The organism is Noviherbaspirillum suwonense (genome assembly GCF_900182955.1).
Classification (GTDB): Bacteria; Pseudomonadota; Gammaproteobacteria; order Burkholderiales; family Burkholderiaceae_D; genus Noviherbaspirillum_A; species Noviherbaspirillum_A suwonense.
In genome coordinates this window covers 1-115,343 of sequence record NZ_FXUL01000012.1, presented here as the reverse complement: position 1 = coordinate 115,343, position 115,343 = coordinate 1, and the positions used below count along the sequence as shown (strand labels likewise).

The window sequence follows — 115,343 nt, the reverse complement described above, 5'->3', positions numbered from 1 at the left end:
CGCCAGCTCCAGGGTCTTGCCCTGCTCGGACGTGATCAGCCGGGCCAGCCGGTCCACATGCTGGCGCAGCTTGGCTGAAATGGCGCGCAGATGGCCGGCGCGCTGGATCGCGGGGAGCTTGGCCCAGCTTCGCTGCGCCGCACGTGCCGCGGCAATGGCGGCGTCGACTTCGTCGTCCGTGCTTTCCGGCACCGATCCGACCGGCTGATGGGTCGCCGGATTGAGGACCTCGATCTCTTCGCTGTGCTTCTGATCGACGAACTGGCCATCGATGAAATTCTGGTAAACCGCACTCATGATGTCTCCTTGGTCAGGTAATGGATAAACCTCTTGTGCGCCTCTGGCAGGCGCTTGTCTTGCGGACAGGTGCTCGGGCGACGCCCCGATGCCGTTCTACATGGCGCGGGGCGTCGTTCCTACTGAAGGATCCTGTGTCGACGCCTAGAGCTTGAACACGTGGATCACGCCGCCCTGTGGTACCGGCGTCTTTTGCGGCATGACCGCGTCGAACGCGCCCTGCATGCGCTGGGCGTCGACGCCCCATCCGGCCTGCACGGCGATGTACTGCTCCCCGTCGATTTCAAATGTCGACGGCACGCCGATCACGCCGGAGTTGGCGGCGAACTCCCACAGCACCTTGCCGTTCCTGGCATCGAAGGCCCGGAACTTCCGGTCGTTGGTGCCGCCGCCGAACACCAGATTTCCGCCGGTCGTCAGCAGGGGACCCCAGTTCATCGCGGGGAAGGTCTGCGTCCAGACTTTCTTGCCGGTGGCCATGTCCCATGCCTGCACCTCGCCGATATGTTTGCGGGACTCGTCAGTCAGGCGCACATGGGTGAGGATGTTGTCCAGCCCCACACCGATGTACAGTTCGCCCGGCTTGTGCTTCCCGGTCGGGATGCCGGTGATTTCCGCGCACAGGTTGTTATTGGCAGGGATGTAGAGCAGGCCGGTCTGCGGGTTGTAGGCTTCGGGCGGCCAGTCCTTGCCGCCCCAGAGCGACGGACAGAAATTCACGGTCTTGCCGGTCTGGGGGATGCGCGCCGGATCGTAGCTTGGACGGCCGGTCTTCTTGTCGATTCCCGTGAAGACGTTCTGCAGCACGAATGGCCAGGCGTCGACGAAGTCGATCTTGTTCGGCGAACGCTCGAGCCACCACAGGTAGCCGTTCCGCCCGGCATGCACCAGCGACTTGACCTTCTTCCCCTTGCGCTCGATATCGATCAGCAGCGGTGCGGAAACTTCATCCCAGTCCCATGCGTCATTCGGATGGTACTGGTGGAAGCCCTTGAGTTCGCCGCTCCGGATGTCGATGCCGATCACGGACGTCGAGAACAGGTTGTCGCCCTTGCGGGTATCCGGCATCCAGGACGCCGCATTGCCGACGCCCCAGTACGAAACCTTGGTCTCCGGGTCATAGCTGCCGGTGACCCACACCGGCCCGCCGCCCGTTTTCCAGGCGTCGTCCTTCGGCCACGTCTCCGAGCCTTTCTCGCCGGGCGCGGGGATCGTGTAGCGGCGCCAGACTTCCTTTCCGGTCTCGGCATCGAAGGCGGCAACGAAACCGCGAATGCCGTATTCGCCGCCCGAGACTCCGATCATGATCTTGCCCTCGGCCGCCAGGGGCGCCAGCGTCGAGTAGTAACCCTGCTTCCAGTCCGCCGACGCCGTCTTCCAGACTTCCTTCCCCGTCACCGCGTCCAGAGCGACGACGAATGCGTCGGTGGTGGCGATGTAGACCTTGTCCCCGTACAGCGCAACGCCGCGGTTGGTCGGATGCAGCTGCTGCAACTCTTCCGGAATCGTTTTTTTGTAGCGCCACAGTTCCTTGCCCGACTTCGCCTCGAAGGCAATGACCTGGTTATTGGGCGTCGTCACGTACATGTACCCGTTATTGACGACCGGCGGCGCCTGGTGGCCTTCGGTCATGCCGGTCGAATAGCTCCATGCCAGCTTCAGGTTCTTCACGTTCTCGGTCGTGATCTGCTTGAGCGGACTGTAGCCCCAGGACGCGTAATTGGCGCGATACATCAGCCAGTTTTGCGGCTCGGGTTGGGTGAGGCGGGCGTCCGTCACCTTGCTGTATGCCTTCAACGGCCCGCTGCTGCTCGGGGGATCGTCGGCATGCACGCTGAGCGGCACGATCAATGCGTTAACCAGCGCCAGACTGCTGAGTGTTTTATTCATCATGTCTCCTTCCTTCCATTTTTCCAGCAACGTTTAAACCGCAAGCTCTTCCGGCACGTCCATGACCAGGTGCGCCTTTGGGCGCCTGACTGGACCGTCAACCGGTCTTCTTCACGCCGGGTGTCGAACTAAAGCCGCCGGCAACGACCAGTTGATTCTTTTCGACTTTCAGCGGGAGATACGGGAGGTCCCGCGGCGCCGGCCCGGCTGCGACGGCGCCGCTTTTCAGGACATCGAATTTCGAGAAGTGGCAGAAGCACATCAGCGCATGTTCCTTGGCCACGAATTCCGTGACATCGCACCCCTGGTGCGTGCAGACGGAAGAAAACGCCAGCACGCCGTCGACCGCAAATTTTTTCGCGTCGTCGCTCAGGGATGCCGCGTCCACCTTGACGAGCGCCACCTTGTTGAGCCGCGACCCGTCCTGGGCCGTTTTACTGTCCAGGTCGTAAGGGAAAGCGAACACGGGCTTTCCATTCAGGGGGATGTCGCTTACCTGCAAGGGCACGCGCTTGTCGGCCTCATCCGCCAGAACCAGCCGATGGCCGGCCTTCGGGCGACTCGAATTCTCTTCCGCCAGTGCGATGGGAATGAAGCCGCCGCTCAGCGACGCGACAGCGAGGCTTCCCGCTGCGCGCAGGACAGTGCGCCGCTGTTCCAGACCCGTGTCCGGGACGAGGTCGCTTAATGCAGCCGTCTTCGTTTTTCGATCAGTCAAGATAGTCTCCACGTTATTAATTAGTAGAAAAACTTGCCGTCCGCCGACCCTGAACGAAAGGTAGCGGCGGCAGGCAGCCGTTCAAGCACCCTGATCGTTCCGGTTTCTTCCGACCGTTCGTCAGGCGGCGATTAATTGCTCGCGGTGCCGGGTAAGGCTGGACCCTCTGGAAAGCCCGCTTTCAGTCTTGCTTTAATGAATCAGCGCGTTTCACGTCGGTTTCGCGTCGCATTCGGGATTCTGAATTCAGAATACATTAAGTTTAGCGTTCCGACATCTCTTGTCAAGAAAATATTGGCATTGCATTCGTGCGATGGTGTGGATCTAGGAAACGGGTCCGCTGCGGCATCACGCGTCTTAACGACGCAGGTAGGCATAACCCAACGTCATTCCCTCCAGACGACGAGTCGCGCTCGCTTATCCAGCTTCCTGGCGTTGCGCGCGCTACCTCGGTGCTCTCTCTGCACTGCGAGTCACGCATGGCGACTCATGCCTGCCGGCGCTCCTCGATAAACCGGTCCCGCAAGGTGCGATGCAGAATCTTCCCGGTGGCCGTGCGCGGCATATCCTTGTCCAGCAGGAACGAGAAGGAACGCGGGATCTTGAAACGTGCGAGCCGTTCGGCGCACCACGCGGACAGTTCCTGCGTCGTCACCGACCGGTCGGGATGCAGCACGACTGCGGCATGCACCGTCTCGCCCCATTTGCTGTCCGGGATGCCGAACACCGCAACATCCTTGACGGCGGGATGCGCGCCGACTGCGCTCTCCACTTCAGACGGATAAATGTTTTCGCCGCCGCTGATGATCATGTTGCTCTTGCGATCGACCAGGTGGATATAGCCATCGGCGTCCCGGCGCGCCAGGTCGCCGACCGAACACCACGCGCCGTGAAACGACTCCGCGGTCTTTTCCGGGTTTTTCCAGTAGCCATCGTAGACGTAGGACGTACGCGAATACAGTTCACCGACGTCGCCGTCCGGCACTTCCCGGCCGGTCGGATCGAGCAGCCTGATCGCCCCGCTGCCTGCCCATTCCCGCCCGACCGACCCAAGTTTTTCGAGCTGCTCTTCCGGGCGCAAGATGGTCACCCAACCCAGTTCGGTTGCCCCATAGAGCTCGAAAAGGCGGGAGTTTTTAAAATGGTTCATGATCGCCAGCTTGGTTTCCCGCCGCGCCGGCGCGGAGGAAACCAGCAGTTTTTCCACCGAACTGACGTCGTATTTTTTCAGGACTGCCTCGGGCAGCCCGAGCATCATGATGTAATGCGTCGGCACCAGCGAGGTGAACGTGACTTTCTCGCTGGACAGCATCGCAAGCAGGTGTTCGGGATCGAAACTCTTCCTGTCCTCGATGATGATGCTGGCGCCGAGATAGATAAACGTCAGGCTGAAGTAGAGCGAGTTGGCATGGCACATGGGCATGACGATCAGTCCGCGGTCGTCGCGGCCGAACCCGAACTCGAGCGCCGTCGCAAACGCCAGCAGCGCGTTTCCCGCGTGGCTGCGTATGGCGCCCTTGGGTCGGCCGGTAGTGCCGGAGGTGTACATCAGCGCGAAGGGATCTTCAGGCGTGACCGTCACCGCGGGCGGATTGCTGCTGGCGGCGCCGAGCAGCGTTTCGTAGGCAAGCCACCCCGGCGTTTCCTGCCCTATCAGCACATAGCCGTGTTCAGCCAGCTTGAGCTGGCTGCGGATGGACGCGACGCTTTCCATCAGTGCGTCCTGCACGATCACTGCCGACGCCTCGCTGTGCTCGATGATGTAGGCAATTTCGGGGCCGGTCAGCCGGAAATTGATCGGCACTGCGACCAGGCCGGCCCGCGCCAGCCCGATGTAGATTTCCGCCCATTCGATACAGTTATAGGCCAGCAATGCCACACGGTCGCCCTTGTTGAGGCCCAGATCGAGCAGACCGTTTGCCAACTGGCATGCACGCCGGTTCCAGTCGTTAAAGGTCAGTGCCCGCGTTGAATCCTGCAGCCCTACCTTGTGCGGGCTGAGTCGGGCATGCGTGGCAACGGCGTCGGCAATCGTCAGTAAATGGTTCATTCGTGTCTCCATGAATACTGTTCTTGACTAGCGTTAACGCTGACGGGCCCGTGCGCCATGCCGTGCCCTATTTCTGAATACTGAATTCAGAGTTCGGTGAACTTATATCCCGAATTTGTGGACGCCGTCAAAACTTTTTTTGTCGATATTTGCCTTGACAAGCAGCGGAACCACTACGAGAATCAAATTGAACTCTGAATTCAGAGTTCCAAATGCATGAGGTTGCGGTCGGAATTACCCGGCCTTTCCTCTCCGGGCGATGGCGTGGCTCGCCCCTGCGGTGCTGCTTGCAAATTAATCATAACGACGGAGACAAACATCATGGACTTTCATCGCAGACAGATTTTGCGTGCCGGCGCCGCGGCGGGAATCGCATCGTTAACGCCATTGTCGTGGGGGCAAGGCGCAGCGCAGTTCAAGCTCAAGCTGGGGACGGACCTGCCGATGACGCACTCGGTCAATGTGCGGCTCAAGGAGGCGATCGAAGCGATTGCCGCCGAGACGAACGGGCGGGTCGCCATCCAGCTGTTTCCGAACAATCAGCTGGGGAGCGACTCGGACATGATGTCCCAGATCCGGTCCGGCGCGCTGGAGCTGGCCACGTTCCCCGGCACCGTCATGTCCACCCTGATCCCCGCCACGGCCATTACCGGCGTCGGCTTCGCCTTTTCGTCCTATGACCGTGTCTGGGCAGCCATGGACGGCGACCTGGGCGGGCATATCAGGAAGAGCATCGAGAAGGTGAATCTCGTACCCTTCGACACCGTGTGGGATAACGGTTACCGCCAGATCACGTCCAGCACGCGTCCGATCCGCACACCCGATGACCTGAAGAACTTCAAGATCCGCGTGCCGGTGGTGCCGCTGTGGGTGTCGATGTTCCGCGCGCTGGGCGCCGCGCCGGTCAGCCTGCCGCTGAGCGAGGCGTATCAGGCGCTTCAGACCAAGGTTGCCGATGGCCAGGAAAATCCGCTCGCCCTGATCGAATCGGCAAAGTTTTATGAAGTCCAGAAATACTGCTCGCTGACCAATCATTCCTGGGACGGCTTCTGGTTCATTGCAAATGGACGGATCTGGAAAACCATTCCGAAGGACGTGCAGCAGGTCCTGGCCAAGCACATCAATGCGGCCGCGCTGAAGCAGCGGGAGGACATTGCGCGCGCCAACCTCGACCTGCAGAAAAAGCTGGAAAGCAAGGGACTCACATTTAATGCCGTCGATTCCGCTCCCTTCCAAAAGGCGCTGCGCGCCACGAATTTCTACACGCAGGTAAAGGAGAAGTTCGGCGAGGAAGCATGGACGCTGCTGGGCAAATATGCCGGCGACATCGCGTGAGCCGATCATGACCATCACATCGACTCACGGCGGCCATGACCGGGCGGTGCCATTCGGTGCAACCGTCACGGCACAGCGGGCACGCCGCATCGAAGCGGTCTTCGGCGCCACGGTGGAGTACCTCGCTGCGCTGCTGATCGTCTGCGAGATCCTGATCCTGCTGGCAGGCGTGATTGCCCGCTACTACCTGTCCACCCCGCTCCCGTGGACCGACGAAGCGGCATCCATCCTGTTCCTCTGGCTTGCCAGCCTGGGGTCGGTCGTTGCCTTCCGGCGGGGCGAGCACATGCGCATGACCGCGCTGGTCGCCAGGACCTCGCCGGACAGGCAGGCATTTCTCGATACCGTCGCCATTGCCGCGGCGCTGGCCTTCCTCGTGTTCGCGCTTGGCCCGGCCTATGAATATGCATCCGAGGAAATCCATATCGTCACGCCTGCGCTCGAACTCTCGAACGCCTGGCGCGCCGCGGCCTTGCCGGTGGGGCTTGCGCTGATGGCGATGATGAGCTTGATCCGCCTGTTCAAGTCGGGCAACTGGCGGCTCATATCGGCATCGGTTGCGGCAGTTGCGGTCCTCTTCGCGGTCTTTGCAGCCGCCAGGCCGCTGCTGCAGGACCTTGGCAACCTCAACCTGGTGATCTTCTTCGTGGGCGTGTCGGGCATCACGGTCCTGCTCGGCATTCCGATAGCCGTGGCATTCGGCCTGGCCACCTTCGGATTCCTGACGCTGACGACCACCCTGCCCATCACCGTGCTCGTCGGCCGGATGGACGAAGGCATGTCCCACATCATCCTGATATCGGTGCCGCTGTTCGTGTTCCTCGGCCTGCTCATCGAGATGACCGGGATGGCGCGTGCCATGGTCGCCTTTCTCGCCAGCCTGCTCGGCCATGTGCGCGGCGGATTGTCCTATGTATTGATCGGCGCGATGTACCTCGTCTCCGGCATCTCCGGCTCCAAGGTGGCCGACATGGCCGCGGTCACGCCGGTGCTGTTTCCCGAGATGCGCAAACGCGGCATGACCTCGGGAGAACTGGTTGCGCTGCTGGCGACGACGGGCGCGCAGACCGAGACCATCCCGCCCAGCCTGGTGCTCATTACGATCGGGTCCGTGACGGGCGTGTCCATTGCCGCACTGTTCAGCGGCGGGATGCTGCCTGCGCTGGTGCTGGCCGCCGCGCTGAGCGCCGTCGTGTTTTTCCGCACGAAGAAGGAAGTCATGGCCGGCGTCCGGCGGGCCACCGGCCGTGAAATCATCCTGGCCCTGGTCACCGCGCTTCCTGCGATTGCCCTGCCCTTCGTCATCCGGGCCGCCGTGGTCGAAGGCGTCGCCACGGCAAGCGAGGTCTCGACGCTGGGCATCGTGTATACCTTCATCGTCGGGATCGTGATCTACCGCCAGATGAACTGGCATCGCCTGGTCCCGATTCTGGTCGAAACGGCCGCGCTGTCCGGCGCGATCCTGTTCATCATCGGCACCGCGACCGCGATGGCCTGGGCCCTGACCCAGTCCGGGTTTTCCAACAGCCTGGCGGCCGCGATGGCGGCGCTGCCGGGCGGCGCGGGAACCTTCCTGGCAGTCTCCATCGTGATGTTCATCGTCCTTGGCAGCGTGCTCGAAGGTATACCGGCCATCGTCCTGTTCGGGCCCCTGATGTTCCCGATCGCGGCCCAGATGGGCGTGAATGACGTCCACTACGCGATGGTGGTGGTCCTCGCGATGGGCATCGGGCTATTCGCGCCGCCGTTCGGCGTCGGCTACTACGCCGCCTGCGCAATCGGGCGGGTCAACCCCTCCGAGGGAATCCGGCCCATCGTGCCCTATGTGCTGGCGCTGCTCGTCGGCCTGGCCGTCGTGGCTGCCTTCCCATCCATTTCAACCTGCCTGCTGCCGCAGGCAGCTGGCGGCGCCGGCAAGCCGTGAACGGCGTGCGCAGGAACCACAGGCATTTCAACACGAGGAAACCATGAACGCAGAACTGATCGCCCAAAATGCGGCCGCCGCCGTGATCGCCCGCTTCCTGAAAGCGCAAGGCGTCGACCGCGTCTTCGCGCTGTGCGGAGGCCATATCATGCCCATCTGGATGGCGGTGGACGCACAGGGCATCCAGATCGTCGACGTCCGCGACGAACGCGCAGCCGTCTACATGGCGCACGCCCACGCGGACCTCACGGGCGGCCTCGGCGTGGCGCTGGTCACGGCCGGCCCGGGCGTCACCAACGCCATGACAGGCATCGCCAATGCGCACGTGGCGCGGGCGCCCGTGCTGATTCTTTCAGGGACCCCGCCGCGTCCGCAGGAAAACCGCGGCGCGCTGCAGGATATGGCGCATACGGACTTCGTGCGGCCGCTCACGCGATATGCCCGCACGGTCCGCCAGCCCGAGCTCGTGCTGCAGGAACTGGGTGAAGCCGTCGCGCGCGCGCGCGGCGAATGCGGGGAACCCGGCCCGGCCTATCTCGATTTCCCTGTCGACACGCTGCGCGCGATCGTGCCGCCGGTAATGCAGCTGCCGGAGTATTTCGCCGCCAGGCCCGCGGTTCGCGTGCTGCCCGACCCGGTCATGGTCGACGAGGCGGTCGCCTTGATGTGGTCCGCGCGCCGGCCGCTGGTGATCTCGGGGCGGGGCGCGAAAGCCGCAGGCCCATCGCTGGTGCGCCTGCTCGACCGGCTGCATGCGCTGTACCTCGACACGGGCGAAAGCCGCGGCCTGGTGCCGGACGATCATCCGTCGGTCGTGGCAGCCATGCGCGGCTCGGTGATGGGGGATGCGGATCTCATCATCACCATTGGCCGCCGCCTGGACTTCCAGCTGGCGTACGGCTCGCCCGCCGTCTTCGGCGATGCGCGCTTCGTGCGCATCGGAGACTGCGCCGGCGAACTGCGCGACAACCGCCGCGGCGCCGTCGAGCTGCTGGCCACTCCCGAGGCGGCGCTGGAAGCCATCCTGCAGGCGGCGGGTGACCGCAAACCGTCGACGGACCTGGAATGGGCGCAGGCGGTCAAGGCCAGGCATTCTAGCCGGGTCGGCAAACTGGCCGATTCCATGCGCACCGCGCCGCCCGGCGCCGACGGCCTGATGCATCCGAACCGTCTGCTGTCCGTGATGCGCGACGCCTTGCCTGACGACGCCGTGGTGGTGGCCGATGGCGGGGACTTTCTCAGCTTCGCGCGCGTCGGCCTCCCGGCGTCGACCTATCTCGATCCCGGGTCGCTGGGCTGCATCGGCATCGGCACCCCGTTCGGGATCGCCGCCAGCCTCGCCTGCCCGGACCGGACCGTCGTCGTCGCCACCGGCGATGGCGCGTTTGGCTTCAACGCAATGGAGATCGATACGGCGGTGCGCCACCGTGCGCCGCTGCTGATCGTCGTCGCCAATAATGGTTCCTGGGCGATCGAAGTGCGCGACCAGCAGGAAACCCACGGGAAGGTGGTCGGCACGCGGCTGCAATTCGCCGATCACGCGGCCATGGCGCGGGCCTTTGGCATGCATGCCGAACGGGTCGAACGCGCGGAAGACCTCCCGGCGGCAATGGCCCGCGCGCTGGCGAACCGGCCTGCCCTGCTCGATGTGCTGGTCACGCCGGATGCGCCTTCCTCGGACGCGAAATCGGGGCTGGCCTGGGTGCCGGACCTGCAGCCCCTGGCCGCGTGGGATGATGCCGAGCGCCAGTGGCGGCAATCGTGAACGGGAACGCCGGCGCCCTTGCCGCCCGGCGACTTTGCTGAACTGGATTTAACGGGAGCGATCATGGACAGGGCGATTGAATCCATCTTCCGGCTCGACGGCCGCCTGGCGCTGGTCACCGGCGCCTCCGGCGGACTCGGACGGCATTTCGCGCGGGTACTGGCCCGCGCCGGCGCCGATGTCGTCGTCACTGCGCGGCGTGCCGAAAAGCTCGCTTCGCTGGTTGACGAGATTGGCGCGCTGGGCGTGAACGCGGTGGCCGTCGGCCTTGATGTCACGCAATCGGCCGCCGTTCACGGCTGCTTCGACGAGATCGACGCCCGCGCAGGCTGCCCGGACATCGTGGTCAACAATGCCGGCGTCACCATCACGAAGGCGCTGCTCGAGCAGACCGAGCAGGACTGGGACAGCGTCGTCGACACCAACCTGAAAGGCAGCTGGCTGATCGCGCAGGAAGCAGCAAGGCGCATGGTCGCCGCCGGCAAGGGCGGCAGCCTGGTCAATGTGGCCTCCATTCTCGGGCAGCGCGTGGCGGGCGGCGTGGCCCCCTATGCCATTTCCAAGGCGGCCCTGGTGCAGGCAACCAAGACCCTGGCGCTCGAACTGGCGCGCTACGACATCCGGGCAAATGGGCTTTTGCCCGGCTACATTGTGACGGACCTCAACCGGGATTTCCTCGCCAGCCAGGCCGGTGAAAAACTGCGGTCCCGCATTCCCACGCGCCGTTTTGGCCTGCCGGAAGACCTCGACGGCCCGCTGCTCCTGCTGGCAAGCGAGGCCGGCCGTCACATGAGCGGCGCCATCGTCGCGGTCGACGGCGGTCATCTGGTCAGTTCCCTTTGAAGGTGTGACGATGGGCTTGCCAGTCCGCGGTTCGTTGAGAGCATTCGTTCCGCGCTTGGGTGGAGGGCAGGGAAGGTTCGCCGGACCGGCGCAGCGGCCGGCAGTAAGCGGCATACCGGCAAACGGGGCGGCGACGGCGCGGATCGACAGGTCGCAAGCTGCATTATCCGGCGCCGGTTTCGGGAGCGTGTCCTGCCGGCGAATCATGCGCGCCGCGACGGAAGACGAAGGGATGACGAACGTATTGGGGATCGTATGAAAGGCCATAATCGTTGCCAACGCGCGCTTGCCGGTTCGCCGCGATGCGGCTTTACTGGCGCCGCTGTCGAGTCCGATGCGGTTCGCCAAAAACGATAGCTTGTGCTGACGCTGGCCCGGGCCGCGCATATGCTATCTTTCGCATAGATATTTTAAGAAAGTATTTTCATGAAGGAATTGGCAACCTCTCCAAAGCTGGTGGAACAAGTCTACGCCGCCATTTTCTCTGAAATCGCCGAAGGCAAGCTCCCGCCGGGAAGCCGGATCATCCAGGAACAGATTGCGCAGCTGCTCGGCGTGTCCCGGCAACCGGTGCAGCAGGCGCTGCTGCTGTTGCGCAATCAGGGCGTGCTGCATGACGCCCCCGGGCGGGGACTCATCGTTGCGCCCATGGATCTCGACCATGTGCGGAATATGTACGATATTCGGGCCGTCATGGAAGGGCTGGCCTGCGCCAAGGCAGCGGAAAGGAATGCAGCGCTGGCGAAGAAGATCGGGCCCGGTCTGATCGAGAACGGCCGCAAGGCGGTGCTGAGCGGTTCGGTGACGCGAATGATTGCGGCAGATATGAAATTTCATGAATTCATTTATCAGCTTTCGGAAAACCCGTTGATTGCGCCCGCGATGGAGTCCAATTGGGTGCAGACGCAGCGCGTGATGGGCGAAGTGCTGATGCGCGACGAACGGCCGCGAAACATATGGGACCAGCACGTGGAGATCCTGGACGCGATCATGGCCGGAAATTCCGAACTGGCGGAAAAGCTTGCGCGGCGCCATATCACCAACGCCGCCGATTTCATGATTGCGCGCCTGCATGCGCAGCAGCCTGTCGAAACCTGACAACATCCGGCGGTAATGGGGCGACCGCACTTCCCCCGAAGCCCGTTGAAAAACCGGGGGATCCCCATGAAATTCATCGATACGCCGACACTGCGCATCGGCTATGGAGAGCGAAATGAAAGCGGCAACCGTACCGCGATCTGCATCCACGGCTGGCCGGATAGTCCGCGCACCTGGAACGGGGTGGCAGGCAGGCTGGCCGACGCGGGTTGGCGGGTGCTTGTGCCGGCGGTCCGCGGGTTCGCGCCAACGACTTTCCGCGACCCGGGCAAAATCCGCTCGGGCCAGCTTGCCGCTCTTGGATGCGACCTGCTGGACTTCATCGATGCGCTCCAGTTGGACAAGCCTGCCCTCATCGGCCACGACTGGGGCGCGCGTGCCGCCGCGAACGCCTGCGGCCTGCGTCCCGGCGTCGCCAGTCACCTGGCGATGCTCTCTGTGGGGTACGGGACCAACCAGCCGGACCAGGCGCTATCGATGGAAATGCTGCGCAACTACTGGTACCACTGGCTGATGGCCACGCCGCGCGGCGACCAGGTGGTGCGCACCGACGGCCGCGCATTCGCGAAATTCATGTGGGATACCTGGTCGCCACCTGGCCCATGGAATAACCCGGACGAGTTTGCAGCAACCGCCACCGCCTTCGACCAGGCGGACTGGGCCGATGTGACCCTGCATTCCTACCGGCACCGCTGGGGCCATGCCGAAGGCGACCCTGCCTATGACGGCGCCGAAGCCGCATTGAATCCGGCCCCGGTCCTGGATGTCGATACCCTGGTCCTTCACGGGAAAGACGACCGGGTCAATCCACCGGAAACATCCGCCGGCCGCGCGCATTATTTCACTGGGCGCTACGAGCGCGTCGTTTGCGACGGGATCGGCCATTTCCCGCAGCGGGAAGCGCCTGAGCGGATCGGTGACGAACTCATCCGCTTCCTTGGCAGGGAATGACGAACGGCGGCATCGCCATCCCCGCCTGACGATGCGGCGACCTTACCAGTTAGCGCTATTTCGCGGCCGTGTCGGGGTAAGGGAAACGTGCATGGACAGCTTCTCAATGCCGGCCGTCTCTGCGGCCCGCAAATAGCCCCCAAGGTCGTGAAGGCGAGCGCTCGCCTTTGACCGCCAATTCCGGCGGATGGCAGGGCATTGATTCCATCCTTCCGTGTTGATGAAACCGGGTTTGTAAGAAAGCGTAAAACCGCCCGCGCGTCCCTAGAGGATTTCTATAATTGTGCTGGAAAGAAAACTCTCATGAAGACCCCAGTGCGTATCCTTTTGGCGGCAGGCGCCGCGTCGACCTTGCTTGGCGGCTGCGTCGTCTATAGTCCGCCGCCGGTCTACGGCGGAGCGCCGTATTCCTACTATCCGCCGGCCCCGGTTTATGCCGCTCCGCCGGTTTCATTCGGCTTGAACTTTGGTTACCGGGGCGGCGGCGGACATCATCATCGTTGATGCCGTTTTCAGCTTCCTGGAATTGCCTATGGTCCAGAGGTGCATGATGATTCGCGCGAAAGAATCCCGCTTCATTCTCCTGCTTGCAACGGTCGCCCTGCCCGCTCCGGCGCAGGAGCGCCATCACGGTCGCGGCGAGGCGCGGCGCGGCAGCAGTGGCATGGGGATATACACCGTTTCCACGACCATGACATTCATCGCTGGCGTTCGGGCCGCTGGGTGCATGGCGTGCACGGTGGACGGCAGGGCTGGTGGTGGACGGTTGGGCCGGCATGGTACTGGTATCCGGCGCCCGTGTATCCCTTCCCGGATCCTTACCAGCCGCCCCTGGCGCTCGCCCCCGGAGAGCCGCTCCCTCCGCTCCCGGCGCCAGGCATGTCGGCGTCTCCGCGCGGGTATTGGTATTACTGCCGCGACTCGGGCCGGTACTATCCCTACGTCGCCCAATGTCGCAGTCCGTGGGAACGGGTACCGGCAACGCCATAAGGCAGGCGCATCATTGTTGAGCCTCGGCAGAAGACCGCTGAAAGGAAGCAGTAACGGAATTGCCTCGGTCGCATTCGTCCCCTCATCGGAATGGCGCGACCCGAAACGGCCGACTCAGATTCTGTCCCTGCCTGTTGCCCGCCAATAAAGGTTTGAACAAGCGCCCTATACAAATCAGAGTGATATGCTGCCCATGCCACGAGCGGGGAGTCACTAGAGTCTTGAACAACTTGGCGTAGCCCTTTGTCTGCATGCGGCCATTTTCAGTCGGTCGCATGAAACCGGTGAGCGTCAGCTTTTATACAAACTGCAGTCAGCGCGATGCCTTTCCTACCAAAGGGCCAATCGTTGGCCGCGAGCTTAGAAATTTTGACTGCACAAAACAAACTGCCCGATGCTCACCGCTTTTTCAATGAGAGACGCCATGTGCACTAGGTCTTTGGACAGGATATCTGCGCTTAGCTCTTCATCTCATATCAACTTTCTTTCTGCTGCTGAAAGTTGTTATGTCGGAAACTTTTACACTGCAGCAACTAATTTTCTTTGTAGAAACATTAAGTCATTGATAATAATAAACATTTTCCTGTTGGCATGAAAACTGCTCTATCCCTGTACAACAAACAATCACTTTCAGGGATTATCAAATGAAACGCTTTCTGCTCGCTGCTCTGCTCGCTACTGTCGGATTCAACGCTAGTGCGGTTGTCATGGACTTCAATTCCTTAACTGGCAACAATGGCGACGTCAATCGAGGAAAGCACTATGAGGAAGACGGCTTTCAACTCGATACCACTGGTACTAACGGTTTTGCTTCGATTCACTCGGGCAGCGTTGGTTACGACGGAAACACTGGCTTTTTCAACAATAATATAAATGGTGTCACGGTCTTAACAAAAATCGGCGGTGGCCTTTTTTCCCTCGATAGTATCGGTCTGGATAGCTTAGATGGTGGCTATCAAGTCACGGTGACTTTTACTGGAACTTTACTGAACGGCAGCACCACCTCGACTGAGTTCAGGACAAATTCGGCGAATAACCTGCAAACCTTTAACTTCGGTACGTCGTTCGACAACGTGACCTCTGTGAGGTGGACACAAGCCAGCCCGTATCATTCTTTTGACAACATTAACGTAACGGCCCAAGTGCCAGAACCGGGTACGGTTGCAATGCTAGGATTGGGTCTGCTGGCTTTCACAGCAGCGCGCCGCAAGTCAGCCAAAAAATAAGCGTTTCCCGGTAAGTCAGATGAGCCCGCCGCGTGCGGGCTTTTTTGTTGGCCAGTTCGCCTGCAGCTTAGCCTTCCCTATGTTTCCATTACCCTTTCACATTCACTTGTCCCTGCCATGACGCCGCCACGGTCCAGTCCGACTTCGCGGCTGTTTTACTTTGATAAAAGAGGTTATCAAGAGTAGATGAAGGTGCCAACCAAACTATAGGAATGCGTTTTACTCGTCCGGCACAGGTAGCTTCTGCTAATGTTATGAAAGCAGCCGTCAGCCAAATCTAGAGGAACGGCAGCAAAGGGTCGATAGCTCCGGTTCGCTATCGGGCCATGTTCGGCCAAAAGCGGAAACTCGTCCACCCCAACAGCGGTCGGCTGCAAAGGGCCGTTGTGATTTCGGAAGCAGCCATTGCTATCTGATTGCTGTCATCTCTTTGAGTTAGCTTCTACTGATGAGCATGCAACTTTATAGATGGCGGCTGCGTTCAACACAGATACCGGCGCTCCCCTGCGTGCAATCTGGAGCATAGCCTGACCGATAACTTCGGTGGTTAGAACATGTGACGGGAACAGCTTCCGGCCAAGAGTGAGCAAGGGGCTCAAGACTTTATCGAAGATGCGATAGGAATCAGTCTTGGACACTGCGTTGTTCAAGGGCTGAATAACTGCCGGACGCAAAACATGTACATGCTTGAATGGTATGCGTAGCAGTGCGTTCTCCGTCTTACCCCGAACCCTGGCCCACATGCTTGAACCTTGTTCGCTGCTGTCTGCCCCTGCGCCCGATACATAAACGAAACTCGCCTGCGGGCTGAAGCGGCTAAGGCGCTTAGCCACCGCCATCGTAAGACTGTATGTCAGCGCTGTGTATTTCTCCTCAGAGAGGCCCGATGCCGATACCCCAAGGGAGAAAAAGCAGGCATCCACGTTGCGCAGGTCATCATCCGTAATTTCGGATGTGTCTGTCGCAAAATTCGGACGCACCACCTGAACCAGTTTTGGATGGTCCAACAGCAATGCCGAACGACCGATGGAAACCACTCGTTCAACGTCAGCCGCAAGTAGGCACTCGCGCAGAACGCCGCCACCCACCATGCCGGTGGCTCCAAAAATAAGAACTCTCATCGTAACCGACCCTACCCATTCATTGAGCGATTCGCTAGATTTGCGACTCGCCACTCCGATGGCGTTTGTTCCTCCCACTGCCTGAAGGCTCGGAAGAACGAATTCTTGTCTTCGTAGCCAAGCATGTAGGCAACTTCAATGAGCGTCAAGGAAGCGTCAGACAAATGCTCAAGTGCCAACTGATGTCTCGTATCACTCACAAGGGCCTGGAAACTGACACCTTCATCCGTCAGGTGCCGCTGTAGGGAGCGTTCGCTCATAGCCAGTTCTGCTGCGACCGAACGAATGTCCGGCCGACCAGCCGTCAACCGCCGGCGCAGTACCCAGCGGGCCTGCTCAGCAACAGAACCCGACATCAAATGGTGTTCAAGACGCCGGTCCAGTTCTGGCGCAATAACCTCCAACAAGTCCCTGTTGTAAGTGACGAATCGCTTGTCGAGGTCATCTCGCCGGAAACTAATACGGTCTTTCGCGGCATTAAACCTAACTTGGCAGCCAAAATATCGTTCGAGCGCGGACCTCGATGCCTCAGGACGGGCCAACGCCAGCGCGACTGGTATCAACCGTTCTGAAGTTCCTCTGCGGCCAAGCTCCACGAGCGACGCCATCGTGGCATCGACTAGGGAATATGGAATCGAATCAGGGGCAGCATGTGGCCAGCGGAAAACGATGTCGCTGCGGTCACCATCCTCCACGAGTACAACATCCTCGGGCGTGCACAGACGCTTGAACCGGGCCACCCGATTCAGCGCATCACGGAAGTCCCTAGCATGCTGAGCAGCGACGAAAGCCAAGGGCATGACAGCCCCATCCAGACCGGATGCGATGCGTAGCCCGATAGTCGCGTCTCGACTAACGGCTTCGATGGCGCGAAATAGTGCGAAAAACTGTGCCGTGGAAATCTGCGTATCGTCCTTCAGCACAGTGAGCGGCAGTGCTGCGCGGCGGACTACCTCGGCACGGTCGAGTTCAACCCGCTTGAGGCCCTCCCACAGCGCGCCAGGTACCTTCATTTTGTCTGGAACAGAGGTGGTCATTATGTTTATTTGGCTTGGAAGCCGCCATCCACGTTGAGAATGTGACCGGTGACGAAGCTAGCCTCGTCCGAGAGCAGCCAGCTGATGGCATTCGCTACTTCTTCCGGCCGCCCCAGACGATTCATAGGGTGCATCGCAGATATGCTGGTTTCGTCGTAGTTCGGGTCGCCGCCTTCGAGCTGGGCGGCAATGATGTCTGTCTTGATGGCGCCAGGAGCCACACCGTTCACGCGAATGCCTTGAGTGGCATGGTCGAGGGCGGACGACTTGGTCAGGCCGACGACAGCGTGCTTGGTGGAACTGTACGGCCCCGCCCAAGCGATGCCGTTCAGCCCGGCGATGGAGGCAAGGTTCACGATGGCGCCATTGCCTTGCTTCACCATTTGGGCGAGTTCGTGCTTCATGCTGAAGTAGACACCCATGATGTTGGTGTCAACCATCGCGCGATAGTTGTCGCTGCTCGATTCCAGGAGCGTGCCGGTTTCGTTGGACAGGCCGGCATTGTTGACAGCCATGTCGAGACGGCCGAATTCGGCCACGATTCCGTCAATCATCGTCTTGACGGCAGTTTCGTCCGCGACGTCGTTCTGGACGAAGCGAACTTGGGCACCGTCGCGTGCGGCTGCTGAGACTTCGGCCAAGGCAACCGCGCCGACTTCTGCTCGGCGACCGCTCATGACGACGTTAACGCCTTGAGCGACGAGCTTGAGAGCGACAGCTTTACCGATGCCGGTGGCACCGCCGGTAATAAGGGCGACTTGTTTGAACATTGCAAACTCCTTGAGATGGTTAAACATACAGTTGGCACTTCGAAACTGCATGTAAGGAGTATAGGAATAATGCCCTGACGACTATATGCGGAACGCGCCACCCTACTAACAGAATACGCCAAAATTAGTGTTTGACCGGTACGTGATGTCGTTCACCGCTATCACACCACCCATCAGGAACGAAATAGTTAGCGTCCTAACCGTAATCGACCGGTTCCTGATGAAAGCAGACCTTCAATTGACCGCGGCACCAACGTCCGGACAGGGTCGGCAAACGCCCCTCGCAGGAAGAAAATGGGGCTCCTTTTTCAAAGGAGAATCTCATGAAATCCCATTCTGGTACCCCCATCATCTCTGTGCGATGGAAGAAAGGCCGCTTGGTTGGGCAGAAGGCGCCGTTGAAGCTGAGAGAAATCTGGGCTATCCGCATTCGGCTGCGGCTTGCAGGCAAGGTGCGAGATCTAGCGCTGTTTAATCTTGTCATCGATAGCAAGCTGCGTGGCTGCGACTTGGTCAGTCTGCGAGACTGTGATATCGCGCAGGGCAAAAGCATCTTTGCGCGCGCAGTGGTCATGCAGCGCAAGACACATCGTCCAGTCCAGTTCGAGATTACTGAGCAAACGCGACAGTCAGTAGCTAGCTGAATCGAAAAGGCTCATCTCGCAGCGAACCAGTGCCTGTTTCCCAGCAGGGTCGCGAAGTCGCCTCACTTGTCCACCCGGCAGTACGCGCGCATCGTCGCCTCGTGAGTGCGTTCGATCGGGTTGGATGCTGCTTCTTATGGTACCCACACCATGCGGCGAACGAAAGCAACGCTAATCTACCGCCGCACGAAGAATCTTCGGGCCGTTCAGTTGCTGCTTGGCCATACCAAGCTTGTGAGCACGGTGCGTTACCTTGGAATCGAAGTAGATGACGCGCTCGAAATAGCCGAGCAGACAGAAATTTAGCGGTAGGCCGGCAGATATCCCGTCACCGAAACGAGCGCTGACCGGCCACAAGCGGTCATTCATCACAGCACCTGCTTCGTCCGCTTACCATTCCATAGCGGACGTCAATGCGCGGTCTAGGTACAGTACCGACCTGAGCTTTTTCGGTTTGCAGTCGTGTCGCATTCCATCAAAGCAAAGCCAAAATCGATGATTATTTCTGCAAGCTCCAAGCCGCAAGCCGCAAGCCGCAAGCCGCAAGCGCATGCGCATGCGCCGCCATCACTTTAATCGTTCAAGATCCAATAAAGAAATTGAGCACCCACACGGCCGAAAAGGATCGTAGTAGTCCCTTTTATTTGAAAATGCTCGTTAGTGTACGAGTAGCAATTGCTGCAAGCACAGGAGCGATCGAAAGTGCAAGGGAAAATGTCGACATAATAAAACCTTTAATTCCTAATATTTCAACATTTCCTATGTATAAAAACTTAGGTCTGGTTAGTCCAATTTTGTTGTTTTATAAGAAGTATCAACCTGACGAATATGACAGAAATCGTAAAGAAACAGAGGGCCGCTTCCTTGGTGATGACTTTAATTATCAACTCATGAATTTCATTCGCCCGTCTCGATAAAAATCCAAACGTACCTCCCGTTCAGGTCGCAGCGGCACATTATTGCGACGCCCTATAAGCCGAGATCACCGTTTCAATAATTTATCAAACTGTTGAAAAACGACTTGCATACTGCGGTGTAGGGCTCGGCAACGGAGTAACGGCGGCGCCGCCCCGTCGCCTGCGCATCTGCCTCGTCTGGCAGTCAATCAGCGTGTTGCCACTGAGAGCGCAGAGATAGAGGCAATAGCACGGCTGGCGGCAACGATAGTGAAGGACGGCGACACGCTGATTCTGGATACCGGGACGACGACGGCAACGCTCGCCACGCAACTAGTGAGGAGGCACGGCCTGCATGTCATTACCAACAACTTAATGGTTTTGCCTTTGTTCGCCGACGAAGAAGAAATTGCCGTCACCGTCATCGGCGGCGAATGAGGAAGATGAGCATGGGCACTTTCGGCCCCTGGCAGAACTGGCGTTGGGCCGAATGACCGCGGACAAACTTTTTCTCAGTGCCGAGGGCCTTGTAGCCGGTCGCGGCCTATGCGAAGCGGACGTAGACCAAGCTGCACTCAAAGCGAAGATGATTGGACAGGCTACTGAAATATTTGTGCTTGCCAACTCTTTAAAGCTCGGATTCTCGGGCCATCATGCATGGACGCCGCTGGACAGGCCATGGACCCTGATTAAAGATCGAGGCGCAGGTTCGGCACACCTGGACCCATTTAGGGCACTGCCGGACGTGAACGTCCTAGTTACCGAAACCGTCCTCCGATAAGACATGTAGGTCCGGCAAGAAATCGTCGCTCCAGAAATAGAGGTATGTCCCTTAAGAGTGATTTTGCGCATCGCGATTCGGCAGAACCAGGCCAATAGGTGTTCCTTGATACACGTAAAAACACGAACCGATTTATGGAGGAAAGCGGATCCGAGCGACCAAAGCATGTGCAACGTGCAAGTAAAAAAGTGCGGTAATCCGACCAAAATCCTGTTTCGGCTTTAGGCATGATAGTCGAATCACTGCGTCCCAAGGCATGATTGATAGTCACGAGCATCCGCATCAACGGCGTATCAGCAATCCGAAACTAGGGGTGCTTAAGCGAGATTAGTGAGACGGTCAGATTAAGGAGGAAGACCAAATCCTATAGGCGTGGAGCCTTAAAAAATAAACGCAGTGTTACTGCGAGGAAGTTTTGCGACGCAGCAATCCGTACATGTTATTCTAACATGTACGGATTGCTGCGTCGCAGCGCTGGGCGAAGCCCTCGCAATGACGCTGTGTTTATTGTTGTTAAACCCAAGTTGAGACCTTACTCTGCCATGGCATCCTCCGCGCCCAGCAGGCCGGCTTATTTATCGCGAGGCACATTCCGCGCCCTGTTTGTCCTTATCATTCTGGGCGGCGCGGCGCTGCGCATCGTCGATTATCCGCACATCCCGCCTGGCTTCAATCAGGATGAGGCGAGCAGCGCCTACGAAGCCTATTGCCTTGCCCTCACCGGCGCCGACCGCTGGGGCAATGTGCTGCCGCCTTACTTCCCGAGCTGGGGCAGTGGGCAGAGCGTGCTCCTCTCGTATCTCTCCGCGCCCATCGTGCGGTGGTTTGGATTGTCGGTGTTCACCGCGCGGCTTGTGCCGCTTATCCTAGGCCTCCTCACGGTGCCGCTCCTGGGTTGGGGCCTGCGACCGCTGGGGCGGCGAACGACACTCCTGGGGATGCTGCTCATAGCCATTGTGCCCTGGCACTTCATGCTTTCGCGCTGGGGGCTGGAGTGCAACCTAGTGCCCTTCTTCATGCTACTCGGCTGCGTGTTCTTATCTCGCGGGCTCATCAGCGGAAAGCGTCGATACATCCTGCCTTCGCTGCTGCCCTTTGCGCTGGCGCTATACTGCTACGGCACCACCGCCCTCGTGCTCCCGCTGATGGCGGGGATGTTGCTCGTGCTGCACTGGCAGCGGTTCCGGCAGCGCGGGCGGATGTGGCTGTTGGCCTTGTTGCCAGCAGCGCTGCTGGCGTTACCCTTTGCCATCTTCTTCCTCGAAAATCAGGTGCTGGGTCACAATCTTGCCTGGACCGACCGACTACCCTTCTCCACCCCCATGCTGCCCGCTACACGCCTGAGCCAGGTGAGCGGCGGCTGGCTAAGCACCCTGCGCCACAATCTCGCCTTCTTCGCGAACGGTTTTGATGATCATACGCCCTACAATAAGATGCAGGGTTATCCACTGCTGCTGCTGCCCACGTGGCCACTGGCGATTGTGGGTATTTGCGGGGCGGCCTATGTGCTGCTGCGGGTACGGCGGGCAAAGGGGCGGCCATCATCGGAGCAAATAGTGCTGAGCATATACCTATGCTGGGCACTTGCAGCGCTGCCTTTGCTCGCGCTCTTTGTGCAAAACGTCAATCGCTTCAATCATTTCTACCTCCCCGCCATCGTGCTTGCAGCATGGGCCGCCGAACGGCTAATCAGTATCCTAACTGCGCGCGTGCCGGGGCGATTGCTCTGGGGGTGCTTGTTGCTGTGGCTGCTGGCAGAAGGTGGACTGGCGGCAGGACATTACTTTAGACACTACAAGGAAGGGGAGATACGCGAGCACTTCAATGCAGGGCTGGAGGAAGCGTTCGGCGCGGCGAAAAGCCTGCCGGTAGCGCAGGTGCATATCTCCTCGAATATGCTGTTGCCCTATGTTTATACCCTGGTCTTCACGCAGTATCCGCCGCGCGATTTCCAGCGCGAAGCTGTCTATACCATTCACGATGGCGTATATGATGTGGCCCGCTTCGGACGATACGTCTTTCACAAGGATGCCCTGACGCCCGGTACACCATACGGCTATCTTGCCCGCAAAGGCGATATTCCTCTTGATACCCATCCGGCGCACCGCGTAGTATGGACCAATGATGGCTGGGAAGTTGGCGTGATGGAGGGAATGAGCAAGTGATCGCGCCTAAGGCTAAGCAAGCCGTTCTATTGTCAATCGTCGTTAGCCGGGCAAGACGAACCGCGACGGCTGTTTCCCATATTGCTGCATGAGCTTCTTGCAGCTTTATAACGATTTTCTAAAAAAGATTTATAATTTAATCCTAAAGATTTTGAAGAAAAATGTAATGCCTCCAATGAGGGCGCCCCAAAATAACGAAGCAGGGGCTGCCGTACCTCGATTAGGAAGCCCTAAGAGTGAAACTGGTATATCGTTTAGCTTGATCATTACATAGGTGAAGGTTGGGGCTTGTCCATCTGCAGTTACTAAGAATGCGGCACTCATGGACATAATAAAGAAGATTATCGTACAAGTTATCCCGATCGACATTCCTATCAATAACGCTTCTAAAAAATTTCGGTGGCTATTCTTCAAATTATTTCCTTAAAAAGTCCAAGCGCGATAAAAAATAATCCAAATAGGAAGACATATCACGCCACCATCCCTTTATACCTATAGAATAATCCGTTCTGAATGCTATTGTCTGATTTTGAACTTCTGCTTTCCACGCATTGGTCCGAGCGAATATGGTCCAGAGCTTTGTATTTTGATAATCAAACAATACGGTTAAATAAGTTTATTTTTGGAAATATTATACTCTCCAGATCGCGCGCGATGAACTTCTGCTTCACTTCTAATGCTTAGTTTTTAGGTTGCCCGTGTTGGGAAGGAAGGACCGCTTCGGGTCGAATTTTCCCGTTCAGCTACGGCAACAGGCGGCCAGGAGCAGACATTTTCATATGCCGCTAATCTGCTATTGATTGTGCAACACTTTGCTGGCAGTCTAGACAGATATTCCGCCTAGAAAGATAGTTATGCCTAACATTGATGCACTTGCAAACTTCTCTTTACGTGGAAAAGTAGTTGCTGTCAGCTCAAGCGAAGAACATTTATTTAGCAAGACGGAAATGCCTCAGATTTCTTTGCTAGAAGGCTACGGCGTGGAGGGAGACGCACATGCAGGAACCACTGTTCAACATCGGTCTAGAGTCGCACAAGACCCGTCGCAAGCCAACTTACGTCAAGTGCACCTAATCCATTGCGAACTGCATAATGAACTTGTTCAATCCGGTTATCCGATAAAGGCTGGTGAACTTGGAGAAAATATCACGACCGAAGGAATTGATTTGCTTGGATTGCCTGTTGATTCGCTGCTCTGTATTGGAACTTCTGCAGTGGTTCGCATTACTGGATTAAGAAATCCGTGCGCCCAAATCGATAACTACATGCCAGGGCTGCTCAAAGAAGTAGTAAGCCGGGATCGAAACGGCATCGTTATACGGAAAGCAGGAGTGATGTCTGTAGTATCGCAAAGCGGAACGGTGCGGCCAGGCGACCTGATAACAATCCAACTTCCACCCCCGCCATATCGACCGCTTGAGCGAGTCTAACTGCCGTTGACGGCCAGCAGGAGACGTTTAACTAACTTAGGATTCAGATGCGTATTGTTGGCTTCCCGGAGGAGGCAGATGCCGAGGGATGTATTTTTCCGGTCACGCTTATGGATGTGGTTTTTCGCGGAACGCCGGAGGAACTGCGTGTTGTTGGAGAGTTTTTAATAAATGCAGCAGCAGAACTTGATGTGGCTCGATCGAGTAACCCAGAATTGTACCTAAGCGTCCATCTAGGAAATTCGAATCCTCATGCTCAAGTTGGCTTGTCGGTCAATGCCGGGCTTGAGTAGCCTATCGCCGTGTGCGCTCTGGGTCGATTTTCCCCGTTCCGGCTAGTGCAACAGTCGGCCAATAGCAGACGATCATCCGGTTCAGAATTTCAGTTGAGGTTACTACTTGCTTACCATCCGCTCATCAGCGTCAGACCGCACACTTCAGATCAGCAAAGGAACACGCGGCTATCTCAAAGTCGACCTATTGGGCTTTCCGATATCAGCGACATCGTCTATTTGGATGGAATCGGAAGACCTCGCGTCATTCATCGACTTCTTCGTAGCACTTAGGGAACAGCAGCAACCTTGGCAAGGCATACGGACTTGGGTGTCCCTTGAAGGGGATTTGAAGCTCTCGGCGACATGCAGCTCCCTCGGAGGGGTAGTATTTCAAGTCGAGTTGAGAGGGCTGCAAGGCGCTCCCGAGGAGTGGCAGGTTGTGGCTGGCATTGAATCTGAGCTAGGTCAGCTTGATCGAATTGCGGAAGAAGTTGCGACACTCCAAAGGTAACTAATGAAAGCAGTTAATTGAAGCGCGCTGTGGCCGCTTTGGGTCGGAATCAGCCTTCCGTAATTGGTTGATGGCAAGGACGACCAACGGCAGTGGTCTCGCTGGACGGGGTCGGTATCAACATCACGTGCAATTGGCCGGCCTTTGCGGACTTGGTCATCGGTATTGGGAAATGCTGGATTCCGCGATCCACCCGCCACGACGTGATGGCAGAAAATTGAAAAGCATGACAGGAAAGCAACCCAGTGCTGGGAAATTGTTTTACGCAGCAGAATGGTAGATAATTCCCGCCCATGACCGACATGACACAACTTCCCCCATTTCCTGACCGTCTCGCGATCGATCCGCGCAGCCCTTACTACAATGCGCCTGTCCTCGAGCACGATGTTGGCATTAAGCTCGATGACAAGGAACGCACCAATGTCGAGGAATATTGCATCAGCGAAGGTTGGATCAAAGTCGCGGCCGGCAAGGCGCGTGACCGCAAGGGCAATCCGATGACGATCAAGCTAAAAGGCAAGGTCGAGCCTTTTTACCGATAGCGGCTTTATGCCTTGCGCGACATAATAAAGTATGAAAGATACTGCCTGCGAAATGGAAGCAGGCGGTCAATCAGGCCGCTAGCATTTTCGGCGAGCGTCTCACGAACGTGCCGCTGTTAATTTCAAATCGACCTCCGCACGCAACACACAAACGTCGCAAACCTTCGGCAAAAACGGTTCCGGACACAACTCGTTGCTCGACAACCGTTTGCGCGTGGCAGCTTAATCGTCGAAAAACCACACGGCTATGTCTGCTTTCGAGGAAGCCAACTGACTGGTTTGGGTCGATTTTGCCCGTTCCAAGCTACGGCGACTGCCGCCCATTTCGGGACAACCAATTTGGGAATAGATTTGCGTAAGACGCGCAGTTGTGACGCACGCGATCGGCGTATGCTTCCCGCCGCTGTATCGATACGGGTTCTCAATTGAAACGGCAGGTGGCAACCAAGATAAGGTAATCACCGACAGGTAGTTCACTCCGGATGTTGCATAATTTCAATAGTGTGGCCGTCAGGGCCTCGGGTGTAGACCATGATTGTTCCGCTAGGCGCGGTTTGCGGTTCGCCGGTTGCCATCCATCCATAAGGGGCCATGCGATTTAGCATTGCGTACAGATCGGTCACGGCAAACGTCAGATGAGCCGAACCGATATCGCATGGACGTTGGTTCAAAACTACGCGGTCTTCCGGTGAATCGTACTCAATCAGCTCAACTTTATATCCATCGGGACCCTCTAGGAGAGCATTTCTTAAATAAGCCCCCGACACACCGACGACTTGTTCCATCGCGTGCCCACCGCCAAGCTCTTTGCGATACACGAGTTGAAAGCCGAGAATTTCAGTCCAGAACTCAAGTACGTCATCGATCGACGCGACTGTCAGCCCAGTGTGCTCGGTGCGCAATACGGTAGAGGTTTGGTCATTCATAGATGCATCCTATGGTAAAAGTCAAGGCCGCAGATATACGCGAGAGTTAAGAATCCGGTCTGGACTTCCCCACTACCTTAGCAGATGACCGTTATGGGTCGAATTTTCCCGTTCAGCTACGGCAACAGTCGGCCCGAAGCGGACCATCATAGGAACTGCTCACTGCCCGGAGGCAAACATAAAAAGACGACTGGCTTCGGTCAATCCGGTTGTTCCGCGAACGATGCCTCTGCTTCCTCGATTAAGAACAAGCTGAGACAAGGACTGGCGCGTTTCTTCGCCTCCCGTATTCATGAGATGCCGCACGTCATAAAGGTAGATATACTATCTTTCAAAGTGGAAATTGGCGCCCTCGGTCCGTATGCCACTTGGCAATTCTGGATGCAATGGCGTACCTCACTCGCTTTAGCCCACCGCGCAGGTCAAACCTTAAGGCCCACAGGGCAGATCACTATGACTGACACCTTAGCCATTTCCCTTATCCTCGCTCCCTTTCTGGTGGCATGCAGCAGCCCTCCGAAGCAGAAATATGCCGTCGACTATACCGTCGGTTCACAAGTTCAGCTGTCCGGCGTTGCGGCTGAGGCCGCCCTAATAAACGATGGGTTGGTGAAGCCGACGCGGGTGCCAGAGAATTCCTTAGATAAGGAAATGCGCCTGCTGCGCGCTCCAATGCCAAGCATGCCCGACCAAGCTATCAGGGCAGATCTGAGTGATCATGTCATAGTTGATATTTTGTTCAATGAAGCAGGCGACGTCGAAAGCGTCGTGCCGAAAAGTTACCAATATCCAGTTCTTCTTGAGGCTGTGCTGTCGGTGGCACGTACTTGGAAGATTGATCCTCCCATTGAGGCCGGTAGACGCGTCAAGACCACGGTGCGGCAGGCATTCCGATTCGAAGTGCAGTGAAACCCAAGCCTTCCATTAGAGCGCACCCTTTGCGCCGCGCCTCATGTCCAACCTTACGAGAACGTCCGCTTCCGAGAAATCTTCTTTGGCTGCTTTGGGTCGGATGCGGTCCAAACCATGGCAGAACCTGGTCGTGACCTGACCTTGTCTCACAGGGCCATTCCAAAAATATTGACCCCGCTGTTCAAGACTTTATTGCCTTGTTCAAGACTTTATCGGCGGCAAACACTGCCCATGCCATTCACAAAGTATATGGTGGATATGCAGAATCGGAATTTACTTTCTGCCGGGAAGCTGGCTATAGTGGCGCTGTCTCCTCCACCCTCCCAAAGGATGGATTTAGCCCACCGTGCTTATTCCGGTGGGCTTTTTTTTGCCCCTTGTGCGGTATCTAAGGGAATCCGCGACCGGCATCGATGCGATGGCAGCGGAAGGTCAAGGATTTCATCCCGTGTCGATCCGCGTCGCACGAGGCTGAGCGCAAGGTCAGAGATCCACGATCATCTCGAAGCCACCATAGACCATGCGCTTGCCGTCGAAGACCATCGACTCCGGCTTCATCATGTCGGCCATGCGCGGGTCCTTCATCACCTTGTCGTTCACTTCATCGCGGTGCGCGCGCGATTCGTAGACGATCCACGAGAACACCACCGTCTCGTCGTCTTCCAGGTTCACGCTCTGCGGAAACGAGGTCAGCTTGCCAGGCTTGACGTCTTCGGCAATGCACTCGCGAAACTCCAAGGCACCGTGCTCGCGCCATATCGCGCCGCACCGGGTGGCGATCTCCTTGTAGGTCTCCCGGTTGGCTTTCGGGAGGGGAAGAATGAAACCGTCTACGTAGGGCATGATGTTCTCCTTTAAAAATTCGTTTTCATGGGCATTGCGCTGGTATCGCGCGCAGCGTCGTGCTCCACGGCGAGTTGCCGGACCGGTCGCACTTCGATGCTGCCGTAGCGTGCGGGCGGGATGCCGCTGGCGATCCTTATGGCTTCGTTGAGGTCGGCCGCATCCACCAGGTAGAAGCCCGCCAGCTGCTCCTTGGTTTCCGCGAATGGGCCGTCGTAGAGCGACGTCTGGCCGTTGCGCACACGCACGGTGGTGGCAGTGTGCACCGGGTACAGCGGTTCACCGGCAATCAGGCGCTGGCTGTCGGCAAGCTGCTGCGCGTAGGCAGCGCAGGTCGCGTCGGGACAGGCATTCCAGTGTTCCTGGTCGAGATAGACCAGACAAAGATATTTCATCAGAGATCCTTGTGGCGTCGTTTGCGCATTCGGCAGTCGGGCTGCGCGGGGGTTCAGATCGGGATGGCTTCGCCGTTGACGATCCACGAAATGCCGAACCGGTCAACCAGCATGCCCCATGCCTTTGCCCAGAATGCGGGCTGCATGTCCATCGTAATGCGGCCGCCCTCGGCCAGCGCTGTGAAGACGCGTCTGGCTTCATCGACCGTATCGTAATTCAGCGTGAGAGAAACCCCCGTCATCTTTTCAAAGGGGATGGTCGGCGGGCAGTCGCCGCCATAGAGCAAGCCGTTGTCGGGCAGTGCCAGGCGGATATGCACGAAGCGCTGCAGATGTTCCGGCGGCGTCTGTTCGGCCCACGGTGTATCGGCATTGCGAATGGCTGTTTCAATATTGCCCTTCAACGTCTGCGCATAGAAGCGCATGGCTTCTTCGCAGTTGCCGTCGAAGGAGAGATAGGCTATTGGCTGGGGCATCGTGTTTTCCTTTCCGTGAGTTGGCCTGGTGTTGCGACCGATTCCGGGGTCGCACTACCTAGTCGAATGGGCAGGACGCAAATCGACAACGCGGCAAGAATAATTTTTAGTTTGGCAGTTGGTCGAGCCGCCGCTGCAGGAAACGCCGCTCCGGCTCCTGCCTTGCGAGGGTCAGTGCGGTGGCGTAGGCTGCGCGTGCCGCCTCCGGCTCGTCGAGCCGCCGGCACAGGTCGGCCCGCGCCGCGTGGGCCAGATGGTAGCCGCGCATGGGCTCCTGCTCCAGCAGTGCATCGACCAGAACAAGGCCGGCGCGCGGCCCGTCGCGCATGGCCACCGCGACTGCGCGGTTAAGCGCGACAACCGGAGAGGGTTCAACGCGCAGCAGCACGTCATATAGCCCGACAATCTCGTTCCAGTCCGTCTCGCCGGCATCCGTTGCGCCAGCATGGACGGCCGCGATTGCCGCCTGCAAGGTGTAGGCGCCAAAGCGCCTCGACAGCAGCGACTGTCGCACCAGCGCACAGCCTTCCTCTATCAGCACGGCATCCCACGCACTGCGGTCCTGTTCCTCAAGCGGCACCAGGTCGCCGCCCGACGTCACCCGCGCGGCGCGGCGCGACTCCTGTAGCAGCATCAGCGCGAGCAATCCGGTCACCTCCGGTTCGGGAATCAGTTGCGCAAGCAGGCGGCCAAGGCGGATCGCTTCCCCGGAGAGCTGGGTGCGGAGAACCATGGCCCCCGCCGAGGCGGAATAGCCTTCATTAAAGACAAGGTAGACCACGCGCAGCACGCTTTGCAGACGCTCGCCAAGCTCGTCAGCGCCCGGCACCTGGTACGGGATGCGGGCATCGCGAATCTTGGCCTTGGCACGCACGATACGCTGCGCCAGCGTCGGCGGCGCCATCAGGAACGCCCGCGCGATTTCCTCGGTGGTGAGCCCGCAGACCTCGCGCAGCGTGAGCGCGACCCGCGCCTCTTCCGCCAGGCTGGGATGACAGCAGGTAAAGATGAGGCGCAGGCGGTCGTCCTCGGGGCCTTCCGGCACTTCAGCCTGGCTCGATTCGTCCGCAATATTTTCGACCGTGGCGTCCAGCGGTGCGAATCGGCGCTGGCGACGGAGCTGATCGATCGCCTTGTGACGACCAGCGGAGACCAGCCAGGCAACCGGATTGCCCGGTATGCCGTCGACAGGCCAGCGTTCTGCAGCCGCAATGAATGCATCATGCAGCGCCTCTTCGGCAAGGTCGAAATTGCCGAGCAGGCGGACAAGCGTCGCAAAGATACGGCGCGCGTCCTTGCGATAAAGGGCTTCCAGGGTAGTGTCGATCATGGTCGACCAATCTGAAACGGCATCCGCATAGCAATGTACGTTGGGTATGGACAGTCGAGCTTTTTCCTCAGCACCAGAAACTGGCAATTCTGAACTCGCCTCCTCTCCTAACGCAAAGATCGAGTTTCCCGCGTTTGGCACGGTGCGCTTCGTCATAACGATTCACCCAAGAAAAAACCCGCGATCGGCATCGATGCGGGTTTCCCTGTCTTCTCTCGTCCCCAGCTCTCAGATCTGGATTTTGAAGCGATGATGCATGTAAAACAACGCGGTGTCTAGATGCAGTGCACCATCCGGAGGCAAAAAGTACGGTTGGCATGGACCTGTAGAATTTAATACAGGTCGAACCGGCATGACGTCATGCGCTTGTCGCTATTGATCGGCGGCGCTCAGCTGGTTCCTTGAACACACAATTAGAAATCAGGAGGCCGTCCTGCTTGCGCGCGTCCTTCTGATCTTGCCCGCGATGATGCCGGCCGCCATTTTCAGTTGCAGCCGCATGCTTGGCTGGTGCCCCCAGTGGCTGGTGACAGAGGTGTGCAATGGCTGCCATCCGTGTGGCTCGATCTCCTTGCCGCCTGCGCCGATTTCGAAATCGAAACCGGAGGGCGTCATGCCGTAAAACGACATCGTGCCATCCGGGTCCGGGTGTTGCCCCAGATTCAGGCTGATCGGTACTTTCTCCTGCCTGGCGCGCTCGAAGGCCCTGCCGACGTCACAGATTTCCTTTGCCTGGAGCATGAAATGCTGGAGCCGTTTTTGCAAAGGCATGTCGAAAATGGCAATCGAATGATGACGTGCATTGCAGTGCAGGAACACGCCTTTCATTTCCATCGGTCCCACGCGCGTTGCCAGCCGCTCCGACACGCCGAATCCCAGTGCGCGGGTATAGAAGGCTTCCATCGCTTCGAGCTGGTGGGAGACGAGCACGGCATGTCCCATCCCAAGCCGGCCCGTGTGGAAGCCACCGGGAAAAGCTGCCGATGCGAACGGCGAAGGCGCCGTCTCCATCCCGGCAGCGAGCTCAACGACGTTGCCATCCGGATCGTGCGTCACCACCAGGCGCTGTACGCGTCTTGCGGCACGCAAGGTGTCGTGCCCGTCCTCAACCGTTATTTGCATATGCCGCAGACGCGTGACCATCGTGTCGAAAATAGCGGGGTCATCGCATGCGAAGCCCAGGGCCGCGAGGTCATCCGCTGCGCCTTCCGCCACGATGAGCCGTTGCATGGCGTCATCCATGCGGTAACCGCGGCTGTTGTCCGGGTTGGCCACGGCTTCGGGAAGACCCAGCATGTCCCGGCAGAAGCGATCCCAGCGGGACGGCCTGCGAACCGCGAAAACGAGATATCCGAGGGCGAGCCCGGCAGCTGCACCGTCAGGGACAGGATCTGGCGCCGCCATCCGCGAATCGGGGAAATCCGTGTTTACGGGAATGCTCGACATGGCTTTTCTCCTGGAGGACAAACAGAATCCACCTCTTTTAATCAAAGTCCTGCTTTTCCTCCGTGATCCCGATCAATTATTGATATGACACGGCATCGGCTTGACTGCCATTGCCGCTGAAAACGGCCAAAAAAAGGGGGCAACCTATGACATTTTCCATACAGACCTCCTGACGGCGCATGTGATAGGAAAAGTTGCGTTTAAAATCTTTGCATGAGAGAAAACCACCTTCAGACCGGCGAGATACTCGACTGCGAAAAAGAACCGATTCATATCCCTGGAGCAATCCAGTCATTTGGGCTATTGATTGCCGTCGATCAGCCCAGCCTGCGTATCCACAATGCGAGCATTAATTGTGAAGATGCCTTCGGGATTAGCCCGCAGCAGCTGATCGGCCGGTCGCTCGCGGAGTTCATCGCCGCCGACAAGCTGCCGGAGCTGCAGCATTATCTGGCGCGCGACAACCTGCGCGAGCAGGCGCCACTCGATGTGACGCTGCATCTGCCCTCCTCGCTGCGCAACCGGCACTGGGAATTGTCGGCGCACCGCCATGCGGGTTGTCTGATCCTGGAAATGGAGCCGAGTGGCACCGGGACGGTTGACCTCCTGTCACTGAACAGGAAGCTCAGTACCGCCGTGCAGCTGCTGCATGCGACGAGCAGCCTGCAGCAGCTGTGCGACACCGCGGTGAAGGAGATCCAGACGATCACGGGTTTCGATCGGGTGATGATTTATCAGTTCACGGAAGACTGGCATGGCAAGGTCATTGCCGAGCAATGCGCGCCGCACATGTACTCGTACATGCATCACCAGTTTCCCGCCTCCGACATTCCGGCGCAGGCACGGGCGGTCTTTCTCCAGAACTGGCTACGGATGATCCCCGACGTTGGTTACACGCCCGTGGCAGTTTATCCCGGCACCAATCCCCTCGATGGCATGCCGCTGGACCTGGGGCAATCGGCGCTGCGCAGCGTCTCGCCGATACACCTGGAATACCTGCGCAACATGCAGGTCAAGGCGACGTTGACCATCTCGCTGCTCGACAACGGCCGCCTCTGGGGATTGATCGCCTGTCACCATGCGTCGCCGCGCCTTCTCGATGCGAACAGCCGCGTGGCGGCGAAGCTGATTGGACAACTCGTCTCCTCGCAGGTCCAGCTCAAGCAGTCGCTGGACGACATGCATTACCGGGCGCAATTGCGCTCAGTGCACAGCCGCTTGCTGTCCCACATGGAGCAGGAAAGCGACCTGGTGCAGGGCTTGGTCAAGCACACGCCGAATATGCTGGATCTCGCTGCCGCCAGCGGCGCGGCTGCGGCGATTTACCATGACAACAAGTGGACGATTATTGGCGAGACGCCTGATGTGCGCCAGATCGAGGAATTAATCGACTGGCTCGGTCATCGCGCGCCGCGCAACGAGCTTTTTCAGACAAATTACCTGAGCAAGTACTTTCCCCCGGCGCGCGCCTACAAGGACGTTGCCAGCGGCCTGGTGGCAGTCCCGATTCCCAAGTCCGACCGCAATTACATCCTGTTTTTCCGGCCGGAAGTCGCCTCCACGGTGGTCTGGGCCGGAAAGCCGGAAAAGCTGGTGCGGCACGAGGGGGATCATGGCCGGCTGCATCCGCGCGCCTCGTTCAAATCCTGGGTGGAAACCGTCGAAGGCGTCGCCACGCCGTGGAAACGGGTCGAGATCGAGGCAATCACGGAACTCAAGAACAGCATCTTGGCCCTGGACCTGCAGCGCGAATTCCGCAAGGAACAGCAAGCCAGGGCCGAAGCCGAGCGAATCAGCATGGAAAAGGAAAACATGGTGCACATGGTGTCCCATGATCTTCGCACCCCGCTGAGCATCATCAAGATGAGCCTGGAATTAATGCAGCGCACCAGTAGCGCCGACCCTGAAGCGGTCGGCAAGCTGCTGGCGCGGGGGCTGCGGGCGACCGACGCGATCGACCGCCTGTCGCAGGGCATCCTGGACCTGGTCAAGGTGGAGAACGGCTCCGCGATGCCGGCGCCCTCCATGGTGGCCGCGTCAATGCTGATCCACGATGCAATCGAGCTGGCATTGCCGCTGGCTGAACGTAAGTCGGTTCAATTGCGGGCCGAGCCGGGAAACAGCGATGCGAAAGTTTGCTGTGAACGTAACCGCATCGAACAGGTGCTGGGCAATCTGATCAGCAATGCACTGAAGTTCACGCCGGAGGGCGGCCTCGTGAGCGTGTCGATGCGCGCCGAAGGCGACATGGTCATTTTCAGCGTCGCAGATACCGGCGTCGGCATCGCCGAGGAACACATCGGACGCGTATTCGACCGCTTCTGGCAGGAAGGACGTGCGGCCAGCCAGGGCAACGGTCTCGGCCTGGCGATTGCGAAGGGAATCGTCGAACAGCACGGCGGCGCCATCTGGGTGAAGAGCAACCTCATGCAAGGAAGCACCTTCTCGTTCAGCCTGCCGCGCAATGAAGACTGCCTGCTGGAGGAGAAGGAAGTCCATGGCGCGCCTTAGCGAAAGCAGCAATGACAGTAGCGCTGCGGGCGGGCTCGAAGGCATGCGGATACTCTACGTCGAAGATGACGAGGACGTGCGCGAGCTGACCGCCGAGATGCTGAAGATGCTGGGATGCGAAATACGCTGCTTGCCGACCGCGGATGATGCTGTCCGCGAATCGCTCGACGGGTACGACCTGCTGCTGTCGGATGTGCGCATGCCCGGGTCGATGGACGGCATCGAATTGGCGCGATGGGCCACCGTTCATTACCCTGCCCTGCCCATCCTGCTGGTCAGCGGCTACTTTTCCGCACCGGAGCGCCTGGACGATCTGCAGGTGAAAGTGCTTCGCAAGCCCTATACCCTGGATGCGCTCCACAAGACCATGCTCGCCGAGTATAGAAAGACGCTTTGATCGGTACGTTGGCGGTGCTGGTATCGGATCGGGCGGCGTACAGCCATTTCGTCAGTGCAGCGGAGGTGGCAGAAACAAGCGACGGCATTCCTGTCTTGTCGCGGTTCGCAGGAGGCGTCAGGCGCTTTCTTGCTGGCCCGCGCGCCTCCTTTTCACCAGGCCCCTGCACGAACAGCTAACGTGCCGGATGTTCCGCTTTCCTGCATGCGCTGTTGGTGATGACGCCATAGGCCAATTCGTACCGTTGCTGTTGCATCTGCAGCCCCATGTCGTCATCGCTGTTGTAAGGGGAATCCGCCCAGGTGGGGCTTTGCATGATCGCCTCCTCAAAAGCGGCATGGGCGTCTTTCAGTACGGTCCAGTGAGCGGCGCACCAGCCGCCGCGCGCCGAAAGGCTTGCATCGATCCGCTCGAGCTTCTTGTCCCACTCCACGCTCACGCTGCTGTAGCAGGACTTCAGCCCGCCGTTAGTCGCGCACGGCTTGGTATCGCACTGCAGGGTCTTGATGCATTTGTTGAGATGGTTGTCGATCTGTCGCGCAATGACGCCTGGCGGCTGCTGCGCCATCGCGCAGGCCGACGCCATCCCGAAAACGATCGCAGCGACGGGCCGGCGTGCAAGGCCTTTACACATTGGAATGAGCATTCAAGCTTCCTCGTAGACTCGGACGCATCGGGTGATGGCGGCGCTATCCGCGCCAGCGTCGACCTGGCGCCGAGCGGGATATCTCCCGGCGCATGTACTGCACCCGACAGGATCGGGACTTTCCGCCGGCGCCTGCGGCGTAGCGACAGGACTCGCGCCCTGTCAACCGGGCATCGTCTCGACTAGAAGCCCGCTGCCAGGCCGTCGCGTCGCGGATCGCTGGCGACCTGGTAGCCCTCGACGGAGGGATCGCCCATGCGCCAGATGAACTGGCCGGCGCCGAAGTCCTGGTAGGGATCGTCGATGACTTCGATCTCGTGTCCCAGCGCCTGCAGGCCGGCCACCGTGGCAGGGTCCATCCGCGACTCGACGTTGATCCCGAGGCCCTGGTTGAAACGCCAGCGCGGCGCATCGCAGGCGGTCTGCGGCGACTGCTTGTAGTCGATCATGCGGACCAGCGTCTGCATGTGCCCCTGCGGCTGCATGTTGCCGCCCATGACGCCAAAGCTCATTACCGGCTGTCCCTCCTGCGTCAGGAACGCGGGAATGATGGTGTGGAACGGGCGCTTGCCCGGCCCCACCAGGTTGGCGCGGTTGGGCGCGTCCGGGTCGGTGCTGAAGCCGAAGCCGCGGTTCTGCAGGCTGATGCCGAAGGTCGGCTCCACCACGCCCGAGCCGAAGCCGGCGAAATTGCTCTGGATGAAACTGACCATCATGCCGCTCTCATCCGCGGCGGTCAGGTAGATGGTGCCGCCCTGGACCGGGTTGCCCGCCTTGAAGTCCTGGGCACGGCGTGGATCGATCAGCTTCGCGCGGGATGCCAGGTAGGCGTTGTCCAGCATCTGCTCGGCGGTCACTTCCATGCCGGCGTCGGCAACGTAGCGGTAGACGTCGGCGAAGGCGAGCTTCATCGCTTCAATCTGCAGGTGCTGGGACGCGACCGAATCCACGCCGAGGCCAGCCAGGTCGAAGTTCGACAGGATGCCCAGCGCGATCTGCGCGGCGATGCCCTGGCCGCCCGGCGGAATCTCGTGCAGCGTGTAGCCGCGGTAGTCCTTGGCAAGCGGCTGGACCCATTCGGCCCGGTTCGCCGCCATGTCCGCCATGCTCAGGCAACCGCCATGCTGCTGGACGAAGGACGTCACGGCCGCGGCAATCTCGCCTTCGTAAAACGCCTTGCCATAGCTTGCCCCAATCGCGCGCAGCGCACGTGCCGCTGCCGGAAAACGGAACAGTTCGCCGACCGCGGGCGGGCGTCCCCAGGGCAGGAAGCTTTCCCGGAAGCCGGGCTGCCCTTCCAGCTCCGGCGCGCCGTTTGCCCATTTCTGCTGCACCACCGGCGGCACCAGGTAGCCGCGCTCGGCAATCTCGGCGGCCGGCTCCATCAGCTCCGCGAACGGCAGCGAGCCGAAGCGCTCATGCAGCGCGACCCAGGCGCTGACGGCGCCGGGAACGGTGATGGAGTCCACGCCCCGGCGCGGAGGATTGGCCTGGCGTCCATAGCGCTCCGCGAAGTACTCCGGCGTCCAGCCCTGCGGCGCGCGGCCCGAGGCATTCAGGCCATGCAGTTCCTTGCCATCCCACAGGATGCAGAAGGCGTCCGAGCCGAGACCGTTGCTGACCGGCTCGACGATTGCCATCGCCGCCGCTGCCGCAATGGCGGCGTCGACCGCATTGCCGCCGCGCCAGAGCATGCGCAAGCCGGCCTGCGCCCCCAGCGGATGGGAGGTGGACACGGCATTGCGTGCAAACACGGGGATGCGCGTGGAGGAATACGGATTACCGGCGTTGAATGGCGAAGTGGGCATGGATCGGTCTCGGTTGTTTCGATTGTCTCGGCTGTTTCAGTTCAGTCCAATGTTCATGGTCTTGATGTCGCGAGTCCAACGATTGAGCTCGCGGTCGATCTGGACCTTGAAGCTTTCGGGATCATTCGTGACGGGCTCCAGTCCCTGCGCGGCAAGCTGCGCCTGCACTTCGGGCTTCGCAATGGCCTTGCGCACTTCCTGCGACAGCCTCGCGACGATGGCCGGGTCCGTGCCGCCGGTGGTGAACAGGCCATACCAGGAGGTAAACGCATAGCCCGGCACGCCCGCTTCCGCCACGGTCGGCACGTCCGGCAGCGACTTGAGCCGGCGCGGCGTGGTCACTGCGAGGATGCGGGTCTGGCCTGTCTTGGCCGACGTGATGGCCGGCGGGATGCCCGAGAAGATCACCTGCACCTGGCCGGCCGACACGTCCTGGATGGCCTGGCTGTTGCCCTTGTACGGGATGTGAACGATGTTGACGCCGGCCTGCTTGGCAAACAGCTCGCCCGCCAGGTGCAGCGTGGAGCCATTGCCGGACGACGCGTAGTTGATGGTCCCCGGCGCCTTGCGTGCGGCCTCGACCAGTTCCTTGACGGTGCTGTAAGGCTGCTTGGCATTGACCAGCAGCGCATTGCCCGACTCCGCCACCAGCGAGATCGGCTCGATGTCCTTGCGCGGGTCGAAGGAGAGCTTGGTCGCCAGCACCGGTGCGATGGTGTTGTTGCCGATGGATCCCAGCAGCAGCGTATAGCCATTCTTCGGCGCCTTGGCCAGCAGTTCGCTGGCGATCAGGCCGCCGGCGCCGGCGCGGTTGTCCACGACGACGGGCTGACCCAGGCTCTGCTGCATTTCCTTGGCAATGATGCGCGCGACGATGTCGTTGGCGCCGCCGGGGGCGAATCCGACCAGCATTCTCAACGGCTGGGAAGGCCAGGCGTCGGCAGCGGCGGCAGGCGCCGCCAGGCCCGCGGACCCGAGGGCCAGCAGGGTCGCGCAGAAGACGAAGCGTCGACGGGAAAGCGGTGCGGGCATAAACAATCTCCGTAGGTGAAGCCGGTCAGCACAGGGGCTAGGCTAAACAGATTATGATGATGGCGAACCTTTTGCGAAAGCGAATATTTCTTCTACACGTTGAAAGAAATTCTTTACCACCATGTCCAGCCTGCGCGTGCTCCGCACCTTCCTTGCCGTCGCCGCCGAGGGCTCGTTCACCGCGGCTGCCCAGCAGGTCGCGCTGACCCAGGCGGCCGTGGGGCTGCAGATGCGGTCCCTGGAAGCAGACCTCCAGCGCACGCTCTTCATCCGTCGCGGGAAACTGGTCACCCTGAGCGAGCAGGGCCGTGCGCTGGTGCCGATGGCCACGCAGATACTGGCGATGTATGAGCAGGCGAGGCACGGCGCGCCCGGAGACATGCCGCTGGCGGGGACGGTGCAGTTCGGCTCGGTCGTGTCGGCGTTGAGCCAGCTGGTGCGCGCGACGCTGGCGCTCAAGCAGCGCCATCCGGCGGTCGACCTGCACATCGTTTCAGGCAAGTCCAACCAGCTCATCGCGCAGGTGGAAAACCGCGAACTCGATGCCGCCGTGGTCGTGCATAATCCGGCGGTCAATCGTCCCTCTCTGGTCTGGACGCCGCTGTATGCGGAGCCCATGGTGCTGCTGGCGCCCGCAAGCGCGGCGGTGGCGACGCCGCGCTTGATGATCGAGCGCCATCCCTTCATCCGGTTTGACCGGACCGAGCATACCGGGGAACTGGTCGAGCGCACGCTGCGCCGTCTGCGCGCCAAGCCTGCGCCCTTCCTGGAGCTAAACTCGATCGAAGCGATCGTCGAACTGGTGCGGGAGGGATTCGGCGTGGCCCTGCTGCCCAATCTCGCCCAGCGCAGCTGGGAGGCCGAACCGCTGCTGCGCGCGCTGCCCGTTCCGGCCGCAACGGAGACGCGGGCGATTGCGCTGGTACAGCTGCGCACGGCGGCACGCGCCGAAATCATCGGCGCTGTCGGGCAGCAGTTCCTGGCAGCGCTCGACTTTGGCGGCAAGCCGTCCTGAGGCGCGGGGCGCCCGGGCTACCACATCAGGTCGTCGGGAATCTTGAAGGCGGCATACGGATCGTCCGCGTCGACCTCGCTGCTGGGTTTGGCGACCCGCACGACAAGGGAAGCATCGCGCTCGGCGATCTTGTCGGCGATCGTTTTGGGCACCAGGTCGGTGCTGCCGCCGTGGCAGACGATGACCAGGCGTCCGGCCACCAGGTGCCCCTGGACCGCTGCCGAGACATGAATACGCTCGACCTTCCCGTCATGCGTGAAGTGATAGGCGATGTCGCCGGCGCCCTTGCTCTGCCGGTTCTTCTGCACCATCTCGGTAATCTGCGCCGTAATCGCCTTCTGGGTGGCCGCCGCGTCGCGCTGGGCATTGTGCTCGCGTGCCCGCTCGGCGTTCTTGCGTTGCGTTTCCAGTGCGGCGAGCCGCGCTTCGTCGACACTGGCCGTGCCGGTGCGCCGTTCGATTTTCTGCTGCCGGCTCTTTTCCTGCTTGGCCTGCTTGACCTTGTTCTTGTCGACCAGCCCGGCCTTCAGGAACTGCTCTTGTAATGAAACCATCTGTATAACTCCATGAACTTTGTGCGCCGGGTCCGTCGCCGCCGGCCAGCGGTAAGCAGCCAGCATAGCAAACATGGCGGGCCGGGCGGTCCGCAGCCGCGAACCGGACCGGCCTTTCCATTCGATGAACCCGCCTGGATGCCAACGCCGGTCGCCACCGGCGGCGGCAAGGAGCGCAATGCTGCCGTCCCTGCGTCCCGCGGTCAGCTAATGGAAAGGACTGGACATTCCAGGCGAACCCGCTTGCCGGACGCCGTCACTCGTTCGTGATCTTGCGGTCGGCGATGATTTTTTTCCACTTGGCCCGGTCTGCCGCGACCATGGTCTTGAACTGCTCGGGCGTGCCCCCTGCCGCTTCGATGCCGAGGCGCGCAAATGCGGCCATGACTTCCTTGTCCTGCAGTACCTGGTTGACCGCGGTGTTGATGCGGCTGACGACCGGGCCGGGCAGGTTTTTCGGTCCATACAGCCCGAACCATGTGATGGCTTCGTAGCCCGGGATCGTGTCGGCGACCGGCGGCAGGTCCGGAACCAGCGGCGAACGTTTGAGGGACGTGATCGCCAGTCCGCGCAGACGGCCGCTGCTGACATGCGGCAGCCCGCTCGGAAGCGAATCGATCAGGATATCCAGCTTGCCGCTGACCAGGTCCGGGATCGACAGGCCCGTGCCGCGGTAGGGAATATGCACCAGGTTCAGGCCCGCCATCGACAGCAGGTACTCGGTGCTGATATGCACGATGGTGCCGTTGCCGCTGCTGCCATAGTTCAGCTTGCCGGGATTCTTGCGCGCGTACTCCACCCATTCCTGCATGGACTTGACCGGCGAACTGGTTGGCACCAGCACGATGTTGGGTGCATCCCCCAGGTGGGAAATCGCGGTGAAATCGTTCGCTGCATCGTAGGGAAGCTTGATGGCGTTCGGGAAGTTCGGGGCGATCGAATGCGTGCTCGATGTGGCCAGCAGCAGCGTATCGCCATCCGGTGCGGCCTTCGCCACCATGTCCGAGCCGATCGAGCCGCCTGCACCGGGCCGGTTGTCGACGATGACTGCCGCACCCAGCCGTTCGCTGAGCTTCTGCGATATCGCGCGGGCAAAGGCGTCGGTCGCGCCGCCCGCCGGGAACGGCACGATCAGGCGTATCGGTTTGCCTGAATGGACCGGCTGGGCCCAGGCGGTCGTTGCACACGCCGCGGAAGCCGCTGCCAGAAATTGTCGCCGGGTGATCATGTATTGCCTCCATAACTGATGCGTGGATTGCCGTCGGGCGCCGCCCTTGGCCATTTTTCTCTAAGGCATCCTATCGAGACCGTGAAAGATAAGCAACTTGAAATCGCTCATGGCAGTCCGTGTTAATGAAGGCTGGGCCTTGGAGCACGCATGCAAGGCTGGGCAAATCCGGCCTCGCGATTTGGCACGCGCCCCGGACGCCCTGGCACACGCCGGCAAGGCACAGACCGCATACCCTGCGCCGCCCTGCCGTAACCGGCCAGGTGCGACGATGAAGCCTGCAGGCCGGCATGCCTGGTCCACCGTCGATGTCTGCGTCAAAGCGACGGTGCGTGCGTGCACAGGCTGAGAGGAATCGGTCAGGCGCCGAACGCGCCGTCGATCGTGTGCATCGCCCCGGTCACAAAACCCGCCTCCGGCCCGGCCAGCCAGGCCACCATCCCGGCGACCTCTTCAGGGCGACCATGGCGCTTGATGGCCATAAAGCTGTGCATCAGGTCCTTCATCGGGCCATCCGCCGGGTTGGCGTCGGTGTCGATCGGCCCGGGCTGCACGATATTGATCGTGATGCCGCGCGGACCGAAATCGCGCGCCAGTCCGCGTGCCAGGCCTTGCAGCGCGGATTTGCTCAGCGCATAGGACGCCATGCCGGGCAAGGGCATGCGGTCGCCGTTCACCGATCCGATCACGATGATCCGCCCGCCCGCCGGCATTTGCCGCGCGGCTTCGACCGACGCGTGGTACGGCGCATGGACGTTGATACGGAACAGCCGATCAATTGCATCCGGGTCCTGCTCCAGCGCATCGCCGAAAAGAGCGATGCCGGAATTAACGACCAGCACGTCCAACGGACCGCTGTCACGGACCCGGGCGATGACCGCATCCCGGTCCGCGCTGTCCGTCGAGAATGCGGTGCTCCCCGTCTCCGTGGCGAGTTGCCGGGCCGCTTCCGGCGAGCCTGAATAAGTGAAGGCGACGTTCGCGCCGTCCGCAACAAAGCGCCGTACGATCGCCGCGCCTATGCCCCGGCTGCCGCCAAGCACCAGGACCGACTTGTTCGTGAAATCCGTCATGACCGCTCCTTTTTGATTAATGTAGCGCATGATACAATAACCCCTGTTCCCGTTGTCAAGGATTTTTGTAATCATGGCTACAAATATAAATGCCGCGCGTGGCCGCCCGCGCCAGTTCAACCTGGACGAGGCAATCGCGACTGCCCAGCGTCTGTTTCACGAGAACGGCTACGATGCGGTAAGTGTTGCGGACCTGACGAAGGCGCTGGGCATCAACCCGCCCAGCTTCTACGCGGCTTTCGGCAGCAAGGCCGGGCTGTACGCGCGGATACTCGATCGCTACGCGGCGACCGCTGCGATTCCCCTGGCGCAGATCCTGGGGGCGGACAGGCCGCTGGCTGAATCCCTTGCAGAGGTGCTGATGACGGCGGCGCGCTTCTATGCCGCCGATGCGACCGCCACCGGGTGCATGGTGCTGGAGGGGACGCGCTGCAACGACCTGGAGGCGCGCGGCGCCGCCCTCGGCTTCCATACCGCTGCGCAGGACGTCATTCGCAACGCGATTGCCGAACGCTATCCGCAGGAGGCGGATCGGGTCGCCGATTTCGTGTGCACCACGATGGCCGGGCTCTCGGCCAGCGCCCGCCATGGACAAGGCCTGGACCGCCTGCTGGCGACGGCGCAGCTAGCCGGCAAGGCGCTTGCCGGCGTTCTTCCCGCCTGAGCCGCTCCCCGGGACAGGCCATGCGAAACGGTCGGTCATGGGGGCAGTGTGATGGACGCAGATGAAGATCGCGTCCGGCGCACGCGTCTCGCTTGCTTGCACCGTTAACCGATGCGCAATGCGTCCCTGAATGGCGGCTTCGTTCAGAGCGTGACGTTAAATGCAGGGCGGCAGCTGCGCTTGGAAGACCTGCATGCGATGACCTCCTGCGTTTCCTTCCCCGTGCGCCGGCAGCGGAACGCCGGCATCGGCCCCGCTGCCATCCAGAGGCCATGTCGGACCCTTATTTTCCGCGCACCATGGCCATGATCTTCGCGGTATCCAGCGTGCGCGCCTTTTCCTGTATCGCAGGGAGGTACTGGGTCTGCAACTGCCGTCCTTCCTGCACCACGCTTGCGTAGCTATCCTTGAGCATCTGCGTGGACAGGGTGCGGCCGCCAGCGTAGTAACGCTTGGCCACCTGGCCCAGCGCATAAGTGCTGGCGAAGCTCATGCCGGAACTGACGGCCTGGTTGCCCACGCCGCGCGCCATGCCGCCGCCCATCTTCCCCAGCAGCCCGCCCAGGAGCTTGCGGCCGGCCTGCTCCAGAAACTGGGATGTCATGCCGACGCCCGCTGTTGCCAGAAAATCCTTGATGTGCCCGCGGTCAAGCTCGTAGCCGTATGCTTGCCCGATCCGGTAAACCAGCTTCATCTGCAGCGGGATGATGGCCATGGTCGACAGGGATTCCGGCAACAGTTCGAGCGCCCCGTTGACGATGGATGCGTTCAGGATCGCGCTGTCGAGTTCGGCCTCGTCGACGTTTGCCGGCGCGGCGCGCGCCGGTTGCGCAACTGCATCGGCAGCCGCAAGGCTTGCGGCGCCGCCCATGGGCGCGGCGGCCATGTCCTCGGCGCTGCGGGTGAACGCGGCGGCGGCGGGTGCGCCTATGCCGAGGGCGTCGCGCAATGCGTCGAGGAAGCGGCGCTCGGAGTCCGACTGCACGTCGTCGGCGTCGCATACGCAGACCGCCATTTCGTAGGCAAGCTGACGCGACTCGGCGCTCGTGAGCGCTGCCGCGGCCGATTCCAGCGTAACGCGCTTGAGCAGCACATCCTGGTAGAGCCTGGGCAAGCGCACGCCGTCCTCCCCGGCCAGGTCCTCCGCGATGCGCTTGATCTCGGCGCGCTCGCGTTCATGCTTTTCGCCATCGGCGAAGGCGGCCAGCAGGCTGATGGTGACGATCGCGGTGGTCTCTTCTTGGGTCATGGCAACTCTCTCCGTGGCGTTCAAAATGATATCGTCGGATCATTTCGGCTATACAAGGTTCCGCCCGCAAGCCGCTCGCCGGGGTGAGAGGCAAGTCAGGCACGAGTCGAGACCCGGCCAGCAGCAGGCGGGTTCCCGCTGCGGAGCGTTCGCACGGATTAACGCGCCGCATCCGTAGCGGGCAGAACTTGCCCCACCCAGGTAAAACCTGGGCGTCGATCAACAATCCGTTGATGCGTGCCTGGGAAGCGGGACCTCGTGGCGGGGACGATGGGCTTCATCGCTTCCCGCGATTACGCTTACTTCTGACTGGCTTTCGCCGCTGCATTGGCCCGCGCGGTATGCATTTTCCGGTAGCTGGCGATCAGCCGGTGGTGCCGGTCCAGCCCCTCCAATGCCATGCCGGTGGGCGTCAGGCCATGGAAGCGCACGCTGCCGTCCACCGAACCCAGCACCGCATCCATCCTTGGATTGCCAAACATCCGGCGGAAATTGACGATGTACTCGTCCAGTTCCAGTTCGTCATCGATCAGTACCTCCAGCACCACGTTCAAGGCTTGATAGAACAATCGGCGTTCGACGGTGTTGTCGTTGTACTGCAGGAAGACTCCGACCAGCTCGTGCGCCTCCTCAAGGTCCTGCAGCGCGAGATGAATGAGCAGCTTCAGTTCGAGAACGGTCAACTGTCCCCAGTCCGTGTTGTCGTCAAATTCGATGCCGATCAGCGTGCCGATGTCCAGGTATTCGTCGAGTTCATTGTTGTCCAAACGATCGAGCAGCGCTTCCAGGCTGGCGTCATCCAGCCGATGCAGATTCAATATATCGGCACGGAAGGATAGCGCCTTGTTGGTGTTATCCCAGATCAGGTCCTCGACCGGATAGATTTCCGAATAGCCGGGCACCAGGATGCGGCAGGCGATCGCGTTCAGCTGGTCATACACGGCGATGTATACCTCCTTGCCCATCTCTTCGAGGATGCCGAGCAGGGTGGCGGCTTCCTCCGCATTGGAATTCTCGCCCTGGCCGGAAAAATCCCATTCGACAAAATCGAAACCGGACTTGCTGCTGAAAAAGCGCCACGACACGACGCCGCTGGAATCGATGAAGTGTTCGACAAAGTTGTTCGGCTCGGTGACCGCGTTGCTGACAAAGCTGGGCTGGGGCAAATCGTTCAGGCCTTCAAAACTGCGGCCCTGCAGCAATTCCGTCAAACTCCGCTCCAGCGCCACCTCGAAGCTGGGATGCGCGCCGAACGAAGCAAAGACACCGCCAGTCCGCGGGTTCATCAGCGTGACGCACATGACCGGGTAAACGCCGCCCAGCGACGCATCTTTCACCAGCACCGGAAAGCCCTGCTCCTCCAGGCCGCGGATGCCGGCCAGGATGCGAGGGTATTTCGCCAGTACCTCCTGCGGCACATCCGGCAGCGTCATTTCGCCTTCCAGAATCTCGCGCTTCACCGCGCGTTCGAAAATCTCTGACAGGCATTGCACCTGCGCTTCGGCCAGCGTATTGCCGGCGCTCATGCCATTGCTGACGTACAGGTTCTCGACCAGGTTGGACGGGAAATAGACCGTCTGCCCGTCTGACTGCCGCACATACGGCAGCGAACAGATGCCGCGTTCCGTGTTTCCCGAGTTGGTGTCATACAGGTGCTCGCTCCGCAGCTCGCCATCCGGGTCGTAGATGGACAGGCAGTATTCATCGAGGATCTCAGCCGGCAGCGCGTCGTCGGGGCCGGGCTTGAACCAGCGCTCGTCCGGATAATGCACGAACGGCGCATTGGCGATGTCTTCACCCCAGAACGTACCGGCGTAGAAATGATTGCAATTCAGGCGCTCGATATACTCGCCCAGGGCCGACGCCAATGCGCTTTCCTTGGTTGCGCCCTTGCCGTTGGTGAAACACATCGGCGCCTGCGCGTCGCGGATATGCAGCGACCATACATTGGGAATGAGATTGCGCCAGGACGCGATTTCAATCTTGATGCCGAGGTCCGCCAGCAAGCCCGACATATTGGCGATGGTCTGCTCCAATGGCAGGTCTTTGCCTGCAATATAGGTGCTGGCGTCGGGATCCGGTGTCAGCATCAGCAGCGACTGCGCGTCGGCATCCAGGTTTTCCACTTCTTCAATCACAAACTCGGGCCCGGCCTGCACCACCTTTTTCACCGTGCAGCGCTCGATGGAGCGCAGGATGCCCTGGCGGTCGTAAGCGGAGATATCGGTAGGCAGCTCGACCTGGATCTTGAAGATCTGCTGGTAGCGGTTCTCCGGGTCGACGATGTTGTTTTGAGACAGGCGGATATTCTCGGTCGGAATGTTGCGCGTGACGCAGTACAGCTTGACAAAGTAAGCCGCACACAGCGCCGACGAGGCCAGGAAGTAGTCGAAGGGACCCGGCGCCGAGCCGTCGCCCTTGTAGCGGATGGGCTGGTCGGCGATGACCGTGAAATCGTCGAACTTGGCTTCAAGACGAAGCTTGTCGAGAAAATTGACCTTAATTTCCATGGGGGATTCTCAGAAGTGGCACGTAACGTGATGTGGCCGCTATTATCCGCCAAGTGGCCGGTCCGAAAAAAATCGCGGGGAAACGCCGGCGTTCGGGCGTCGCAGCATGCGTTCAGCCGGCCGGCCGTGGCCGACGCGGAAGGACGGATACCCGGCCCCAGGTGGGGACCGGCGTTTCCGGATAACGGACGGTGGACACCTGGGCCGGAAGCAATGCAACGCAGTCGCGTTTTCAAGCGCATAAAAGCAGGCTGCGCAATCGGCACCCTACGGCGTGCGCGGCAGCAGTTGCTGCGCAAGCAGGCCGGCGTGGCGCGTCAATGCAGTGAAGTCGCGCGAACAGAGGTAGAGTCGCCGGGTTGCCCAGGTTTCCGACAGCGGCAGAATGGCCAGGTCGCGCTGTAGCGTCCTGGCTAGCCCATCGGAAAGGATGGAAATGCCGATGCCTGCCTCGACATACATCGCCACATGTTCGGCGTTGCGCAGCTGGATGCGGTAGTTGAATTGACGGCCGAGGCGTGATGCACGCTCCGCCAGATGTGTTTCAAGCGCCGTGTCCGCCATGCCCACGACAGGCTCTTCCAGGAGATCGGCGAAGGCCACGGCCGACTTCTGGGCCAGGGGGTGGGAACGGCTGACGACGACGACGAGCTGGTCGCTGGCTATCAGGTGCGTCTGCAGCGTTCCGAGGTCGGTGATGTCCGCGACGATTCCAAGATCGGCGCGCTTGTCCACCAGAGCCTGGACGATGTCCGCGCTGGATCGCTCTTCCAGGTCGATCGACAGGTCGGGATGCGTAGCCAGGAAACGGCAAAGCTGCGGCGGCAGGAATGCCGACATGGCCGCGGTATTCGATAGAAGCCGGATGCGGCCCTTCAGGCCGCTTGCATAGGTTCGCAGTTCCCCGCGCATCTGTTCGACCTGGCCCAGGATGGAACGGGCATGCCTGACCAAGGCCTCGCCCGCCGCAGTGGCGCGTACGCCGCGACGGTTACGTTCCAGCAGGGGCGCGCCCAGCGCCGCTTCCATCCCGGCAATGCGTTCACTGACCGATGCCAGCGCCAGGTGGATGGTGCGGGCAGCGTGCGTCAGGCTGCCGCATTCGACGACCGTCAGGAAGAGACGCAAATCGGTCAGGTCAAAGCGCATGGCAATCGTCTTCAGCATTCGGAATCACCGAAGTCTAGCATTGGAATTGCCAGATTGTGAGAGTGGGACGCAGTGCCTATCATCGCTTTCATGGACTCAGTCATTTTAATCTTTACAGCAGGAATGTTCGCCGGCGCGATGAATGCGCTGGCCGGCGGCGGCTCCTTCGTCAGCCTGCCAGCCTTGATCGCGGTGGGCGTGCCTCCGGTTCTGGCGAACACTTCCAGCACGGTCGCATTGTTCCCGGGCGGGTTGGCCAGCGCATGGGCCTATCGCAGCGGACTGCAGCCGGTGGGTGGCGTGCCGCTGCGCGCGCTGCCGGCGACCACGCTATGCGGCGGCCTGGTCGGTGCGGTATTGCTGCTGCGAACGTCGGCGGTCGCGTTTACATTTGTATTGCCGTGGCTGCTGCTGGCTGCATCCATCGCGCTGATGTTTGGACGACGCATAGGCGATGCCTTGCGCGCGCGCTGGCACATTCATGCGAACGCCGTGCTGGCCGTCCAGTTCGCGCTCGGTATCTATGGCGGCTATTTTGGCGGCGCAGTCGGGATCATGATGATTGCGATGTGGGGACTGCTCGACAAATGCGATGTGCAACGCCTCAACGCGCCGCGCACGCTGCTGGTGAGTGCTGCCAATATCGTTGCGGTGCTTGCCTTCATTTTGGCCGGCGCGGTGCGCTGGCCCGAGACGCTGACCATGCTGGCAGGCGCAATCATCGGGGGCTATGGCGGCGCATGCATCGGGCGGCGCGCCCCGCCGCGCGTCACTCGCGCCATCACGCTGCTTGCCACTTCCTGCATCACGGTGGCGTTCTTCGTAAAAACCTACGCGCCCTCACTGCTGCACCGCTGACCAGGAAAATGAAATCATGCTCGATGCGCTGCTTGAGACCATCGCAACACTAGGCATCCTGGCCAGTGTGGCCGCAAAGTGTCGAAGGCCGTCCGCAGACGGTATCAGGCGCAAGCCTGCTGGCCCCGACCTTCTCCGGGCTGAGCCGGCTGGCCGCCATAATTCTCCGGAAAGAAGTGGCGCTCGATCAGCTCGATCAGAATATGAAGCACCTTGATGTGCAGTTCCTGCACCCTGTCTGCGTAGCGCCCGCCCGGCGTACAGATATATACATCGCTCAAGGGGGCAAGGGATGCATTTTGGCGGCCGGATAGCGTGATCACATGCATGCCCAGAGACTTTGCCATCTCGGCTGCCCTGAGGATATTTCTGCTGGTTCCGCTCGTGCTCAGCGCGACCAGGCAATCGCCTGCACGGCCATGTGCTTCAAGGTAGCGCGAGAAGACCTGCTCGTAGCCCAGGTCGTTTCCCACGCAGGTCAGGTGCCCCGCGTCGCTGATCGCCGTGGCGGCCAGCGCTCCCCGGTCAAGCCGGTAACGTCCGGTCAACTCCTCTGCAAAGTGCATTGCGTCGCACATCGATCCGCCGTTTCCACAGGCATAAACCCGGCCGCGCTGTGAAAAAATCCGGATCAGGAGCGCGCCGGCCTGCTCGATGGCGGCCAGGCCGTCGGCGCTGTCCAGTAACGATTCCAGCGCAGCCTGGGCTTCCGCGAGGCTTGCCATGATGTGTTGCTTCAAACCGTACTCCAAAGATAAGTGGTTGTGCAGCCTCTCCCGACCCGGGCGCGTCTTGCAATGCGGGCAGTTCACCGGTCATGCGGACTTTTGATGCCTAGAGTCGGATCGAAGGATTCGGTCCGCGCTCGATAAGCGATGGCAGGCATGCCATGTCGGTGAAAGTCAGGTGCGCCCCGGCTTCCAGCAGGCGGGACGCCGGCGTAAGCGCGGCATAACCGTACACTGTCATCCCGGCGGCAACCCCAGCCTTTACGCCCGTGGGCGTGTCTTCGATGACGACGCAGGCCGATGGCGCGACTGCCTGCTTCTCTGCCGCATAAAGAAATACATCCGGATGCGGCTTCGCCCGCGCCACCTCCGTGACACTGTAAAGCCTTCCGTCGAAACGCGGTAGAAGTCGGGTAATGCCCAGCGTCGTTCGCATCTTGTCGTGATCTCCACTGGACGCCACGCAATACGGCAGCCGGATCTGGTCCAGCGCGCTCTCGATACCTGGAACCGCCGCAAGCTGGGCTAACAGGGCCGACGTCGTCCGTCTTTTAAAGTTGTCGACAAAGTCTTCGGGCGGCTGGGCGCCTAGCAGACTGGTCATTAATTCAAGGCATTGGCCCATCGATTTTCCAACGAATTGCTCGAACATGTCTTCGATGGTGACCGGCAGGCCGATTTCATTGAGCATATCCGCGAATACCCGATTCGTGATCCGCTCGCTATCGACAAGCACCCCATCACAATCGAAAATTACCAGGTCAAATCGCGGCATTTCAATCTTTCATCTGTGTTTGGAAATCAAGGCAGCTTGCGGCTTGCTTTTGGCGGTATGGCTGTACGAATTGAACGCATGACAGATCGTCGTGCTTTCGGCGCAGGCTACAACACCTTGCAAATGAACAGCGGAACAGCAAGCTCCGACGACCACTTAATGACGTTCATTTCCAGGTCTTGGCGTAGGCCCCGCGAAAATTAATCGGCGGCGATGTCACCGACATATATTCAAATGCCGTCTCCCCGGTATTTTCGAACCCGTGGAGATCATTATCCTCAAACCGTACGACGTCCCCGGCAGAAATAGGCATCAAAACAGCGTTTTCAAGAACAAGGTTCCCAGTTCCCCGCAGGGCAACCCAGATCTGCTCGGAATTTGCATGACGATGCGGCGGATTTTTCGTGCCGGGAGGGACGATGACGTGCGTGATCGTGACCCGTTCGGAAAGCGAGTTTTCCGGAAATAGCAATTGCCTGGATGTTATTCCTGAATTGGTCAATGCCGGAATGCTGCCAGACCGGATGATTTCCATAACGTTTTTCCTTTCGTCTTGTTAAAGAACGAGTCGCTGTCCGAATCAATATTTGAAAGCGCAACATTGATGCCGAGAATGCTGCCAGTTAATCCGCGGCGATGCAACCAGGAAATCGATGGATCAGTGAAAGCCATTGTGGACCGGTGTCGCCAAGCGCAGCGTGGAACGTGGGCCGATAGCGGAATGCGCAGATACGTTCTTTAAAGCGTTGGAACAATGCTGGTGCAATAAAAAGCCAACTTATTGCCGTCCAAATCGCGTACGTATGCAACGTAAAACCCGGGAGGATCATTCCTCAGGCCGGGAGGGCCTTCATCTTTCCCGCCAAGCGCAACGGCTTTCTCATAAGCCGCACGTACTCTTTCGGGTGTGCCGGCGCGAAGGCCTACCATTACACCATTCCCGGTGCTGGCGCCATTTCCATCGTACGGATCAATCAGCAACAATTGTGGCTGTCCAGGCGCAATTTGCCAGCCAATATACTTTGCCTGCTCCCGGCTACGTTTCGCACCGATCTCTGCCAGAACGACATCGTAGAAAGCTGCTGCACGATTTACATCGTTTGTACCTAGCGTTACATATCCAATCAAGGCTCCCCCCGTGCGCGAGGTCAATTCAGGACTTTCCGTCAACACGTGACCTGATCCGCATTGATGTGCCTGGCTCGGCTAAAGTCAGCCACGGGACGTTTCATACCAGCCGCACCAGAAATAGGCCAGTTTCTTAAAATGAATGTCGACGCCTGATTCGCCGACAGCCTCCCTGAATTCAGATTCAGTGGGAAAATTCTTCAATATTTCGTATTGCCGCCCATCGGCCAACTTGCGAAACTGAAAAGTGTTTCCATCGTTATCCGTTCTTGAAACCACGGTGCTACTACCTTCGACATACAGGTTATCTGTGAAAATTACCCGGCTTCCCGGTCTTAATGCAGAATGGAATTCTCGCAAAAATGGCCGGATTTTCGCTTTTTCGAGGTGCGACCACCAGAATCCCGCATAGCCGCAATCGAAATCCAAACCCAGTCCATCCAGTGCAAACGCATCGGCCTGCTTGACGCAGACATTGGCCAGGCACGATAGCCTTTGTTTTGCTATACGGAGTACGTCATCGTTGTAATCTGTCGCTGTCACGAACGTGGATCCAGGTGCAAAGAATTGCGTCCAGAACCCTGTACCACAAGCGATTTCCAACACCGAACGCGACGCTAGAAGCTCCGTCAAATGGGCCGCGAGAAGCCGAATGTCATTCTGACGTTCGGGCTTGCGGTAGATCGCATCGTACTCGTTCGCGCGTCGCGCATAGTAATCTGCAAGATATTGTTCAGCCATTCATTACCTTCAGGAGAAAATTTTCCATGATTGCATAAAATTAACTCGTTACTGGACACCTGTGTTTCGCCCAGAGCAGAAGCGCTCCAGTTTCAAACATCAGCTTTGACTTGCCGCGTGGCCAATCGGCACAACGTCTCACCATCACGCGCCGCCTTGCGCAAATGAAAACGTCATCGACCCCCTCGAAAAGTTAGCGCTGCCGTGCATTTTTAGTCCACTCCATTCTTCCAAAAATCGCGCTTATATGGTGCAGAAATATCCACCTTAATTCACTAGCCGAGGCCAATCTGTTCGATCTGTAAAGGCTGGACAAACTTAAGCTAATTCGAACGACCGCTTGCGGCTAATCGGTGCAGTGTATAAGAAAAAATAGTTTCGCAAAATACAACGGCTCAGCACCTTGGGAAACGGAATTTTTAAGATACCTCTTTCAAGCGGATGCATAAATCGGGACAAACATTCGCGCCAATAGAGATTTCATCTTCGCGATCGTTTCCAAGCATCGATTGTGAACCGAGAAAATCTCGTGCGACAGCCAGGGACTTAACCGCCAACACGATGGAAGTGATTTCGACTTTTTTGCCGGCATGCAAAGTCAGCGCGATGCCACGGCCCAAGTCGAAGGTCTCTGATGCTTGTCCCGTGATCGCCTGCCAGTGTTGCGTAGCTCTTTCTAGATCCGGCGAAACCATCGTTATTTCTGAAAGGCGAATGACGCCGAGCGGTCCGCCGCCGCACTGGTCGAATTGATGCTGCTCCCGGAGTCGGCGGTCCTGGGCTGTGAGTTTTCCAGTCCATGGAAAAATGGTGCCGTCTATTCCCCATTCACAGAAAAAGACGCAACATGTTGAAGTCGAAACGTCCAGGATAACCGCGTTCGTAAAGTTAGTAACTCGCTCCCCATTTCGTCCTGGCGTGACAAATGCCCATGGCGTTTTACAGGCGATCCCGCGCTTTGCAAGCACCTCGATGCTATCGCTGAGGCTTGGTGGGTCCAGTGCAAAGCCGGAAAACAAAGGCAGGGACTGCTCTGCAGGTAAGTCTGAGTTGTCCGCTGCTGCCCAGAATTCCAGATTGGTATTTCCGAGCGTGATCCACGCGTAGGTAGCAAATTCCATGTGCTGCAAGGGCCACGACGTAGGCAATGAAAACCTGTCGGAAAATAACGCTAGAAGCGGCTCTGTTTTCTCAACACGGACCATGATGTGGTCAACGCCGTTAAACAATTGTGTCGTCATTTGGGGCGCGTTTTATTTCTGGCTATAACGTTTAAGGAAGCGACGCTCGTCCGGCAAATAGCCATTCGATTGATAGAACGCATGAGCTTCCGAACGCTGATTTCCACTTGTGACTTCAGACCGCACACAACCAGCGGCGATGAAAAACGCATCCGCTGCCCGAATCAGCAACTTTCCCATTCCTTCTCCACGCTTGTCGGAAGCGATAACCAGAGAAGTGATTCGGCCGATGCGTCCGGCAGCATGGAACAATTCTGTCACATGAAGACTCATCACGCCCGCGACGATACCATCGTCCTCGGCGACCAGGACCAAGTCGCTCGGATTGCCAGCAAGCAGCGTAATTTTGTGAGCGACAAGACTAGACGATGCAATATATCCAAGTTGTTCAAGCAAATTTGCAATCGTGACTGCATCGGAAACTTCGGCTGCACGGATATTTATCATTGGATTGTTATGTACCGGCAGGAGAAAAAATTTCAGGTTATTTCTGTGCCTTCCTTGATAATGCACTAGGAATTAAGTGTAGCCCACCGAAGGTAACTAGTTGAATAAATCCTGGAGTGTAAGTTTATTTTCGTTTACTGAAAACCGGAATTTAATAGTTGGCCGCTGTCCTAGAATTATAATGATATGCATTGCAAGAAAAAAGATGCGGAAGCAGAAATTGTGCTTAAGGAAGTTGGCGCGAGCGGAATAACCCGACAACAGATTGTAATCATCCCTGTTAAATTCCGGACATGACACATACGGCTGTCCGGCCTTGCTTATCACGTCAGTTAATCAATGCACGGTCGCCCCCTACGCCTTGACCGCCTTACTCCACTTCGCGGTATCAATTGCTGCGCTGGCTGCCTGTATCCCCTTCGCCGCCCGCCCATGGATGCAGCCAATCGACATGCAGTCCGGATCGAGCACCCCGCGGGCAAAATGCTGACCTGGACAGCAGTCGCGCTGCGCAATGCAATCCCTGTCCAGCCGCTTTTTAACGATCCTGGCTTGTCACGGGTTCCGGCAAACTCAGCCCGAACTGGTCGATATAAGGCCGCAGGCTATTGGTGATGGCAGCCTCCAGGGGGACGCCGCGCCTGAGCGCTTCGCGCTTGGTTGCAAGGGCGCGGTCGCCTGGCACGCGAACGCGATCGGTGCCGGGCCTGGGAGGATTGCTTCTGCAGGAATCGGCAAGCCATGTGGTCTGTTTCGTGAATTGTTCGCGGCCGCCGAATGCGGTGGGATCGATGACTTGCAGGAAGACGGACACGCTCGTGCCCGACGGATGATCGCTGCGTCCAAAACCGCCAAGGCCCTGGGTTAATGCTTCGACCAGTAAGGCCATGCTGTAGCCCTTGTGACCATGGTCCAGGCCTCCGACCGGAAGCAACGATCCACCGCCATTGACTACCGCGGCCGGATCGGTCGTCGGATTGCCTTCGACATCCATTACCCACGGCTGGGTGAAGGACTCGCCCGCCCTGAAAAGCTGCTTGGCCTTGTTGAGCGTGGTGATGGACGCGCTGATATCGAGCAGGATGGGATCGGCATCGGTCGGGATGCCGGCTGCGTACGGATTTGGCGTGAACAATGGCCTGGAGCCGCCATACGGCGCCACCCCGCTCGTCGTCGGCGTGGAACACGCGAGCATCACCATGTAACCCTTGTCGGTCGCGCGTGGCAGATAGGCAGCAAGGGCGCCGATATGCCAGCTTTCGGAGATTGAAACGGTTACCGTCCCATAGGTCGCCACACGTTCCACCGCGAGATCGACTGCCTTGGCGGTTAGCCAGGTGCCGGGCAGCCGTCTTCCATTCCATAGAACGCAGGCGCCGCGGTCGGACAGGATTTCCGGTTCGCCATCCAGCGTCATGGCCCCGCTCTTTATCGCATCCAGGTACCAGGGAGCGAGCGCGAGCCCATGGGTTGAATGCCCCATCAAGTCCGCTTCCACCAGGATTTCAGCGATATTCTCGGCCTTTTCCGCGTCAAGGCCGGCTGCGCCAAACAGGCTGGCGGCAAAATCGCGCAAGGCAGGATAGTCATAACGGGCAGGTACTGTCTCGTTCATATGCGTTCCTTCAGATTAGATCCATCACAGGCGGCGTCAATGCCTTAATTCTCCGCACTGTCGCTGGGGGGATTGAAAAGGTCCTTGAGCGCATCCTGATTTGCCTTGGGGCGGACCGAGCTGCGGCGACCGGTAAATTCCTCCTCGATATTGTCGCGGTAATAGCTCCAGGCCGAACCCGTGCTCGACAAGGTGCGCCAGACTTCGGCGCCCACCGCGGAATAATCGATTGCCGTTCCATCCTCCAGCTCCACCCTTAAGCGTCGTTCCTTCGGGTCGTATCCAATGGCACGCAGTTTTCCGGAATTGATCTTTTTCATGTCCATCGCTCGTTCCTCCAAATTTCCATGCCGTTTACATTACCTGGCGCGTTGGCTCAAAGCGTCGGCCTAATATAATCGACCGATCCATATCTGCAACCCGCAGCGGCGCGTTTCGATTGTGCGCATTTGCCGGCCCTGCGCCAGAAGGTCGATTCCAGCAGCCCGGCACCGGGTTTGCATGACGAAGCATGCCCGATATCCAGCGATCCGGGGCACGGTTAGATTCACCCGATGGATTGCGCGCCGTTGGGCGCGGCCGGTTCGCGCGCCAGTTCAATGAAAGCCTTCAGGTAGTCGATTCCGACGTCGCTCTCGCGCGCGCCCAGGAAGATCTGCTTCGCAATGCCTTCCTTCCCCAGCCGGACAGGGACGACATCCATCTTGCTCGCGTATTCCAGCACCAGCCAGCGCGGCAGGGCCGCGACGCCGCGCTCACTTGCGACCATCTGCAACATGATGTCGGTCGTCTCGATGACTTTGTGCCGCTTGGGCGTTACGCCGGCGGGCGTCAGGAAAAGATTGTAGATATCCAGCCTGTCCGGCGTTACCGGGTAGGTAATGAGCACTTCGCCGGTCAATTGCGATGGCTCGACATAGCTTGCGCTTGCAAGCCTGTGCTTGCCGGCGACGACGAGAACCTGCTCGTAGTCGAAAACCGGCTCGAAAATCAGGCCTGGCTTGAAAAGCGGATCGGGAGTGACCAGCAGATCGATTTCGTAGGCAAACAGCGCGCCGATGCCGCCGAACTGGAATTTCTGCTTCACATCCACGTCGACGTCCGGCCAGGCCGCCAGATAAGGCGAAACCACTTTCAACAGCCATTGATAACAGGGATGGCATTCCATGCCGATGCGCAGCGCGCCGCGTTCGCCCCGCGCGAACTGGCGCAGCCTGTCCTCGGCCAGGGTCATTTGCGGCAGCACGCGGTTGGCGACCCCGAGCAGATACCGCCCCGCCTGCGTGAGCTGCAGGCTGCGGCCCTCCCGCAGCCAGACATCGGTGCCCAACTGCTGCTCCAGCTTTTTCATGCTGTGGCTCAGGGCCGATTGGGTGACATGCAGCACGCTGGCGGCGGCGGTCAGGGACCCCAATCGGTCGACCTCCTGGACGATGGCTAAATGGATGCGATCCAACATCATTAATGAGTGAATTTCATGGAAAGGTGAGATAAAACCATTTTACTTCATGAGCGACGAACTCTACGATCCGCGCAGTCGCATTGACATCGGCATTCATCATCTGGAGCGAACCATGACTACCATTCACAATCTGGGCTTCCCCCGCGTCGGCGGGAAGCGTGAACTGAAATTTGCGCTTGAGTCTTACTGGAAGGGCAACGCCTCGCGCGACACGCTGGAAAACGTCGGGGTCCAGCTGCGCAAGCGCCACTGGGACCAGCAGTCGGGACTGGACCTGGTCCCGGTCGGCGACTTCGCCTATTACGATCAAGTGCTGGATATGAGCTTCACCCTGGGAAACCTGCCCGAGCGGGTGCACGGCTTCCAGGGCGACGCCCTGGACAATTACTTTCGCGTAGCGCGCGGTCGTTCCGCGCAGGGCACGGAAGGGCATGGCTGCTGCGGCGGCGTTGCAGCAGGCGAGATGACCAAGTGGTTCGACACCAACTACCATTACATCGTCCCGGAGTTCAATACCGCAACCGAGTTCAGGCTCGATGCGTCGCGCCTGCTGGAACAACTGGCCGAAGCCAGCGCGCAAGGCGTGAAAGCCAAGCCCGTGATCATCGGACCGATCACCTATCTGGCACTGGGCAAGAGCAAGGACCAGTCCGCAAAGCTGGCGCTGCTGCCCCGCCTGCTGCCGGTGTATGCGGCACTGCTCGATACGCTGGCTGGTGAAGGCGTGGAATGGGTGCAGGTCGACGAACCCATCCTGGTGACGGAGCTGGATGCCGAATGGCAGCACGCGTTCAACACGGCCTATCATCAGCTCAAGGTCTGCAAGGTCAAGCTGCTGCTGGCGACCTATTTCGGCGAACTGAAGGAGAACGGCTACCTGGCGGCGAACCTCCCGGTGGCCGGCCTGCATATCGACGTGACCGGCAGCCACGACGACGTGCAGCCACTGATCAACCTGCTGGCTCCGCACAAAATCCTTTCACTGGGCGTCGTCAGCGGCCGCAATATCTGGAAAACCGATCTGACCGCCGTGCTGGACCGGATCGAACCCCTGGCCGAGCGCCTGGGCGATCGCCTGTGGATCGCGCCATCGTGCTCGCTGCTGCACGTACCGGTCGACCTGGAATGCGAGCAGCAGCTTGATCCGGAGATCAGGTCCTGGCTTGCATTCGCCCTGCAGAAGCTGGACGAATTGCGGGTACTGGGAAGGGCTTTGCGTGAAGGACGAGAAGCCGTTGCGGCCGAGCTGGCCGCAAACCGGGCCGCGCTGGCGGCGCGCCGTGCTTCCCCCCGTGTGAACAACCCTGCCGTCCAAACCGCCGTCGCCAGCATCGATCCCCGCGATGGCCAACGCGACAGCGCCTACCCCGAGCGCGCCCGAAAGCAGGCCGCGCTGCTGAAGCTGCCAGCCTTCCCGACCACGACGATCGGCTCCTTCCCGCAGACTGCGGAAATCCGCCTGGCACGCAGCGAGCACAAGGCGGGCCGTCTGGACGACGCCGGTTACAAGAAGGCAATGCAAGCCGAGATCGCGCGCAGCGTGCGTGAACAGGAAGCGCTGGAACTCGATGTGCTCGTGCACGGGGAGGCCGAACGCAATGACATGGTCGAGTATTTTGGCGAGCAGCTCGACGGCTATGCGTTCAGCCGGTTCGGCTGGGTGCAATCCTATGGCTCACGCTGCGTGAAGCCGCCCATCCTGTTCGGCGACATCAGCCGGCCAAGGCCGATGACCGTGGAGTGGACCAGGTACGCGCAATCGCTGACCGCAAAACCCATGAAGGGCATGTTGACCGGCCCTGTGACCATCCTCAACTGGTCCTTCGTGCGCGACGACCAGCCACGCTCGGTCTCGTGCAGGCAGCTGGCGCTGGCCATCCGGCAGGAAGTGCTGGACCTGGAGGAAGCCGGTGTCCGCGTGATCCAGATCGATGAGGCCGCACTGCGCGAAGGCCTGCCGCTGCGGCGCGCGGAATGGGCGCAATACCTGGACTGGGCAGTGGAATCGTTCCGCCTGTGCGCCAATGGCGTTTCGGACGAGACGCAAATCCACACGCACATGTGTTATTCCGAATTCAATGACATCATCGCCTCGATCGCCGCGATGGACGCGGATGTGATCACCATCGAGACGTCACGCTCGGACATGGAATTGCTGGATGTCTTCAAGCAGTTCAAGTACCCGAATGAGATCGGTCCCGGCGTCTATGACATTCATTCGCCGAACATACCGACGCAGGAACACATCGTGCGCCTGATGAGGACGGCGGCGAAACGGATTCCGGCGGAACGGCTGTGGGTCAATCCCGACTGCGGCCTGAAGACCCGCGGGTGGGCTGAAGTGATCCCGGCACTGGCGAATATGGTTGCGGCAGCCAAGACCCTGCGCGCAGCGTAACGCTGCCTCGCGGTGGTCTGTGCAGGCAGGGTATCGATAACCCAGGCCCTTGGGCTGGAGGCGCTCCGCCGCGATTGTCTGCCTGCGCAAGCCCATCTGGGAATGATGCCGCGTCCTTTGATCTGCTAATTTAATTCACAGGCACAGCGCCATCGGTTCCGGGGCAACCCTGCCGGCACCGATAGCGCGGCGCGGCCGGTCGAAGTCGCTCCATGCCTTGGCGCGTGCAAAGCCGCCGATACAGGCAGGGCCAGCATCCATCCGGCAGCCGCAGCGGGATGTTGGATTGCATTCGCTGAATCGTGCGGCCTTCTGTTCCACCTCCTGCACCGCGTTATGCACCTCGTGGCGATCACTCGCCCTTGATGCCGACCTTTCGTATCACAGTGCCCCATTTTTCCATCTCGGCGTCGATGAATTTGCCAAAATCGGCCGCGCCAAGCGCGTGAGGCTCCATGCCCTGGGCCAGCAGCTTCTTCTTCATCTCCGTATCCTTGATCGCCTGGCTCACTTCCGCGTCGAGCCGGTCCACGACGGCCTTGGGCACGTCGCGCGGCAGCATGAATCCATACCATCCGGACGCGACCACATTTGGAAAACCCTGCTCCCGCAATGTCATTGCGTCGGGGTAGATCTCGCTTCGGGAACCCGACGCAACGCCGAGCACCCGGAGCTTGCCGCTCCGGATATGCGGCAGTGCCGCCGAGATCGCGGTGAGCGTTGCGTCGATGCGGCCAGCCAGCAAGTCCATGTATGCCGCGGCATCGCCGCGATAATGGACCGATAACCCCTTTACGCTCGCGTCCAGGAACAGCAGCTCCTGCGCCAGGTGCGGCATAGATCCGGTGCCGGGGGAGCCGAAGGTCAGTCCGTCGGGACGTGACTTTCCATAGGCAATCAGTTCGCGCACGGTCTTGACCGGCATTTGTGCATTAACGATGAGAAACAGCGGCGCGATCGCTGTCATTCCGACCGGCTGCAGGTCTTTGTGCGGATCGAAGTCGAGGTTGCCGTACAACGCTTCCATGGTGGCGTAAGGCGCCGCCGCATACAGAAGGGTATAGCCGTCGGAAGCCTTGTGCGCGACATAACTGGTGCCGATGCGCGTGCCCGCGCCCGCCTTGTTTTCAACAATAAACGGCTGCCCCAGTCGACTCCGTAAATGCTCGCCGATCAGCCGCGCAGAGATATCGTTCGGCCCGCCCGGCCCGTATGGGGAAATGATGGTGACGGGGCGGGCCGGCCACCGGTCCTGTGCGAAAGACCATGGAAGAGCAGCGGTGCCAATGCTGGCGAGCGCCGCATTGATGAACGTCCGGCGGGTCATCTTCATTTTGTCTCCTGAGCGTTTATTTAGTATTGAAAACCTTGCTTGCGCTGAGCGGCAATGGCCATCGATCCGATAGTAGAATGCGCAATCAGTTCAGACAATCAATAATTTCTTGCCAACTTATAGACTATGGTTATAAGTGAATGCGAGGGCAGCGCACACCGGGAGATGGCATGGCAGCGGAAGTAACCCTCAGGCAGCTACGTGCATTTGTTGCGGTTCTGGAGTCGGGAAGCTTTTCGGAAGCGGCCGCCGCGATGCACTTGTCGCAGGCAGCGCTAAGCGGACTTATCAAGGAACTGGAAGGTCGGCTTGGCGTGCGCCTGCTCGATCGGAATACACGCAGGGTGAGCTTGTCGGTCGCGGGCGTCACGTTCGAACCGATGGTGCGCCGCGTGCTCACCAGCCTGGATGATGCGCTCGAGAGCGTGACGGATCTCAAGGAACTGCGGCGCGGGCTGGTACGCGTGGCTGCGCCCGAAACGCTTTCCTGCACCCTGCTGCCTGAGCTCATTACCGGCTACGAGATGCTTCATCCCGGCATCGACGTCCAGTTCGAGGACGTTCCGATTGAACAAGTGCTTGCGGGCCTGCACGATGGCAGCATCGACATCGGATTCGGCCCGGAGGGGGTCGTGGCGGAGGAAGCGATCGAGGTCCACATGATACGCGTCGATCCCCTGTGGGTTGCACTGCGCAAGGACGATCCCCTGGCGAGCGGTGAGTCGGTGAACTGGAAGGATCTGTGCGAGCGGCTTCTAATCAATTACATGCCCAACTTGGCGAGCAATGTGCTGAGCCACGTGCCAGTACGGCATTACCCGCGAAACATCATCGCAGTCCACCGTGTCAATACGGCGCTCTCCCTGGTGCAGGTCAGGCAAGGATGCGTGATCTGTCCCTCGATGGCGCGCTCCCTCGTGGAAGGCTTCGGCCTGGCTTTCCGGCCGCTGCGCCAGCCGACGGTGACCTGGCGCATTGCAATCTTTGCCAGGAACCGGCCGTCTCTCTCCCCTGCGGTCGAGAGTTTTCTCGACTACACGCTTCAGGCTGCGACAACCTGGGACAGCAGCCGCATGGTCACGCCGTTTCGGAACTGATGGCCTGGGTTCGCCGATGGCGGCAGGCAGACCTCGGGAGAGGCTCACCTGAGCGCGTAAGGATACGCCCGCTATCGATGGGACGAAAGTGCATCGCAATCGCGGCGATCAAACGGGCCGCAGCCAAGGTGTCCGGCAGTGCGTGGATTAGCAAGTCGTCACAGCGTCGCGCTTTGACTGCGTGCCCGGAATGTTTGAATGGCTGGTTCGCCGAACCAGTTTGCCGACCTGGCCAAGCAGGAGCAGGTCGATATCCCGAATCCGGTTATGGCATCCGGAGGCGACCTGACCGGGTCTTAAACGCCGGACTGTTAGTGCCTTGCCTCGCTTCCTCCCGATTGCACTGGAATGCTTTCGAGCAGGATCGAAGCCGATCAGCGGGTTCCATACATAAGCAGAAGTTATAGCCGGATCAAAAAATGCAGTTTGTCCGATAAACCTCGTCAGGGTATCGTAATTGCAATCTTCTCGATGCCCCGGGCGATTCGGCTGCGGGCGGCGCGCCACAGCGCATTACTTGATTGGTTAAAACACATGATGACCCTGCCTAACCTTGACTCCTTCCTGTCGCCCCGCTCAATTGCCATTGTCGGCGCGTCGTCGGCGCCGAACAAGATCGGCGCCATCCCGGTTCGTTATCTCGTCGAACACGGTTACCGGGGCGAGATCTATCCGGTTAATTCGAAGGCTGCGGAAATTGGAGGATTAAATGCCTTTCCGACGTTGCAATCGGTAGGCCGCCCCATCGATCTCGCGATTTTCGCGATTCCCGCGTCCCATGCCGAAGACGCGCTGGCGGATGCGATCGAGGCCCGCGTAAAGAACGTAGTGATGTTCTCTGCGGGGTTCGCAGAGATGGGGAAGGCGGGCGAGGAAGCACAACAACGTTTTTGCGACAAGGCACGGGCTGCCGGCATCCGCGTGCTTGGTCCGAATTGCCTGGGCTTCATGAATGTCGCCCAATCCGTCTATGCCACCTTTTCGCCGGTTGTCTCGACGGGACTTGCGAAGCCCGGCAACGTAGGCATCGTCAGCCAAAGCGGCGCGTTCGGCGCCTATGCATATGCGATGGCACGCCAGCGCGGGATAGGCCTCTCCGCCTGGGTGACCACTGGTAACGAGTCGGACATCAGCGTGGCCGAATGCATTGCATGGATGGCCCGCGACCCGGCAACAAAGGTCATCATGGCCTACCTGGAAGGATGCCGTGACGGCGACAAGCTGCGCGAGGCGCTCGAATCGGCTCGCATCGCGGGAAAGCCTGTCGTGGTGGTGAAGGTGGGCAGGACCCAGCTTGGCGCGCAGGCCGCGGCGTCGCACACTGCCGCACTTGCCGGCGACGATGCGGCCTACGAAGCATTGTTTCGACAGTATGGCGCCTGGCGCGCGCGCTCCATCGAGGAATTCTTCGATATCGCGCATGGCCTGGGTGTTGGCGGCCTGCCGGCAAACACACGGGTTGGGCTGCTGACCGTGTCCGGCGGCGTCGGGGTCATGATGGCGGACGACGCGGCCGACGCGGGGCTGGACGTCGCCCAGTTGCCGGCTTCCGCGCAGGCCCTGATTCACAGTCGTGTGCCATTCGCCGCGGCTAGCAATCCAGTCGATATCACCGGCCAGGTAACCGCCGAGCCAGGGTTGCTGGAATTCGCCGCACGCGTGATGCTGGAACAGGCCGATCACGGGAGCCTGCTGATATTTTTAGCGGCATTTGGCAATACGCCTGCGATGCAAACGCTCCAGGTCGAGCTGGCGGAAAGACTGCGACACGATTTTCCCGAACGGCTCGTGATTTTCAGCACTCTGGCCGATGCCTCCCAGCGGCGCGCGCTCGAAGCGCACGGCTGCCTGTGCTTTTCCGACCCGGCCCAGGCTATCCGGGTATTGGCAGCCATGACGTTCTTCCACAACCAGCTGCGGCGTCCGGCGGAGTCGGCTGAACCTGGCACGGGTTCGACCGTTGCATTGCGACCCGGTCTATATAACGAGTACGACGCGATGACGGTGCTGCGCGACTTTGGCATTTCGGTAGCGTCAAGCCTGCGTGCACGGACGCGCGATGAAGCGGTCGCCCATGCCTGTGCTACCGGGTTTCCGGTTGTGATGAAAATCCTCTCCGCAGAGATCACGCACAAAAGCGATATGGGCGGCGTTGTGTTGAACATCCGCGATGCTGCCGAGGCGGGCCGTGCGTTTGACCGCATCCAGGCCTCTGCCGATTCCGCAGGCCTTGCGGCGCAGATGGATGGCGTGCTCGTCGCGCCCATGGTCCGGGGCGGAGTCGAATGCATCGTGGGCATGCGCCGCGATGACGCATTGGGCACGGTCGTGATGCTCGGCTCAGGCGGCGTGAACGCCGAATTGCTCAAGGATGTGAGCTTGCGATTTGCGCCCGTGAGCTTGCGGCAAGCCCATGAAATGATCGGTGAACTGAAAACCGGCGCACTGCTGCGTGGATTTCGCGGCGCACCGCTGGCTGACGTGGAAGCGCTGGCCGATGCGATTGTGCAGATTTCCCGTTTCGCGCTTTCTGCAGGAAGCGCGCTGGAATCGGTGGAACTGAATCCGTTCGTCGTGCTGCCCGGGGGGCAGGGCGCCCTGGCGCTCGACGCCGTGCTGCTGACCCGGCAGGCGCCCACGCACGAGCCGATGGCCGCTTCTGCTTCTTCCGATCTGCACAAGGCGGTGATGACGACCCTGCCCCTGTTTGAAATGGCCCGGATGCATGCTTCCAACACGGCGCGAAGGCATCCGAAGGAGGGCTTCGCCGGGAACAGCACAGATTCCCGGATGCGGTGGGTCAACCAGTTCACGCATACGCGGCGACTGCGTGGCCCGGAGGACAAGGAAGTGGTCACGCCAAACAACGACACTCTCTTTACCAATGCCTGGCTTGACCTCTCCGGCGGCCCTCTCATCATCGACGTGCCGGAGATGGGATCGCGATACTGGGTGCTTGGCTTTCTCGATGCATGGACGAATCCCTGGGCTTATGCCGGCCGGCGTACTACAGGAGGCGAAGCGCAGCGCTCGTTTGTCCATGGTCCCGGTTGGACCGGCGTTATTCCCGAAGGCATGCACGGCATCAGCTCCCCGGGGGACGATGTCTGGATAATCGGACGGATACTGGTCGACGACACCCCGGAAGACCTCGCACGCGTGCATGCTTTACAAGACCGGTTTGCGATCCGCAGACTCGACGGCACGCCGGCATTGTCACGCGTCGACTGCCTGCTGGAGAACCGGGACACCGGCGTGCCGGACGCGAGTGAATATGTTCGGGTGCTGGAGCCTATGCTTGAACGTAATCCTCCGCCTGCGCCTGTCGCCGGATGGCCGCCGGCGCTGGATCAGCTTCCAGGCGCATTGCTTGACGTCTATACTGCATTGCGTGATTGCGCCCAACCGTCGGAGCTGGGCGGAGGCTGGACCACCGCCGTGTCCGTGCGTGACAGCTTCGGCGACGATATTGAAACCAGGGCGCGCGTGGCGCGCAACTGGATCGGCACATTAGGCATAGACGAAGCCATGTACATCATGGCGGAGGTCGATGCCGCCGGCGAAAAGTTGACCGGCAGCCGACGCTATGTGCTACGGTTTCCGCCGGGCGGCATGCCGCAAGTCGCAACCTTCTGGTCGATTACGCTTTATCGGCGCAGCGATTGTTTGCTGGTCGATAATCCAATCAACCGCTACTCCATCGGCGACCGGACAGCGGGCCTGCAGCACGAGCCGGATGGCGGCCTGAGCATCGTGATCGGCGCCGATGATCCAGGACCGGGGAAGAACTGGCTTCCTGCGCCCTGCGAGGAGGATTTCTACCTCACCTTGCGCTTATACCAGCCGCTCCAGCCGCACCTGGAAGGGACATTCAACTATCCGCCGGTACAAGTGATGGCCTGAATCAAATGCGACTTTTACGGGCCTGGGGCTGTGGCTTCCTTCAATGGAAAACCTGAGCATTCGCGACGACCAGGCCAGCCACATAGAACAGGCTGGCCAGCGAGATGCCTTGCAAGGGACGATTGAACCAGTACCGCTTCGCCATCGCGAGATACGCTCCCAGCACGATCAGGCCGGTCCATTCGAGGAAATAGGACTGGAAGAACACGGCCGGTTGCTGGACTGCCAGGTAACCAAACACTGTGCCGAACAGAATTGCGCCCAGACTGTGGCTTGCATTAAAACCGATCCATGCGTTCCACATGGTTGTCTGGCGGCTGATGACGGGGGATGTCGCTTCCAAATTCGCAAGCAGCTCCGTGCCGCGTGGATGCAGCTTATCGCCCCGGTAGGTGTAGACCAGGTGTACGATCCCGAGCAGCATGATGATTCCGGCACTGAGGCCGACGAAAATTTGAGCCAGCATGGCATTCTCCATTATTTAAGTGCCCATTGGACGTCCGGTTCCGATCCATCCCATTCCGGAACCATTGGAAGTAGCGACGCACGCGGATTAATCCTTCTTCGATCCGCCCGGAGCAGGATGCCTGCGCAATCGCTTTTGGAGCAGCATCGTTACATGGTTCGGCGGCGGATCGTTTCGATAATGCATGGCCAGGGCGTTCAGCATGGCACGTCGACTGGACATTGGAACGGGACCGGATACGCTTAGATTATGATGAGCTTTGCTCGGGTTTTCTACTCGCCTTTTGCTCAGATTCTTAATGACCGTTTTCCATGCCGATCAAACGACATCCGTCAGCCGTTTCCCGAGTAACGCCGTCGCGGCGCATTCCATCACAGGCCCGCGCCGAACACACCATCCGCGCTATTTTTGAAGCCACGGCTCAGGTATTGAACGACGATGGCGAATCGGCGCTGACGACCAACCGCATCGCGGCCAGGGCAGGCGTATCGATCGGTACGCTGTATCAGTATTTCGCGAGCAAGGAAGACATCGTGCTGGCCATGCTCGCACGCGAACGGGAAGAAGTCATGACGACGCTCGACACGCTCCTGGCCAATGCCGATCCCGACGACCCGGACCCGCTCAAGTCCGATCCGCGCATGCTGCTGCGGGCATTCGTCCAACGCTATATCGCGGCATTTGGCACCGGCGCGCCCGGCCGCCGTGCGCTGGTCAAACTGGCCTGGAGGCTCGACAACCAGCAGGCAATGGTGCAGTCGCTGCGGGAAGCGAGCGACCGGATTGCGCTGCATATCCAGCGGGTTCGTCTCCCATTGGTACGGCCCCCCTCGCCCGTCATTACCTTTGTCCTGACGCGCCTTCTGGCAGGCACCGTCCGATCCGCATCCCTCGAGGACTCTCCGTTGCTGGGCACGGCTGAATTCGAAGATGAGCTGGTCAATGCCTGCTGGGGGGTGATGCGGGTAGACCCGTCCTGAAGCGGCTCCGCTGGCGCCAGCGACGTTGACGCCGCCTTTCGCCAGCAGGCTGCAGGTCCCACCGGGACCTGCAGCCATGCTGACCCCGTCATCGATACGATTGCCGTTTACCCGGCAGGCACCGCCGGATTCCTGTTTACCCGGCGAGCACCGCCACGCCATCGGCTGCCCGCACGCCTTGGCCTGCGGGCAAAACGAATACCGGGTTGATCTCTGCCTCGACAAGCCGCTCGCCCAGCTGGGCCGCCATCTGGGAAAAGGCGACAATGGCCGAGACCAGCGCATCGACGTCCGCCCTGGGACGGCCGCGGAAACCATCCAGGAGCGGCCATGTCCTGAGCTCCCGCACGAGCTCCAGTGCCTCGTCGCTCCAGACCTGCAGTCAATACGGTGGGGATTTGTCTTCTGTAAAACGAGGATTGCTTGTTGTGTTGCTCTGTCAGTTCAGTCACTGGGCGGGATACGCCGCAGATGTCGGCTGTGCCAGAAGACATTTGCGGCCGACCCGCCTGCTATGCCTGACGGCAGGGAGAAACCTGGCCGCCCGGTCTTCATGATTAAGCATCCTCGCTACCGCGAATTGCGAGGCAGCGAGGGATGTCGAAATCAAACTACGCAGCGCTGTCTGACTTCGTCTTGTACCGCAGCCACACGCCTCCGCCATCCTGTACTTCAGCCGACGTCAGCGAAAGATACGTAGGCGCGGTCCAGGCTTCCTTGGGGACTTCGAACGAGGCGGGATGTTCGCCACGGCCATCGACAATCGGCAGCAGGAGCACGCTGATTTCATCGGCCAGTCCTGCATTGACAAATGATCCGCTGACCGTGGGGCCGCCTTCGACGACGATGCGTTTCAAGCCAAGTTCGTCGGCGAGGATCGCGACGACCAGCGCCAGGTCAATTTCGGTCTTTCCGCCAAATACGTAGGAGATGCCGATCGACTGGAGATACGCCAGATAATCGTCGGCGACGGCCTCGGTGACAACTTCGACGATGTGCGCCCCCAGGGCCTCGCTCGTTTTCCAGGCCACCTTCCCGTGCGGGTCGATGGACACGGCGAAAAGTCGCGCATCCCGCTTCGCAAAATGGTGGGTGCGGGGAATGGGCGCGCTGGCAAGGCCTCTGGGGTAATCGTCGCCGTGCGATATCTCTTGCATGGTGACGCGGCCGCAGATCCACGCATCGAACCTGAACTCTTCGGCCAGCGTTTCGTATAGGGCGCCGGCATTCTTCTTGAACGTCCGGTCCCAGCCATCGGTCAGCGCGTGGCCGTCAATGGAAGACATCATATGGCAAATAATATAGGGCTTCATTCAGGGCTTTTCTGTTCGCTAATGATTGGATAGGAGAAGCGCAGGACGAAAAGGTTCGACCTGCGACATTTCAGTTGTTGGCGATCGGTCTGCCGTATTGCCGCCGGGAGCAGGTGCGCCGGCAGAGAACGGTGTCGCCGGATGACGCCGAGCCGGGCGCCGGCGCAGTGGCGATATCTGCTGCGTTCTACACCCGGCCCCCCGAAGTCGCGCCGGATGGCAGCAAAGGATCAGCGGTCCGCGCTGCTTCGCACTGTCCGGCGCCACGGGTCTCGGCCTTATTGCGCGGTCACCCGCCACACCACATCGCCGACGTCGTCGGCAATGAGCAACGCGCCCTGTTTATCCTGCGCCAGTCCGACTGGCGCACCGTACAGGGACTTCTCGTCGTCGGAATGGAAGCCGCTGACAACCACCTTGGGCTTGCCCACTGCCTTGCCTTCCTGGAACCCGACGAAGACGACCTCGTAGCCACTGAGCGGGGAACGGTCCCAACTGCCATGCTCGCTCACGAATGCGCCATCCTGGTATGTCGCCGGCAACGCATTCTTCCCGGAGAACATCAGGCCCAGCGCGGCGACATGCGACCCGAGGGCATAATCCGGCTTGAGCGCCTTGGCGACCATTTCCGGCCGCTGCGGCATGACGCGGCGATCCACGTTCTGCCCGTAATAACTGTAGGGCCATCCATAGAATCCGCCTTCCTGCACCGAGGTCATGTAGTCGGGCACCAGGTCCGCGCCAATTTCGTCCCGCTCGTTGACGATCGCCCAGAGCTTGCCGCTATGCGGCTCCCATTGCAGGCCGGTCGGATTGCGCAGGCCGGAAGCGAAGATGCGGCTTCCCCCTGTTGCCACATCCACCTCCAGCACAGCCGCGCGCCGGTACTCGATGTCCATCCCGTTCTCGGTGATGTTGCTGTTGGAGCCGACGCCCACATACAGCTTCTTGCCGTCCGGGCTGGCCAGCAGCGCCTTGGTCCAGTGGTGGTTGACCGTGCTCGGCAAGTCCGTGAACTCCACGCCCGGCGCAGTGATCTGCGTCTGGCCGGTACGGTAAGGAAACTTGACGATGGACCCGGTGTTGGCCACATACAGCGTGTCGCCGATCAGCTGAACGCCGAACGGCGAATGCAGATTCTCGATAAACACGTGCTTTTCCCATTCGCCGCCGCCCGGTTTCGCGCGCAGCAAGGTAATGCGGTTGCCGCCCTTGCCGCCCTTGCCGGAAAGATTTTTAACCTTGCCGGCGATTACCTGTTTCGGCGTCGTGGCGGGTTCCTCACCCGGCCCGTTGGACTCGACCACCAGCACGTCGCCATTGGGCAGTGCCAGCAACTGGCGCGGATGCATCAGGCCGTTTGCGATCCTCTCGATCTTGAGGCCTTCGGCCACCTTGGGGCTTTGCCCGGGCTGCCAGCCGGTTCCTGTTGGAACCTGCATCGGCGGCATCAGGAAATCCTTCGGGCTCGGCAGTGGCGGGTTTTGGCCCGACTGCTGGGCGGTCTCGAACGACGCCTTGCCGCTGCAGCCTGCAAGCGCCGCGCCGAAGATGAGCGCCGAGGCGCTGCAATAGGCAAACTTATTCATGAACGAGCCCTCCTTCGGACGTCACTTGCACGGCTACATTGATACGGCCGATGGCCAGGAGGATAACCGTGAGAGCGGAGAGCCAGACGCCGGTAGGCATCGACGCATAGGCATCGCGGCTGTGGACGAACGCGTTGAAAATCGCCGCAATGATGGCAACCAGGTTGAGCCAGAAGTCGACCCGGTGTGCACGCACGGCGCTGCGCCGGGACGTGATCCAGACTTGCGCCAAGTTGACCAGGCGCGGGATAACGGCGAACAGCAGGCCGAGGACGATCAGCCAGGCGGCGCCCTTGACCCACTGGATCACGCCCGTGCGGAAGTAGACGATGTCGAAAATAAGCGCGGCGACGAACAGGCCGAACGGGATGGGATTGAGGAGGCCGTAAATGGCATTGGCCACGACGGAGCGGTGTTGAGAGGGCTGGGTGCTCATGAATACTTTCTTGATCTATGGGAAAAGGCGGTGTCGAGCGCGTCCAGCATGCTGGCGGTGCGGGCTGCGCCCGATTCGTGGCTTGTCAGTCTAATCGTGGGCGTGGGCTTGGCTGATTACTAACTGGAACGAGTTATCTTTGAATCAAGCATGACCGGCGTTTGAGCCTAGCAAGGCAACAGGTCCCTATCTCCGGGGAAACAGGATTCATCGTTCAGCATTTGCGTCGGACGCGTGAAATCGTCCAAGTCCGTGGACGATTGGCTCGTGCCCAGGGCGGTTGGAATGGGGGCGGGACAACTCGCCTGCCCGTTCCGATTAGCGCGTCTCGAAAGCGTCCAATGGCTTATCCGCCGAACGTCGTTACTTGCTCTCAGGTCCTTAATCCCTCACAAAAGTCTTGGCGGGAAAGGATGCCCTCGCCGCACCCCGGTAGTTAATGCCAACGCTCGATGCATTGAATGCGTTCCGACACGGAGCCGGACCAGCAGGCACTCGTTCTAATATTACCCGGGTAATATTGTGCATTTATTTTTACCCGGGTAAAATAAGCCCATCTAAACATCTGGTGCCGCCATGACTTCCGGACCCGCCTCTACCTACACCGCCTTTCTCGATTCCCGCTGCGTTGCCGCAGGAAGCCTTAACGCCGTTGCGGCAATGCTGCGCAGCCTGGCGCAGGAGGATGCTCGCCCCATGCCGATCGTGTTCCGTGACGCCAGCGGAGAGCAGGTCGATTTCAACCTCAATGAGCCGGAGAGCGTTGTCCCCGACGATCAACATGCCGCTGCTGACGTGGAGGCGGCGTCCGATGATCGCGAAAAGCCGGTCGTCAAGGCGCGGGGGCGGCCTAGGCTTGGCGTGATTGCACGCGAAGTAACCTTGTTGCCGGATCACTGGGACTGGCTGGCATTGCAACCCGGCGGCGCTTCCGTTGCCCTGCGAAAGCTTGTGCACGAAGCGCGCAAGACCGGCGCCGGTCGCGAGGACCAGCGACTTGCGCATGACCGCGCCTACCGGGCGATGTCAGCGCTGGCCGGCAACCTTCCCGGCTTTGAAGAGGCCAGCCGCGCGCTGTTTGCCGGCAGGCTGGCCACGCTTGCCATCGAAGCACGGGCATGGCCGGCCGATGTCCTGGCGTACGTATTGCGCCTGGCCGTTCCCACGGGCGTGAGCGAGCAAGGACAAAACTGATCCTTGCCTTCCTCCTGTTAGGGCAGGTTAACAGAGGCAATTTAGCAGCATCGAAATATTTCCTTACGAAAGGACCAGCGATGACATACAAACCAGACCAGGTTGCGCCTGCCACTCGGCGCCAGGTTGCGCGTCAGGCCCGCGACGCATTTCCACGCATGGGCATCTATACCATTCGCGACAATGAAACGGGCGCGGTATTGGTTGGGGCCAGCCGCAACGTCGACGGTGCACTGAACCGCACGCAGTTCGAACTGCGCATGCGCTCGCATACGAACAAGACGCTGCAAGCGGCATGGGACCGTGGCGGTCCTGAACGCTTCACATTCGAAATCGTGGCGCTGATAAAGGAAAACGATGACCCCGGCTTCGACTGCCTGATGGAATTGCGCCTCCTCGAACAGTTGTATCGCGAGCAATTCGAGAGAACAGCGCTGGCGGGATAATTAGAGCAACCCGAGCCAGGCCAAGCCGCTGCGTCAGGTTCGAGCGATCTGTCGTTGCGATGCAAGCCAGCATCCTGTAACGCACAATTGTCGACGGCCGGAGAACAGTGCGGTGCATCCTCGATGCCGTCACGCATTTGGGATACGGGCAAAACATTTGCCGTCCCCCGGCGCGATCGAGGTGTTGCATGCCTTCACCTGCAGCTTGTAGAGCGCGTACGCGCAGCAGGCCGACAATGAAGCGACCTTCGCGACATTGCATACCGAAAGCTGTTGGAGCTAGTTGAAAACCGCAGCAACGGATAGCCCTAGAGAATTTCTTTCATCCGCTGCAATTACGGTCCGACAAAAAGGTAATGGACCGGGCACACGGATTGGGAGGCGATTGGCAGCTACGGTAGGTCGATGACCTGTATCGACCCACGTCTCCACCGGCAAGACAGGCGCCTGTCATGTGATAACGATTAGTCCGACCTGAACCGATGCGATTGCGATCGATGGCCGCGCTTGGCCAGCTGGCTGCAACGTGCATTTTCCACGCAAATGCACCGCATTTTGATGGGATGGACAGTGCTGCTGGTCCGGCCCATCCCATCGACTGTCGATGATTTCTCAAAAAACAAACTTTAGTAGGGTGGCCTCAGCAGCAAATATGACCTCTACGCTTTGTACTCGGCTAACGGCACCTATACGACCAATGCAACGACCGGCCGTACCGACCTGGTTTTGCTGCTGACACTGGCACGCTGAATATCTTCCTGGATAAGAGCAACAACACGGGCTTCGGTCAAGGTCTGGCCGCTTACACCGTCGACGTCCTGGCATTCATGTAAATCAGCAGAGAGCGTGCTTTCTCTGTCTCTCAGGCTGCAAGAACCTTGTCCGCCGACGCCGCGGTTGATTCGTCAACACTAAGCGTTTTTCCCTTCAAAGCGGGACGCATGCGCTTCGCTGCGCCGGTTGGCCTCGAATAGACCGCGTCACAGCTTGGCCTGGCTGGGAGGCAACCGCTTCTTTTGCGGGCAATTCACCGGCATCTTCGACGCAATTAAGTTTTGCACCATCAATGCTAATGAGCTGCACCTCGTTCCCAAACTGAACGGCGTCTGGCGATGCGGATTTTGCAGCAAAATGCAGCTGGCCTTTGCCTCTTGCATTGTTTGTCCCTCTAACTCCTCGAAATACAATGCGACCGGCCAACTTGGCATGTGTCCCTTGCCGGGTAGGCGCTGCGGGAAAACCAGCACGCCACCTGCAGGGTATTTGCAATCATGCACCGGTCATTCCGCCGTCCCTGTTTATGTGGGAATCGGACTACACGTAATGTGGGCGTCCAAGAATGGTGCGTCGCAGCATAATAAGTTACGCTGTGTGAATTGAACGCTGCCTTTGCTAAAAGGCTTGGCGCTCATCTTGCCGTTGTCGCCTTCTGCAAGCAGTAAATGTCCCAAGTGATGGCTAACGCGGTTGTTACTCGCTTAACCGTTCGCTGGGTAGATCGGTGCGCTCTTCTCCTGAATGGCGTGTGCGGATGCGCTGCAATCGCTGACGGAAACGAAGACGCTGTTCCAAGCAAGACCGGTTATCAGGGTATTGATCGTCTTACCAATCAATTCCGGCTTTCAATTCACGATTTAATGACACGCAGTTTTTCGGAGAAAAAATGGTTTCGGATACATTGACAGGCGCGGTTGCCGAGATAGTAGGTAATAAACGTGCATTTGCGAATGCGTCTGCACTGATTGCTTCCGGCGTCGCCTGGACGCCGTCAGCCATGCTTTCGCAATATCTGACCAATAAGACCGAACACGAAAACCCGCCGACTGGCCGGTTCATCGAAGTCGACGGCATTTCCCTTCACTACCTGGACCAGGGCGCCGGCATTCCCGTGGTAATGCTGCATGGAAATGGCACGATGGCATATGAGTTTGAAGTCAGCTCCCTTCTCGGTCTCGCTTCAAAAAATTTTCGGGTGCTGGCATTCGATCGTCCCGGTTACGGTTATAGCGAACGACCGCGCGGACAGGCATGGACATCGAAGGAACAGGCCGATCTGCTCTCCAAGGCGCTGACGGCGCTCGGTATCGAGCAGGCGATCGTCGTCGGTCATTCATGGGGAACGATGGTGGCGACCTCGCTTGCGCTCGAACACCCGGAATGTGTGCGGAGCCTGGTCCTGCTCTCGGGATATTATTACCCGGTCCCGCGCATGGATGTCCTTCTCCTTTCTCCCCCGTCGATTCCCGGCTTCGGCGACGTCATTCGCCCTACCGTCTCGCCATTCATTGGCCGGCTGATCTGGCCGGCATTGATCCAGAAGTTCTTCAGTCCGGCACTGCCTACCGCACGATGGGAAGCCGAATTCCCGGTATGGATGACCCTGCGTCCGTCGCAGATTCTCGCCAGCGCGGTCGAAACCGCGTTGATGACGTCCGAAGCCTTCTGGCTGGCCCAGCGTTACGCGGAGCTACGGATGCCGATAACGATCATGGCAGGAACACATGACATGCACGTGGCGACGAAGATACATTCCGAGCGGTTGCATGACCATGTTCCACATAGCAAGCTCGTTCTGGTTCCCGGCGCCGGCCACATGGTTCACCACGTCGCCCCGGAGCAGGTGCTGGAAGCTATTGCGTCGGCAGCGGCGTAGATGGCGTCATCCTTCGCGAGCGGTCTCCGACCGGTAAAGGCAATGGGCCACGCGGTACTGGGCGGGATTTGAAAGCCGGGACTGCTCCTGCCTGCCCCGTATCGGGCACTCTCCGCAACCGCCGGGGCACGTCACCATCCTGGCGTCACTGGCGTAGGTTGGGCGCCATCTCGTTCCAGTGGTCTCGACCGGTGGAACCGGTCCGGATCTTGACGCGGTCATTGAAATAGCTGGACAGTGCCGTGCCATCCAGGGCGCTTCCGGCAAGGCCGATATGCCCATCGGGACGCAGCAAATAAAACGAAGGCTTCAAAATGCGTGCTGCCGCCAACGCCCGATCGTTGGTCGGATCATCCGGGATTGAATAGGCGCTCATTAGCCTTGAAGAACCATCCGGCAAGCCGGCTCCAGGCAATGCCTGTCCGAACAGCAGCAGGGTGAACCGGGTGTCGTCCAGTTTCCGAAAGAGGTCTTCCGCCGGGCCCGCGGACGAAAATTTCAAGTGCAGCCAGGGAAAACGGTCGCCGGCCGCAGGGGCGCCTTTCGGAATGTGCGCCAGCATGCGGGATAGCGGACTGTTCGCGTAGCGGATCCCGATCTGCGAAATCGTGCGAAATGCCAGCATGCGGGTACGTGCATAGCGCATGGCAAATGCAATGACCTTCTGGAAAACCTGCATCCGAAAAAATCGCGCCAGCCAATGCGGCGAAATCAGGAAAGTAAATGCGCGATCGGTGGTCCGGAGCAGCCGGTCGGCAACCGGGATGCGCTCGGTTTCGTAGGAATCGAGCAACGCTTCATCTGCCTGACCTGTTACCACCAGCGCGAGCTTCCACGCCAGGTTATAGGCATCCTGCAGGCCGGTGTTCATGCCCTGCGCACCAACCGGACTGTGAATGTGAGCAGCGTCGCCCAGGAGAAAGCAGCGTCGATCACGGAACCGCTCCGCACGTCGGTGATGTACATGATAGGTGGAGAACCACGTGCAGCTCTGGAATGCGAGGCCGGCGACGTTGTCGGCAGCGTTCACCTCGGTGCGAATGAACGGCGCAATGTCCCCGAAGACGAGCTGGTCGCGCGAGCGCTGCGCGGCCGGGACAATCCCGACCACGCGCCAGTGATCGTTGCCTCGCATCGGGAAAAACAGGTGAAAGCCACCCTGCCACAGGTATACGTTGAGCTCGCCCGGAGCCATGGAGCCGGTCGCGCGCGTGTCGGCGACATAGAACACATGCTGGTACGGCGCACCCGTAAATGCGATATTGCATGCGCTGCGCACCGTGCTGTGCGCGCCATCACAACCGGCGACCCAGCGTGCAGTGATCTCGATCGTTGTTTCGTTCTCCTGATCGAGTTTTGCCCGAACGCCGTCCGGCAAGTGCACGAGGTCAACCAGCCTCGTGTTCCAGAGCACTGATACCCCCTGGGCACGCAGCGCTTCGCCAAGCAGCTTTTCATTTTCGTCCTGCCCCAGGATCAGCAGATAGGGATAAGGACTCATATCCGCGCCGATATCGCCCAGCGGTACCCGCGCCGCACGCCTTCCCTTGATCCATATACTGGCGCCGGAGGCGCGCCTGCCCAGGGTAACGGCCTGCTCCGCAATGCCCAGATAGGCGTAGATCTCCAGCGTGCGCGCCTGCACCCCCAGCGCCTTGCTCTGCACCGACGGGCCGGGATTGCGGTCGACGATAGTTACCTTGACCCCGCGCCTGACGAGTTGATTGGCGAGCATCAGACCAGTTGGGCCGGCGCCGACAATGAGAACGTCCGTTTTCATAATCGCCTCCAGATTCAGCCACTTGCCGACGTTGGTGAAGGTTCCGCGGCGACCACGCGTTTGGCTTACGTGACGAGCCTCCGCCCATGTCCCTGGCATCTCGAAGACCGGGGCATGATTGCGGTCGCCGAACCAGCGGCAGCTTGGCGTGGGCACGCCGTCGATCGGCGGCGGAGAGCCCTGTATCGCCAGGGTTAGCTGTACCTATATTGCTACTGCTCACGCGCAGCTTCAATACGGAAGGCGGGCGAGCAGCATCCCCGGCGCTGTCTAGCTCATGGGCGCACAGATCGCCGACCATCAACACCGGCGCTGTTCAAGCGGCGCTCAAAGTAGCTACCCATACCGACCCCGAGAGGCGGATACGCCGCTGGAAGTACACGCTCCTTTGAACCACACCCTTTGAAGCGACTGCCGATCATCGCCAGACGCGTTTTACCGCATCTCCTGTTGGCCGATGGGAGAAATTCTTCACCTGATTGCTCCGCAGTGTTTGCGAAACATCATACTGGCCCGATGTACCACAGACGCGTGGCCTCCCCGTCAAAGATAGACGAATCCACAGCAGCGCATGCGCTTCAGACAACACGGATGAGCTTCCCCCGCCGCAAAGGAGCTTTAATACATCCCTGTCCGTACGGCGCTCTCGACGGCGCACCGTCGACAATAGGCGTGATAGCGTTACGCTTGATATAAGCGCTTTCCTGGCGACGGGCGAGGTCTACACCTAAAGGCATGATAATGTGACCACACGGGGACATATGTTGATTGAAGGCTCTCATCCTACTAAGAAGCTGCGTGTTGAGAGGCTTGCCGGCGTCCAGGAAACGGAGAAGTCTTCAATCCCCCGCCGGCACCGCATTGCCCAATCGCTTTGCCTGAAGTAGCAGCCCTTCGAAGATCGGTCCGGCGACCTGCGCGGGAAAACCCTGTGGCAGCTGGGCGCCGACGGCCTCGACGACGCCGGGCGTCCTTGCGAGCAGGTCTTCAATCACGGACTCGAAGTCGCTGCCCATCGCATTGCGCTTGGCGACCGTGTTCCAATGCCGGCGCTGGATATCCGACATCCGGTAATGCGCATTCTTCGACCGCACCGCCATGGCTAGTTTCAGTTTTTGCCACTGAAACTGCCGCGGCCCCCTGCCGATGACCGGCCAAGCCGACATCACGTCATAAAGCGGCGTGAGCTCAAACGCGCTGCCGGGCAGCAATCGAATGCTGAAGTTCTTCGCGTGTCCATCGGGTGCGGCCAGCATCCAGAACAGCAGCTGGGTGGTCAGGAATCGCTTGCGGTCCTGCTCGGCGTTCACGCTGCCGCGCAACTTGTCGAGGATGTCGTTCATTCCAGGCCCGCCCTTTTCCTCGTATTTCTGGCCGGAGCCGCGTCCAAAGACCTGGCAGAAATCTTCCTGCGGAAGCCGGGCAATCCAGCCAGCGTGCATCCACCGGCGGTCGAAACGCTCGACCACCAGCACCTTGCACCGGCCAAATTGGCCGATTTCGCAGTCGGCGGCCGGCAGGCCATAGGCCTGCATGATCTTCGCGCACAGCCACTCGTTCTCGACCGACATGGAAAAGTCGGCCCGGACCATGCCCACATCGCCCATCGGCAGCTTGAAAATGTGCGTGGTGGGCGTTGCGCCCTGGGGCAAATGCCAGCCGCCCTCGTGGTACAAAAAAGCCGTCTTTTCCTGTGCGCCAGCCAGTGAGATGCGCAACTCGTCTTCGGCCGGCATGCCGAGGTCGACGCCGCCGACCACGGCTTCCAGATGCGCCTCGAGTTCTGCAGCAGCCAGGGGCCGGCTGGTGATTTGCCGCACGTCCGGCGGCGAACTCCCGGCCGGCAGCAGTTGCACGGCGCCGACGCAGTCCCGGCCAATTCTCTCCAGCAGGTCGAACGCTTCGTCCGAGGCGGCTCCGTGACGGCTTGCGATCCGGGCGCGAATGACGGCGCTGTCCGGGAGCAGGTTGTCAAAATAGCTGGCCACCGCGTGGCCGCTCACCGCTTTCGTGCCAAGGCTTAGCGGTAGCGACAAGGACAGCGGCCGGGCCGCAGGGCTGTCGTGCCAGCTTGCGTCATAGGCGAATTGCTGAACGCCGTTTGCCGCGATGCTCCACTGGCCGACCAGCTGCCCGTTCATCCAGACGTCGAGGCGGCGTGTTTTTGAAGGACGACCGGCCATTACCAGGTTTCCTCGTCATCGGTGCGCAGGCCAGCGGAAGCCGGGACCGACGAGCGCGCCTGATCCTCGAGGGAAAGGCGCGGCTCCACTGCCAGCGCGGCGTCCAGCGCCATCAGGACGGTCAGAAGCTGGTCCAACGTCACGGACTCGGGCCGGCTCTCGATGCGCGAGATACGCTCCTGCGACAAACCAATCTTGGCGCCAAGCGCTTCCTGGGACAGCCCCTTTTCAACCCGGAGTTTCTTCAGTAGCGGGCCGAGTTGCCCGGACGTAGTGATACTGGTTTTCATGACGCCGCAGTCCTATCCTTCGCGATGATGCATATCAGGTAATGAAGTCATGCTATGCCGAATCAAGCATAAATACAATATATGCCTGATAAAGAATAAAATTATTTTATGCTTGATCAAGCATACCTTCCACGAAAGTTTGGCCAAAGTGCCAGCCGGATGGGATTTCGACGGTCGCGACCAATGGCCGCCAACCCATTCTGTACCGGATGAACGCCAGCGCGCCGATATTCCGCGACACGGCAATGCTGCCGGCAGCAAGCAGCCTTCGACTGCTGCGGCGTATCGTTAATCACAGCCACCGGCCATGGCGCACTTACCCTTAGTCCAGTTGCCAGCGCGCATTCAACCGCATCCGTCAGCGTACGCGGCGCGCAGGTGGCAGCAGCTCCGAAAACCGCATTGCCCGGCGTTGAACGGAAAAGACGCCCGGCAGGCAATGCCAGGGGCGTCTTCTTTCCACCTACGGATGCCCAGACAATTGTTCAGTTGCGCACTCCGTCTTCCTTTACCAATTTCCCGCGGCGCCCATGTCAGCGCAACGGGATAGTTGGCGAACGTGGCTTCAGCCGGTCCGGCTCAGCCACTGGAAACGGAAAGCCAAGGACAACGGCTTGGCCGCGGACACGGTTCTGGGCCTGGCATTTGCGTGTGCAAACGGTGGCCGGCGGAGCGACTTCCACCGAGTCTTCGCCCATGACCTGCCCCATGCGCCCGCCGCTTGCCACGAGCCACTGCGATACGCCGCCGCAGTGCTGGACATCTACTGGCCTTCCAGTACGCGTGGCGATACTGTTGGTGCATTCGGGATGAGGCACCCGGTCTGCCACCTGCGGACTGTCGCGGCCAACGAACTTCCTTGAAACGTCATTGGCGAAGTTGACCCGAGGCGTGACGACCACGGTCGTGTCCTTGTAGGAAAGCGTAGCGCCTTCCCGCTCACGGAATTTACGGTTGTCGAAGTAAAACGCAGAGGGCGCCAGGGTGTGGGTGAACAAGGTCCGTGCCTGGTCGTCGCGCTCCACTTCCATCTGGAAAATGCCACCCTGGGCGCAATCCTTGGCCTGGACTTTCATTGTCAGTCCCGGCCCTTCCCGCTGAATAACGAGCTCCGTTTCCCTGAGCCTTAATTCCACCGCGCTGTTGAGGAACAGACCCTTATGGTCCGGCACCTTGCTCTGAAAAACGTCCGTGCGCACGCCGCCGGTGATATCTGCAGGATTCGGCGCGCCGGTCAAAACATAATTCCGCACGGCGAAGGTATTGGCATCGATATCGAATTCAACGTATTTGCCCCTGACCGTGATCACCGACGGAATCGTATTTGCAGCCACATCGAGGTCCTGGGGAGCCTTCCGGTTTAAAACGGTAAATCCGCCACCCTCGCACCCGGCAGAATCGGCTGCGTTTGCCATTCCCGCCATTACACAAAAAGACGACACAACCGCTGCCGTAGCGCAGCGTGACCACCGCCCGGAGCCTTTTTCATCGTCCAGCGCGTTCAGTTGCCTGTAATTAGAGGAAGTAATCATGGGACCTATCCTTTGCTCAAGTTAAGGAAGCTCTTTTGCAGTTCAGTCTCGGGACTGTTCCTGCTGGAAGCGCATTAACGTATTGCAATGGATATGCCAAGCTGCAAACAGCTAACCATTTTTCATAGGTTATTGTTTTATAAAGGAAACCCGGAAGGGCTTATCGGGCAAGTGCGTCAAATGACGCAGTGGCATGGGGGATTTGACCGGGTCATATGACCCGTTTAATGCGGGGGAACGCATATTTCCGGGCCAGGACGGCCGATCATCCTGCGCAGGCGTGGGCGAATCCACTCTCCAACCATCGCCGCACGCTTGCGGGAGCGGCCTGGAACGCCCGGGTTTCATCGTTAGCCTGGCAAGCTCATTGCACGTTTTTCAGGCCGTGCTTCTCCATCCGGTAGCGCAAGGTATCGCGGGACAAGCCCAGCAGCTTTGCCGCCTGGGTGACATTCCATCCGGTATTCTGCAGCGCGCGCACCAGGCAATCGCGCTCCAGCTTTTCCAGGTTCAATTCATCCGCAGGTCGGTGGCCAGCCACCGGCCCGGCGGCGGCGCATGCCGGCGGTCTGGTCCCGATGTGCACGGCTGCGGGCGAGATGAGCTTCGCCAGCTGGCCCTCGCCAATTGCATCGTCTCGCGCCATCAGGGCGACATGCTCGAGCGTGTTGCGCAATTCCCTGACATTGCCAGGCCACGGCCAGTCCAGCAGGGCCATTTCAGCACCGGGAGTGAGAAACAGGTCCGGCTTGCGATAACGCGCGCCGTGCAATTTCAGGAAATTTCTGGCCAGGAGGAGCACGTCATGCCCCCGCTCGCGCAGAGGCGGCACGTTCAGCGGCATCGTGCACAGCCGGAAATAGAGGTCGGAGCGAAACTTTCCCTCCTGCACCCGGAGTTCGAGATCCTGGTTGGTGGCGGCGATGACGCGAAAATTGACCGAAATCTCGTGCAGGCTGCCTAGGCGGCGCAGCTTCTTCTCTTCCAGGACCTTCAGCAGTTTGGACTGAAAAGACAGTTCGGCTTCGCCGATCTCGTCGAGAAACAAGGTGCCTCCGTCGGCTGCTTCCAGCAGCCCCGGCTTGCGCGCCTTCGCATCGGTGAAAGCGCCGCGCTCATAGCCAAACAGCTCCGCTTCCAGCAGATGAGACGGCATGGCAGCGCAATTGATCTCGATAAATGGCTGCAACCCGCGCCTGCCTTCGAAATGCAGGGCGCGCGCCACCAGTTCCTTGCCGGTGCCGGTTTCCCCCACGATGAGCACCGAGGGTGCGTCGTTATCCTCCAGCACATGTTCCGCCGCAATCAGGCGGCGCAGACTGTCCTTGAGGTCCATCATGGGCAGCGACGTCCCTATCATCTGCTCAAGGCCCTGGTGACCGGCAGGCTGTTCGTGAGGATAGACGTGGTTCATGTCACGCTTGTCGCGATCGATTGCCTGGTCGACCAGCAGCTTCAGCTCGCTCAGGATCATGGGCTTGGACAAGTAGTCGCAGGCCCCGCCCTTCATGGCCTGCACGGCGACCTGCACGCTGCCATGCCCGGTGATCATGATGACCTTGATGCCGGCCTCGCGCTTGCGCAGCTGTTCCAGCACCTGCAAGCCATTCATGTCGGGCAGGTGATAGTCCAGGAGCACCACGCCCGGCTGGAAGCTGTTCATTGCGTTCAGTCCTTCCTCGCCGCTGAACGCCAGCATGGAGTCGTAGCCATAACGTGCGAGGTAAGCCTTCACGTTCTTGGCCAGGATGGGTTCATCTTCAATAATCAGGACGTCATGGGACATGATTAATATGCGCGCTGAAGAAAAAGTGTAACGGTGGTGCCGACGCCCTGCCGGCTCGCGATGACGACGGTGCCGCCGAAACGTTTGACGATGCGCCGCACCAGCGCGAGCCCCACGCCCAGTCCCTTGCGCTTGGTCGTATAAAAGGTGTTTCCCACCTGGGCCATTCGCTCAGGCGCAATGCCGGCGCCGTTGTCGGTGAATGCCAGTTCGACGTGCTTCGAGACGGAAGCGCCGCTGATGATGATTTCACCGCCGGGCCCGGTCGCTTCAAGCGCATTGGCGATCAGGTTGTTGAAGGCCTGCATCAGCAGTGCGGGATCGCCGGCAATGGGCGGCAGGCACTCGTTGATCTGCACCTTGATGCGGACGTCCCGGCGCTCGGACTCGCGCGCAAAACTGGTCACGCTTTCATGGATGATGGGCGGCAGCCTCAGCGCGGTCATCTGGTCTTCGAGAGGCTGCGAATAGGTGAGCAGTTCCCTTACCCACTTTTCCAGGCGATCGGTCTCGGACATGATGTCGCGCGCCGACTCATGCACGCCAGGCTCGCTCGAGTCATGCCACAGTTCGGCCGACGACCTGATGGAGGCCAGCGGATTGCGTATGCCGTGGGCCACCGCGGACGCGATTTCCCCCAGCGCCGCCAGGGTCTCGGTCTCCACCAGCCGGCTCTGCTGGCTGCGTATGACCTGGTCGGCCCGCCGCACCATGCCGTAGACGGCCGCGAGCAGAAGAAAGCCGGCCAGGATGGCGCTGATCCAGATGATCCGCTGGCCCTGGTCTATCGTGGCGAACAGTGCGTAAGGAAGCCGGTAGACCTCGACGGCGCCAATGATGTTGCCCGTCTCGCCCTGGCTGACCGGAATATAGATCTCGACAAAGCGCAACTGCTCGTTGCCCAGCGCGACGTGCTCGGGCTTGTCATGGTCGCCCACCTTGCCGCTTTTGATCAGCAGCTTTCCGGCCAGCGCCTCTTCCAGTTCGGGATTGCTGTCGAACCGCTGCCCAATGATCTGGCGATTGCTGGACCAGAGCAGGCGCTGGTCTTTCCCATAGACATTGGCGCGAGCGACGTCCGGCATGGACGCGATGTGCTTGAACAATTCCTCAATATTTTCATCCTGGTCCCGCTCGCCCAGGAAATAGTCGCTCGCCTGTTCCACCACCACGATGCCGTGCACAAAGGCACGCATCGCTTCGGCATCCTGCATCAGCAGCCTTGCGGAGAGAAAACGCGACAGCAGGATGGATGACAGGACCGTGACCACTGCAATGACGAGCAGGCTGACGCACAGGAAGCGGCGCTTGAACTGATATGGCTCGCCTGATGCATGCCCGGGTTTGACTCCCATCCGAATCCCTCGCTTTCTTCTCCAGCAATCCACTATCAGTGAGCTTCAGCAACGGGAAATTGAGATATGCCAAGAATGCTTGCAGAAAACGTCCTGATTGCGCGCCCTGGCGCACCGGTTTGATCGCGCTGCCGCGTTTCATCGGGGTTCGCGGCCTGGCCAGGCATGACCGCCTGGCCAGGCCAACCGTGCCAATGTCCGCCATTTGCATGCTTGCCGCTGGACTGCGCCGACCGTGCTGCTCCCCTCGTCTTTCTGTCCGACGCGCCGTTCCAGGCTGCTCCGCCGGACAGGCAGTGGCAAAGGGCCCGGTTCCCGGTCGCCTTCGACGATATGGTGCCCCTCCCCGCCAGCCACGCGGTCAATGGCGGCCCGGCGGCAGCGACAGGAAGGTGCCGAGCGGCGCGCCGCTTCCGGACGCGCCCACTTCGCCCATGCATGCGCCGGACAGGTCGTCGGCAGCGTTCGCCGGATTTGCCGCATCCGGCTTGACCCACAGCGTATCGCCGATTGCCCCCTGCGGCAGGCAGAGCGACGGATGGTCGAACGGCGCTTTCCGCCAGCGCACGCGTTCGTCGGTCAGGGAAACGAGAAAGGACACGAGCGACATCTTTTCCGGTTCCGTCAGGCCGAGCGGCTGGATGTCGGGCGCAAGGTAGGACCGGTTTTCAGCGGCGAAATCGCTGCCGCGGTTATAGAAATCGACCACCTGCATCAGCGTCGACTTGCCGCCATTGTGGAAATACGGGCCGGTCAATTCCACGTTGCGCAGGCCAGGCGTCTTGAATGCGCCCATCACGCTGACGTCATCGGGGCCGGCAGGCGCCGGGTTTCGGGCGCTGCTGAAGTCATTGCCCAGCAGCTTGGACAGGCTGCTCAGCGCCATCATGCTTTCCGACAGCGGCTGGCCCCAGGGATCGGTGCCGCCCACGCCCACGTCTTCGCCGTAGGGCCGGACACCGATGTTATAGAAGCCGGTGTCATAGACCTTGCTCGCGCCGTTCGCCATCGCCATGCGTTCCAGCCGCTGGCTCGTCACGTTGCGAAAGGATGCATTGCTGAGTTCGGCGCCGCCATGGCAATTGATGCAGCGTCCCTTGCCCATGAAGATGGCAAGGCCCGCCTTCTGGCTTTCGTCCAGCGCCTTGCTGTCGCCGGCGACATAGCGGTCGAACGGCGTGTCGTCGGAAACCAGCGTGCTTTCATAGAGCTGGATCGCAAGCGAAAAGAACAGGCTGAAGTTCAGCTCGGCCTGTCCGACGTCGACGCCGAAAGCCTGCCGGAACTGCGCCGGCTTGTCCAGGTCCATCGAGGCGGCCGCCCGCGCGTCGGCATTGGTGAAGCGCGCGGTCGACGGCGCGTTCCACCATTCCGGGCGAAATGCCTGCTTCACGAGGTGACGATAGCTGGGCCGGTTCGACTTCGCATGCTTGCCGAGCACGCTGTCGTTCGGCGAGATGGCCTGCCCTGCCAGGATGTCCTGGTCGAGCAGCTTCTGGCCCAGCATCACGAACGCCCGGTTGCGGCAGCTCATTTCGGTCCCGGACAGCGGCGGGCCGGATGCCTGGGACGCCAGCGACGACGAAGGCAGAAGCACCGGCACGCGCACCATCACGCCATTGACGCGCTTCCAGACCAGCGGCTGCGGGTTACGGGCGCCGAACGGGTCGCCGCCGTTGAACACATTGTTGCCCCGGCCATCCCAGAAGTTGCGGAAATTGAACACGGCATTGATCACCGACGGCGAATTGCGCGGTTCGACGCGCCTGGTGTTCACGCCGCCGATATTGAAGCCGTCGCCGCCATGGCCGATTACGTCGTCGGCCACATAGCTGCAGTTGTCCGGGCCGCCGCTGCTGCTCACCGTGACAAGGCCGTCCTGCGCCGTCGTGAATACGCCGGCCGACGAAGCGACGTCGTTGAGGTCCGACAGGCGCGCACCGGCGTCGTTCAGGCTGGCATACCTGGTGAAGGGAAAGTCATCGGCGGAAAGCTTGTGGTTGGGCGCACCGCCAAGCTGGAAGGTCCGGTCCGGTCCCGGCGACAGGCGCAGCAGGCCGGGGCTGACCTGGTTCCTGACGCGCGTGTCGGCGCCGGCGGCGAAGTGGCAGGTCGCGCAAGCCGTCTTGTTATCGCTGCCGACCCGCGCATCCCAGAACAGCGCCTTGCCGAGCTGGATGGCAGCGGTCTTGTCGGCGACGAACTGGGACAACAGCGCATGGGACGGGCCTGGAATCGGAACGGACTTGAGGGACAGCGCGCTGACGGCAGGTTCGGCAGACACGGCGCCGCCGAGGCAGAACGTAACCAGGATGCCGGCAAGAGCGCGTATACCGCGCGACGAAGGCCGGTCCGAAGGCAGCGGATGGTTCCGCAAGCGCCTCGCTGAAAGCGTAAGAAGGGGCGTGGACAAGGTCATTGTTTCTTCTCTCTGCAGTTAAAAGGCAAGGCAATGGACCGCGCGCCTGGCGGGCGCTTCCCGTTGCATTGCAAGGGTTACCTGGCCTGGATCGTCACGGCGGCCGAAGCGTTGTCCGGATTGATGCGGGCGCCGCTGAACTCGACTGTTCCCGCGGTGGCGATGGCGCCGCCAGCCGGAATGACGCCGCCGCCGGGTGCAATCGGCCCGCTGCCCGCTTGCGGCAGCGTCACGGCGAGCACGAGGCTTATCGGGAATGCGCACTGGGCGGAAGGCGCCACGCCCGCGGCGACAGCGCGAACGCTGCGCGGTGCGGCGCGTTTGCCCGGACCGCCATGTGAATTCGGAAGCGCAATCGACCGCGCGCATTCGCCTGCCCGTCCGTGTCCGTCGAGTTCGCGGTCAGCCTGCATGTGGCATCTCCTTCAAAAAAGCGGTTTTGCATTCGGTGCCCGGTGCATCAGGCAGCTCTGCCGCCGTGCGGCCTTTCCTGCCGCGCGACGGCATGCTGTGTCTTGAAGGCCGTGCCCTGGACGGCGCTGCGGCCATTCGTCATTCAGTGGTGGTGGTGCTGGTGCCCGTGCGCTTGCCGCGCCGATGGCGCGGCCGGCGTCCGTTGCGCGCTTGCCGTCTTGATATAGGCAAGCAGCACATCGACGTCTTCTTCGCCCAGCTTCAGGTTGGGCATGCGGACCTGGCGGTATTTGTCAAACAGGGCCTTGGCGGTCGGGTCGCCGGCGGCGAGCACTTTCTCCGGTTCGCGCAGGTACCGATCGAGCCAGCCCCGCTCCCGCCGTTCCGTCACGCCCATCAGGTCCGGCCCGATCCGGTCGCCGTCGCCGATGGTGTGGCATGCCGCACAGCGGCTCTGGAAAGTGAATTGCGCGCGGGTCACGTCGAGCGCCTGTGCGGCGGCATAGCTGGCAGCCGGCGCATCTTTGGCCCAGCCGAAGAAGTTGCCCATGGTGGCGGCGAGGAAGCGCGGGTTGTCGACGGCCGAATTGCGCATCCACTGGCCGGCCGGCTCGTTGCCCAGCATCAGGCTGCTGGCGTGGCCGTCGCGATTGGCCGCGTCGCTGCTGCGCGACAGTCCCAGCTTGCGGGTCACGAGCTTGATGTCGTCCTTCTTCCCGGTCAGGAACAGCCAGCCCGGTCCGACATTGAACTTCTCGGCATAGGCCTTGAGCACCGCAGGCGTGTCATGCTCGGGGTCGATGCTGATCGAGTAGAACAGCACGTCCTTGCCCGCATGTTGCCCGATCAGCCGCTGCACCTCCGCCATTCGCGCCGTCTCCAGCGGACATTCGTCGGTGCAGCTGGTGTAGATCACGTTGATGGCCACGGCTTTCCCCTTGAGCAGGTCATCGTAAAGCCGGACCGGCCTGCCTTCATGCGTGGTAAGCGTCACGTCGGGGAAGTAGTCTGCGCCCCACCTGGCCGCGGCGGACGCGGCGCCTGCGCCCAGGCCGCCGGCCGCGACGACAAGCCCAAGGACGAGCGCCCCGGCGTGCCGGCAGCGCTGCACAGTTCGTTGAAATGTCGGTAAGTTCATGTGCTATTCCCATCGAAAAAGAAGCCGCCGGCCGCGTCGCCATTCCGGCTAGAACTTGGCGGGCTTTAAGTCCAGTTTCATCTTCACGTTGTTGGCGCCGTTGAACGAGACTTCGAACGACGCGATGACGGCGCGCGAGTCCGCCGGGTCGCTCTCCGAGTAAAACGGCAGCGTCACCTCGACGATGTCTTTCGACTTCAGCGGGCGGTGCAGGATGGCCTGCGCGCTGTTGACGTACTGCTTGCCGGTCTTGTTGCCCACCCCCTTGACGTTGCTGAAGTCGATCACCAGTTCAAGCACCTGCGGGCTGTTGAAGACCAGGTCGTCGATGACCTTGCCTTCCACCGCGATGTTGCCGTTGAACTTGACGTTTTCGGCGGCGTCGGAGACGTTGCCGCTGACTGCGACCGACGTCGGCGGGATGGACGTGATCGCCTGGGCCGCCATCGGCGCGGCGATCAGCACGGCTGCCATCAAGGCAGGCGGGACGGCATTGGACAGGCTGCTGCGGAAGCGGTGCATGTTCATGATGAACCTCGGTCTTTGACGGTTGCGTTGCATTGCATTGCGTTGGCTGCAGGCCTCGCCGGACGCGCCTGCTAGGCGCCGTTCGGCAGCACGCTGGCCTGAAACGTGACGCCCTGCGGCGTCGGGATCGGCGTCGGCAGCGGCCTCAGGAACGGCGAGCCGGAATCGTCGATCTCCCAGCGCAGCAGCATCGCGTTGTCTTCATGGACCGTGTTGTGGCAATGCTCCATGAACATCCCGCCCCAGTCGCGAAACTGCAGCGTGATCGTCATCGACCCGCCGGGGCGCAGCCGGAACACGTCTTTCCGGCCCCTTTCCCACAGCGGCACATTGCTCGCCTTGCCGTCGCGCGCGAGAATCTGGGCTTCCTCGAAATGGATGTGGATCGGATGGTCCCAGCCGCCGCCGCCGTTCTTCAGCGTCCAGATTTCCCGGGTGCCCGCCCTCGGCGCCGCGGACACGCGCCCGATGTCCGCCGCCAGCATGGCGCCGCCATCCACTTTCGAGCCCCACGGGCCGGACGCAGCGGTCGAGGTCTTCAGGCTGGCAGCGCCGCTGCCGAACTCGATCGTGCGTTCGCGCGCCACCGGTATCCTCGACAGGTCGGGGTTGGGAATCAGCACCCTGGGCACCTGGCTGGTGTCCGGATAGGCGGCATTGCGGGCGATGCGGAATTCCAGGAAGCGGCCGACGCAGGGGTCGGGCGACTTGCCCGACAGCGCCTCGGTCAGCGACAGATCGTTCGCCACCCGCTTGCCATCCTGGTGCTCGGCCAGGTTGACAAAGTAGACCTTGTCGCCGTTCTTGTAACGCGAGAAATCGATGACGACATCGAAACGCTCCGCGATGCCCTGCTGGTCGAGTTCGGACAGGTAGGCCGGCGCGGGCAGCAGGTTGCCATCGTTGCCGATCTGGATGATCTGCGAGCCGTCGCTGAGCGCCAGCTTGAAGAACCGCGACACCGATGCGTTGAGGATGCGGAAGCGGTACTTGCGCCGCTCGACCTCGAAATAAGGCCGGTACGCAAGGTTCACCGTCATCGTGTCGCCCAGGAAGCCGTCGAAGTCGAAGATGTCGAATGCCATCTGGCCGCTCTGATCGAAGGCTTTGTCCGCCAGCATCAGGTTGACGTCATAGTCCAGGTTGCCCCAGTCCTTGGCCCTGCCGCTGGGCAGCCTCAGGTTCACGCCGTCGTTGATGGTCTCATTGCCGCGGTCCAGCGAGCTGTACAGGTTGAACATGGCCGCGACGCCCTTGTACACATTTTGCGCGGTGAAGCTGAACATGTGGTCATGGAACCAGTGGGTGCTCATGGTCTCATGCCAGTCGCCGGGTAGCTTGGTGATGCCGCCCTTGCCGTCCGGCGTGCCGCACCTGGCGTCGGCTGCCTCGAGATTGATGCTGTTGACGCCGGCGTGGACGATCGGCCAGTGGTAATCGTAGTACTGGCCGGGGAAAAAGAAGGCGCCGGCAAAGCCGTCGTTTTCCGCGCCATGATGGCCATTGTGCTCATGCGTGCTGATGGTGTTGCGGCCAAAGCCGCCATTCTTGGTGATATCGGGATTCAGGTCGTTGTGATGCCTGAACAGCACCGGCTCGCCATACCGGGCGAGCAGCAGCTTGGGCGGCGCGTTGCCCTCGAAGGTCCACAGGTTGCCGGGGTTCTGGACGGGAAACTGCGGATGGAAGCTGCACGGCACCGCGGCCTTCGGATCGATGCCATTGTTCAGCGAACTGTCGACCTGCGGGTTGTAGTCGTAGCATGCCGACGCGCCGCGCTGCCAGACTTCCACGGCCACCTGCGGCGAATATTTCTCCCATCCCTGGTGCGCCCAGATCGGCCCCGGCGGGCGGCCTTCCGCCGGCCCCTTCAAGCCGGTGCTGCCGCCCACGAGCGCAGGCGCGATGTCATAGGTCGCGGTTGTGTTGGCCTCCTTGGTCGGCGCCGGGCTCAGGCTCGACACCGGGTTGCGCTTCAGGACATCGCAGCGCGGCAGCGGCGCGCTGAACGGCTTGACGCCGAATAGCGGACTCAGGGGCAGCCCGGTCGGAATCGAATCGGCCAATGCATTGCCCACGAACGGATTGAGCCCGCCCTTCATTGCCAGCATGCCGCCGGCGGTGAACAGGCCCCACTTCAACAGGTCCCGCCGCGACACCTGCCCATGCGACAAGGCCCTGACGATTTCCTGGCGGTTTTCACGCGCCTTCAACGCTTCCCTGACCTGCTGGGGGGACGCTTTCGTGCTGAGGTACATGCAACAACCCTCCTTGTACAAATTCGAGGCAATAAATGCCCGTGCCGCGCCAATAAATCCCGGCGGCAGGTTAATTCCATTTGCCAGTTAGTCGATTAAGTACAGCGAATAGATGCATATTCGCCGAAATCGGGACGCATTCCCGTTTTGAAGGAATTACAAAAGAAAGCAGTCCGCCGACATAGATTCGCTTTCACCGGACCCGCGCCTTTGATTAAAGTCAAGCCTCGGCAGGTTTAAAAATAACCGTGAAAATTTCGCTACATTCGTCGTCAATGCGGATAGACTTTAGTCCATAGGCTTCACGGGCTTTCGTCCCGTGGCAAGCTGGACTTTCTTCCCCCTGCTTAATCCTGAAAAATTCATAATCCGGATTGAATCGATCATGAAATTTTCATCCTTTGATCATTTCCGTCTTTCAAGTCAATTTCTGATCGCCAGCTTTCCGGTCATTGCGTTGTGCACGATCCTGGTCGGCTCATGGGTCGGCTACACGGTAAAGAACGGCGTGGCGCACCGTCTGGGAGGCGATGCAGCGTTGTATGTTGATACCCTTCTTTCCCATCGGCTGCAATTCAGGCCGGGAACGCACGACCTGACGCCGGCCAGCATCACGGCGCTCGATTCGTTTCTGGTCGACACGGGATTGGAGAAAAAAGTGGCCGCGCTTTATCTTTGGGCGCCTGCGGGAAAATTGATTTATTCCAAAAACAAAACATTGCTCGGAAAGTCATTTCCAGTTAGCGAGGGCCTCTCGGATGCCTACGCAGGAAATATATATTCGGAAATAATTTCGCCATCGAATAATGAGCCGGAAAATGACTTGCGCGACTTGGGCACGCTAATTGAATCCTATGCGCCAATCCGGCGCGAAGGAACTGACGAGATATTGGCAGTCGCCGAGTTTTTCATGACGACGGAAGAACTGAACCGCGAAGCGGAAATGGCTGAACTGGACAGCTGGTTAATTGTCGGCGCGGTATTTGGCGCGGCATATGTTCTTCTTTTCCAGATCGTGCGCAATGGCAGCAACATGATCGACGCCCAGCGCGCCAGCCTTCGTGAAAAGCTTGACCTCGTGACGGCATTAAACGAGCAGAACAGTGTGCTGCACGATAAGGTGAAGTTGGCCGCGGCGCGCGTGACCACCTTGAACGAAGATTTTCTCCACCGGATATCCGCGGATCTGCACGACGGTCCGGCGCAGGACCTTGGCCTGGCGCTGATGAAGGTGGAAACCCTGTGCGACGCCTGCGAAACCTGTCCCAGGAAACAGGAACTGCAGGAACGCAATGACCGTGAATCGCCGACCGTGCGCGCATTGCTGAAGGCGGCATTGGGCGAGCTGCGCACCATCGCCGCCGGCCTGCAGCTGCCTGACCTGGAAACGCTGTCGATCCGTCAGGTCGTCATGCGATCGGTGCATGACTACCAGATCAAGGTCCACATGCCGGTCGACGTCGTCATGCCCGAGGAAGAGCGCGACGTGATCCTGCCGGTGAAGATCACGCTGTATCGTATCCTGCAGGAGTCGCTGCTGAACGGGTACCGGCACGCCAATGGCGTGAACCAGAGAGTCGAGCTGTGGTATGACGACAGCTGCGTGCATGTCAGGATCGCCGACGGCGGCATGGGTTTCGACCTCGAGGCGGTGCCGGAGCACGGGCACCTCGGCATCAAGGGCATGCGCGAGCGGGTTGAAGCGCTTGGCGGGGATTTCGGGCTGCATACCTGCCCCGGGCACGGGACGGTCATCCAGGCGGGATTGCCGTTCAGGGTCAGGAGCGATGAACATGCCTGAAAACATCCGCGTGGTCGTGGTGGACGATCATCCCATTTTCCGGCAGGGCGTCGTGCATGCACTGGGCAGCGCCGGGCAGATAACGGTCGTCGGCGAAGCCGGCTCGGGCGAAGCCGCGCTGGCCATGGTGCAGGAGCTGATGCCCGACGTGGTCCTGCTCGACATTCATATGCCAGGCTGGGACGGCCTGGTCAGCACCGAAAAGATATCGGCCGCCTGCCCCGCCACGGCGATCGTGATCCTGACCAGCTCGGAGGACCGGGACAAGCTGCTGAAAGCCTTCAAGGCGGGCGCCAGGGCCTATGTGCTGAAAGGGGTGTCGAGCCAGGAGCTGGCAAAGGTGATACGGACGGTCGCGGCCGGCGATGCCTATGTGACGCCGTCGCTTGCCGCGCATATGCTGCTCGCCATGAACAGCGGGGCGGACGCCGATCCGCTGGAAGACCTGACCGAGCGCGAGTACCGCATCCTGTCCATGATCGGTTCGGGCATGAAAAATCGCGAGATCGGCGACGAGCTGAACCTGTCCGAGAAAACGATCAAGCGCTACGTCACCAACATCCTGCAAAAACTGCAGGTGCGCAGCCGCGTCGAGGCGGCGGTGCTCGCGTCCCGCTATCTGTCCGACAAGGGGAATTGACGCAGCCGGCGCCGTCGCAGCCGACAATGGCGCGGCGCTCCTGCGGCGGAAGCACAGCCGGTTGGGCAAAGCCCGCGGAACGTCCATGCGCCGTTGACGCCTAGTGGCAACGGCCGGCCTTCGGAAACTGGCGCCTGCACCGTTTCAGCAGGTAGGCGCGGACCAGACGTTCTCCCTATCCTGCTTCAGGATGCAGGGTTTTCCTGAACTGCGACACGCCGTCCAGGTTGATCAGCTCGACCGAGAGCGTCCTTGAATGCGGGTCGATATCGACTTCGCCGAAGAACTGGAAGCCGGCGAAAGGCGATGCGCCCTGGGCATCCGGTCCTTTCTGGAACACGGCAGTTGGACCAAAGGTGCGATCGAGCTTATTTGGGCCGAATGAGCCGGCATTCATCGGGCCGGCAACGAATTCCCAGAACCCGGAAAAGTCGTTGAACGTCGCCTGGGCCGGGTCGTAGTAATGCGCCGCGCAATAATGCACGTCAGCGGTAACCCATACGACGTTCTTGACTGTCCTGATGCTCTTCAGAAGACGGGCTATTTCCAGCTCGCGCCCTGTTGCGGGGCCATCGTCGCCATTGGCCACCGCCTCCCACTTGTCATTTCCCTGCGCATCCTTGCCGTCACCGACATAGAGGCCGACCGGCATGTCGGCGGCAATCACTTTCCAGGTCGCCGAAGAATTCAGGAGTTCGGAAATGAGCCAGTCGATCTGCGCGCCGCCGAGGAATGCCGTTGCGTCGCTTTCGGATGTCTGGCGGTTGGCGGAATTCGGGCCGCGGTAGCTGCGCATGTCGAGAACGAACACGTCGAGGAGCGGGCCGTAAGGAATCTTCCGGTAGATCCGCCGTGGTTCAGCCTGGCTGTAGAACCGCATGGGCGCGTATTCGAGAAACGCCCGTTGCCCACGCGCTGCAAGAACATTCACATCCTTCACCGAATACCGTGCATCTGCCGACAGGTCCTTGGACGCGCTGTAGTTGTTGGTCACTTCATGATCATCCCATTGCCATATCTGGGGCACCTCTGCGGCGAATTTCTGGAAGTTTGCGTCCATCATGTTATAGGACTGCCGGCCGCGATACTCCCTGAGCGTCTCGGCGACCTTGCTGACTTCGGGCGTGACGATGTTTTTCCATATCCGGCCATTCTCGGCCCTGACTTCGGCAAGGATCGGGCCGTCGGCATAGATCGTGTCGCCGCTGTGTATGAAGAAATCGGGATTGCGACGACGCATCGCTTCATAAATCTTCATGCCGCCGAATTCCGTATTGATGCCCCAACCCTGCCCTGCATTGTCGCCGCTCCAGTGAAAGCGAACCGGCCGCTTCCGGTGCGCGTGCGGTGCTGTCTGAAATTGACCGGAATGCACCTCGCTCCGTATCCGGCGGTCGTGGGGATCGACGTAATGGACCCGCGTAAAGATTGTCTGGCCAGGAGGCAAGTCCACGAGGTCGATGCGGGTCGTGTAATCGGTCTCCGCTGTCGCATACGGACCTTCAATGCGCAGCGGATGATGGAACCGGTCGGTGGTGTCATATTCAACGATCATGCGCGCGTTCCGGTCGCTGCGTCCCCACACAATGGCCCGGCCATCGGCGACATCGCCGAACTGTATTCCTGACGGAAGCGCCGGCCGTTCGCCTTCGCTGGGACCAATCATGGGCGCATGGCCCTTCCAGCCGGCATGGGCAACATTGGGCAAAGAAGACGTCAGGATCGTGCCGCCGGCAAGTGCGCCAGCGCCGGTCAGAAATTTGCGGCGTGATAGGGAAGATGTCATTGCAGCTCCTCGCTTGGAAAACGACGAGGCTAGACGCGCAATGTGACTTCCCTATGAATCGATGCCGAAGTCTGCAAATCCCCGCTTCGTTCTTGCGACAAGTCGACGCGTCGACGGACCGGCCGCGGTCGCCTGCATGCGCAGGGGCGCGGCAATCCAACCAGGCTGGGTTCAGCAATAGCACTGTCCCGGCAGAAGCCCGCCGCCCGCATTGCGCTCCCAGGGTGCATCGCTGGACACCTCGATTCTGGCTTCTCCGATTCGAAGCACTTCGCCGCGCGGCGCATTGTCTCCGCTTACCCGCACGATCGAAAGAACGACTTCCTTCAACCCTGACGACGATAGTCCCGCCAGCACTTCCGTGGCTGGCAGCTCCAGCTTCGGCTGTCCATGATGCGACGCGCCGGCAATCTCGAAGGGACCCACCGTTCCCAGGAAATGTTTCTGGCGAATTTCGGCGACATCGCCGGCTGCCGGCAGATTGACATAGACGTTATAGAAGAAACCGCCTTTTGCTCCGGCGCCGCGCAGCTGGAGGTTATCGAGCACCACCTTGACCGAGCGGGAGGCGCCCGCTTTCGCTATGCCCGATTGCGCAGCCGCGCCAACCGCCGCCGAGATCGCATCCCGGACCGTCTGGAGGTGGGACGCCGCCAGCGGCAGTTGCAGGCTGGCCGACGATTCGCCCAGTCTCGCATTCAGGACGCCTCCCAGCGATCGACTGGTCGCCGAGATGGTGCGCGGTACTGCGACGGGCAAGTCCGCGACGGCGGGACGGGTCATTGCAGGTTCCAGTTGCGCTTGTACCAGCTTGAACGGGCTGCCGGCCTTTGCAAGCGGCGGCAGAACGCTGGGCGGCGTGACGTTTGCATAGTCATTGCCCAGCCATCCGGGATAGTACGCAAGGTATTTCGGCATGGTCAGCGTCGACGCGTAGGTAAACGAGCCGGCCCAGTATGGGCTGCTGTTCGCCGCGTTGTACGGATTGCTCGTCGCCGGTATGCCTTTCCCGTTGGGCATGGCCCACGCATGCCACAGCCGGTCGATCTGCGCATGGTGCAGGTAGAAGATCGGGTCGTTCGGAGACTGCATCGTCGCCATGATGCCGCCGATCAGATTGTGCACCGGGTTATGCGGCGCCGATTCGATGAGCGGCTCGAACGCGTTCGTCGTGCCGCGTTGGAAGTTCCACACCGCCGAAGCAAAAGGCGATAGCGACAGCGCGTTGTAAACACTGGTGCCGGTGCGCGGCACATACAGCGGATTGTTCGTCGACGGATCGGTGAATTCCGCAGGCATGGTTGGATATTTGTAATAGTCCCAATACGGCAGATTAAGCGTATTGTCCCCGGATACCACGCGCAGCTGCTGCTCGAGGTAGTGAATATAGCCACGGTGCCAGGCCAGGAAGTACGGTATGCCGTGGGGGCAGTAATTGACATGCACGTTGGTCCAGTACGTCCACGACGCAGGACTGAGGGCATTGGTGTTGGCGCGCATGGTATGCACGGCATTGATGAACGACGCATATTGCGTGGTGGTCTTGAATTGCTGCCATTCCAGGCGTATCGCCGTGGTGCTTTGGGAAAACGCTATGTTCGGAAAAGTTACCAGTGCGATGGCGGATCCGGATCTCTTCAGAAAATCGCGCCGACCAATGAGCAGGGATGCCATTTGACACCTCCATGGAAATTTCGCGCATGCTGTATCGGGTAAGGACAGTCACCCGATGCCGGTTTATGGAACAAAGCATCAGCAGGATTTAAGTATTGGGCAATAAAAACGGCCCTACCTGATATTTATCAGATAGGTTGTTATTCAAATACTGGGACGTTCCGTTGCGCAACGCCTCGCGTCATATCGCAATGACGATCGCCGATTTTCGTAAATGGAAGGCAGATGAATCCCGTGGCAAGCGTTGCCCTGACAGTCGACTGGTCGACTGGTCGACTGGTCGACTGGTCCACGCGCCAGGCTGGCCGAATCCGGACGCGGGCGCCTGCCGCTAAGGCTGGCCCAGGAAGTCCAGCGTCACCGCCGTCAATGCACGGGCGCCAACCGCAAGCGAGGCCTCGTCGATTTCGAATTTGGGCGAGTGGTTGGGTGCGGCGGTATTCGGATCCTGCTTCGGGCCTGTCGAACCCAGGAAGAAAAACACGCCCGGGACTTTTTTCTGGAATTCCGAAAAATCTTCCGACGCGCTCAGCTTGGGGGCAAGGACGGCTTTGCCGCCTGTCACCTGCTTCATGGTCGGCAGCATCCGGGCGGTCAGGTTTTCGTCATTGACCGTGGCCGAATAGACCGGCTTCATGAAGTTGACCTCGGCCTTCGCGCCGCTGGCCTGCGCAATGGATTCGGCGGTGATCTTCATTCGCTTCAGCGTGTCGTCCCGCATCGCGTCGTCGAAGGTACGCACCGTGCCGAGCAGTTCGACGCTTTCGGGAATGATGTTCTCCCGATTGCCCCCGTGAAGCGAGCCGATCGAAATGACAGCCGCTTCCTTCGACAGGTTGAGCTGGCGGCTGACGATGGTTTGCAAACCCATGATGATTTGCGCGGTGCTCACGACCGGGTCGATGCCGTTCCACGGAAAGCCGCCATGGGTCTGCTTGCCGGTCACCTTTATCGAAAACGAATCGCCGGAGGCCAGTATCGGGCCAGGACGGTAAGCAATGGTGCCGGCCGCGAAACCAGGTATCAGGTGCAGGCCGACAACCGCATCCACCTTCGGATTGTCCAGGACGCCGGCTTCCACCATTGCCAGCGCGCCAATGTGCCCATCCTTGCCGTGCGCCACCTCGGACGGGCCTTCTTCCGCTGGCTGGAAAATGAATTTGACGCTGCCCTGGATCTGGTCCTTCATGCCCGCCAGGACTTCGGCAGTCGCCATCAGGATCGCCGTGTGCCCATCGTGGCCGCAGGCATGCATCACGTCGACTTCCTTGCCCATGTGCTTGCCCCTGGCCCTGGATGCGAACGGCAGGTCGACCATTTCCTTGACCGGCAACGCATCCATGTCGGCGCGCAGCGCGATCACGCGGCCAGGCTGGCGGCCCTTGAGCAAGCCCACCACCCCGGTGCCGCCCACGCCAGTCCTGACCTCGAGGCCCAGGCTGCGCAGATGCGCAGCCACGAGTGCCGCCGTGCGGTGCTCCTGGTTGGAAAGCTCCGGGTGCTCATGGATATCCCGGCGCCATCCGACCATCTTCGTTTCGACCGCGGAAACCCGGGTGCCTATCGTTGCAAGTAACTGCTCGTCGATTGCCTGCGCCGACGTCACGGCGCCAGCCAAGGCGAGTCCAAGAGCCAGGAAAACAGGGGTGCGTTGCATTGCTCGTCTCCTTCGTTAATGTCCGGGGCCTGCCGGCATCGGCGTGCGGTCTGGCAGCGCTGCAAACGATACGCTTTCGATTACCATGCGTCTAATGCATTAGAAGCGCATATCTGATTACCTGGAGTAATGGATGGACCTGCACCACCTGCGCTACCTGCTCGCCCTGGCCGAGCACCAGTCGTTCCGCAAGGCAGCCGACGCATTGTTCCTGACACAACCGGCCCTGAGCCGCAGCTTGCAGGCGCTGGAGCAGGAATTGGGCGTACCCCTGATAGACCGGAAGGGACGGCGCAATACGCTGACAGCCTACGGGCGCCAGGTGGAGCAGAGCGCCCGGCGCATCCTGTCGGAGACGGCCGAACTGCGGCGCAGCGTGGCGCAACTGAAAGACGGGTCGCTGGGCACGATCAGCGTCGGCTTCGGTCCGACGCCGGCCGCCATCCTGATGACGCCGTTCCTGCGCCAGATGGCGGCCGCCTATCCCAGGGTCCAGGTCAACGTGTCCCGCGGCTCGGTCGACCTGCTCGTGCAGGCGCTGCGCAGCGAGACGGTGGACATCATCGCGGTCGACCTGCGCGCCCTGCCCTCATCGCCGGACCTGGACGTGGCATTGCTTCCGCCGCTGCGGGGCGGCTTCCTGTGCCGCGCCGGTCACCCGCTGCTGGATTACGCCTCGATCGACCTGTCCATGCTGCGCGAACATCCAGTGATCTCGACGCCGCTCAGCGACGAAATCAGCCGCGGCCTGGTCGTCGAGCTGGGCGCCAATGCCCACCCGACGCGCCTGATGACCATCAGCAGCGAGGATATCCCCAGCCTGCTCGACATCGTTGAAACCACGGAAGCCGTGTTCTTCGGGATCTTCCGGTGCGCGAAGTCACGCATCGAGGAAGGCCGCGTCAGGGAAATACAGGTGGCGCCGCACGCGGAGCGGCTGGGCCGGTATGCGCTGGCAAGCGTGGCCGGGCGCAGCGAATTGCCGGTGGTGGACGCGTTCCGCGACTTTGCGCATCGCCATTTCGGCGAATGACAGCATGGGCCGCAGCGGCAGCCCGCCCGCTCAGTCGTCCAGCGTTTCCTGCGTATGCGGGACGCCTTCCGATCGGTACAGGCTGTAGATGAGGTCGAGCAGGGAGCGGATGGCTTCCGATTTGTCCAGCGCGCGGATGCTCATGATGATGGGCGAAGTCAGGTTCGGCTCATCCATCGGCTTGTAGCAGACATCACTGCGCTTCAGGCCAAGCACGCTTTTCGGGACGATGGACACGCCCATCCCGGCGGCGACCAGTCCCAGCGCCACCTGCAGCTCCCTTACCTCCAGGGTATCGACCGGCGACAGCCCGTGGTCGCGGAAAGCAGCCAGGACCTGGTCGGCGAAGCTCGGACGCGGCGTCTTGGGGAACACGATCAGCTTGTCGTTGACGAACTCGCGCAGGTAAAGGCCGCGGTCCAGGAAGCTCAGCGGATGGCCCATCGGCAAGGCTGCGATCAGCGCTTCCTCGCGCAGCAGGATGCGGCGGATGTTCGGGTCTTCATGCCGGATGCGCCCGATCCCGACATCGATGCGGCCCTCCTTCAGACCCTTGATCTGCTCCATGGTCGTCATCTCATGCAGCGTCACCTCGGTGGTCGGCTGCGCTGCCTTGAAACGGCGCACGACCTCTGGCAGAAAGCCGAAAAGCGTGGAGCCGACAAAGCCGATGGAAAACTTGCGCTCGATCTTGCCGATGCGCCGGGTCATCGACAGCACTTCCGCGCCCTGCGCCAGCAGCTGCACTGCATGGCCGTAAAAGAAGTGCCCGGCCTCGGTCAGTTCAAGCGGGCGCGAGCCGCGCACCACCAGCGCGACGCCGACCATTTCCTCGAGCTGCTGGATCTGCCGGCTCAACGGCGGCTGGGCAATGTGCAGCCGTTCGGCCGCGCGCGTGAAGTTGCGTTCCTCGGCAACCGCCACGAAGTAGCGCAAGTGCCGTAGCTCCATGGGAATACCTTTTAGGTATGAAAAAAATACTGAATCGGTGTTGGACGCGCTTATGGCGGCTATCTATTCTACGAATACCAGCAATTCACCGGGTTATACCTGACTACCATGATCCAAGCAATTGAAACGATCCTCGCCGACATCCCGACCGTCCGCGCCCACAAACTCTCGGTCGCGACGATGCAGTCGCAGACGCTGGTGCTGGTGCGCATACGCTGCCGCGACGGCATCGAAGGCTGGGGCGAGGCGACCACCATCGGCGGCCTGAACTACGGCGACGAAAGCCCGGAAAGCATCAAGGTCAATATCGACACCCATATCGCGCCGCTGCTGCTGGGCATGACGGCAGACAATGTCGCCGCCTGCATGGCCAGGGTGCGCAAGGTCATACAGGGCAACCGCTTCGCCAAGTGCGCGATCGAAACCGCATTGATGGACGCCCAGGGCAAGCGGCTTGGCGTCCCGGTCAGCGACCTGCTCGGCGGGCGGCTGCGCGATGCGCTGCCCGTGGCCTGGACCCTGGCCAGCGGCGACACCAGGAAAGACATCGCCGAAGCCGAAGCAATGCTGGAGCAGCGCCGGCACCGCATCTTCAAGCTCAAGATCGGCGCAAGGAGCGTCGAGGACGACGTGCGGCATGTGCTGGCCATCAAGAAGGCGCTGGGCGACGCGGTCAGCATCCGGGTCGACGTCAACATGGCATGGTCCGAACTGGAGGCGCAGCAGGGCATCGCCGCGCTGCAAGCCGGCGGCATCGACTTGATCGAACAGCCGGTACGTTCGGAACAGAGCGCCGCGCTGGCCAGGCTGTCGCGCCGCTTCACCGTGCCGATGATGGCCGACGAGGCGCTGAAGGGCCCGCTGTCGGCATTGTCCCTGGTGGGCGAAGCCGCCGCGAGCGTCTTCGCGATCAAGATTGCCCAGTCCGGCGGCCTGGTGCCGGCCCGCCTGGCCGCCGACATCGCGCAGCTGGCCGGCGTGAGCCTGTATGGCGGCACCATGCTCGAAGGCGCCGTCGGCACCGCCGCCTCGGCCCACCTGTTTTCGACCTTCGACGACCTGTCCTTTGGCACCGAGCTGTTTGGCCCGCTGCTGCTGACCCAGGAGATCCTGGCCGAGCCGCTGGTCTACCGCGACTTCATGCTGCAGGTGCCGACCGGCCCGGGCCTCGGCATACAGGTCGACATGGACAGGCTTGACGCGCTGCGCCGCCGCTAGGCCTTTACCCAATCAATTATTAACCGATCACACCGGAGGATCCGATCATGCTGTTCCACGTCCGCATGGATGTCCGTCTGCCTCATGACATGCCCGAGGAAAAGGCGGCCGAACTCAAGCGCGTTGAAAAAGCCCGCGCCGCCGAACTGCAGCAAGCCGGCACCTGGCGTCACCTGTGGCGCATTGCCGGCCAGTACTCGAACGTCAGCATTTTCGATGTCCGGGACAACGACGAGCTGCATGCGGTGCTGTCGATGCTGCCGCTGTTCCCCTTCATGCAGATCGAGGTGATGGCTCTGCTGCGCCATCCGTCATCGATCCGTGACGGCGACCGCTGAGTCGCCGCCTACCTACCCGCAGCAAGACTATCCATTCAACGAGGAGATCCGAAATGAACCATTCCGATATCGACAAGCTGGTCAACAACTTCATCGTCGACACCGCCAGGGGCCCGGTCGACAAGCGCGTCCAGCAGGTGGTGGTACGCCTGGTCGGCGACCTGTTCAAGGCGATCGAGGACCTGGACCTGCAGCCCAGCGAAGTCTGGAAGGGCATCGAATTCCTGGCGGAGGCTGGTGCGAGGCACGAGCTCGGCCTGCTTGCCCCAGGCCTCGGACTGGAGCGTTTCCTGGATATCCGGGCCGACGAAGCCGAAGCCCGCGCCGGTCTGACCGGCGGCACCCCGCGCACCATCGAAGGCCCGCTGTACGTGGCCGGCGCACCAGTGTCGCAGGGCTTTGCGCGGCTTGACGACGGCAGCGAAGAAAAGGACGCCGAGCCGCTGTTCATGCAGGGCACCGTCTATGGCGCCGACGGCAAGCCGGTGCCGAACGCCACGGTCGAGGTGTGGCATGCGAACCTGATGGGCAATTACTCGTTCTTCGACAAGACCCAGTCGCCGTTCAACCTGCGCCGCACCATCGTCACCGATGCCAGGGGCCGCTACCAGTTCCGCAGCATCGTGCCGATGGGCTACGGCTGCCCGCCGGACGGCTCGACCCAGCAGTTGCTGGACAAGCTGGGCCGCCATGGCCGCCGCCCCGCGCATATCCACTTCTTCGTCACCGCGCCGGGCCAGCGCAAGCTGACCACGCAGATCAACATCGACGGCGACGAATACCTGTGGGACGACTTCGCCTTCGCCAGCCGTGAAGGCCTGGTGCCCAAGGTCACGCATGTGACCGACGCGGCGGAAATTGCGCGCCGTGAAACAGGCAAGCCGTTTGCCAGCATCGATTTCGACTTCCACCTGCTGGCCGACAAGCCCAACGCCCCGGCAGCCGAGGTCGAGCGCAGCCGCGCCGCCGCCTGACGCCTGTGATTTGACCAGAGAGTGAGGAGCACACGATGATTCCGATCTATCCCGACAAGAACCAGAACGTCCGCAGCCTGGACGATTTCCTGGTCGAGAACCATGAAACCGGCGATTACCGCCTGCACCGCAGCGCCTTTACCGACGAGGCCCTGTTCGAGCTGGAGATGAAGCACATCTTCGAAGGCAACTGGATCTACCTGGCCCATGAAAGCCAGATACCCGGCAACAACGACTATTACACGACGCACATCGGCCGCCAGCCGGTGGTGATTGCTCGCAACCGCCAGGGCCAGCTGAACGCGTTCATCAATGCCTGCAGCCACCGCGGCGCGACCCTGTGCCGCCACAAGCGCGGCAACATGGCGACCTATACCTGCCCGTTCCATGGCTGGACCTTCAACAACAGCGGCAAGCTGCTCAAGGTCAAGGACCCGGAAGGCGCCGGCTATCCGGACTGCTTCAACAAGGAAGGCTCGCACGACCTGAAGAAAGTGGCGCGCTTCGAGTCCTACCGCGGCTTCCTGTTCGGCAGCCTGAATGCCGATGTCAAGCCGCTGGTCGAGTTCCTCGGTGAAGCGGCCAAGATCATCGACATGATCGTCGACCAGTCGAGCGAGGGCCTGGAGGTGCTGCGCGGCGCGTCCACTTATACGTTCGAAGGCAACTGGAAGCTGCAGGCCGAGAACGGCGCCGACGGCTACCATGTCTCGGCGGTCCACTGGAATTACGCCGCGACCACCAGCCAGCGCAAGGCCGCCAACGCCGCCGCCGACAACATCCGCGCGATGGATGCCGGCAAGTGGGGACAGCAGGGCGGCGGATTCTATGCGTTCGACCACGGCCACCTGCTGCTGTGGACCAAGTGGGCCAATCCGGAAGACCGTCCGAACTTCTCGCGCCGCGCCGAGTTCGCCGAGCGCGCGGGCGAGGCGACCGCGGACTGGATGATCCAGCACTCGCGCAACCTGTGCCTGTACCCGAACGTGTACCTGATGGACCAGTTCGGCTCGCAGATCCGGCTGCTGCGCCCGATCTCGGTCAACAAGACCGAGGTCACCATCTACTGCATCGCGCCCAAGGGCGAATCCGATGAAGCGCGGGCGCGCCGCATCCGCCAGTACGAGGACTTCTTCAATGTCAGCGGCATGGCGACGCCCGACGACCTGGAGGAATTCCGCGCCTGCCAGGAAGGCTATGCGGGCCGGGCGCTGGAATGGAACGACATGTCGCGCGGCGCCAGGCACTGGATCGAGGGCGCCGACGATGCAGCGGATGCGATCGGCCTGAAGCCGGTCATGAGCGGCGTCAAGACCGAGGACGAAGGCCTGTACACCGTGCAGCACCGCTACTGGCTGCAGGAAATGAAGCGGGCGCTGCGCGTCGAAGGAGCAGCCAAATGAGCGCCGTGGACAGGACCCGGATCTGCGACTTCCTGTACCGCGAGTCGCGTCTGCTGGACGATGAGCACTGGGATGAATGGCTGGCCTGCTACGACCAGAATGCGGTGTTCTGGATGCCCTCCTGGGACGATGACGACACGCTGGTCGGCGACCCGCAGCGCGAGATTTCGCTGATCTACTATCCGAGCCGGCAGGGGCTGGAAGACCGGGTATTCCGGATCAAGACCGAGCGCTCCAGCGCCACCATGCCGAGCACGCGCACCAGCCACAACATCAGCAACGTCGAAGTCGAAAGCGAAGACGCCGGCGTCTGCACCGTGCGCTTCAACTGGCACACGCTGAGCCATCGCTACAAGGCCAACTACAGTCACTTCGGCATGTCGCGCTACGTGATCGACTTCAGCGGCGAGGCGCCGAAAATCCTGAACAAGTATGTCGTGCTGAAAAACGACTACATCCACCAGGTGATCGACATCTACCACATCTGACCTGCTGGCCGCGGCTTACGTCCGACCAGAATATGCCCGGCGCGAGCAGGGCAGGAGACTGTCATGACTTTTAAAATCGCATTGCAGTTCGAAGACGGCGTGACCCGCTTCATCGACTGCGCACCGAATGAAACCGTATCCGATGCTGCCTATCGCCAGCGGATCAACATTCCGCTCGACTGCCGCGACGGCGCTTGCGGCACCTGCCGCTGCGCCTGCGAGGCGGGAGAGTACGACCTGCCGGAATCGAGCTATATCGAGGACGCGCTGACCGCCGAAGAAGCGGCCGGCGGGATTATCCTGGCCTGCCAGACCCGGCCGCGCTCGGACTGCGTGATCCAGGTGCCGGCATCCTCGGCTGCGTGCAAGACCGGCGTGGCCCGGCACGAGGGCAGCATCGCCGCCGTGGCGCGGCTGTCCGACTCCACCATTGCGTTCTCGATCAGGCTCGACCAGGGCGACGGCGTCGGCTTCCTGCCGGGGCAGTACGTGAATGTGGAGATCCCCGGCACGCAGCTGACGCGCTCCTATTCGTTCAGCTCGCCGCCAGGCGCCGGCGACGCCGCGTTCGTGGTGCGCAACGTGCCGGGCGGACGCATGAGCAATTACCTGGTCGAGGAAGCGCAGGCCGGGCAGCGCATCGGCTTCACCGGACCGTTCGGCAGCTTCTACCTGCGCGAGGTGGTGCGCCCTGCCCTGTTCCTGGCCGGCGGCACCGGCATCGCGCCCTTCCTGTCGATGCTCGAGGCGCTGGCTGCGCAGGGCTGCAGTCACCCGGTGCGCATGGTGTTCGGCGTGACCTTCGACCGTGACCTGGTCGCACTGGAACAGCTCGATGCGATCGCGGCGAAGCTGCCCGGCTTCGAATACCGGACCTGCGTGGTCGACGCGGAAAGCAGCCATGCCCGCAAGGGTTATGTCACCGAGCACGTGGATGCCGAATGGCTCAACGACGGGGATGTCGACGTCTACCTGTGCGGCCCGGTCGCCATGGTCGACGCCGTCAGGCACTGGCTGGATGCGTCCGGCCGCAAGCCCGCCAGTTTCCATTACGAAAAATTCTCGGCCAGCCAGCCGTGAACACTGACGCAGCAGGCCGCAGTCGCCTCGGCCTGATCCAAGCTGAATTGACTCAACCGCGAGAAAAACCATGCAATCCAAACGCTTTGACAACCAGGTGATGATCGTCACCGGCGCCGCACAGGGCATCGGCCGCGGCGTGGCGCTGCGCGCCGCCGCCGAGGGTGCGCAGCTGGTGCTGGTCGACCGCTCCGAACTGCTGCACGAAGTGGCAGCCGAAGCCGGCCGCTGCGGTGCGGCGCCGCTCGCGGTGCTGGCCGACCTGGAAACCTATGCCGGCGCGCAGTCCGCGGTGCAGGCCGCGCTGGATGCCCATGGCCGCGTCGACATGCTGATCAATAACGTCGGCGGCACGATCTGGGCGCAGCCATTCCAGGCCTACCGGGAAGAGCAGATCGAAGCCGAGATCCGGCGCTCGCTGTTCCCCACGCTCTGGTGCTGCCACGCGGTGCTGCCGACGATGATCGACAGGCAGCGCGGCGCCATCGTCAATGTGTCGTCGATCGCCACGCGCAGCATCTACCGCGTTCCGTACGCGGCAGCCAAGGGCGGCGTCAATGCGATGACGGCCAGCCTCGCGTTCGAACATGCAGCCGACGGCATCCGGGTCAATGCGGTGGCCACGGGCGGCACCGAAGCGCCGCCGCGCAAGGTGCCGCGCAATGCCGCGAAGCTGACGCCGCAGGAAGAAGCCTGGTACCAGGCCATCGTCGACCAGACCGTGGACAGCAGCCTGATGCACCGCTACGGCACGATAGCCGAGCAGGTCGGCGCGATCCTGTTCCTGGCTTCCGACGAAGCTTCGTACATCACCGGCACCGTGCTGCCGGTCGGCGGCGGCGACCAGGGCTGACGCCTGCGTCCCGTCCGGTGCGACCCGATCGGGAGCAAGCACATCGCCGCAGCCGAAGGGCCAGCGCATCCTTGCAGCCGCAGGAACAGGGGCGATGACGACGCGTTGCCGCGCCGTCGCAGATCCGTATTCGAGCAATCCGTATTACACAATCAGGAGAGACCCATGAGACCTGTCGTTATCGCTGTCGCCATTACCGGCTCGGTGCCACGCAAGAAGGACAACCCGGCCGTGCCGGTCACCGTGGCCGAGCAGATCGAATCCACGCACCAGGCGTATGAAGCCGGCGCCACGCTGGTGCACCTGCATGTCAGGAACCCGGATGAAAGCGCGTCCTCCGATCCGGCGCTGTTTGCCCGCGTGCTGGAAGGCATACGCCACTATTGCCCCGGCATGATCGTGCAGTTTTCCACCGGCGGCCGCGGCCGCGACCAGAGTGCGCGCGGCGCGGCCCTGCCGCTCGGGCCCGACATGGCCTCGCTCGCCACCGGCACCGTCAACTTCCCCACCATCGTCTACGAAAACGCGCCGGCGCTGGTGGACCAGCTGGCCTCGACCATGAAGGTCCATCGCATCCTGCCCGAGATCGAGATCTTCGACCTGTCGCACCTGTATGGCATGCGCCGGCTGATGGACGCCGGCCTGATCAACGAGCGGCCCCATGTGCAGTTCGTCATGGGCATCAGGAATGCGCTGCCGGTCGAAGAATATCTGCTCGACGCGCTGCTGTCGGTGCTGAAGCGCCTCGCGCCGGAGGCCACCTGGACCGCGGCCGGGATCGGGCGGCACCAGAGCGAGGTCATCGAATGGGTGCTGCAGCGCGGCGGCGACGCAGTGCGGACCGGGCTGGAAGACAACGTGCGCATCGACCGGGACCGTCTGGCGGCAAGCAATGCCGCGCTCGTGCAGATCGCCGCGGAACTGTGCAGCCGTCACGGCGCCCGGCCCGCCACGCCCGACGAGGCGAGGCGGATGCTCGGCATCGCGCCGCCGGCAATGCGACGCGCGCTGGCCTGAAGAATTTCAAACCCGCATCAAATATCAAGAGAGTGAGACGACATCATGCGACAAATCGACGTGCACAAGCTGTCTGACGAGGCCAGCCTAAACCGCTACCACGCCGGCATCCTCCTGTGGTGCTCCCTGATCATCGTCTGCGACGGCTACGACCTGGCCGTGGCCGGCATCGCGCTGCCGTCGATCATGAAGGAGATGGGCGTGACTGCGCAGAATGCGGGCTTCATGGTCAGCTCCGCGCTGTTTGGCATGATGTTCGGCGCCATCTTCCTGGGCACGATCGCCGACCGCATCGGCCGGCGCAGGGCAATTGCAATCTGCATCGGCCTGTTCAGCGTCTTCACCGCCGCGGCGGGACTGACGCACGACCCCTACCTGTTCAGCGGCATGCGTTTCCTGGCCGGCCTGGGCATCGGCGGCGTGATGCCCAACGTGGTGGCGCAGATGACCGAGTATTCGCCCAGGAAAATCAGGTCCACCATGGTGACCCTGATGTTCAGCGGCTACGCGGTCGGCGGCATGGTGGCAGCCTTGCTGGGCAAGGGCCTGATCGAATCCTATGGCTGGTCGTCGGTCTTCCTTGCCGCCGGGTTACCGGTGCTGATGATTCCTTTTGTGCTGAAATACCTGCCGGAATCGATGCCCTTCCTGATCAGGCAGAACCGGCTGGATGAACTGAAGCGCATCGTTGCGCGGCTGTCGCCGGCTTACCATCCCGAGGCTGGCGACCGGTTTGCGCTGCCGTCCGAAGACAAGGCCGAAGGCGTACCCATCAGCAAGCTGTTCCAGAATGGGCGCGGCTTCAGCACCGTGATGTTCTGGATCGCCTTCTTCATGTGCCTGTTCATGGTGTATGCGCTCAGCTCCTGGCTCGCGAAACTGATGGCCAGCGCCGGCTACAGCCTGGGTTCGGCCCTGACCTTCGTGCTGGTGCTCAATTTCGGCGCCGTCATCGGCGCGGTCGCCGGCGGCTGGCTCGCGGACCGCTTTCACATCAAGTATGTGCTGGTCGGGATGTATGCGCTGGCCGCGGTATCCATCACGCTGCTGGGCTTCAAGGTACCGGCCGGACTGCTGTTCCTGCTGGTCGGACTGGCGGGTGCGTCGACCATCGGCACGCAGATCGTGACCTATGCATATGCGGGGCAGTTCTACCCGATGGCGGTGCGGTCGACCGGGATCGGCTGGGCCTCCGGCGTCGGCCGCAGCGGCGCCATCCTGGCGCCCATCGTGATCGGCACCCTGGTCGGCATGGCGCTGCCGCTGGAGCAAAACTTCATGGCCATTTCCATCCCGGCAGTCATTGCGACGATTGCTGTGCTTTTCATCGACCATCGGCGTGCCGCATCGGTGAGCCACACCGATACCGGTGCGTCCCCCGCCGAAGGCCTGGCTTCAATGAACTCTGCGCTATCGTCGAAGTGAGGGAGTTTGCTGGGCGTTTCTCCTGGCGCCCGGTCGGTGCTGGATGCACTAGAACACATTCGCATTTTGGTCGGGAGGGCTTGTGCATTCAGCCCGAAGCTCGCGGCGCGAAGCCCATCGCGGCGCCCGGGATTGCCTCGCTCTGGGGCATCATGCTGCCCAGGGCCTTGACCGACCAGATCGGCCTGGCGCCAATCCCGGACATTGCACATGGTTGCAGTACAGGCCACCGAGCAATTCCAGCAAGCACCGAATTTGTTCAAGGGCCGGATCGATGACTGTGGCTCAACAAAAACCGTAGCATTTCCCCAGTCGCATCCGGCCCCTTGCCATCGGTATAACTGCCGCGAACTTGCCCGCCGGACCACGCATGGCCCGAGCCGTGCACCAGCCAGTGTTCTGCTACCGGGACGCGTTCCTGGTCAAGATAGGCTGTCTGGGTATAGGCATGGCCGCCATCGACCTGGCCACGGCGAACCATGATTTCCACCTGCGCCGGCGGATGGCCCTCCAGGGAATTGGGTGCGCTGTGGGCAATGATTAACTGGCCATTGTCCGGATGGACCGTGCGGTCGTTCTCGCCATGAAACACGATGCAGGGAAGGGTTGGCGTTGCAGGCGCGGAAACCTGCGTGGCGGGCGTCGGCTTGATACGGGCGCCACGTTGCATCGCAAAAATCGCGCTGTAGGCATTGTCGGCGCCGCGGTACATCAGGCCGGAATGCACGCCCACGGCCGCATACAGGTCGGGATAGGTGTTCCCCATCACAACGGCCATCGAGCCGCCAGCCGACAGGCCGGCGACATATACCCGGTGCGCATCGATTGCATACTGCTGCATGATCTCGCGCGTGATGCCGGCAATGATGGCCGGCTCGCCTTTACCGCGTTGCTGGTGCTTGTCCTGGAACCAGTTCCAGCACTGCATGCGGTTTGCAGCCTTCGTTTGCGCCGGGTAAGCCACCAGCAGGCCCGCCGCCTCGGCAGCTTCATTCATGGCGGTGCCGGCAGCAAAGTCTTCTGGCGTTTGCTTACAGCCATGCAACATGATGATCAACGGCAGGGGACGCCCCGCGTAGCATGACGGGACAAACAGGCGGTAATCGCGGCTGCCGGCATCGCATTGAAATGTGCCGTGAAGGAATTGCGATGGCCGGGTCGAAACGCGGCCGGCGCGGCGTTTGCCCGGCGTGCCGCTGTGCAGGGTCGGCGCCGTTTCCGGCACCGGGGGCCGGGATAGCAACGACCGTCCTGCCCGCTTCAAAAATTCGAGTAGTTCGCTGGCTGATCTCATGAGCAAGGCGCGCCGTATGGATGACGCATTGATCCCGGTAGACAGGTGGCGGCACCAGGAAGCAAATCACACGCAGGCATGGCGGCGAAGGGCAATTATACGTACTGGCCAGCGGAGTTCGAGCTTTCCTGCCGCGGAAAGGCATCGGCTACGTCAATGGCAGCATTTCCGCCATCGTCGTCATGTTCCTCAAGGAGCACTCCTCCCCTATGACGACTGCGCCCGGTTAATCGCCTGTGCAGGCGGCTCTACACGCGCGCCTATGCCTGTGCCTTCAGCCCGGGTTTGAGACCGATCACCCTTCGATCGTGCTCACAAGTAAATGACTCTGGGAATAGCTTGATTCAAACGACATTGGCCGCTCGAAGTCTGGCACTGCCCAGGAACGCTGCGAGGTCAGTCGCTGCCACATGCAGAGTGACCCCGCATCTCGTCGCCGCATGCCGGCACCAGAGTTTCTGGACGTTTTGCATGGGGTCACACCAGTTCCGGAATGGCCCTGGATGCACCAGTCTGGCAACAGGCCACAGCACGCGGGCACTCTGCGCGCTTCATCGATCAACTGCTGGTCCCACGCCAGCCAGACGTCGAAGTGGAACCAGGCACGGCTTATGCTGAAGTGCCATCCGCGTAAGCGACGAGCCGTTCACGCTCTGTCTTCAGGCGCGGGATAGCCTTCCCTTCCTGACACGTTCTTCGTCATAGGCCCACCCGACGCTGGCATCGCCGTCCAGCACGGCGCGGGCACGTTCGATGTCGATGTCCTTTTCCCAGGCCGCGACGACCACGGTCGCCACGCAGTTGCCGAGCAGGTTGCCTAATGCGCGGGCAATGCCGATGAACCAGTCGATCGATAGCACGAGCACCAGCCCGACGACCGGGATGGCCGGGATGGCGGAAAGCGTGGCGGCCAAAATCACGATGGCCGACCCCGGCACGCCATGTGCGCCCTTGGACGTGATCAGCGCGACGGCCAGGATCGCCAGCAGGTCCGACATCGCCAGCGGCGTGTTGGTCGCCTGCGCAATGAAGACAGCAGCCAGCGTCAGGTAGATCGAGAACGCATCAAGATTGAAGGAATAGCCAGTCGGTATGACCAGGCCGACCGTGGTGTCCTTCACGCCCATATTTTCCAGCTTGCGCATGATCTGCGGCAGCACGCTGTCGGATGACGCGGTTGCAAGGACCACCAGCAGTTCCTCGCGCAGGTATCGGATGAAGCGGAAGATGCCGAGCCCGGAACTGAAACGCAGGATGCTCCCCAGGATGACGACCACGAACAATGCGACCGCACCATAAAACAGCAGGACCAGCAGCCCGAGCTGCTTGAGCGAGCCGATGCCGTATTTGCCTACCGTAAAGGCAATGGCGCCGAGCACCCCCAGCGGCGCGAGGCGGATGATGAAACCCATCGCCTTGAAGAAGGCGGCGGACAGGCTGTCGATGAGCGCGGCAACCGGCGCCGCTTTCTCGCCGATCAGCGATAGCGCGCAGCCGAAGATCAGCGAGATCAGCAACACCTGCAATACGTCGCCCGAAGTAAAGGCGCTGATGACGGTGACGGGAATGAGCTTCAACAGGAAATCGGCAAAGCCCGCGTCGCGAACCTTGGTCGCACTGTCGACATAGCCACCCATGGCGCTGGCGTCCAGCGTACTGATGTCGATATTCATGCCAGTCCCGGGATGAAACAGGTAAGCCAGCGCCAGGCCCAGCACGAGGGCCAGGCTGGTCACGACTTCGAAGTAAATCAGGGCCTTCAGACCCACCCGGCCGACCTTCCGCAGTTCGCCCGCGCCGTAGATGCCGTGCACCACGACGCAGAACACGATGACCGGGATGATCATCTTGACCAGCTTGATAAAGCCGTCGCCAAGCGGCTTGAGGGCGACGCCGAAAGCGGGATATAGCACGCCGACCAGAATGCCGGCAATCAGGGCAATGACCACCTGCCCGAAGAGTGAGCGGAAAAAACGCATTTTGGTCTCCATGTGTATGGTGGGTTGGCGAGGCTACCTTGGCCGGCTAACGCATCCTGGCTTGATGAAAATATCTTTTCTTTTTTTCAGCATTGAAAATCTTTTTTCATTCACTGTCAATGCTTTTGTCACACCGTGTAGAATTCTTCAACTTCACTCTTCACGCTCCTTCGCCATGACCCGGCAAACCGCCACCGTTGACACCCTCTCGGTCCGAATCAAGAAAGTAATGGACCAATTGCCGAAGGCGGAGAAAAAGCTCGGTCAGATGATCCTGCAGTCGCCTGGTCAGATGGCGAGCTATTCGGCATCCGAGATTGCGCGCATGGCCGGGGTGTCCAATGCAACGATGACGCGCCTGGTGCAACGCCTGGGTTATGACAGCTTTGAACAGATGCGGCGTCTGGCGCGCGAGGGCATTGCCTGGGGCTCTCCGCTGTTCTTGCTTGACCGCAGCAGCGAACCGCAAGAAGTCATCGACCAGGATCCATTTGAAGCCCATATCAAAGCCAGTATCACCAATATCCGGACAAGCTTCGAAAGCATTTCTCCGATTGTCATCGAGGAAATCGGCAGCCAGCTGGCCGGGGCACGGCAGATCCGAATATTCGGACAGCGAAATAATTATTTCTTCGCCGCTTACTTGCGCTGGCAATTGATTCAGTTTCGCAGCGATGTCTACCTGCTCCCGGCTTCCGGAGAGACCCTGGGCGAATATCTTGTCGGCTTGATGCCCGCTGACCTGTTTATCGTTTTTGGCCTCAGGCGACGGCAGCCTGGCCTGGCTGGACTGGTTTCCACGGTACGGCAGTCCGGCGCAAAAGTCGTACTGATCACGGACACAGCAAGTGAACAGGATATTCAGGCGGACTGGACGATTAAATGCGAAACGAGCAGTCCTATCCCCCTGGATAACCACACGGCCGTCATGACTGTGTGCCATGTGCTTTCCGAGAAGTTGATCAGGCTGGTCGGCCTTCAGGGCCGGGAACGCCTGGCGAGGATCGAAGACCTGCATATGCAGTTGAAAGAATTTTAGGACGCAACGGAAGGTCCGTGGCGTCGTCCGAATTTCCAATACAAAGACTCCAGAGCGGCAGCGCATTCGCTCCACCTTCCTTAAATCAAGGCCCAGTCCGGGCCAGATTTCCGGCCGTTTCTCCAGGATCCGGCTACGTCCATTCAGGCTGGAGTACCTGGGCGCTTTTCCCCTTGCTGCCTTTGACGTGCGCCATGCAGGGCAAGGTGTAAATGCGCACTGCATTGGCTTGCACGAACCTGATCCTTGGGCTTGCTGGCAGATCTGGTCCTGCCGTCGTGCGGGGACAGGCATGGACCGGATGCGCCTGGAATAACCCGGCATGCCGACGCCTGGTCGCTGGCCAACGGGCGGTTTTCAATGACAGCGCAAAAGAGAGCGGACCCCGCTGCCTGGCTGCTGACTTCAAGGGGCGTCCCGAGGACGTCCGGCGAGGAATGATGAAGCATGACGCCGTCGATCTGGCTTGGTGACGAATGCATCAGACCGTGGGCGTCACGTCCGTTGCCTGGACAACGGTCGAATTCCTGAAAAACGATTACCCTGTCTGTCCCAACCGCCATACACCAGCTTCCCTGAAAGACGGGGAACATCCCTTCCATCCTTCGTGCCGCCCCATTAAAACCGAAACGAATGCAAGCAAACAAAGAACAACAAGACAATCCCGAAAAGTCCAACCCTCCCGATGGCCTTCCTCCAGGTGAACGCGCATGGGCAATGCTGTCCGTGTGCATCGGCGTCGGCATGGCGTCGCTCGACACGGCCATTGCCAATACGGCGCTCCCTGCAATGGCCGAGCAGCTGCATGCCACACCCGCGGCATCGGTCTGGATCATCAACATCTATCATCTGGCGATGGTGGCAACGCTCTTGCCTCTGGCCGCGCTGAGCGAAATTGTCGGGTACCGGCGCATGTGCATTGCAGGCGTTGCATTATTCACCGCTGCGTCGCTTGCCTGTGCGCTCTCCGGGTCGCTGCCGGCGCTCGTGACAGCGCGGCTCTTGCAGGGCCTGGGGGCCAGCGCGCTGATGAGCGTCAACGGCGCGCTGCTGCGGGTGATCTATCCGGCGCATTTACGAGGTCGCGGGTTTGGCACCAATGCGCTGGTGGTCGCCGTGGGCTTTGCACTGGGCCCGTCCGTGGCATCGATGATCCTGTCCGTGTGGTCGTGGCCGTGGCTGTTCGCCATCAATGTGCCGCTGGGCGTCATCGCCGTCGCACTGGGCCTGCGCGTCCTGCCCCGCACGGCGCGCCATGGTGGGCGCTTCGATGTCATGGCGGCCGTGTACACGATGGGCGCGTTTGGCCTGCTGATCCTGGCGCTGAGCGATGCGGCGCACCTCGCACCCCTGCCGGCAACGCTCGCCGAACTTGCGCTGGCGGTCCTGTTCTTCGTACTGCTGCTCAGGCACGAGGCTGGCAAGAAGGCGCCCATCCTGCCGACCGATCTGTTCCGGCGACCGGCCTTCGCGCTATCGTCCCTCACAGCCGTATGCACCTTCGCATGCCAGAGCCTGGCGTTTGTTTCCCTGCCCTTCTATTTCGAATCCGTGCTGAACCGTTCCCCGATCGAGACCGGCTTCCTGATGACGCCTTGGGCGGTTTTCGTCGGCATCATGGCGCCGATCGCGGGACGGCTGAGCGACCGGCACTCGCCCGGTCTGCTGGGGGGCATCGGCCTCGCGGTGCTTGCCGCGGGCATGATGTCGCTCTACTTCCTCCCGCTCCAGTCCACCGCGCTCGATATCAGCTGGCGCATGGCGGTGTGCGGCATCGGCTTCGGCTTTTTCCAGGCCCCGAACCTGAAGGCGATCATGGGAAGCGCGCCGCCGCACCGCAGCGGCGGCGCCAGCGGCATCATTGCCATTTCCCGGCTGACCGGGCAATCGATCGGCGCTGCGCTCGTCGCACTGTGCCTGAGCCTGTCCAGCCTCCACGGCGCAAGCCATGCGCTGCTGCTGGGCGCACTGTTTGCCGCGCTCGCCTGCATTGCCAGCTTTTCCAGGCTGCTTGTCCCGGTGCTTCCAATGGACTAGCCCGGCAGGCAAGCGCGGGCATGCGGGCGAACCATCGTTCGCATGCCCGGTGCTGCGCCATCCGGGCGGGTCACGCGCCGGCTGCGGCGCCGGATGATGAGGCTAACCTGGCGCATTCAACGTCGCGCTATCGGGGCTTGCACGATACGCCCGAGCGTCACGCATGGGATGGTTCACGGCGCGGATAATCCAGCGGCGGTGTCCCTGCCTTGAACAGTTGCTGAAGCTGGCTGCGCAACTCGGACGTATCTTCATGCCCGTGGACGGAAACGGCATGCTGGACAGCGGCTTCCAGTAATTCTTCCGCAGTGTCGGCTGCCAGGGCCACCGAGCAATTCATCTCGCTCGGAAATTCGCGGCAATCGATATATTGACGAGTCATGATCATTCCCCCGAAACGTCTTCGACATGCTGCCGGCTGCGTGACGCTGCCAACCAGGCGCGGGAGTGCATCGCCACGCGAAGCACCGGCGGCTCCCAGGATCGCAATTTAGGTATAGCCAAGGACTAGGCCGCTTGCAAGCCTCTCAAGCGGATTAGCTCCGCGCTTCTGGCAGCGTTGAAAGCGGCTACTCATTGCCGCCTCCGACAGTTATTAAAAAACTGTTTGCCGTCAGCAGACACCCTCCTTCGCCAAACCGTAATTAAAGCGCATCAAAACCCGCTATTCGATATTGGAATAACAGGTTTTCGGCCGCTTTTACCGCCCACGCGGGCTGGCACGGTCCATGCGATATCTCCTTCGAG

General features: G+C 60.7%; 98 protein-coding genes and 2 pseudogenes (1 of these 100 running past the window's edge). 43 read left to right on the top strand and 57 right to left on the bottom strand.

Going from position 1 to position 115,343, the window contains the following annotated elements:
* The 4 genes from aldA to QOL82_RS15990 all read right to left on the bottom strand — a co-directional run.
* On the bottom strand, window positions 1–297 hold the 5' end (the start) of the coding sequence (aldA, locus tag QOL82_RS16005) for an aldehyde dehydrogenase (protein WP_283443293.1). It extends 1,143 nt beyond the left edge of the window; the window shows 297 of its 1,440 coding nt (coding positions 1–297); the start codon lies at window positions 295–297; its stop codon lies off the left edge, out of view.
* A 144-nt stretch (window positions 298–441) separates the two neighbouring features.
* Window positions 442–2,190: a methanol/ethanol family PQQ-dependent dehydrogenase gene (locus tag QOL82_RS16000; RefSeq protein ID WP_283443292.1), complete on the bottom strand. Its 1,749-nt coding sequence runs from the start codon at window positions 2,188–2,190 to the stop codon at window positions 442–444.
* A 94-nt stretch (window positions 2,191–2,284) separates the two neighbouring features.
* Window positions 2,285–2,905 (bottom strand): QcrA and Rieske domain-containing protein, encoded by a 621-nt coding sequence (locus QOL82_RS15995; protein WP_283443291.1) that lies wholly within the window; start codon window positions 2,903–2,905, stop codon window positions 2,285–2,287.
* Between the two features lie 487 nt (window positions 2,906–3,392).
* Window positions 3,393–4,955, bottom strand: coding sequence for a class I adenylate-forming enzyme family protein (locus tag QOL82_RS15990; RefSeq protein WP_283443290.1), 1,563 nt, complete (start codon window positions 4,953–4,955; stop codon window positions 3,393–3,395).
* A gap of 321 nt (window positions 4,956–5,276) precedes the next feature.
* Between QOL82_RS15990 and QOL82_RS15985 the strand changes: the two genes are divergently transcribed.
* From QOL82_RS15985 to QOL82_RS15950, 8 genes are all read left to right on the top strand, one after another.
* Window positions 5,277–6,290, top strand: coding sequence for a TRAP transporter substrate-binding protein (locus QOL82_RS15985; protein WP_283443289.1), 1,014 nt, complete (start codon window positions 5,277–5,279; stop codon window positions 6,288–6,290).
* Window positions 6,291–6,297: 7 nt separating this feature from the next.
* The gene (locus tag QOL82_RS15980; protein WP_283443288.1) at window positions 6,298–8,214 is read left to right on the top strand and encodes a TRAP transporter large permease; all 1,917 of its coding nucleotides are present in this window, start codon (window positions 6,298–6,300) and stop codon (window positions 8,212–8,214) included.
* Window positions 8,215–8,257: 43 nt separating this feature from the next.
* On the top strand, window positions 8,258–9,979 hold the full coding sequence (locus tag QOL82_RS15975; protein ID WP_283443287.1) for a thiamine pyrophosphate-binding protein: 1,722 nt from the start codon (window positions 8,258–8,260) through the stop codon (window positions 9,977–9,979).
* Between the two features lie 63 nt (window positions 9,980–10,042).
* Window positions 10,043–10,822 (top strand): SDR family NAD(P)-dependent oxidoreductase, encoded by a 780-nt coding sequence (locus QOL82_RS15970; RefSeq protein WP_283443286.1) that lies wholly within the window; start codon window positions 10,043–10,045, stop codon window positions 10,820–10,822.
* A gap of 426 nt (window positions 10,823–11,248) precedes the next feature.
* Complete coding sequence (locus QOL82_RS15965) at window positions 11,249–11,920, top strand: GntR family transcriptional regulator (protein ID WP_283443285.1); 672 nt, start codon at window positions 11,249–11,251, stop codon at window positions 11,918–11,920.
* A gap of 66 nt (window positions 11,921–11,986) precedes the next feature.
* Window positions 11,987–12,871: an alpha/beta fold hydrolase gene (locus tag QOL82_RS15960; protein ID WP_283443284.1), complete on the top strand. Its 885-nt coding sequence runs from the start codon at window positions 11,987–11,989 to the stop codon at window positions 12,869–12,871.
* Window positions 12,872–13,069: 198 nt separating this feature from the next.
* On the top strand, window positions 13,070–13,375 hold the full coding sequence (locus tag QOL82_RS15955) for a hypothetical protein (protein ID WP_283443283.1): 306 nt from the start codon (window positions 13,070–13,072) through the stop codon (window positions 13,373–13,375).
* Between the two features lie 1,130 nt (window positions 13,376–14,505).
* Window positions 14,506–15,087 (top strand): PEP-CTERM sorting domain-containing protein, encoded by a 582-nt coding sequence (locus QOL82_RS15950; RefSeq protein WP_283443282.1) that lies wholly within the window; start codon window positions 14,506–14,508, stop codon window positions 15,085–15,087.
* Window positions 15,088–15,509: 422 nt separating this feature from the next.
* Here the strand turns inward: QOL82_RS15950 and QOL82_RS15945 are convergent, their stop codons facing one another.
* The 3 genes from QOL82_RS15945 to QOL82_RS15935 are packed head-to-tail and all read right to left on the bottom strand — an operon-like array spanning window position 15,510 to window position 18,015.
* Window positions 15,510–16,208 (bottom strand): Rossmann-fold NAD(P)-binding domain-containing protein, encoded by a 699-nt coding sequence (locus QOL82_RS15945; protein WP_283443281.1) that lies wholly within the window; start codon window positions 16,206–16,208, stop codon window positions 15,510–15,512.
* Window positions 16,209–16,219: 11 nt separating this feature from the next.
* Window positions 16,220–17,245 carry an AraC family transcriptional regulator gene (locus QOL82_RS15940; protein ID WP_283443280.1) on the bottom strand — a complete coding sequence of 342 codons (1,026 nt, stop codon included), beginning with the start codon at window positions 17,243–17,245 and terminating at the stop codon, window positions 16,220–16,222.
* 5 nt (window positions 17,246–17,250) lie between these two features.
* Window positions 17,251–18,015 carry an SDR family NAD(P)-dependent oxidoreductase gene (locus tag QOL82_RS15935; RefSeq protein ID WP_283443279.1) on the bottom strand — a complete coding sequence of 255 codons (765 nt, stop codon included), beginning with the start codon at window positions 18,013–18,015 and terminating at the stop codon, window positions 17,251–17,253.
* 323 nt (window positions 18,016–18,338) lie between these two features.
* On the opposite strand from QOL82_RS15935, the pseudogene QOL82_RS15930 reads away from it, so the two are divergent.
* From QOL82_RS15930 to QOL82_RS15905, 8 genes and pseudogenes are all read left to right on the top strand, one after another.
* Window positions 18,339–18,965, top strand: a pseudogene (locus tag QOL82_RS15930) (tyrosine-type recombinase/integrase).
* Between the two features lie 719 nt (window positions 18,966–19,684).
* A complete protein-coding gene (locus QOL82_RS15925; RefSeq protein WP_346772300.1) occupies window positions 19,685–19,993 on the top strand; it encodes a DeoR/GlpR family DNA-binding transcription regulator in 309 nt (102 codons plus the stop codon).
* Complete coding sequence (locus QOL82_RS29270; RefSeq protein ID WP_430438496.1) at window positions 19,965–20,336, top strand: DeoR/GlpR family DNA-binding transcription regulator; 372 nt, start codon at window positions 19,965–19,967, stop codon at window positions 20,334–20,336. Before QOL82_RS15925 ends, QOL82_RS29270 begins: the two co-directional genes overlap by 29 nt.
* 542 nt (window positions 20,337–20,878) lie before the next feature.
* The gene (locus QOL82_RS15920) at window positions 20,879–22,501 is read left to right on the top strand and encodes a glycosyltransferase family 39 protein (protein WP_283443278.1); all 1,623 of its coding nucleotides are present in this window, start codon (window positions 20,879–20,881) and stop codon (window positions 22,499–22,501) included.
* Window positions 22,502–23,355: 854 nt separating this feature from the next.
* Window positions 23,356–23,931 carry an MOSC domain-containing protein gene (locus QOL82_RS15915; RefSeq protein WP_283443277.1) on the top strand — a complete coding sequence of 192 codons (576 nt, stop codon included), beginning with the start codon at window positions 23,356–23,358 and terminating at the stop codon, window positions 23,929–23,931.
* 47 nt (window positions 23,932–23,978) lie between these two features.
* Entirely contained in the window at window positions 23,979–24,224 is a 246-nt protein-coding gene (locus QOL82_RS15910; RefSeq protein ID WP_283443276.1) for a hypothetical protein, read from the top strand.
* Between the two features lie 223 nt (window positions 24,225–24,447).
* A complete protein-coding gene (locus QOL82_RS29265) occupies window positions 24,448–24,717 on the top strand; it encodes a DUF6228 family protein (RefSeq protein WP_430438497.1) in 270 nt (89 codons plus the stop codon).
* A 293-nt stretch (window positions 24,718–25,010) separates the two neighbouring features.
* Window positions 25,011–25,259: a DUF3297 family protein gene (locus QOL82_RS15905; RefSeq protein ID WP_283443275.1), complete on the top strand. Its 249-nt coding sequence runs from the start codon at window positions 25,011–25,013 to the stop codon at window positions 25,257–25,259.
* Between the two features lie 473 nt (window positions 25,260–25,732).
* Here QOL82_RS15905 and QOL82_RS15900 read toward each other — a convergent pair whose 3' ends face one another.
* Window positions 25,733–26,185 (bottom strand): VOC family protein, encoded by a 453-nt coding sequence (locus tag QOL82_RS15900; protein ID WP_283443274.1) that lies wholly within the window; start codon window positions 26,183–26,185, stop codon window positions 25,733–25,735.
* A gap of 93 nt (window positions 26,186–26,278) precedes the next feature.
* On the opposite strand from QOL82_RS15900, the gene QOL82_RS15895 reads away from it, so the two are divergent.
* Window positions 26,279–27,094 (top strand): energy transducer TonB, encoded by an 816-nt coding sequence (locus tag QOL82_RS15895; RefSeq protein WP_283443273.1) that lies wholly within the window; start codon window positions 26,279–26,281, stop codon window positions 27,092–27,094.
* A gap of 486 nt (window positions 27,095–27,580) precedes the next feature.
* Here QOL82_RS15895 and QOL82_RS15890 read toward each other — a convergent pair whose 3' ends face one another.
* From QOL82_RS15890 to QOL82_RS15870, 5 genes are all read right to left on the bottom strand, one after another.
* Complete coding sequence (locus tag QOL82_RS15890) at window positions 27,581–27,940, bottom strand: DUF1428 domain-containing protein (RefSeq protein ID WP_283443272.1); 360 nt, start codon at window positions 27,938–27,940, stop codon at window positions 27,581–27,583.
* An 11-nt stretch (window positions 27,941–27,951) separates the two neighbouring features.
* Window positions 27,952–28,335, bottom strand: coding sequence for a YciI family protein (locus tag QOL82_RS15885; protein WP_283443271.1), 384 nt, complete (start codon window positions 28,333–28,335; stop codon window positions 27,952–27,954).
* 53 nt (window positions 28,336–28,388) lie between these two features.
* Window positions 28,389–28,811 (bottom strand): VOC family protein, encoded by a 423-nt coding sequence (locus QOL82_RS15880; RefSeq protein ID WP_283443270.1) that lies wholly within the window; start codon window positions 28,809–28,811, stop codon window positions 28,389–28,391.
* Between the two features lie 106 nt (window positions 28,812–28,917).
* Window positions 28,918–30,297, bottom strand: a complete 1,380-nt coding sequence (locus QOL82_RS15875) for an RNA polymerase sigma factor (RefSeq protein WP_283443269.1) — start codon at window positions 30,295–30,297, stop codon at window positions 28,918–28,920.
* A 264-nt stretch (window positions 30,298–30,561) separates the two neighbouring features.
* Window positions 30,562–31,587, bottom strand: a complete 1,026-nt coding sequence (locus QOL82_RS15870) for a VOC family protein (protein ID WP_283443268.1) — start codon at window positions 31,585–31,587, stop codon at window positions 30,562–30,564.
* Between the two features lie 213 nt (window positions 31,588–31,800).
* Here QOL82_RS15870 and QOL82_RS15865 point away from each other — a divergent pair, with 213 nt between their 5' ends.
* Both QOL82_RS15865 and QOL82_RS15860 read left to right on the top strand, forming a co-directional pair.
* A complete protein-coding gene (locus tag QOL82_RS15865) occupies window positions 31,801–34,098 on the top strand; it encodes an ATP-binding protein (RefSeq protein ID WP_283443267.1) in 2,298 nt (765 codons plus the stop codon).
* On the top strand, window positions 34,085–34,495 hold the full coding sequence (locus tag QOL82_RS15860) for a response regulator (RefSeq protein WP_283443266.1): 411 nt from the start codon (window positions 34,085–34,087) through the stop codon (window positions 34,493–34,495). Before QOL82_RS15865 ends, QOL82_RS15860 begins: the two co-directional genes overlap by 14 nt.
* Window positions 34,496–34,670: 175 nt before the next feature.
* On the opposite strand, the gene QOL82_RS15855 is transcribed toward QOL82_RS15860, so the two are convergent.
* The 3 genes from QOL82_RS15855 to QOL82_RS15845 form a co-directional block, all read right to left on the bottom strand.
* Entirely contained in the window at window positions 34,671–35,141 is a 471-nt protein-coding gene (locus QOL82_RS15855) for a hypothetical protein (protein WP_283443265.1), read from the bottom strand.
* A gap of 182 nt (window positions 35,142–35,323) precedes the next feature.
* Window positions 35,324–36,949 carry a gamma-glutamyltransferase family protein gene (locus QOL82_RS15850; RefSeq protein WP_283443264.1) on the bottom strand — a complete coding sequence of 542 codons (1,626 nt, stop codon included), beginning with the start codon at window positions 36,947–36,949 and terminating at the stop codon, window positions 35,324–35,326.
* Between the two features lie 36 nt (window positions 36,950–36,985).
* The gene (locus QOL82_RS15845; RefSeq protein WP_283443263.1) at window positions 36,986–37,981 is read right to left on the bottom strand and encodes a Bug family tripartite tricarboxylate transporter substrate binding protein; all 996 of its coding nucleotides are present in this window, start codon (window positions 37,979–37,981) and stop codon (window positions 36,986–36,988) included.
* A 136-nt stretch (window positions 37,982–38,117) separates the two neighbouring features.
* Between QOL82_RS15845 and QOL82_RS15840 the strand changes: the two genes are divergently transcribed.
* The gene (locus tag QOL82_RS15840) at window positions 38,118–38,996 is read left to right on the top strand and encodes a LysR family transcriptional regulator (protein WP_283443262.1); all 879 of its coding nucleotides are present in this window, start codon (window positions 38,118–38,120) and stop codon (window positions 38,994–38,996) included.
* A gap of 17 nt (window positions 38,997–39,013) precedes the next feature.
* On the opposite strand, the gene QOL82_RS15835 is transcribed toward QOL82_RS15840, so the two are convergent.
* From QOL82_RS15835 to bdcA, 3 genes are all read right to left on the bottom strand, one after another.
* Window positions 39,014–39,550: a DUF2058 domain-containing protein gene (locus QOL82_RS15835; protein ID WP_283443261.1), complete on the bottom strand. Its 537-nt coding sequence runs from the start codon at window positions 39,548–39,550 to the stop codon at window positions 39,014–39,016.
* Window positions 39,551–39,806: 256 nt separating this feature from the next.
* Complete coding sequence (locus QOL82_RS15830; RefSeq protein WP_283443260.1) at window positions 39,807–40,778, bottom strand: tripartite tricarboxylate transporter substrate binding protein; 972 nt, start codon at window positions 40,776–40,778, stop codon at window positions 39,807–39,809.
* 359 nt (window positions 40,779–41,137) lie between these two features.
* A complete protein-coding gene (gene bdcA, locus QOL82_RS15825; RefSeq protein WP_346772299.1) occupies window positions 41,138–41,926 on the bottom strand; it encodes an SDR family oxidoreductase in 789 nt (262 codons plus the stop codon).
* Between bdcA and QOL82_RS15820 the strand changes: the two genes are divergently transcribed.
* Window positions 41,925–42,515: a TetR/AcrR family transcriptional regulator gene (locus QOL82_RS15820; protein ID WP_283443259.1), complete on the top strand. Its 591-nt coding sequence runs from the start codon at window positions 41,925–41,927 to the stop codon at window positions 42,513–42,515. The two genes, bdcA and QOL82_RS15820, sit on opposite strands and share 2 nt — an antisense overlap.
* 283 nt (window positions 42,516–42,798) lie before the next feature.
* Here the strand turns inward: QOL82_RS15820 and QOL82_RS15815 are convergent, their stop codons facing one another.
* The 3 genes from QOL82_RS15815 to QOL82_RS15805 form a co-directional block, all read right to left on the bottom strand.
* Window positions 42,799–43,764, bottom strand: coding sequence for a YcjF family protein (locus tag QOL82_RS15815; RefSeq protein ID WP_283443258.1), 966 nt, complete (start codon window positions 43,762–43,764; stop codon window positions 42,799–42,801).
* A 299-nt stretch (window positions 43,765–44,063) separates the two neighbouring features.
* Window positions 44,064–46,274 carry an OsmC domain/YcaO domain-containing protein gene (locus QOL82_RS15810; protein ID WP_283443257.1) on the bottom strand — a complete coding sequence of 737 codons (2,211 nt, stop codon included), beginning with the start codon at window positions 46,272–46,274 and terminating at the stop codon, window positions 44,064–44,066.
* A gap of 267 nt (window positions 46,275–46,541) precedes the next feature.
* Window positions 46,542–47,423, bottom strand: a complete 882-nt coding sequence (locus QOL82_RS15805; RefSeq protein ID WP_283443343.1) for a LysR substrate-binding domain-containing protein — start codon at window positions 47,421–47,423, stop codon at window positions 46,542–46,544.
* A gap of 90 nt (window positions 47,424–47,513) precedes the next feature.
* Here QOL82_RS15805 and QOL82_RS15800 point away from each other — a divergent pair, with 90 nt between their 5' ends.
* Window positions 47,514–48,281: a sulfite exporter TauE/SafE family protein gene (locus QOL82_RS15800; RefSeq protein ID WP_283443256.1), complete on the top strand. Its 768-nt coding sequence runs from the start codon at window positions 47,514–47,516 to the stop codon at window positions 48,279–48,281.
* A gap of 104 nt (window positions 48,282–48,385) precedes the next feature.
* On the opposite strand, the gene QOL82_RS15795 is transcribed toward QOL82_RS15800, so the two are convergent.
* The 10 genes from QOL82_RS15795 to QOL82_RS15750 all read right to left on the bottom strand — a co-directional run bounded on the left by QOL82_RS15795 (window position 48,386) and on the right by QOL82_RS15750 (window position 56,415).
* On the bottom strand, window positions 48,386–49,021 hold the full coding sequence (locus QOL82_RS15795; protein ID WP_283443255.1) for an SIS domain-containing protein: 636 nt from the start codon (window positions 49,019–49,021) through the stop codon (window positions 48,386–48,388).
* Between the two features lie 94 nt (window positions 49,022–49,115).
* Entirely contained in the window at window positions 49,116–49,784 is a 669-nt protein-coding gene (locus QOL82_RS15790) for an HAD family hydrolase (RefSeq protein WP_283443254.1), read from the bottom strand.
* Window positions 49,785–49,950: 166 nt separating this feature from the next.
* Window positions 49,951–50,319, bottom strand: coding sequence for a cupin domain-containing protein (locus tag QOL82_RS15785; protein WP_283443253.1), 369 nt, complete (start codon window positions 50,317–50,319; stop codon window positions 49,951–49,953).
* A gap of 203 nt (window positions 50,320–50,522) precedes the next feature.
* Complete coding sequence (locus QOL82_RS15780) at window positions 50,523–50,936, bottom strand: VOC family protein (RefSeq protein ID WP_283443252.1); 414 nt, start codon at window positions 50,934–50,936, stop codon at window positions 50,523–50,525.
* A gap of 60 nt (window positions 50,937–50,996) precedes the next feature.
* Entirely contained in the window at window positions 50,997–51,653 is a 657-nt protein-coding gene (locus QOL82_RS15775) for a class I SAM-dependent methyltransferase (protein WP_283443251.1), read from the bottom strand.
* A gap of 419 nt (window positions 51,654–52,072) precedes the next feature.
* The gene (locus tag QOL82_RS15770; RefSeq protein WP_283443250.1) at window positions 52,073–52,894 is read right to left on the bottom strand and encodes a VOC family protein; all 822 of its coding nucleotides are present in this window, start codon (window positions 52,892–52,894) and stop codon (window positions 52,073–52,075) included.
* Window positions 52,895–52,906: 12 nt separating this feature from the next.
* On the bottom strand, window positions 52,907–53,341 hold the full coding sequence (locus QOL82_RS15765) for a GNAT family N-acetyltransferase (RefSeq protein ID WP_283443249.1): 435 nt from the start codon (window positions 53,339–53,341) through the stop codon (window positions 52,907–52,909).
* Between the two features lie 538 nt (window positions 53,342–53,879).
* Window positions 53,880–54,956 (bottom strand): Ldh family oxidoreductase, encoded by a 1,077-nt coding sequence (locus QOL82_RS15760; RefSeq protein WP_283443248.1) that lies wholly within the window; start codon window positions 54,954–54,956, stop codon window positions 53,880–53,882.
* Between the two features lie 44 nt (window positions 54,957–55,000).
* Window positions 55,001–55,282, bottom strand: a complete 282-nt coding sequence (locus QOL82_RS15755; RefSeq protein ID WP_283443247.1) for a KTSC domain-containing protein — start codon at window positions 55,280–55,282, stop codon at window positions 55,001–55,003.
* Between the two features lie 221 nt (window positions 55,283–55,503).
* Window positions 55,504–56,415, bottom strand: coding sequence for a LysR family transcriptional regulator (locus QOL82_RS15750; RefSeq protein ID WP_283443342.1), 912 nt, complete (start codon window positions 56,413–56,415; stop codon window positions 55,504–55,506).
* Between the two features lie 115 nt (window positions 56,416–56,530).
* Between QOL82_RS15750 and metE the strand changes: the two genes are divergently transcribed.
* Window positions 56,531–58,816: a 5-methyltetrahydropteroyltriglutamate--homocysteine S-methyltransferase gene (gene metE, locus QOL82_RS15745; protein WP_283443246.1), complete on the top strand. Its 2,286-nt coding sequence runs from the start codon at window positions 56,531–56,533 to the stop codon at window positions 58,814–58,816.
* A 352-nt stretch (window positions 58,817–59,168) separates the two neighbouring features.
* Here the strand turns inward: metE and QOL82_RS15740 are convergent, their stop codons facing one another.
* The gene (locus tag QOL82_RS15740) at window positions 59,169–60,149 is read right to left on the bottom strand and encodes a Bug family tripartite tricarboxylate transporter substrate binding protein (protein WP_283443245.1); all 981 of its coding nucleotides are present in this window, start codon (window positions 60,147–60,149) and stop codon (window positions 59,169–59,171) included.
* A gap of 170 nt (window positions 60,150–60,319) precedes the next feature.
* Between QOL82_RS15740 and QOL82_RS15735 the strand changes: the two genes are divergently transcribed.
* Together QOL82_RS15735 and QOL82_RS15730 are read left to right on the top strand one after the other, a co-directional pair.
* On the top strand, window positions 60,320–61,246 hold the full coding sequence (locus QOL82_RS15735) for a LysR family transcriptional regulator (protein ID WP_283443244.1): 927 nt from the start codon (window positions 60,320–60,322) through the stop codon (window positions 61,244–61,246).
* Window positions 61,247–61,672: 426 nt separating this feature from the next.
* Window positions 61,673–65,149 carry an acetate--CoA ligase family protein gene (locus tag QOL82_RS15730; RefSeq protein ID WP_346772298.1) on the top strand — a complete coding sequence of 1,159 codons (3,477 nt, stop codon included), beginning with the start codon at window positions 61,673–61,675 and terminating at the stop codon, window positions 65,147–65,149.
* Window positions 65,150–65,189: 40 nt separating this feature from the next.
* On the opposite strand, the gene QOL82_RS15725 is transcribed toward QOL82_RS15730, so the two are convergent.
* Entirely contained in the window at window positions 65,190–65,615 is a 426-nt protein-coding gene (locus QOL82_RS15725) for an LIC_13387 family protein (protein ID WP_283443243.1), read from the bottom strand.
* Between the two features lie 311 nt (window positions 65,616–65,926).
* On the opposite strand from QOL82_RS15725, the gene QOL82_RS15720 reads away from it, so the two are divergent.
* Window positions 65,927–66,595: a TetR/AcrR family transcriptional regulator gene (locus tag QOL82_RS15720; RefSeq protein ID WP_283443242.1), complete on the top strand. Its 669-nt coding sequence runs from the start codon at window positions 65,927–65,929 to the stop codon at window positions 66,593–66,595.
* A 136-nt stretch (window positions 66,596–66,731) separates the two neighbouring features.
* On the opposite strand, the pseudogene QOL82_RS15715 reads toward QOL82_RS15720, so the two are convergent.
* The 4 genes and pseudogenes from QOL82_RS15715 to QOL82_RS15700 all read right to left on the bottom strand — a co-directional run.
* Window positions 66,732–66,959: pseudogene (locus QOL82_RS15715) on the bottom strand (acetate--CoA ligase family protein); the annotation flags it as partial.
* A 247-nt stretch (window positions 66,960–67,206) separates the two neighbouring features.
* A complete protein-coding gene (locus QOL82_RS15710; protein WP_283443241.1) occupies window positions 67,207–67,908 on the bottom strand; it encodes a dihydrofolate reductase family protein in 702 nt (233 codons plus the stop codon).
* A gap of 278 nt (window positions 67,909–68,186) precedes the next feature.
* On the bottom strand, window positions 68,187–69,497 hold the full coding sequence (locus tag QOL82_RS15705; RefSeq protein ID WP_283443240.1) for a PQQ-dependent sugar dehydrogenase: 1,311 nt from the start codon (window positions 69,495–69,497) through the stop codon (window positions 68,187–68,189).
* The gene (locus QOL82_RS15700; RefSeq protein ID WP_283443239.1) at window positions 69,490–69,933 is read right to left on the bottom strand and encodes a DUF2231 domain-containing protein; all 444 of its coding nucleotides are present in this window, start codon (window positions 69,931–69,933) and stop codon (window positions 69,490–69,492) included. The genes QOL82_RS15705 and QOL82_RS15700 overlap by 8 nt, the downstream gene beginning before the upstream one ends.
* Window positions 69,934–70,509: 576 nt before the next feature.
* Between QOL82_RS15700 and QOL82_RS15695 the strand changes: the two genes are divergently transcribed.
* Both QOL82_RS15695 and QOL82_RS15690 read left to right on the top strand, forming a co-directional pair.
* Window positions 70,510–71,127 carry a DUF2239 family protein gene (locus QOL82_RS15695; RefSeq protein WP_283443238.1) on the top strand — a complete coding sequence of 206 codons (618 nt, stop codon included), beginning with the start codon at window positions 70,510–70,512 and terminating at the stop codon, window positions 71,125–71,127.
* Between the two features lie 80 nt (window positions 71,128–71,207).
* Window positions 71,208–71,573 carry a GIY-YIG nuclease family protein gene (locus tag QOL82_RS15690; protein ID WP_283443237.1) on the top strand — a complete coding sequence of 122 codons (366 nt, stop codon included), beginning with the start codon at window positions 71,208–71,210 and terminating at the stop codon, window positions 71,571–71,573.
* Window positions 71,574–72,553: 980 nt separating this feature from the next.
* Here the strand turns inward: QOL82_RS15690 and QOL82_RS15685 are convergent.
* Window positions 72,554–72,850 carry a hypothetical protein gene (locus QOL82_RS15685; protein WP_283443236.1) on the bottom strand — a complete coding sequence of 99 codons (297 nt, stop codon included), beginning with the start codon at window positions 72,848–72,850 and terminating at the stop codon, window positions 72,554–72,556.
* A gap of 386 nt (window positions 72,851–73,236) precedes the next feature.
* Here QOL82_RS15685 and QOL82_RS15680 point away from each other — a divergent pair, with 386 nt between their 5' ends.
* Window positions 73,237–74,226, top strand: coding sequence for an alpha/beta fold hydrolase (locus tag QOL82_RS15680; RefSeq protein ID WP_283443235.1), 990 nt, complete (start codon window positions 73,237–73,239; stop codon window positions 74,224–74,226).
* A 145-nt stretch (window positions 74,227–74,371) separates the two neighbouring features.
* On the opposite strand, the gene QOL82_RS15675 is transcribed toward QOL82_RS15680, so the two are convergent.
* The 11 genes from QOL82_RS15675 to QOL82_RS15625 all read right to left on the bottom strand — a co-directional run bounded on the left by QOL82_RS15675 (window position 74,372) and on the right by QOL82_RS15625 (window position 89,909).
* Window positions 74,372–76,006: an FAD-dependent oxidoreductase gene (locus tag QOL82_RS15675; protein WP_283443234.1), complete on the bottom strand. Its 1,635-nt coding sequence runs from the start codon at window positions 76,004–76,006 to the stop codon at window positions 74,372–74,374.
* 839 nt (window positions 76,007–76,845) lie between these two features.
* Window positions 76,846–78,189: a type II toxin-antitoxin system HipA family toxin gene (locus QOL82_RS15670; RefSeq protein WP_283443233.1), complete on the bottom strand. Its 1,344-nt coding sequence runs from the start codon at window positions 78,187–78,189 to the stop codon at window positions 76,846–76,848.
* Window positions 78,189–78,479 (bottom strand): helix-turn-helix domain-containing protein, encoded by a 291-nt coding sequence (locus QOL82_RS15665; protein WP_283443232.1) that lies wholly within the window; start codon window positions 78,477–78,479, stop codon window positions 78,189–78,191. Before QOL82_RS15665 ends, QOL82_RS15670 begins: the two co-directional genes overlap by 1 nt.
* A gap of 533 nt (window positions 78,480–79,012) precedes the next feature.
* Complete coding sequence (locus tag QOL82_RS15660) at window positions 79,013–80,011, bottom strand: hypothetical protein (protein ID WP_283443231.1); 999 nt, start codon at window positions 80,009–80,011, stop codon at window positions 79,013–79,015.
* A gap of 364 nt (window positions 80,012–80,375) precedes the next feature.
* Entirely contained in the window at window positions 80,376–81,797 is a 1,422-nt protein-coding gene (locus tag QOL82_RS15655) for a sigma-54-dependent transcriptional regulator (protein WP_283443230.1), read from the bottom strand.
* Between the two features lie 2 nt (window positions 81,798–81,799).
* Window positions 81,800–83,152, bottom strand: a complete 1,353-nt coding sequence (locus QOL82_RS15650) for a sensor histidine kinase (RefSeq protein ID WP_283443229.1) — start codon at window positions 83,150–83,152, stop codon at window positions 81,800–81,802.
* 361 nt (window positions 83,153–83,513) lie between these two features.
* Entirely contained in the window at window positions 83,514–85,436 is a 1,923-nt protein-coding gene (locus tag QOL82_RS15645) for a cytochrome-c peroxidase (RefSeq protein ID WP_283443228.1), read from the bottom strand.
* 212 nt (window positions 85,437–85,648) lie between these two features.
* On the bottom strand, window positions 85,649–85,984 hold the full coding sequence (locus QOL82_RS15640) for a hypothetical protein (RefSeq protein ID WP_283443227.1): 336 nt from the start codon (window positions 85,982–85,984) through the stop codon (window positions 85,649–85,651).
* 143 nt (window positions 85,985–86,127) lie between these two features.
* The gene (locus QOL82_RS15635; RefSeq protein WP_283443226.1) at window positions 86,128–87,123 is read right to left on the bottom strand and encodes an SCO family protein; all 996 of its coding nucleotides are present in this window, start codon (window positions 87,121–87,123) and stop codon (window positions 86,128–86,130) included.
* Window positions 87,124–87,171: 48 nt separating this feature from the next.
* Entirely contained in the window at window positions 87,172–87,651 is a 480-nt protein-coding gene (locus QOL82_RS15630; RefSeq protein WP_283443225.1) for a hypothetical protein, read from the bottom strand.
* Between the two features lie 71 nt (window positions 87,652–87,722).
* A complete protein-coding gene (locus QOL82_RS15625) occupies window positions 87,723–89,909 on the bottom strand; it encodes a multicopper oxidase family protein (RefSeq protein ID WP_283443224.1) in 2,187 nt (728 codons plus the stop codon).
* A gap of 385 nt (window positions 89,910–90,294) precedes the next feature.
* Here QOL82_RS15625 and QOL82_RS15620 point away from each other — a divergent pair, with 385 nt between their 5' ends.
* Window positions 90,295–91,710: a sensor histidine kinase gene (locus QOL82_RS15620; protein WP_283443223.1), complete on the top strand. Its 1,416-nt coding sequence runs from the start codon at window positions 90,295–90,297 to the stop codon at window positions 91,708–91,710.
* The gene (locus QOL82_RS15615) at window positions 91,703–92,350 is read left to right on the top strand and encodes a response regulator (RefSeq protein WP_283443222.1); all 648 of its coding nucleotides are present in this window, start codon (window positions 91,703–91,705) and stop codon (window positions 92,348–92,350) included. Before QOL82_RS15620 ends, QOL82_RS15615 begins: the two co-directional genes overlap by 8 nt.
* A gap of 175 nt (window positions 92,351–92,525) precedes the next feature.
* Here the strand turns inward: QOL82_RS15615 and QOL82_RS15610 are convergent, their stop codons facing one another.
* From QOL82_RS15610 to QOL82_RS15600, 3 genes are all read right to left on the bottom strand, one after another.
* Entirely contained in the window at window positions 92,526–94,136 is a 1,611-nt protein-coding gene (locus QOL82_RS15610; RefSeq protein ID WP_283443221.1) for an alkaline phosphatase D family protein, read from the bottom strand.
* 171 nt (window positions 94,137–94,307) lie between these two features.
* Window positions 94,308–95,810: a tyrosinase family protein gene (locus QOL82_RS15605; protein WP_283443220.1), complete on the bottom strand. Its 1,503-nt coding sequence runs from the start codon at window positions 95,808–95,810 to the stop codon at window positions 94,308–94,310.
* A 331-nt stretch (window positions 95,811–96,141) separates the two neighbouring features.
* Window positions 96,142–97,467 carry an amidohydrolase gene (locus tag QOL82_RS15600; protein WP_283443219.1) on the bottom strand — a complete coding sequence of 442 codons (1,326 nt, stop codon included), beginning with the start codon at window positions 97,465–97,467 and terminating at the stop codon, window positions 96,142–96,144.
* Window positions 97,468–97,600: 133 nt separating this feature from the next.
* Here QOL82_RS15600 and QOL82_RS15595 point away from each other — a divergent pair, with 133 nt between their 5' ends.
* Window positions 97,601–98,500, top strand: a complete 900-nt coding sequence (locus QOL82_RS15595; protein WP_283443218.1) for a LysR family transcriptional regulator — start codon at window positions 97,601–97,603, stop codon at window positions 98,498–98,500.
* A gap of 30 nt (window positions 98,501–98,530) precedes the next feature.
* Here QOL82_RS15595 and QOL82_RS15590 read toward each other — a convergent pair whose 3' ends face one another.
* Window positions 98,531–99,451, bottom strand: coding sequence for a LysR family transcriptional regulator (locus QOL82_RS15590; protein ID WP_283443217.1), 921 nt, complete (start codon window positions 99,449–99,451; stop codon window positions 98,531–98,533).
* A gap of 108 nt (window positions 99,452–99,559) precedes the next feature.
* Between QOL82_RS15590 and QOL82_RS15585 the strand changes: the two genes are divergently transcribed.
* The 9 genes from QOL82_RS15585 (at window position 99,560) to QOL82_RS15545 (ending at window position 108,247) form a co-directional block, all read left to right on the top strand.
* The gene (locus tag QOL82_RS15585) at window positions 99,560–100,669 is read left to right on the top strand and encodes a muconate/chloromuconate family cycloisomerase (protein WP_283443216.1); all 1,110 of its coding nucleotides are present in this window, start codon (window positions 99,560–99,562) and stop codon (window positions 100,667–100,669) included.
* Between the two features lie 47 nt (window positions 100,670–100,716).
* Window positions 100,717–101,007 carry a muconolactone Delta-isomerase gene (gene catC / locus QOL82_RS15580; protein WP_283443215.1) on the top strand — a complete coding sequence of 97 codons (291 nt, stop codon included), beginning with the start codon at window positions 100,717–100,719 and terminating at the stop codon, window positions 101,005–101,007.
* A gap of 53 nt (window positions 101,008–101,060) precedes the next feature.
* A complete protein-coding gene (gene catA / locus QOL82_RS15575) occupies window positions 101,061–101,981 on the top strand; it encodes a catechol 1,2-dioxygenase (RefSeq protein WP_283443214.1) in 921 nt (306 codons plus the stop codon).
* Between the two features lie 35 nt (window positions 101,982–102,016).
* Complete coding sequence (benA, locus tag QOL82_RS15570; RefSeq protein WP_283443213.1) at window positions 102,017–103,384, top strand: benzoate 1,2-dioxygenase large subunit; 1,368 nt, start codon at window positions 102,017–102,019, stop codon at window positions 103,382–103,384.
* On the top strand, window positions 103,381–103,872 hold the full coding sequence (benB, locus tag QOL82_RS15565) for a benzoate 1,2-dioxygenase small subunit (protein WP_283443212.1): 492 nt from the start codon (window positions 103,381–103,383) through the stop codon (window positions 103,870–103,872). The genes benA and benB overlap by 4 nt, the downstream gene beginning before the upstream one ends.
* A 63-nt stretch (window positions 103,873–103,935) precedes the next feature.
* Complete coding sequence (gene benC / locus QOL82_RS15560; protein ID WP_283443211.1) at window positions 103,936–104,952, top strand: benzoate 1,2-dioxygenase electron transfer component BenC; 1,017 nt, start codon at window positions 103,936–103,938, stop codon at window positions 104,950–104,952.
* A 70-nt stretch (window positions 104,953–105,022) separates the two neighbouring features.
* Complete coding sequence (locus tag QOL82_RS15555; RefSeq protein WP_283443210.1) at window positions 105,023–105,805, top strand: 1,6-dihydroxycyclohexa-2,4-diene-1-carboxylate dehydrogenase; 783 nt, start codon at window positions 105,023–105,025, stop codon at window positions 105,803–105,805.
* Between the two features lie 165 nt (window positions 105,806–105,970).
* Window positions 105,971–106,822 (top strand): 3-oxoadipate:acetyl-CoA acetyltransferase, encoded by an 852-nt coding sequence (locus QOL82_RS15550; RefSeq protein WP_283443209.1) that lies wholly within the window; start codon window positions 105,971–105,973, stop codon window positions 106,820–106,822.
* Between the two features lie 45 nt (window positions 106,823–106,867).
* A complete protein-coding gene (locus QOL82_RS15545) occupies window positions 106,868–108,247 on the top strand; it encodes an MFS transporter (RefSeq protein ID WP_283443208.1) in 1,380 nt (459 codons plus the stop codon).
* A gap of 259 nt (window positions 108,248–108,506) precedes the next feature.
* Here the strand turns inward: QOL82_RS15545 and QOL82_RS15540 are convergent, their stop codons facing one another.
* Both QOL82_RS15540 and QOL82_RS15535 read right to left on the bottom strand, forming a co-directional pair.
* Window positions 108,507–109,541 (bottom strand): extracellular catalytic domain type 1 short-chain-length polyhydroxyalkanoate depolymerase, encoded by a 1,035-nt coding sequence (locus tag QOL82_RS15540; RefSeq protein ID WP_283443207.1) that lies wholly within the window; start codon window positions 109,539–109,541, stop codon window positions 108,507–108,509.
* Window positions 109,542–110,200: 659 nt separating this feature from the next.
* Window positions 110,201–111,520 carry a C4-dicarboxylate transporter DctA gene (locus QOL82_RS15535; RefSeq protein WP_283443206.1) on the bottom strand — a complete coding sequence of 440 codons (1,320 nt, stop codon included), beginning with the start codon at window positions 111,518–111,520 and terminating at the stop codon, window positions 110,201–110,203.
* A gap of 64 nt (window positions 111,521–111,584) precedes the next feature.
* On the opposite strand from QOL82_RS15535, the gene QOL82_RS15530 reads away from it, so the two are divergent.
* Together QOL82_RS15530 and QOL82_RS15525 are read left to right on the top strand one after the other, a co-directional pair.
* A complete protein-coding gene (locus tag QOL82_RS15530) occupies window positions 111,585–112,559 on the top strand; it encodes a MurR/RpiR family transcriptional regulator (protein ID WP_283443340.1) in 975 nt (324 codons plus the stop codon).
* Window positions 112,560–113,192: 633 nt separating this feature from the next.
* Window positions 113,193–114,596 carry an MFS transporter gene (locus tag QOL82_RS15525; protein ID WP_283443205.1) on the top strand — a complete coding sequence of 468 codons (1,404 nt, stop codon included), beginning with the start codon at window positions 113,193–113,195 and terminating at the stop codon, window positions 114,594–114,596.
* A gap of 157 nt (window positions 114,597–114,753) precedes the next feature.
* Here the strand turns inward: QOL82_RS15525 and QOL82_RS15520 are convergent, their stop codons facing one another.
* Window positions 114,754–114,978, bottom strand: a complete 225-nt coding sequence (locus tag QOL82_RS15520; protein WP_283443204.1) for a DUF1059 domain-containing protein — start codon at window positions 114,976–114,978, stop codon at window positions 114,754–114,756.
* Window positions 114,979–115,343: the final 365 nt, after the last annotated feature.

Coding starts and splice junctions, on each gene's coding strand:
- QOL82_RS16000 (WP_283443292.1), bottom strand. CDS start 2,190: ATGATGAATAAAACACTCAGCAGTCTGGCGCTGGTTAACGCATTGATC.
- QOL82_RS15990 (WP_283443290.1), bottom strand. CDS start 4,955: ATGAACCATTTACTGACGATTGCCGACGCCGTTGCCACGCATGCCCGA.
- QOL82_RS15985 (WP_283443289.1), top strand. CDS start 5,277: ATGGACTTTCATCGCAGACAGATTTTGCGTGCCGGCGCCGCGGCGGGA.
- QOL82_RS15980 (WP_283443288.1), top strand. CDS start 6,298: ATGACCATCACATCGACTCACGGCGGCCATGACCGGGCGGTGCCATTC.
- QOL82_RS15975 (WP_283443287.1), top strand. CDS start 8,258: ATGAACGCAGAACTGATCGCCCAAAATGCGGCCGCCGCCGTGATCGCC.
- QOL82_RS15970 (WP_283443286.1), top strand. CDS start 10,043: ATGGACAGGGCGATTGAATCCATCTTCCGGCTCGACGGCCGCCTGGCG.
- QOL82_RS15965 (WP_283443285.1), top strand. CDS start 11,249: ATGAAGGAATTGGCAACCTCTCCAAAGCTGGTGGAACAAGTCTACGCC.
- QOL82_RS15960 (WP_283443284.1), top strand. CDS start 11,987: ATGAAATTCATCGATACGCCGACACTGCGCATCGGCTATGGAGAGCGA.
- QOL82_RS15950 (WP_283443282.1), top strand. CDS start 14,506: ATGAAACGCTTTCTGCTCGCTGCTCTGCTCGCTACTGTCGGATTCAAC.
- QOL82_RS15945 (WP_283443281.1), bottom strand. CDS start 16,208: ATGAGAGTTCTTATTTTTGGAGCCACCGGCATGGTGGGTGGCGGCGTT.
- QOL82_RS15940 (WP_283443280.1), bottom strand. CDS start 17,245: ATGACCACCTCTGTTCCAGACAAAATGAAGGTACCTGGCGCGCTGTGG.
- QOL82_RS15935 (WP_283443279.1), bottom strand. CDS start 18,015: ATGTTCAAACAAGTCGCCCTTATTACCGGCGGTGCCACCGGCATCGGT.
- QOL82_RS15920 (WP_283443278.1), top strand. CDS start 20,879: ATGGCATCCTCCGCGCCCAGCAGGCCGGCTTATTTATCGCGAGGCACA.
- QOL82_RS15915 (WP_283443277.1), top strand. CDS start 23,356: ATGCCTAACATTGATGCACTTGCAAACTTCTCTTTACGTGGAAAAGTA.
- QOL82_RS15910 (WP_283443276.1), top strand. CDS start 23,979: ATGCGTATTGTTGGCTTCCCGGAGGAGGCAGATGCCGAGGGATGTATT.
- QOL82_RS29265 (WP_430438497.1), top strand. CDS start 24,448: ATGGAATCGGAAGACCTCGCGTCATTCATCGACTTCTTCGTAGCACTT.
- QOL82_RS15905 (WP_283443275.1), top strand. CDS start 25,011: ATGACCGACATGACACAACTTCCCCCATTTCCTGACCGTCTCGCGATC.
- QOL82_RS15900 (WP_283443274.1), bottom strand. CDS start 26,185: ATGAATGACCAAACCTCTACCGTATTGCGCACCGAGCACACTGGGCTG.
- QOL82_RS15895 (WP_283443273.1), top strand. CDS start 26,279: ATGGGTCGAATTTTCCCGTTCAGCTACGGCAACAGTCGGCCCGAAGCG.
- QOL82_RS15890 (WP_283443272.1), bottom strand. CDS start 27,940: ATGCCCTACGTAGACGGTTTCATTCTTCCCCTCCCGAAAGCCAACCGG.
- QOL82_RS15885 (WP_283443271.1), bottom strand. CDS start 28,335: ATGAAATATCTTTGTCTGGTCTATCTCGACCAGGAACACTGGAATGCC.
- QOL82_RS15880 (WP_283443270.1), bottom strand. CDS start 28,811: ATGCCCCAGCCAATAGCCTATCTCTCCTTCGACGGCAACTGCGAAGAA.
- QOL82_RS15875 (WP_283443269.1), bottom strand. CDS start 30,297: ATGACGAAGCGCACCGTGCCAAACGCGGGAAACTCGATCTTTGCGTTA.
- QOL82_RS15870 (WP_283443268.1), bottom strand. CDS start 31,587: ATGTCGAGCATTCCCGTAAACACGGATTTCCCCGATTCGCGGATGGCG.
- QOL82_RS15865 (WP_283443267.1), top strand. CDS start 31,801: ATGAGAGAAAACCACCTTCAGACCGGCGAGATACTCGACTGCGAAAAA.
- QOL82_RS15860 (WP_283443266.1), top strand. CDS start 34,085: ATGGCGCGCCTTAGCGAAAGCAGCAATGACAGTAGCGCTGCGGGCGGG.
- QOL82_RS15855 (WP_283443265.1), bottom strand. CDS start 35,141: ATGCTCATTCCAATGTGTAAAGGCCTTGCACGCCGGCCCGTCGCTGCG.
- QOL82_RS15850 (WP_283443264.1), bottom strand. CDS start 36,949: ATGCCCACTTCGCCATTCAACGCCGGTAATCCGTATTCCTCCACGCGC.
- QOL82_RS15845 (WP_283443263.1), bottom strand. CDS start 37,981: ATGCCCGCACCGCTTTCCCGTCGACGCTTCGTCTTCTGCGCGACCCTG.
- QOL82_RS15835 (WP_283443261.1), bottom strand. CDS start 39,550: ATGGTTTCATTACAAGAGCAGTTCCTGAAGGCCGGGCTGGTCGACAAG.
- QOL82_RS15830 (WP_283443260.1), bottom strand. CDS start 40,778: ATGATCACCCGGCGACAATTTCTGGCAGCGGCTTCCGCGGCGTGTGCA.
- QOL82_RS15820 (WP_283443259.1), top strand. CDS start 41,925: ATGGCTACAAATATAAATGCCGCGCGTGGCCGCCCGCGCCAGTTCAAC.
- bdcA (WP_346772299.1), bottom strand. CDS start 41,926: ATGATTACAAAAATCCTTGACAACGGGAACAGGGGTTATTGTATCATG.
- QOL82_RS15815 (WP_283443258.1), bottom strand. CDS start 43,764: ATGACCCAAGAAGAGACCACCGCGATCGTCACCATCAGCCTGCTGGCC.
- QOL82_RS15810 (WP_283443257.1), bottom strand. CDS start 46,274: ATGGAAATTAAGGTCAATTTTCTCGACAAGCTTCGTCTTGAAGCCAAG.
- QOL82_RS15805 (WP_283443343.1), bottom strand. CDS start 47,423: ATGCGCTTTGACCTGACCGATTTGCGTCTCTTCCTGACGGTCGTCGAA.
- QOL82_RS15800 (WP_283443256.1), top strand. CDS start 47,514: ATGGACTCAGTCATTTTAATCTTTACAGCAGGAATGTTCGCCGGCGCG.
- QOL82_RS15790 (WP_283443254.1), bottom strand. CDS start 49,784: ATGCCGCGATTTGACCTGGTAATTTTCGATTGTGATGGGGTGCTTGTC.
- QOL82_RS15785 (WP_283443253.1), bottom strand. CDS start 50,319: ATGGAAATCATCCGGTCTGGCAGCATTCCGGCATTGACCAATTCAGGA.
- QOL82_RS15775 (WP_283443251.1), bottom strand. CDS start 51,653: ATGGCTGAACAATATCTTGCAGATTACTATGCGCGACGCGCGAACGAG.
- QOL82_RS15770 (WP_283443250.1), bottom strand. CDS start 52,894: ATGACGACACAATTGTTTAACGGCGTTGACCACATCATGGTCCGTGTT.
- QOL82_RS15765 (WP_283443249.1), bottom strand. CDS start 53,341: ATGATAAATATCCGTGCAGCCGAAGTTTCCGATGCAGTCACGATTGCA.
- QOL82_RS15760 (WP_283443248.1), bottom strand. CDS start 54,956: ATGAACGAGACAGTACCTGCCCGTTATGACTATCCTGCCTTGCGCGAT.
- QOL82_RS15755 (WP_283443247.1), bottom strand. CDS start 55,282: ATGGACATGAAAAAGATCAATTCCGGAAAACTGCGTGCCATTGGATAC.
- QOL82_RS15750 (WP_283443342.1), bottom strand. CDS start 56,415: ATGTTGGATCGCATCCATTTAGCCATCGTCCAGGAGGTCGACCGATTG.
- metE (WP_283443246.1), top strand. CDS start 56,531: ATGACTACCATTCACAATCTGGGCTTCCCCCGCGTCGGCGGGAAGCGT.
- QOL82_RS15740 (WP_283443245.1), bottom strand. CDS start 60,149: ATGAAGATGACCCGCCGGACGTTCATCAATGCGGCGCTCGCCAGCATT.
- QOL82_RS15735 (WP_283443244.1), top strand. CDS start 60,320: ATGGCAGCGGAAGTAACCCTCAGGCAGCTACGTGCATTTGTTGCGGTT.
- QOL82_RS15725 (WP_283443243.1), bottom strand. CDS start 65,615: ATGCTGGCTCAAATTTTCGTCGGCCTCAGTGCCGGAATCATCATGCTG.
- QOL82_RS15720 (WP_283443242.1), top strand. CDS start 65,927: ATGCCGATCAAACGACATCCGTCAGCCGTTTCCCGAGTAACGCCGTCG.
- QOL82_RS15710 (WP_283443241.1), bottom strand. CDS start 67,908: ATGAAGCCCTATATTATTTGCCATATGATGTCTTCCATTGACGGCCAC.
- QOL82_RS15705 (WP_283443240.1), bottom strand. CDS start 69,497: ATGAATAAGTTTGCCTATTGCAGCGCCTCGGCGCTCATCTTCGGCGCG.
- QOL82_RS15700 (WP_283443239.1), bottom strand. CDS start 69,933: ATGAGCACCCAGCCCTCTCAACACCGCTCCGTCGTGGCCAATGCCATT.
- QOL82_RS15695 (WP_283443238.1), top strand. CDS start 70,510: ATGACTTCCGGACCCGCCTCTACCTACACCGCCTTTCTCGATTCCCGC.
- QOL82_RS15690 (WP_283443237.1), top strand. CDS start 71,208: ATGACATACAAACCAGACCAGGTTGCGCCTGCCACTCGGCGCCAGGTT.
- QOL82_RS15680 (WP_283443235.1), top strand. CDS start 73,237: ATGGTTTCGGATACATTGACAGGCGCGGTTGCCGAGATAGTAGGTAAT.
- QOL82_RS15675 (WP_283443234.1), bottom strand. CDS start 76,006: ATGAAAACGGACGTTCTCATTGTCGGCGCCGGCCCAACTGGTCTGATG.
- QOL82_RS15670 (WP_283443233.1), bottom strand. CDS start 78,189: ATGGCCGGTCGTCCTTCAAAAACACGCCGCCTCGACGTCTGGATGAAC.
- QOL82_RS15665 (WP_283443232.1), bottom strand. CDS start 78,479: ATGAAAACCAGTATCACTACGTCCGGGCAACTCGGCCCGCTACTGAAG.
- QOL82_RS15660 (WP_283443231.1), bottom strand. CDS start 80,011: ATGATTACTTCCTCTAATTACAGGCAACTGAACGCGCTGGACGATGAA.
- QOL82_RS15655 (WP_283443230.1), bottom strand. CDS start 81,797: ATGTCCCATGACGTCCTGATTATTGAAGATGAACCCATCCTGGCCAAG.
- QOL82_RS15650 (WP_283443229.1), bottom strand. CDS start 83,152: ATGGGAGTCAAACCCGGGCATGCATCAGGCGAGCCATATCAGTTCAAG.
- QOL82_RS15640 (WP_283443227.1), bottom strand. CDS start 85,984: ATGCAGGCTGACCGCGAACTCGACGGACACGGACGGGCAGGCGAATGC.
- QOL82_RS15635 (WP_283443226.1), bottom strand. CDS start 87,123: ATGAACTTACCGACATTTCAACGAACTGTGCAGCGCTGCCGGCACGCC.
- QOL82_RS15630 (WP_283443225.1), bottom strand. CDS start 87,651: ATGAACATGCACCGCTTCCGCAGCAGCCTGTCCAATGCCGTCCCGCCT.
- QOL82_RS15625 (WP_283443224.1), bottom strand. CDS start 89,909: ATGTACCTCAGCACGAAAGCGTCCCCCCAGCAGGTCAGGGAAGCGTTG.
- QOL82_RS15620 (WP_283443223.1), top strand. CDS start 90,295: ATGAAATTTTCATCCTTTGATCATTTCCGTCTTTCAAGTCAATTTCTG.
- QOL82_RS15615 (WP_283443222.1), top strand. CDS start 91,703: ATGCCTGAAAACATCCGCGTGGTCGTGGTGGACGATCATCCCATTTTC.
- QOL82_RS15610 (WP_283443221.1), bottom strand. CDS start 94,136: ATGACATCTTCCCTATCACGCCGCAAATTTCTGACCGGCGCTGGCGCA.
- QOL82_RS15605 (WP_283443220.1), bottom strand. CDS start 95,810: ATGGCATCCCTGCTCATTGGTCGGCGCGATTTTCTGAAGAGATCCGGA.
- QOL82_RS15600 (WP_283443219.1), bottom strand. CDS start 97,467: ATGCAACGCACCCCTGTTTTCCTGGCTCTTGGACTCGCCTTGGCTGGC.
- QOL82_RS15595 (WP_283443218.1), top strand. CDS start 97,601: ATGGACCTGCACCACCTGCGCTACCTGCTCGCCCTGGCCGAGCACCAG.
- QOL82_RS15590 (WP_283443217.1), bottom strand. CDS start 99,451: ATGGAGCTACGGCACTTGCGCTACTTCGTGGCGGTTGCCGAGGAACGC.
- QOL82_RS15585 (WP_283443216.1), top strand. CDS start 99,560: ATGATCCAAGCAATTGAAACGATCCTCGCCGACATCCCGACCGTCCGC.
- catC (WP_283443215.1), top strand. CDS start 100,717: ATGCTGTTCCACGTCCGCATGGATGTCCGTCTGCCTCATGACATGCCC.
- catA (WP_283443214.1), top strand. CDS start 101,061: ATGAACCATTCCGATATCGACAAGCTGGTCAACAACTTCATCGTCGAC.
- benA (WP_283443213.1), top strand. CDS start 102,017: ATGATTCCGATCTATCCCGACAAGAACCAGAACGTCCGCAGCCTGGAC.
- benB (WP_283443212.1), top strand. CDS start 103,381: ATGAGCGCCGTGGACAGGACCCGGATCTGCGACTTCCTGTACCGCGAG.
- benC (WP_283443211.1), top strand. CDS start 103,936: ATGACTTTTAAAATCGCATTGCAGTTCGAAGACGGCGTGACCCGCTTC.
- QOL82_RS15555 (WP_283443210.1), top strand. CDS start 105,023: ATGCAATCCAAACGCTTTGACAACCAGGTGATGATCGTCACCGGCGCC.
- QOL82_RS15550 (WP_283443209.1), top strand. CDS start 105,971: ATGAGACCTGTCGTTATCGCTGTCGCCATTACCGGCTCGGTGCCACGC.
- QOL82_RS15545 (WP_283443208.1), top strand. CDS start 106,868: ATGCGACAAATCGACGTGCACAAGCTGTCTGACGAGGCCAGCCTAAAC.
- QOL82_RS15540 (WP_283443207.1), bottom strand. CDS start 109,541: ATGAGATCAGCCAGCGAACTACTCGAATTTTTGAAGCGGGCAGGACGG.
- QOL82_RS15535 (WP_283443206.1), bottom strand. CDS start 111,520: ATGCGTTTTTTCCGCTCACTCTTCGGGCAGGTGGTCATTGCCCTGATT.
- QOL82_RS15530 (WP_283443340.1), top strand. CDS start 111,585: ATGAAAATATCTTTTCTTTTTTTCAGCATTGAAAATCTTTTTTCATTC.
- QOL82_RS15525 (WP_283443205.1), top strand. CDS start 113,193: ATGCAAGCAAACAAAGAACAACAAGACAATCCCGAAAAGTCCAACCCT.
- QOL82_RS15520 (WP_283443204.1), bottom strand. CDS start 114,978: ATGACTCGTCAATATATCGATTGCCGCGAATTTCCGAGCGAGATGAAT.